This window comes from Nocardioides sp. Root1257, assembly GCF_001425175.1.
Lineage (GTDB): Bacteria > Actinomycetota > Actinomycetes > Propionibacteriales > Nocardioidaceae > Nocardioides.
The window spans coordinates 56,295-171,637 of record NZ_LMDV01000015.1 but is presented as its reverse complement, the minus strand read 5'-3'; the positions used below and the strand labels follow the sequence as shown (position 1 = coordinate 171,637).

At 67.4% G+C, this 115,343-nt stretch carries 115 protein-coding genes and 2 tRNA genes (2 of these 117 cut by a window edge); 63 read left to right on the top strand and 54 right to left on the bottom strand.

Going from position 1 to position 115,343, the window contains the following annotated elements; genetic code table 11:
• The 6 genes from ASC77_RS25840 to ASC77_RS25815 all read left to right on the top strand — a co-directional run.
• Window positions 1-692, top strand: the 3' portion of a protein-coding gene (locus ASC77_RS25840) for a serine hydrolase domain-containing protein (RefSeq protein ID WP_056160210.1). It extends 499 nt beyond the left edge of the window; 692 of the gene's 1,191 nt are visible here — the last part of the coding sequence; the start codon falls outside the window, past its left edge; it ends in the stop codon at window positions 690-692.
• Between the two features lie 272 nt (window positions 693-964).
• Window positions 965-2,182 (top strand): sugar ABC transporter substrate-binding protein, encoded by a 1,218-nt coding sequence (locus tag ASC77_RS25835; protein ID WP_162249866.1) that lies wholly within the window; start codon window positions 965-967, stop codon window positions 2,180-2,182.
• 133 nt (window positions 2,183-2,315) lie between these two features.
• Window positions 2,316-3,206, top strand: a complete 891-nt coding sequence (locus tag ASC77_RS25830) for an NAD(P)-dependent oxidoreductase (protein ID WP_082575339.1) — start codon at window positions 2,316-2,318, stop codon at window positions 3,204-3,206.
• Window positions 3,207-3,584: 378 nt separating this feature from the next.
• Entirely contained in the window at window positions 3,585-3,917 is a 333-nt protein-coding gene (locus ASC77_RS25825; protein WP_056160203.1) for a carboxymuconolactone decarboxylase family protein, read from the top strand.
• 106 nt (window positions 3,918-4,023) lie between these two features.
• Window positions 4,024-5,562 (top strand): sugar ABC transporter ATP-binding protein, encoded by a 1,539-nt coding sequence (locus ASC77_RS25820; protein ID WP_056160198.1) that lies wholly within the window; start codon window positions 4,024-4,026, stop codon window positions 5,560-5,562.
• 77 nt (window positions 5,563-5,639) lie between these two features.
• Window positions 5,640-7,481 (top strand): flavin-containing monooxygenase, encoded by a 1,842-nt coding sequence (locus ASC77_RS25815; RefSeq protein ID WP_056160196.1) that lies wholly within the window; start codon window positions 5,640-5,642, stop codon window positions 7,479-7,481.
• Between the two features lie 466 nt (window positions 7,482-7,947).
• Here ASC77_RS25815 and ASC77_RS25810 read toward each other — a convergent pair whose 3' ends face one another.
• The 6 genes from ASC77_RS25810 to ASC77_RS25785 form a co-directional block, all read right to left on the bottom strand.
• Window positions 7,948-8,154, bottom strand: a complete 207-nt coding sequence (locus tag ASC77_RS25810) for a helix-turn-helix domain-containing protein (RefSeq protein WP_056160193.1) — start codon at window positions 8,152-8,154, stop codon at window positions 7,948-7,950.
• A gap of 201 nt (window positions 8,155-8,355) precedes the next feature.
• Window positions 8,356-9,147 carry an SDR family NAD(P)-dependent oxidoreductase gene (locus tag ASC77_RS25805; protein WP_056160191.1) on the bottom strand — a complete coding sequence of 264 codons (792 nt, stop codon included), beginning with the start codon at window positions 9,145-9,147 and terminating at the stop codon, window positions 8,356-8,358.
• A gap of 180 nt (window positions 9,148-9,327) precedes the next feature.
• Complete coding sequence (locus ASC77_RS25800; protein ID WP_056160188.1) at window positions 9,328-10,392, bottom strand: ABC transporter permease; 1,065 nt, start codon at window positions 10,390-10,392, stop codon at window positions 9,328-9,330.
• 183 nt (window positions 10,393-10,575) lie between these two features.
• Complete coding sequence (locus ASC77_RS25795; protein WP_162249865.1) at window positions 10,576-11,844, bottom strand: serine hydrolase domain-containing protein; 1,269 nt, start codon at window positions 11,842-11,844, stop codon at window positions 10,576-10,578.
• A gap of 90 nt (window positions 11,845-11,934) precedes the next feature.
• Window positions 11,935-13,113, bottom strand: coding sequence for a sugar ABC transporter substrate-binding protein (locus tag ASC77_RS25790; RefSeq protein ID WP_162249864.1), 1,179 nt, complete (start codon window positions 13,111-13,113; stop codon window positions 11,935-11,937).
• 251 nt (window positions 13,114-13,364) lie between these two features.
• Window positions 13,365-14,336: an aldo/keto reductase gene (locus ASC77_RS25785; protein WP_056160180.1), complete on the bottom strand. Its 972-nt coding sequence runs from the start codon at window positions 14,334-14,336 to the stop codon at window positions 13,365-13,367.
• 120 nt (window positions 14,337-14,456) lie between these two features.
• Here ASC77_RS25785 and ASC77_RS25780 point away from each other — a divergent pair, with 120 nt between their 5' ends.
• On the top strand, window positions 14,457-15,602 hold the full coding sequence (locus ASC77_RS25780; RefSeq protein WP_056160177.1) for a serine hydrolase domain-containing protein: 1,146 nt from the start codon (window positions 14,457-14,459) through the stop codon (window positions 15,600-15,602).
• A gap of 40 nt (window positions 15,603-15,642) precedes the next feature.
• Window positions 15,643-16,590, top strand: a complete 948-nt coding sequence (locus ASC77_RS25775; protein WP_056160173.1) for an amidohydrolase family protein — start codon at window positions 15,643-15,645, stop codon at window positions 16,588-16,590.
• A 9-nt stretch (window positions 16,591-16,599) separates the two neighbouring features.
• Here ASC77_RS25775 and ASC77_RS25770 read toward each other — a convergent pair whose 3' ends face one another.
• The 22 genes from ASC77_RS25770 to mobF all read right to left on the bottom strand — a co-directional run bounded on the left by ASC77_RS25770 (window position 16,600) and on the right by mobF (window position 43,596).
• The gene (locus ASC77_RS25770) at window positions 16,600-17,349 is read right to left on the bottom strand and encodes an SDR family NAD(P)-dependent oxidoreductase (protein ID WP_056160172.1); all 750 of its coding nucleotides are present in this window, start codon (window positions 17,347-17,349) and stop codon (window positions 16,600-16,602) included.
• Between the two features lie 3 nt (window positions 17,350-17,352).
• Entirely contained in the window at window positions 17,353-18,465 is a 1,113-nt protein-coding gene (locus ASC77_RS25765) for an NAD(P)-dependent alcohol dehydrogenase (protein WP_082575333.1), read from the bottom strand.
• Window positions 18,455-19,426, bottom strand: a complete 972-nt coding sequence (locus tag ASC77_RS25760; RefSeq protein WP_056160169.1) for an aldo/keto reductase — start codon at window positions 19,424-19,426, stop codon at window positions 18,455-18,457. Before ASC77_RS25760 ends, ASC77_RS25765 begins: the two co-directional genes overlap by 11 nt.
• Before the next feature lie 369 nt (window positions 19,427-19,795).
• Window positions 19,796-20,632, bottom strand: coding sequence for an acyl-CoA thioesterase domain-containing protein (locus tag ASC77_RS25755; RefSeq protein ID WP_156391300.1), 837 nt, complete (start codon window positions 20,630-20,632; stop codon window positions 19,796-19,798).
• Window positions 20,633-20,836: 204 nt separating this feature from the next.
• Window positions 20,837-22,273 carry an MmgE/PrpD family protein gene (locus ASC77_RS25750; RefSeq protein ID WP_056160163.1) on the bottom strand — a complete coding sequence of 479 codons (1,437 nt, stop codon included), beginning with the start codon at window positions 22,271-22,273 and terminating at the stop codon, window positions 20,837-20,839.
• Between the two features lie 32 nt (window positions 22,274-22,305).
• Entirely contained in the window at window positions 22,306-22,644 is a 339-nt protein-coding gene (locus ASC77_RS25745; protein WP_056160160.1) for a carboxymuconolactone decarboxylase family protein, read from the bottom strand.
• 50 nt (window positions 22,645-22,694) lie between these two features.
• Window positions 22,695-23,909: a CaiB/BaiF CoA transferase family protein gene (locus ASC77_RS25740; protein WP_200945140.1), complete on the bottom strand. Its 1,215-nt coding sequence runs from the start codon at window positions 23,907-23,909 to the stop codon at window positions 22,695-22,697.
• 4 nt (window positions 23,910-23,913) lie between these two features.
• A complete protein-coding gene (locus tag ASC77_RS25735) occupies window positions 23,914-25,107 on the bottom strand; it encodes an iron-containing alcohol dehydrogenase family protein (protein ID WP_056160158.1) in 1,194 nt (397 codons plus the stop codon).
• A 54-nt stretch (window positions 25,108-25,161) separates the two neighbouring features.
• The gene (locus tag ASC77_RS25730) at window positions 25,162-26,742 is read right to left on the bottom strand and encodes a class I adenylate-forming enzyme family protein (RefSeq protein ID WP_200945139.1); all 1,581 of its coding nucleotides are present in this window, start codon (window positions 26,740-26,742) and stop codon (window positions 25,162-25,164) included.
• The gene (locus ASC77_RS25725; RefSeq protein ID WP_056160155.1) at window positions 26,739-27,488 is read right to left on the bottom strand and encodes an enoyl-CoA hydratase/isomerase family protein; all 750 of its coding nucleotides are present in this window, start codon (window positions 27,486-27,488) and stop codon (window positions 26,739-26,741) included. Before ASC77_RS25725 ends, ASC77_RS25730 begins: the two co-directional genes overlap by 4 nt.
• Window positions 27,489-27,516: 28 nt before the next feature.
• Window positions 27,517-28,764 (bottom strand): FAS1-like dehydratase domain-containing protein, encoded by a 1,248-nt coding sequence (locus tag ASC77_RS25720; protein ID WP_056160153.1) that lies wholly within the window; start codon window positions 28,762-28,764, stop codon window positions 27,517-27,519.
• 208 nt (window positions 28,765-28,972) lie between these two features.
• A complete protein-coding gene (locus ASC77_RS26910; protein WP_156391299.1) occupies window positions 28,973-29,497 on the bottom strand; it encodes a cupin domain-containing protein in 525 nt (174 codons plus the stop codon).
• A 1-nt stretch (window position 29,498) separates the two neighbouring features.
• Complete coding sequence (locus tag ASC77_RS25710) at window positions 29,499-30,326, bottom strand: SDR family NAD(P)-dependent oxidoreductase (RefSeq protein ID WP_156391298.1); 828 nt, start codon at window positions 30,324-30,326, stop codon at window positions 29,499-29,501.
• A gap of 1 nt (window position 30,327) precedes the next feature.
• On the bottom strand, window positions 30,328-31,395 hold the full coding sequence (locus tag ASC77_RS25705) for a zinc-binding dehydrogenase (protein WP_056160144.1): 1,068 nt from the start codon (window positions 31,393-31,395) through the stop codon (window positions 30,328-30,330).
• A 45-nt stretch (window positions 31,396-31,440) separates the two neighbouring features.
• On the bottom strand, window positions 31,441-32,901 hold the full coding sequence (locus ASC77_RS25700; protein WP_056160141.1) for an aldehyde dehydrogenase: 1,461 nt from the start codon (window positions 32,899-32,901) through the stop codon (window positions 31,441-31,443).
• Window positions 32,901-34,070, bottom strand: a complete 1,170-nt coding sequence (locus ASC77_RS25695; RefSeq protein ID WP_162249863.1) for a serine hydrolase domain-containing protein — start codon at window positions 34,068-34,070, stop codon at window positions 32,901-32,903. Before ASC77_RS25695 ends, ASC77_RS25700 begins: the two co-directional genes overlap by 1 nt.
• 59 nt (window positions 34,071-34,129) lie before the next feature.
• Complete coding sequence (locus tag ASC77_RS25690; RefSeq protein ID WP_156391297.1) at window positions 34,130-35,689, bottom strand: sugar ABC transporter ATP-binding protein; 1,560 nt, start codon at window positions 35,687-35,689, stop codon at window positions 34,130-34,132.
• Window positions 35,690-35,694: 5 nt separating this feature from the next.
• Window positions 35,695-36,735: an ABC transporter permease gene (locus ASC77_RS25685; RefSeq protein WP_156391296.1), complete on the bottom strand. Its 1,041-nt coding sequence runs from the start codon at window positions 36,733-36,735 to the stop codon at window positions 35,695-35,697.
• 50 nt (window positions 36,736-36,785) lie between these two features.
• Window positions 36,786-37,844 carry a sugar ABC transporter substrate-binding protein gene (locus ASC77_RS25680; protein ID WP_056160130.1) on the bottom strand — a complete coding sequence of 353 codons (1,059 nt, stop codon included), beginning with the start codon at window positions 37,842-37,844 and terminating at the stop codon, window positions 36,786-36,788.
• A gap of 384 nt (window positions 37,845-38,228) precedes the next feature.
• The gene (locus ASC77_RS26395) at window positions 38,229-39,374 is read right to left on the bottom strand and encodes a citrate synthase (RefSeq protein WP_082575329.1); all 1,146 of its coding nucleotides are present in this window, start codon (window positions 39,372-39,374) and stop codon (window positions 38,229-38,231) included.
• A 262-nt stretch (window positions 39,375-39,636) separates the two neighbouring features.
• Window positions 39,637-39,963: a hypothetical protein gene (locus ASC77_RS25670; RefSeq protein WP_056160124.1), complete on the bottom strand. Its 327-nt coding sequence runs from the start codon at window positions 39,961-39,963 to the stop codon at window positions 39,637-39,639.
• A 51-nt stretch (window positions 39,964-40,014) separates the two neighbouring features.
• Window positions 40,015-43,596: a MobF family relaxase gene (mobF, locus tag ASC77_RS25665; protein ID WP_082575348.1), complete on the bottom strand. Its 3,582-nt coding sequence runs from the start codon at window positions 43,594-43,596 to the stop codon at window positions 40,015-40,017.
• Window positions 43,597-43,915: 319 nt separating this feature from the next.
• Between mobF and ASC77_RS25660 the strand changes: the two genes are divergently transcribed.
• From ASC77_RS25660 to ASC77_RS25605, 12 genes are all read left to right on the top strand, one after another.
• Window positions 43,916-44,539 carry a hypothetical protein gene (locus ASC77_RS25660; RefSeq protein ID WP_082575328.1) on the top strand — a complete coding sequence of 208 codons (624 nt, stop codon included), beginning with the start codon at window positions 43,916-43,918 and terminating at the stop codon, window positions 44,537-44,539.
• A 248-nt stretch (window positions 44,540-44,787) separates the two neighbouring features.
• On the top strand, window positions 44,788-45,483 hold the full coding sequence (locus tag ASC77_RS25655) for a hypothetical protein (RefSeq protein WP_235548001.1): 696 nt from the start codon (window positions 44,788-44,790) through the stop codon (window positions 45,481-45,483).
• A gap of 132 nt (window positions 45,484-45,615) precedes the next feature.
• Window positions 45,616-46,212 (top strand): SAF domain-containing protein, encoded by a 597-nt coding sequence (locus ASC77_RS25650; protein ID WP_056160111.1) that lies wholly within the window; start codon window positions 45,616-45,618, stop codon window positions 46,210-46,212.
• On the top strand, window positions 46,212-46,976 hold the full coding sequence (locus tag ASC77_RS25645; RefSeq protein ID WP_056160301.1) for a MinD/ParA family protein: 765 nt from the start codon (window positions 46,212-46,214) through the stop codon (window positions 46,974-46,976). Before ASC77_RS25650 ends, ASC77_RS25645 begins: the two co-directional genes overlap by 1 nt.
• Window positions 46,973-48,472 carry a CpaF family protein gene (locus tag ASC77_RS25640; protein WP_082575326.1) on the top strand — a complete coding sequence of 500 codons (1,500 nt, stop codon included), beginning with the start codon at window positions 46,973-46,975 and terminating at the stop codon, window positions 48,470-48,472. Before ASC77_RS25645 ends, ASC77_RS25640 begins: the two co-directional genes overlap by 4 nt.
• Before the next feature lie 173 nt (window positions 48,473-48,645).
• Window positions 48,646-49,359 (top strand): type II secretion system F family protein, encoded by a 714-nt coding sequence (locus ASC77_RS25635; RefSeq protein ID WP_235547996.1) that lies wholly within the window; start codon window positions 48,646-48,648, stop codon window positions 49,357-49,359.
• The gene (locus ASC77_RS25630) at window positions 49,356-50,258 is read left to right on the top strand and encodes a type II secretion system F family protein (protein WP_056160105.1); all 903 of its coding nucleotides are present in this window, start codon (window positions 49,356-49,358) and stop codon (window positions 50,256-50,258) included. The genes ASC77_RS25635 and ASC77_RS25630 overlap by 4 nt, the downstream gene beginning before the upstream one ends.
• A 50-nt stretch (window positions 50,259-50,308) precedes the next feature.
• Window positions 50,309-50,539 (top strand): hypothetical protein, encoded by a 231-nt coding sequence (locus ASC77_RS25625; RefSeq protein ID WP_235547994.1) that lies wholly within the window; start codon window positions 50,309-50,311, stop codon window positions 50,537-50,539.
• A complete protein-coding gene (locus tag ASC77_RS25620; protein WP_056160103.1) occupies window positions 50,508-50,942 on the top strand; it encodes a TadE/TadG family type IV pilus assembly protein in 435 nt (144 codons plus the stop codon). Before ASC77_RS25625 ends, ASC77_RS25620 begins: the two co-directional genes overlap by 32 nt.
• Complete coding sequence (locus ASC77_RS25615) at window positions 50,939-51,406, top strand: TadE/TadG family type IV pilus assembly protein (protein WP_056160101.1); 468 nt, start codon at window positions 50,939-50,941, stop codon at window positions 51,404-51,406. The genes ASC77_RS25620 and ASC77_RS25615 overlap by 4 nt, the downstream gene beginning before the upstream one ends.
• Complete coding sequence (locus ASC77_RS25610; protein WP_056160098.1) at window positions 51,403-51,867, top strand: TadE/TadG family type IV pilus assembly protein; 465 nt, start codon at window positions 51,403-51,405, stop codon at window positions 51,865-51,867. Before ASC77_RS25615 ends, ASC77_RS25610 begins: the two co-directional genes overlap by 4 nt.
• Window positions 51,864-55,115, top strand: a complete 3,252-nt coding sequence (locus ASC77_RS25605; RefSeq protein WP_056793529.1) for a LysM peptidoglycan-binding domain-containing protein — start codon at window positions 51,864-51,866, stop codon at window positions 55,113-55,115. The genes ASC77_RS25610 and ASC77_RS25605 overlap by 4 nt, the downstream gene beginning before the upstream one ends.
• A 46-nt stretch (window positions 55,116-55,161) precedes the next feature.
• Here the strand turns inward: ASC77_RS25605 and ASC77_RS25600 are convergent, their stop codons facing one another.
• Window positions 55,162-55,431 carry a hypothetical protein gene (locus tag ASC77_RS25600; protein WP_056160092.1) on the bottom strand — a complete coding sequence of 90 codons (270 nt, stop codon included), beginning with the start codon at window positions 55,429-55,431 and terminating at the stop codon, window positions 55,162-55,164.
• Window positions 55,432-55,520: 89 nt separating this feature from the next.
• Between ASC77_RS25600 and ASC77_RS25595 the strand changes: the two genes are divergently transcribed.
• From ASC77_RS25595 to ASC77_RS25525, 15 genes are all read left to right on the top strand, one after another.
• Window positions 55,521-55,709, top strand: coding sequence for a hypothetical protein (locus tag ASC77_RS25595; RefSeq protein WP_056160089.1), 189 nt, complete (start codon window positions 55,521-55,523; stop codon window positions 55,707-55,709).
• A 212-nt stretch (window positions 55,710-55,921) separates the two neighbouring features.
• The gene (locus ASC77_RS25590; protein ID WP_056160084.1) at window positions 55,922-56,854 is read left to right on the top strand and encodes a bifunctional DNA primase/polymerase; all 933 of its coding nucleotides are present in this window, start codon (window positions 55,922-55,924) and stop codon (window positions 56,852-56,854) included.
• Window positions 56,855-57,299: 445 nt separating this feature from the next.
• Window positions 57,300-58,127 (top strand): hypothetical protein, encoded by an 828-nt coding sequence (locus ASC77_RS25585; RefSeq protein ID WP_056160081.1) that lies wholly within the window; start codon window positions 57,300-57,302, stop codon window positions 58,125-58,127.
• Window positions 58,120-59,172, top strand: a complete 1,053-nt coding sequence (locus ASC77_RS25580; protein WP_056160078.1) for a ParB N-terminal domain-containing protein — start codon at window positions 58,120-58,122, stop codon at window positions 59,170-59,172. The genes ASC77_RS25585 and ASC77_RS25580 overlap by 8 nt, the downstream gene beginning before the upstream one ends.
• A gap of 47 nt (window positions 59,173-59,219) precedes the next feature.
• The gene (locus ASC77_RS25575) at window positions 59,220-59,906 is read left to right on the top strand and encodes a hypothetical protein (protein ID WP_082575347.1); all 687 of its coding nucleotides are present in this window, start codon (window positions 59,220-59,222) and stop codon (window positions 59,904-59,906) included.
• A gap of 7 nt (window positions 59,907-59,913) precedes the next feature.
• On the top strand, window positions 59,914-61,053 hold the full coding sequence (locus ASC77_RS25570; RefSeq protein ID WP_156391295.1) for a C40 family peptidase: 1,140 nt from the start codon (window positions 59,914-59,916) through the stop codon (window positions 61,051-61,053).
• Between the two features lie 94 nt (window positions 61,054-61,147).
• Window positions 61,148-61,423: a DUF6112 family protein gene (locus ASC77_RS25565; protein ID WP_235547990.1), complete on the top strand. Its 276-nt coding sequence runs from the start codon at window positions 61,148-61,150 to the stop codon at window positions 61,421-61,423.
• Window positions 61,424-61,475: 52 nt separating this feature from the next.
• Entirely contained in the window at window positions 61,476-61,781 is a 306-nt protein-coding gene (locus ASC77_RS25560; RefSeq protein WP_056160070.1) for a DUF6112 family protein, read from the top strand.
• Entirely contained in the window at window positions 61,724-63,172 is a 1,449-nt protein-coding gene (locus ASC77_RS25555) for a conjugal transfer protein TrbL (RefSeq protein WP_156391294.1), read from the top strand. Before ASC77_RS25560 ends, ASC77_RS25555 begins: the two co-directional genes overlap by 58 nt.
• Before the next feature lie 111 nt (window positions 63,173-63,283).
• Window positions 63,284-64,696, top strand: a complete 1,413-nt coding sequence (locus ASC77_RS25550; protein WP_235547988.1) for an SCO6880 family protein — start codon at window positions 63,284-63,286, stop codon at window positions 64,694-64,696.
• 114 nt (window positions 64,697-64,810) lie between these two features.
• Window positions 64,811-65,230 (top strand): hypothetical protein, encoded by a 420-nt coding sequence (locus ASC77_RS25545; RefSeq protein ID WP_056160066.1) that lies wholly within the window; start codon window positions 64,811-64,813, stop codon window positions 65,228-65,230.
• Between the two features lie 20 nt (window positions 65,231-65,250).
• The gene (locus tag ASC77_RS25540) at window positions 65,251-66,780 is read left to right on the top strand and encodes an ATP-binding protein (RefSeq protein ID WP_056160063.1); all 1,530 of its coding nucleotides are present in this window, start codon (window positions 65,251-65,253) and stop codon (window positions 66,778-66,780) included.
• Window positions 66,777-67,880: an ArdC family protein gene (locus tag ASC77_RS25535; RefSeq protein WP_056160061.1), complete on the top strand. Its 1,104-nt coding sequence runs from the start codon at window positions 66,777-66,779 to the stop codon at window positions 67,878-67,880. Before ASC77_RS25540 ends, ASC77_RS25535 begins: the two co-directional genes overlap by 4 nt.
• The gene (locus ASC77_RS27055; RefSeq protein ID WP_056160058.1) at window positions 67,877-68,365 is read left to right on the top strand and encodes a hypothetical protein; all 489 of its coding nucleotides are present in this window, start codon (window positions 67,877-67,879) and stop codon (window positions 68,363-68,365) included. Before ASC77_RS25535 ends, ASC77_RS27055 begins: the two co-directional genes overlap by 4 nt.
• A complete protein-coding gene (locus ASC77_RS25525) occupies window positions 68,362-70,086 on the top strand; it encodes a type IV secretory system conjugative DNA transfer family protein (protein ID WP_056160055.1) in 1,725 nt (574 codons plus the stop codon). The genes ASC77_RS27055 and ASC77_RS25525 overlap by 4 nt, the downstream gene beginning before the upstream one ends.
• Before the next feature lie 160 nt (window positions 70,087-70,246).
• Here ASC77_RS25525 and ASC77_RS25520 read toward each other — a convergent pair whose 3' ends face one another.
• The 3 genes from ASC77_RS25520 to ASC77_RS25510 form a co-directional block, all read right to left on the bottom strand.
• Entirely contained in the window at window positions 70,247-71,698 is a 1,452-nt protein-coding gene (locus tag ASC77_RS25520) for an argonaute/piwi family protein (RefSeq protein ID WP_056160044.1), read from the bottom strand.
• Complete coding sequence (locus ASC77_RS25515; RefSeq protein WP_056160041.1) at window positions 71,695-73,092, bottom strand: DUF4365 domain-containing protein; 1,398 nt, start codon at window positions 73,090-73,092, stop codon at window positions 71,695-71,697. The genes ASC77_RS25520 and ASC77_RS25515 overlap by 4 nt, the downstream gene beginning before the upstream one ends.
• Before the next feature lie 527 nt (window positions 73,093-73,619).
• A complete protein-coding gene (locus ASC77_RS25510) occupies window positions 73,620-77,492 on the bottom strand; it encodes a hypothetical protein (RefSeq protein ID WP_162249861.1) in 3,873 nt (1,290 codons plus the stop codon).
• A gap of 1,900 nt (window positions 77,493-79,392) precedes the next feature.
• On the opposite strand from ASC77_RS25510, the gene ASC77_RS25505 reads away from it, so the two are divergent.
• From ASC77_RS25505 to ASC77_RS26390, 8 genes are all read left to right on the top strand, one after another.
• Entirely contained in the window at window positions 79,393-79,584 is a 192-nt protein-coding gene (locus ASC77_RS25505) for a hypothetical protein (protein ID WP_156391293.1), read from the top strand.
• Window positions 79,584-79,766, top strand: a complete 183-nt coding sequence (locus ASC77_RS25500; protein ID WP_056160033.1) for a YegP family protein — start codon at window positions 79,584-79,586, stop codon at window positions 79,764-79,766. The genes ASC77_RS25505 and ASC77_RS25500 overlap by 1 nt, the downstream gene beginning before the upstream one ends.
• 96 nt (window positions 79,767-79,862) lie before the next feature.
• Window positions 79,863-80,159, top strand: coding sequence for a hypothetical protein (locus tag ASC77_RS25495; protein ID WP_156391292.1), 297 nt, complete (start codon window positions 79,863-79,865; stop codon window positions 80,157-80,159).
• A gap of 129 nt (window positions 80,160-80,288) precedes the next feature.
• Window positions 80,289-80,705: a single-stranded DNA-binding protein gene (locus tag ASC77_RS26905; protein WP_056160026.1), complete on the top strand. Its 417-nt coding sequence runs from the start codon at window positions 80,289-80,291 to the stop codon at window positions 80,703-80,705.
• Between the two features lie 15 nt (window positions 80,706-80,720).
• A complete protein-coding gene (locus ASC77_RS25485) occupies window positions 80,721-81,215 on the top strand; it encodes a hypothetical protein (RefSeq protein WP_156391291.1) in 495 nt (164 codons plus the stop codon).
• A gap of 141 nt (window positions 81,216-81,356) precedes the next feature.
• Window positions 81,357-81,644, top strand: a complete 288-nt coding sequence (locus ASC77_RS25480; RefSeq protein ID WP_235547986.1) for a hypothetical protein — start codon at window positions 81,357-81,359, stop codon at window positions 81,642-81,644.
• Entirely contained in the window at window positions 81,644-82,960 is a 1,317-nt protein-coding gene (locus ASC77_RS25475) for a hypothetical protein (protein WP_056160022.1), read from the top strand. The genes ASC77_RS25480 and ASC77_RS25475 overlap by 1 nt, the downstream gene beginning before the upstream one ends.
• A gap of 86 nt (window positions 82,961-83,046) precedes the next feature.
• Entirely contained in the window at window positions 83,047-83,364 is a 318-nt protein-coding gene (locus ASC77_RS26390) for a hypothetical protein (protein WP_082575322.1), read from the top strand.
• A 105-nt stretch (window positions 83,365-83,469) separates the two neighbouring features.
• Here ASC77_RS26390 and xerC read toward each other — a convergent pair whose 3' ends face one another.
• The 10 genes from xerC to ASC77_RS25425 all read right to left on the bottom strand — a co-directional run bounded on the left by xerC (window position 83,470) and on the right by ASC77_RS25425 (window position 90,956).
• A complete protein-coding gene (gene xerC, locus ASC77_RS25470) occupies window positions 83,470-84,690 on the bottom strand; it encodes a tyrosine recombinase XerC (protein ID WP_162249860.1) in 1,221 nt (406 codons plus the stop codon).
• Between the two features lie 35 nt (window positions 84,691-84,725).
• Window positions 84,726-85,043, bottom strand: coding sequence for a helix-turn-helix transcriptional regulator (locus ASC77_RS27050; RefSeq protein WP_162260721.1), 318 nt, complete (start codon window positions 85,041-85,043; stop codon window positions 84,726-84,728).
• A gap of 156 nt (window positions 85,044-85,199) precedes the next feature.
• A tRNA-Ala gene (locus ASC77_RS25460) sits at window positions 85,200-85,275 on the bottom strand.
• A 59-nt stretch (window positions 85,276-85,334) separates the two neighbouring features.
• The gene (locus ASC77_RS25455) at window positions 85,335-85,796 is read right to left on the bottom strand and encodes an SRPBCC family protein (protein ID WP_414813217.1); all 462 of its coding nucleotides are present in this window, start codon (window positions 85,794-85,796) and stop codon (window positions 85,335-85,337) included.
• A gap of 8 nt (window positions 85,797-85,804) precedes the next feature.
• A complete protein-coding gene (locus ASC77_RS25450) occupies window positions 85,805-86,656 on the bottom strand; it encodes a hypothetical protein (RefSeq protein ID WP_056160014.1) in 852 nt (283 codons plus the stop codon).
• A 61-nt stretch (window positions 86,657-86,717) separates the two neighbouring features.
• Window positions 86,718-87,281, bottom strand: coding sequence for a GNAT family N-acetyltransferase (locus ASC77_RS25445; protein WP_056160011.1), 564 nt, complete (start codon window positions 87,279-87,281; stop codon window positions 86,718-86,720).
• A gap of 35 nt (window positions 87,282-87,316) precedes the next feature.
• On the bottom strand, window positions 87,317-87,811 hold the full coding sequence (locus tag ASC77_RS25440) for a molybdenum cofactor biosynthesis protein B (protein WP_235548005.1): 495 nt from the start codon (window positions 87,809-87,811) through the stop codon (window positions 87,317-87,319).
• A gap of 64 nt (window positions 87,812-87,875) precedes the next feature.
• Complete coding sequence (gene moaC, locus ASC77_RS25435) at window positions 87,876-88,346, bottom strand: cyclic pyranopterin monophosphate synthase MoaC (RefSeq protein WP_056160006.1); 471 nt, start codon at window positions 88,344-88,346, stop codon at window positions 87,876-87,878.
• Entirely contained in the window at window positions 88,346-89,575 is a 1,230-nt protein-coding gene (gene glp / locus ASC77_RS25430) for a gephyrin-like molybdotransferase Glp (protein WP_056160003.1), read from the bottom strand. Before glp ends, moaC begins: the two co-directional genes overlap by 1 nt.
• Entirely contained in the window at window positions 89,568-90,956 is a 1,389-nt protein-coding gene (locus ASC77_RS25425; protein WP_056160000.1) for a UTP--glucose-1-phosphate uridylyltransferase, read from the bottom strand. The genes glp and ASC77_RS25425 overlap by 8 nt, the downstream gene beginning before the upstream one ends.
• Window positions 90,957-90,979: 23 nt before the next feature.
• Here ASC77_RS25425 and ASC77_RS25420 point away from each other — a divergent pair, with 23 nt between their 5' ends.
• From ASC77_RS25420 to ASC77_RS25405, 4 genes are all read left to right on the top strand, one after another.
• Window positions 90,980-91,567 carry a 5-formyltetrahydrofolate cyclo-ligase gene (locus ASC77_RS25420; protein ID WP_056159996.1) on the top strand — a complete coding sequence of 196 codons (588 nt, stop codon included), beginning with the start codon at window positions 90,980-90,982 and terminating at the stop codon, window positions 91,565-91,567.
• Window positions 91,568-91,658: 91 nt separating this feature from the next.
• Window positions 91,659-91,958, top strand: coding sequence for an FmdB family zinc ribbon protein (locus ASC77_RS25415; protein WP_056159992.1), 300 nt, complete (start codon window positions 91,659-91,661; stop codon window positions 91,956-91,958).
• A 52-nt stretch (window positions 91,959-92,010) separates the two neighbouring features.
• The gene (locus ASC77_RS25410; protein WP_056159989.1) at window positions 92,011-92,631 is read left to right on the top strand and encodes an SAF domain-containing protein; all 621 of its coding nucleotides are present in this window, start codon (window positions 92,011-92,013) and stop codon (window positions 92,629-92,631) included.
• Window positions 92,632-92,639: 8 nt separating this feature from the next.
• A complete protein-coding gene (locus tag ASC77_RS25405) occupies window positions 92,640-93,011 on the top strand; it encodes an MscL family protein (RefSeq protein WP_056159986.1) in 372 nt (123 codons plus the stop codon).
• Between the two features lie 36 nt (window positions 93,012-93,047).
• Here the strand turns inward: ASC77_RS25405 and ASC77_RS27045 are convergent, their stop codons facing one another.
• Window positions 93,048-93,212 (bottom strand): hypothetical protein, encoded by a 165-nt coding sequence (locus tag ASC77_RS27045; protein ID WP_162249859.1) that lies wholly within the window; start codon window positions 93,210-93,212, stop codon window positions 93,048-93,050.
• Window positions 93,209-94,456 (bottom strand): LCP family protein, encoded by a 1,248-nt coding sequence (locus tag ASC77_RS25400; RefSeq protein WP_082575320.1) that lies wholly within the window; start codon window positions 94,454-94,456, stop codon window positions 93,209-93,211. Before ASC77_RS25400 ends, ASC77_RS27045 begins: the two co-directional genes overlap by 4 nt.
• A 168-nt stretch (window positions 94,457-94,624) precedes the next feature.
• Here ASC77_RS25400 and ASC77_RS25395 point away from each other — a divergent pair.
• Window positions 94,625-94,697 (top strand) — tRNA-Arg (locus tag ASC77_RS25395).
• Between the two features lie 120 nt (window positions 94,698-94,817).
• On the opposite strand, the gene ASC77_RS25390 is transcribed toward ASC77_RS25395, so the two are convergent.
• Window positions 94,818-95,993: a saccharopine dehydrogenase family protein gene (locus ASC77_RS25390; RefSeq protein ID WP_056159983.1), complete on the bottom strand. Its 1,176-nt coding sequence runs from the start codon at window positions 95,991-95,993 to the stop codon at window positions 94,818-94,820.
• Between the two features lie 43 nt (window positions 95,994-96,036).
• On the opposite strand from ASC77_RS25390, the gene ASC77_RS25385 reads away from it, so the two are divergent.
• Window positions 96,037-96,306, top strand: coding sequence for a DUF2277 domain-containing protein (locus ASC77_RS25385; protein ID WP_056159980.1), 270 nt, complete (start codon window positions 96,037-96,039; stop codon window positions 96,304-96,306).
• A gap of 10 nt (window positions 96,307-96,316) precedes the next feature.
• A complete protein-coding gene (locus tag ASC77_RS25380; protein WP_056159978.1) occupies window positions 96,317-97,147 on the top strand; it encodes a Sir2 family NAD-dependent protein deacetylase in 831 nt (276 codons plus the stop codon).
• 3 nt (window positions 97,148-97,150) lie between these two features.
• On the opposite strand, the gene ASC77_RS25375 is transcribed toward ASC77_RS25380, so the two are convergent.
• A complete protein-coding gene (locus ASC77_RS25375) occupies window positions 97,151-97,468 on the bottom strand; it encodes a hypothetical protein (protein ID WP_156391288.1) in 318 nt (105 codons plus the stop codon).
• Between the two features lie 211 nt (window positions 97,469-97,679).
• Window positions 97,680-98,366, bottom strand: coding sequence for a metal-dependent transcriptional regulator (locus ASC77_RS25370; RefSeq protein WP_056159972.1), 687 nt, complete (start codon window positions 98,364-98,366; stop codon window positions 97,680-97,682).
• 46 nt (window positions 98,367-98,412) lie between these two features.
• Between ASC77_RS25370 and ASC77_RS25365 the strand changes: the two genes are divergently transcribed.
• The 4 genes from ASC77_RS25365 (at window position 98,413) to ASC77_RS25350 (ending at window position 103,095) form a co-directional block, all read left to right on the top strand.
• Window positions 98,413-99,729, top strand: a complete 1,317-nt coding sequence (locus ASC77_RS25365) for a cryptochrome/photolyase family protein (protein ID WP_056159968.1) — start codon at window positions 98,413-98,415, stop codon at window positions 99,727-99,729.
• Window positions 99,730-99,796: 67 nt separating this feature from the next.
• A complete protein-coding gene (locus ASC77_RS25360) occupies window positions 99,797-100,783 on the top strand; it encodes a hypothetical protein (RefSeq protein ID WP_056159965.1) in 987 nt (328 codons plus the stop codon).
• Complete coding sequence (locus ASC77_RS25355; protein ID WP_056159962.1) at window positions 100,776-101,477, top strand: hypothetical protein; 702 nt, start codon at window positions 100,776-100,778, stop codon at window positions 101,475-101,477. Before ASC77_RS25360 ends, ASC77_RS25355 begins: the two co-directional genes overlap by 8 nt.
• Window positions 101,478-101,505: 28 nt before the next feature.
• Complete coding sequence (locus ASC77_RS25350) at window positions 101,506-103,095, top strand: glycoside hydrolase family 13 protein (RefSeq protein ID WP_056159959.1); 1,590 nt, start codon at window positions 101,506-101,508, stop codon at window positions 103,093-103,095.
• Between the two features lies 1 nt (window position 103,096).
• On the opposite strand, the gene ASC77_RS25345 is transcribed toward ASC77_RS25350, so the two are convergent.
• The 7 genes from ASC77_RS25345 to ASC77_RS25315 form a co-directional block, all read right to left on the bottom strand.
• The gene (locus ASC77_RS25345; protein WP_235547984.1) at window positions 103,097-103,561 is read right to left on the bottom strand and encodes a MarR family winged helix-turn-helix transcriptional regulator; all 465 of its coding nucleotides are present in this window, start codon (window positions 103,559-103,561) and stop codon (window positions 103,097-103,099) included.
• On the bottom strand, window positions 103,558-105,120 hold the full coding sequence (locus tag ASC77_RS25340) for an MDR family MFS transporter (protein WP_056159956.1): 1,563 nt from the start codon (window positions 105,118-105,120) through the stop codon (window positions 103,558-103,560). Before ASC77_RS25340 ends, ASC77_RS25345 begins: the two co-directional genes overlap by 4 nt.
• 267 nt (window positions 105,121-105,387) lie before the next feature.
• Complete coding sequence (gene csrA, locus ASC77_RS25335; RefSeq protein WP_056159954.1) at window positions 105,388-105,624, bottom strand: carbon storage regulator CsrA; 237 nt, start codon at window positions 105,622-105,624, stop codon at window positions 105,388-105,390.
• A 36-nt stretch (window positions 105,625-105,660) separates the two neighbouring features.
• Entirely contained in the window at window positions 105,661-106,080 is a 420-nt protein-coding gene (gene fliW / locus ASC77_RS25330) for a flagellar assembly protein FliW (protein ID WP_056159950.1), read from the bottom strand.
• 68 nt (window positions 106,081-106,148) lie between these two features.
• Complete coding sequence (gene flgL, locus ASC77_RS25325; RefSeq protein ID WP_056159948.1) at window positions 106,149-107,054, bottom strand: flagellar hook-associated protein FlgL; 906 nt, start codon at window positions 107,052-107,054, stop codon at window positions 106,149-106,151.
• Window positions 107,054-108,448, bottom strand: coding sequence for a flagellar hook-associated protein FlgK (gene flgK, locus ASC77_RS25320; RefSeq protein WP_056159945.1), 1,395 nt, complete (start codon window positions 108,446-108,448; stop codon window positions 107,054-107,056). Before flgK ends, flgL begins: the two co-directional genes overlap by 1 nt.
• A gap of 1 nt (window position 108,449) precedes the next feature.
• Window positions 108,450-108,926 (bottom strand): flagellar protein FlgN, encoded by a 477-nt coding sequence (locus tag ASC77_RS25315; RefSeq protein ID WP_235547980.1) that lies wholly within the window; start codon window positions 108,924-108,926, stop codon window positions 108,450-108,452.
• Between the two features lie 240 nt (window positions 108,927-109,166).
• Here ASC77_RS25315 and ASC77_RS25310 point away from each other — a divergent pair, with 240 nt between their 5' ends.
• From ASC77_RS25310 to fliF, 9 genes are all read left to right on the top strand, one after another.
• The gene (locus ASC77_RS25310) at window positions 109,167-110,015 is read left to right on the top strand and encodes a sigma-70 family RNA polymerase sigma factor (RefSeq protein WP_235547978.1); all 849 of its coding nucleotides are present in this window, start codon (window positions 109,167-109,169) and stop codon (window positions 110,013-110,015) included.
• 161 nt (window positions 110,016-110,176) lie between these two features.
• The gene (locus ASC77_RS27835; RefSeq protein ID WP_056159943.1) at window positions 110,177-111,307 is read left to right on the top strand and encodes a flagellin; all 1,131 of its coding nucleotides are present in this window, start codon (window positions 110,177-110,179) and stop codon (window positions 111,305-111,307) included.
• Window positions 111,308-111,434: 127 nt separating this feature from the next.
• Complete coding sequence (gene fliD / locus ASC77_RS25300; RefSeq protein ID WP_056159940.1) at window positions 111,435-112,781, top strand: flagellar filament capping protein FliD; 1,347 nt, start codon at window positions 111,435-111,437, stop codon at window positions 112,779-112,781.
• 55 nt (window positions 112,782-112,836) lie between these two features.
• On the top strand, window positions 112,837-113,223 hold the full coding sequence (gene fliS, locus ASC77_RS25295; RefSeq protein ID WP_056159936.1) for a flagellar export chaperone FliS: 387 nt from the start codon (window positions 112,837-112,839) through the stop codon (window positions 113,221-113,223).
• 10 nt (window positions 113,224-113,233) lie between these two features.
• Window positions 113,234-113,560, top strand: coding sequence for a hypothetical protein (locus ASC77_RS25290; RefSeq protein WP_056159933.1), 327 nt, complete (start codon window positions 113,234-113,236; stop codon window positions 113,558-113,560).
• A 156-nt stretch (window positions 113,561-113,716) separates the two neighbouring features.
• On the top strand, window positions 113,717-114,070 hold the full coding sequence (locus ASC77_RS25285; RefSeq protein WP_056159930.1) for a flagellar basal body rod protein FlgB: 354 nt from the start codon (window positions 113,717-113,719) through the stop codon (window positions 114,068-114,070).
• Window positions 114,070-114,462 carry a flagellar basal body rod protein FlgC gene (locus ASC77_RS25280; protein ID WP_056159927.1) on the top strand — a complete coding sequence of 131 codons (393 nt, stop codon included), beginning with the start codon at window positions 114,070-114,072 and terminating at the stop codon, window positions 114,460-114,462. The genes ASC77_RS25285 and ASC77_RS25280 overlap by 1 nt, the downstream gene beginning before the upstream one ends.
• Complete coding sequence (gene fliE, locus ASC77_RS25275) at window positions 114,459-114,791, top strand: flagellar hook-basal body complex protein FliE (RefSeq protein ID WP_056159924.1); 333 nt, start codon at window positions 114,459-114,461, stop codon at window positions 114,789-114,791. The genes ASC77_RS25280 and fliE overlap by 4 nt, the downstream gene beginning before the upstream one ends.
• Window positions 114,788-115,343, top strand: partial view of a flagellar basal-body MS-ring/collar protein FliF gene (gene fliF / locus ASC77_RS25270; protein ID WP_056159921.1) — the 5' portion only. Its footprint extends 1,049 nt past the window's final position; 556 of the gene's 1,605 nt are visible here — the first part of the coding sequence; its start codon is at window positions 114,788-114,790; its stop codon lies beyond the right edge, outside the window. Before fliE ends, fliF begins: the two co-directional genes overlap by 4 nt.

Sequence of the window (115,343 nt, the reverse complement as noted above, 5' to 3'; positions counted from 1 at the left end):
ACGGCCACCTCACCGGCGAGATCGTCCGGCGAGTCACCGGGAAGACGCTTGGGCAATTCATCGCGGACGAGATTGCCGGGCCGGCGGACGCCGATTACCACCTGGGCCTCGACGAGGCCGAGTTCTCCCGGGTAGCCACCATCTACCCACCGGTAGCGCTCGACATGTCGGACTCCCTTCCCGACGACGTCAGTGGAGATGCCACCGATTTGCGATCTCAGGTGGCGGCGAAGACGCTCGCCGGCTCCATGGCGGACATCGATCGAGCCAACTCGGCTCCGTGGCGTCGAGCGCAGATCGGCGCGTCGAATGGGCACACCAACGCCAAAGCACTGACTGACATCTTCCGAAGTATCACGCTGGGCGAGTCCCCGGAGGGCCTCCGATTCCTGTCCGCTGAGACCATCGATCGGATCTTTGAGACCCAAGCCGACGGCATCGATATGTTTCTCAACATCCCTCTCCGGTGGGGCATCGGGTACGCGTTGCCGTGTGCCGGCGTGCCCTTTGTTCGCGAAGGGAAGACGTTCTTTTGGGGCGGATGGGGTGGCTCGATGCTGACAGTAGACCTTGATCGCCAGATCACCTTCTCGTACGTAATGAATCAGATGCAGGCAGGCACCATCGGGTCCGACGTCGTCGCCGAGTACTTCGATATCGCCTACCGATGCATCGACGACCTACAAGGCTGATCGCACAAAATGGCCCCGGACGGCCGCCGCAACGCTCCTGCGTTCCGGCGAGCTGTCTCCGGGTGCCCGCCCGACGCAACGCAGGAACGGCCCAAGGACGGACACAGTCGGGTAACGGTCGCACCCGAAACCATCCAGCCACCTTGACCATTGACACCGCTCACCTTAGATTCCTGTCCAATATTGGACTCTGGTTCAGTCGCACCCTCGGGCAGTTCGCGATCGACGCCAGGAGGATGCCGGGCAGGTCCGGCGATTTAAAGGAGACCAACATGATTCGACTGCCGTTTCACCGGCGGGGTATCCCTGCGGCATTGCTGCTGGTCGCCGTTGTAGCCGTTGCTGGATGCTCGTCGGATTCGTCCCAGGGCTCATCGGGCACGGGCTCCGGCTCATCGGGCGGCTTTGATGCTGCCAGCATCGGAATCTCAACCCTTCCCGAGCTCTACAAGGGCAACGAATCAGCCCCGCCGGCCGACGCCCCCAAGCCCGTCGCAGGCAAGTCCATCTATTGGATCTCGTGCGGCCAGCAGGCCCCAAACTGCGCCGCCAAGGCCGTTGAGGGGCAGAAGGCGTCGGAGGCCATGGGGTGGGACTTCCACCTCATCGACGGCAACTTCGGCGTGGCCGGCGCGTACGCAAACGCGATTCGCACAGCCATCGCCGCGAAGGCCGACGCCATCGTCGAAGACGCGTTCCCGTGCTCCGACGTGCAGCAGCCGCTCGAGGAGGCAAAGGCCGCGGGCATTCCGGTCCTCGGCATGGACACGATCGACTGCTCGGACGCGGGGGGTCCGTCGCTGTTCACGGCCGAAATGAAGTACAACGCGACCGAGCAGAGCGCCACCGACTATTGGCGCGGCTTCGGCAAGTACTCCGCGCAGTACCTCATCAATGCGACCGGGGGGCAGGCGAAGATCATCAACAGCCCCGGGACCAACTCTCAGCAGCAACTTCTCAACGACGGCTTCCTCGCCGAAATCAAGAAATGCTCGGGCTGCGAGGTCGTCGACACCCTCAAGTGGAACACCGCAGACTTCGTTCCCAACGGCCCGTGGACCAGCGCGTTCCGCTCATCGCTGGTCAAGCATCCCGAGGCCACCGCGGTCTATGTGCCCTTCGACGGCATGGCCGCATCGTTGGGCGGATCCCAAGCAATCCGCGACGCCGGCAAGAAGATTTGCACCGGCGCCCCGCCGTACGGCAGCGACTGCGTCACCGCCGTCGGCGGCCTCGGCACCTCCGAGACGCTCGACCTCGTTCGAGGCGGTCAGTGGACAGGCGACGGATCAGCGTATGACAGCGGCTGGGTGGCGTGGGGCGCGGTGGACGAACTGAACCGCGTGTTCAATGACCAGCCGACGGTCCCTGAGGGAATCGGGTTCACCACGGTCGACAGCCAGGAGAACCTGCCTGCCAAGAGCGGGGAATCGTTTACGACGTCGTTCGACTTCCGCTCGGCTTACCTGAAGGCATGGGGCGTCTCTTGACGGTCCCCCGCGGAACCTTCCGCGCCACTGGGCGCATGAGGTCCTGACCTGCGGAGTACGTCGGCTAACTCGACCTGGCCGACGTACTCCGCATCCGATTTCGTAGTCGCTCCCGACGATTCGAAGGAACCGTGTGATCAAGTCAGTAGCCGTCGTCGGAGCGGGCGCCATGGGGGCGCCGATTGCTCGCCGACTCTCCGAAGTTGGCTTCACTGTGACGGTGTGTGATGCGAATCCGCGTGCACTGGAGCCTTTTCGGGCGGTAGGCAACGGAACCACCACCAAACCTGCAGAGTGCGGCAGCGCCGACCTGATCCTGCTCTTGGTGGCTACGCCGGCTCAGGCCCGGGCCGCGCTGTACGACGAGTCAGGGATCGTCCACAGCGTCCCGTCCGGGACTCGGCCATTGGTCGCAGTGATGAGCACCATCTCGCCCGAGGTCGTCAAGGAGTTCGCGGACGCAGCCTTGACTACAGGTATCCGCATCATCGACGCGCCCGTCAGTGGCGGCCCACCACGGGCGGCGGATGGCACACTCTCGGTGCTGGTCGCCGGCACCGAAACCGACATCGAAGAAGCACGGCCGGCGCTGTCCGCCTTGGGCGCAGTCTTTGAGTGTGGGGCGGTCGGGAACGCCCAGACACTCAAGCTGGTCAACAACATGGTCTGCGCTGCCAACCTCGTGATCACTGGCGAGGCCTATCGACTTGCCCTTGAGTGCGGTCTTGACCTCGACGACGTAACCGACGTGCTGGAAGTCAGCACTGGGCGGAACTTTCTGTCGGACGGTCGCGGTACGGCACAGTCCTACCTGCGCGGATGGACGCAGTCGCGAGAGGCGTACGACGCGACGTTGGCCATTGTGCGCAAGGACGTCGGCTTGGCGATTGAACTGGCGGGTGCGACCCCGGGCGCGTACGTCGGCCTGGCCGGGATCGCAGAGATCATGGCGTCCCTTGGCGATGCCACGTTCGACGACTGGAAGGTTGCGGCTACCGGTATTACTCCGGAAGGCAGGGCATGACGCCGACCTCCACTTGGGAGCGGCACGCGATGCCGTCGCGACCAGAAGACTCTCGTTCGCCACCGAGCTTCGCGACGTCTCGGACTAGAGCCCTAAGTCTTCGGCGCTCCCCGTGGAACGACCCGGATTACGCCGAGGCGTCCGCAACCCAACGCCTGCCGTCACGACCCTCGTGGACCATCCTCGCGAACGGTTCTCGGCCATAGGTCTGACCGACGTTCAAGAACGGGATTCGGCCTTCCCCGCCGTGTTCAGCAGTACTCCCATTGCTCGCATGACGTCGATCTTGGGACCGGGCTTACCAAGCCAACGGCCCACAACCCAACCTAACCAATCGTGGCGTCACCAGTGCGCCCATCGAACAGACAGGACGGAAGCATGACGGAGCAGAAGCCATCACAACCCACTGGTGAGGCGACGCGACGACTGGGAGATGTGGCGCCGAACTTTGCCGCGATCACTGACGGTCTCCTCTACACAGACACATGGGGCGACCCAGCCCTCTCGCCCCGCGAACGCAGCCTGATCACGGTCGCGTCGCTCGTGTCGCTCTATCGCACTGACCAGATCGACCACCACTTGACGCGTGCGATCGAGAACGGTGTGACCAAGGAGGAACTCGCTCACGTCATCACTCACCTGGCGTTCTACGCGGGATGGCCTGCAGCATTCACGGCGATGACCCACCTGAAGGAGATCCCGGAGGCCTAGCGTCGTCGGGTCGGTTGGTTGACGAGATGTGACCGGCGACATAGATTACTGTCCAATTATAGATTCCAGTCCAGATGCAAGTTTTACGTCGCATGAAGGAATGCCGATGACCACGGACAATGCCGTCAGAACCGCCGACGAGTCGGAACAGTCGGTCGCACTGTCAGTGCAGGGCGTGTACAAGACGTACCCCGGAGTCCGTGCCTTGAAAGGCGTGGACATGGAAGTTCGGCACGGTGAAGTGCACGCACTCGTCGGAGGAAACGGCTCCGGCAAATCCACACTCATTAAGGTGCTGTGCGGTGTAGTAGACGGCGATGAAGGCACCGTCCAGATCGGCGGAGAGACCCTTGACGTTAGCCAGATCAAGCACGATGTCGTTCGCCAACTCGGGCTGCGGGTTGTCCACCAAGACCTAGCGGTGTTCCCCGAGCTCAGTGTCATCGAGAACATGATGCTCGGCTCGGAGTATCCGTCGAGGTTCGGCAGAGTTCAGTGGCGGGAGGCCCGTCGACGTGCTGTGCAGCAGATGGAGCGTTTCGACATCAACGTCGATCCGAACACGCTCCTCACCCATCTGCCGGTCGCCACTCGTACGCAGATCGCGATCGCACGAGCACTTCAGGACGTCGAGGGCGAGAAGGCCGTGGTGATCCTCGATGAGCCGACGGCCGCCCTCCCGGCACACGAGGTGAAGATCCTGCTGGAGGCGATCCGTCGGCTGGCCGAGCGCGGTCACGCGGTGGTCTTCGTGAGCCACCGACTCGATGAGGTCATGGCGGTCACTGATCGCGTGACCGTCTTCCGCGACGGCGCTGTGACCGCGGAGCACCGAACCTCGCTCCTGACCGAGGCGGAACTCATCGAGTCCATCGTCGGTCGAGCAGTTGACACCAGTCGGCGTGCAACGACAAGGCCAACAGGAGCCGAGCCTGTCGTGACGATCCAGGGGTTGGAGGCGGGTCCGATCCGCGGCGTAGATCTCATGGTTTACCCCGGTGAGATTGTAGGTGTGGCCGGTTTGCTCGGCTCTGGGCGAACTGAGTTGCTTCGTGCAATGTGGGGGGATCTCCCACACCGCTCAGGGACGATGACCCTGCGAGGGCGACCCGTCTCGTTCCGTCGGAACTCGCAGGCTATTGCCGCCGGCGTCGTAATGATTCCAGAGGACCGCGTCAGCGGTGGCTCGTTCGCGGACCTGACTCTGGACGACAACATGAACGTTAGCGTCCTTGCCTCCTACTGGAGCGGCTGGTTCAGGCGCCGCGCGATGAAGAAGCGCGCGGACGAACTACGCTCCTCGTTCCGCGTGAAGGCCCCGAACGGATCCGTTGCGATGAGCGCGCTGTCGGGCGGCAATCAGCAGAAGGCAATCCTTGCACGCTGGCTGCGGCGCGAACCCATCCTCCTGCTTTTGGACGAGCCTACGCAGGGCGTTGATGTCGGGTCTCGCGCCGACATCTACGCAGCGGTCAGGGCGGTCACGGACGCAGGCGGCGCCGCCATCATGGTGACCTCAGACCTCGAGGAGCTCGCTCAGGTTGTCGATCGCGCCGTCGTCCTGCAGGAAGGGCGCATCGTGGCGACCGTCGCCGGCGAAGACGCCAACGCACAGCATCTCAACGAGCTGATCTACACCGCTTGACCCGCACATCAGCGCGTCAGGGCTCTTACCGATGCCGTCCGCCACGTCGTCCCGACTCGGCGTGCAGAAAGGCCATCATGCTCGACCCCGCAGTCGCAAGGATCCTGCTAGGCGGCGATCTGGACTTCAACCCAGACGAGCTCTACTGCCGCTACGAACAGGAGCGGCGTCTCCGAGTGCGATCTGAGGGCTCAGCCCAGTACACAGGCGCCGCTGGAGCGTTCGCGCACTTCGGTGAAGATCCGTGGATCACCGACCCGATCGACAGGGAGCCGATCACCGGCCACAGCAGCACGATTATCATCGGAGGCGGGTTCGGCGGCCTGGTGACGGCGGCCCGACTCCGCGGCGCTGGATTCGACGATGTACGGATCATCGAGTCGGCCGGGGACTTCGGCGGCACCTGGTATTGGAACCGGTACCCGGGCGCGATGTGCGACATTGAGGCGCACATCTACATGCCAATGCTCGAAGAGATGGGCTACTCACCTAAGCACCGGTATGCCTACGCCGACGAGCTGTTCGCGTACAGCCAGTCGATCGGTCGGAGGTACGGCCTGTACGACCGAGCTTGTTTCCAGACCACGGTCCAGTCCGCTGTGTGGTCAACGGCCAGCGCTCGCTGGACGTTGACCACGGATCGCGGCGACCATCTCAGCTGCAACTACCTGGTGATCGCCGCCGGAAGACAGAGTCTGCCTAAGCTGCCCAGGATCAACGGAATCGGCGACTTCGGCGGACACATCTTCCACTCGTGCAGGTGGGACTACGAGCACACCGGTGGAAACGCTGAAGGGGCAGGCCTAACAGGGCTGGTAGAAAGGCGCGTCGGAGTGATCGGCACTGGCGCGACGGCACTGCAAATCGTACCGCCCCTGGCTACGTACGCCGAAGAGCTGCTCGTCTTCCAACGCACTCCCTCTGCGGTCGGTCCACGAGGGAACTGCCCGACGCCGCCGGACTGGGTCCAGGATCAGCAGCCAGGTTGGCAGCGGCGACGGCGGGTCAACTTCCAGCGCCACATCACGGGCTCAATGCCAGATGTCGACGAGGTCGGCGACGGGTGGACCGACTTCAACAAACAGATCCAGCTGAAGCGAAACATGCTCGAGTCGAGCGTTGGGCGCACCGTGACGGACGAGGAGTTCGACGCTGCCCGACGACTGCTGGACTACCGTTTGATGAACCACGTCCGAGACCGGATCGACCAGTTCGTACCTGACCCGGAAACGGCCAGCGCGCTGAAACCTTGGTATCGCTGGATGTGCAAGCGTCCTGGCTGGCATGACGACTACATCCCCGCCTTCGCGCGCCCGAATGTCAGGCTCGTTGACACGCATGGCAGGGGGGTCGATGGGTTCACGCCGAGCGGCGTGCTGGTCGGCGACATCGAGTACAAGGTTGACACCGTCATTTTCGCTACGGGATTCGAGGCAGCCATCAGCTACACCGAACTCCTCGGCTTCGATCCCGTTGGGGCTTCCGGGCGATCCCTCAGTCAGCACTGGACGCCCCAGGTTCGAACGTGGTTCGGACTGATGACCGACGACTTCCCGAACTGCTTCTTCGTCGGCAACAACCAGCAGACGGGAGCAGCGGTGAACGCGACGCACACGATTGAGGAGCAAGCGCTCCAGCTCTCCCACGTCATCGGTGCCTTACAGAGCCACGGGGGCAGTGTTGTGGTACCCACGGTTGATGCGGTCGACGACTACATCTCCGTCCTCGGCGAGCACGTCAACCGCGATCTGATCCAGTTCCACGCAGAGTGCACGCCCGGGTACTTCAACAACGAGGGGCGCGCTACCAAGAACGAGGAACTGTTCTCCGGAGGTAGGTTTGCAGACCCCCTGATCTACTTCGGAATGCTTGAGGAGTACCGGGCGCACGGGAAGTTGACTGGCCTTGAGGTCTCGTAGCTGCAGTTCGCACTGCTGACCGCGCGGGGCCGTGGCGGATGCGGACCATCTAGTGTCCCCGCGTCGTCGGGTTGTCGACACCAGACCAGCGGACTCATCGTGGCTGCTTGTTCATTGACCTCAGGCCATGGCCCGTCGAGGCTTGGATCAGGCGCCCGGGTCGTCGCTCTCATCGCGGCTGACCGCGCTTGATCGTTTGGCTCTCATTTTGGCCTGCGTGATCCGGGCGTCGCCGCAGCCAGGAGACTGCCATGCGCTCCGGTTGCGGTCTACGGATGTTCGACCCAGCTCCGGCGAGCTTGCTGGTGATGCACGGCACACCCCCGTTTCTTGGCGTGTTGCACCAGAGCCCGACTGGGCCTTGGATCCCGGCACCGAAAGAGCCGACCGGCATGGGGTCGGCCGGCATGGGGTCGGCCGGCGCTCACCGGAGCGGCCGGCCAGCCCCTACTCGCCTGCAGACAAGTCAGGTGAGGTAGTCGGGGAAGTAGTGCGCGAGCTCGAGTGCCAGCAACGTCTCGACCGAACGGTCCCCGGCCGGGCGACCGAGCAGGTAACCGGCTTTCGCGACCCGGTAGGAGACCGTGTTCACGGCGATGTAGAGTTGCTCAGCGGTCGCGGTACGGCTAGCGCTGCTCTGCAGCCAGACCCGCAGCGTCTCGCGCAACGTCACCGACTTCGCATCCGGTGCTGACAGTCCGGCGAGCTCGGCCCGGGGCCTGTCGGCTACCCGCCCGGGACTGCGGGCATCACTTAGGTACGCGAGCCGCGAAGTATCGCCATCCTGAGCCGCACGTCGTGATGGCTTGAACGATGGTTGAGTCGGCGAGCCCGACGGTGTTGCCCAGTCACCCCCTTCGACTGAAGCAGTTGCTCACGCATCAGCGCCGTGCCGCGGTTCCACCGTGTAGCCCAAAGCGAGTCGTCCGCCGTCCGGGTAGATGACCTGGCCAGTGACGTAGGCGGCTTCGTCGCTGGCCAGGAAGGCGACGACCGATGCCACCTCGTCTGGATGACCTAGCCGACGCAGCGGCGTGCGAGATAGCACGCGCGCCTCCTGACCGGGATTGTCGGCGTAGATCTCGCGAGCCTTCTGCGTCTCGATCGAGCCCGGAGCCACCGCATTGACCCGGATCCCATGGTCGGCCAGACCGACCGCGAGCGAGCGCGTCATCGCCGACACCGCGCCCTTAGAGGCTGAATACGCCAGCAATGCTGGCGCGCCCTGAGCGGCTGTAATCGAGGAGATGTTGACGATCGAGCCGCCTCGGGATCTGTCGATGAGGTAGTTCGCGACGGCCTGAGACATGAGAAAGACGCCACCCACGTTTACCGAAAGCACGGCTTGGACCTCTGCGAGCGTAGCCGTCCTGATAGGCGTGGGATTGATCAGCGCGGCGCAGTTGACTAGGACGTCGATGGCGCCATACGTCTCATGGGCATAGTTGACGACACGTTCCACAGAATCGACGTCGCTCACGTCACCGGGCGCGAAGACCACGTCATGATCACGGGAGCGTAAGTCTTGCGCGGCCAACTCGCCCACGGTCTCTTCACGATCGACGATCACAACCCGGGCGCCTTCCTGTGCAAGACGCTCGGCGATGGCCAGTCCGATTCCACGGGCGCCGCCTGTCACTAGGGCGACCCGGTTCTCGAAGCGCATTCATTTCCCTTCGTGTGGTTACACAGCCAAACGTCGACGCGAGGCCAACATGGCGGGACGCCTACGTACAGGTACGCCGGAAGGCCGCCGACCGTCACACGCGTTCGATCCTCGCTGTGTGGACGCAGGGACACACCGCAACCAGCTGGAAGAGCTAGACGAGCAGGTCCCGAATACGGGCTAAACGGCCTGCGAGCGAGCCCGCCGGTCGCGTGCACGCGCGGTGAAAGTCGACACGACCAGGCTGATCAGCAGGGCAAGTCCGTTGAACAACTGCTGGATCCAGGCAGCCGCTCCCAACAGAGTGAAGCCAGCTACTGCTGCAGCCACTAGATAGACGCCGAAGATCGTCCCCCAGACGTTGTACTGGCCGGGGTTGATCGACGTCTGGCCAAGAAACACGGCCGCGAGCGCTGGAAAGAGGTAGGAGAGAGCCGTGCCTGAGTCCGCTGTACCCATCCTGGTGGTCAGAAGAGCGCCAGCCATACCCGCGAGCAGGCCCGACAGCATGAAGGCGATGAAGACCGACCTGTCGACACGAATACCCGCGAGGCGAGCTGCATTCTCGTTCGATCCGATCGCGGCCAGGTACCTACCGAAGGGCGTGTGACGCAGGAGATACCAGACGGCCACAGCGGTAAGCATCAACACCCAGAAGACGCGGGGCGCACCGAGCCACTTACCGGAGGCCCATAGCGCCATCGACGGCGGAACTCCGTTGAGGATCGTCTGACCTTGCGTGTACCACTGCAGAAGGCCGCTGATGACGATGTAGGTGCCGAACGTCGTGATGAACGGATTGAGCTGCAGCACTCCGACGAGCACACCGTTCACGACCCCCGCGGCGACAGCCACGAGAATCCCCGCGATGATCGCGAGCCAGATCGGCTGTTGATGGATTGAGACGAGCGAGGCGACCGTGACGCTCGACATGCCGGCAGAAGCGGCAACGGACAGGTCGAAGAACCCAGCCACGAGCGGGATGACCATTCCCAGGGCGATCAGTCCCGTGACTGATTGGTTGGCCAGGATGTTCTGGATGTTGGCCGACGTCGGGAACGTCGCCGACGTGGATGGGTAAAGGCTGAAGAAGACCACGACCACCACGAGAATGATCGGCAAACCAGCACGTTCGCCTACCATCTCCAGTCGCCCGACCCACGAGACCTTGGGCTGCACTGGCGAGTTCGAGACCGCCACCACTTCGCCGGTCGGGCCGTTGCCGACCTCTGCCGTCTTTGCCATCGGGGTTTCCTTATCTTGTGTTGCAGCCGTTGACCCAAGGGAGGACTCCGGCTCCGGAGGTTTCTCAAATGATCAGCCCGCCAACGACGTGCGGCGTGACGCGACACACATTACAATAGATCTCAGACCAAAGTTAGACAAGAGTCCAAGCTTGGGCGTCTTGGGGCCCAAGTTGCAGACTCATCAGTGTTGCTGAGCCGCGCTTGCCGAGCCCAGGCGCCGAGAACGCCTTGCCGGAAGTATCGCGCTGTAAACGGCGCACTCGAACTCATCGAAAGACTTCATGAACTCCGGCTCGCACCACGGCAACGTCTGCGTCATGAAGACCGCCGCCACGTCAGATGCCCGGTCAACCCAGAAGTGCGTGTTGCAGAATCCCGACCAGGACAGCGAGCCTGACGCACGTCGGCCCGGCAGGTCCTCCTCGGTCCTCATGAAAGCGGTGGTCCACGTCTTCGCGATGCCTGACGCGAAGTCCACTGGCGCCGAGAGCGGCCCCGTTGCCGCGAAAGCCCCAACACGGAGCGCACCGATCTGGTTCTCGGTCATCAATCGGAAGGTGTTCGTTGAGAGGATCCTTTGACCACTTGCGGCGCGCCCATCCCGCAGGAACATTTGAAGGAAGCGGATGTAGTCCGGCGCGGTCGCATACAAGCAGCCACCCATGCCGTAGATCTCCGGATGTGGTGGTGGCTTCCAATCGAGCAACTCGAACGAGCCGTCGGCTGCCCTGACCCGCAGATCGGCAAGGTCGGCCTTCTCTTGGCCGTCGAGCTCGAATACGGTGCTGCGCATGCCCGCTGGTTCGAAGATTTCATCCCGACAGAAGTCGTCCAGTTTCGATCCACCGACACGCTCGACGACCAGCCCCAACCAGTCCGTACTGATGCCGTAGCAGAAGCGTTCGCCGGGATCGAACATTAGTGGATACTTAAGCGACTCGACGGTCCCGTCCTCGACGGTCGCCATCTGCGTCGCGACCTCGTACTCCAACAGCTTCGCCTCAAAGGCACTGTAGGCGAACCCCGCAGTGTGAGTGAGGAGATGTCTAACAGTGACCGGGGCACGCGGCTCTCGCATGCGCGGTCCCTGGGGCGTCATGCTGTCTAGCACCCGAACGTCGGCGAACTCGGGCACCAGGTCGACGACCGCGGACGACAGATCGAGTTGTCCACGATCCACAAGGATCATGGCCGCGAGGCTTCCGACCGCCTTTGTCATGGAGCGCAGGCAGAAGAGTGTGTCGAGTGTGGCGGGGCTACCGTCGGAGGCTTCTCCGACGGCGTCATGCCACTCCACCTGGCCGGCGCTGGCGACCATTGCCACACCGAAGGGGAGCGCACCGCGGGCCACAGCATTCGGGAGCAGCGCGTCGAGCCTTCCCGTATCACGGAACCGTGAAGCACGAATTGGTGGCACCAGAACCCACGCCTCCTCATCAGATGAGTTCACGGACAATGTCACTGTGGGCAAAAGACGCGGACGGCGATCGCCCTAGTCGGGCGACCGCCATCCGGTCCAGGCCTGTGGCACCGCGTCAGATCAGCTGACGCCCCACGCAGACTTGTACGCGGACACGTAGTCAACGTCGGGCTCCCAGTTGCTGCCGGGCTCGGCCGGCAGGTTGTGATCCTTGTCGATGGTGATCATGCCGACACCCTGCGGGACTGCAGGCTCACCTTCGAACGCGCGATTGAGCGAGTCGACGGCAGCCCAGGCAACCCAGGCGTTGGGTCGAACTGATGTGGATGCCGTCCACTTGCCGTCGCGGATGAAGTCGAAGCCGTCTGAAGATCCCACGCCGCCAAAACCGATGACGCAATCACTGGAGAACGGAGGGGTTCCCGAACAGATCTTTCGGCCCGCGTCAGTGATGGCCTGCGCGCCCCCGACTGTGACCGCGAAGAACTCGAACGGAATCATGACCGCGGTCGCCTCCGGGTGTCGGAGCAGCGAAGCGCGCAGTGCGTTGACCCACGGCCCGTTGGGGACGCTGTCACTGTTGGTGAACTTGACGGTGTCAACGATCTCGCAGCCGGAGCACTTCTTCAGCTCCTCCGTGAAGCCGTTGTTGAGGAACTCCTTCTGCGGGTCACCCTCGCCCGCATTGAAGATGATCTTCGCCTTGCCCTCGGAGGCACCGATGATGTAGTCCGCGGCGAATCGGCCAAACGCAGCCCAGTACTCCGGCTGCGTCGTGTCCGTCTCGTTGTACGGCATGTCGACCGTCAGGAGCTTGGGCGCAGACGGGTCGGCGTCTACGCAGTCGAGGTTCTCCATGCCGACGACCTTGATGCCCGCCGCCTTCGCCTCCTCGAGAGGTTGCTGGACCGACGAGCAGGGGAAGGCATCGAGGACGATCGCGTCCGCCTTGGCAGCAATCGCCTGGCGAATGCCGTCGGCGTAGGCGCCGGCGGTCCCCAGGTTTCCGTCGATCAGGTTGAACTTCCAACCAATTGCCTCGACGGCGGCTTTGCCGGCTTCAGACTTCGCGGCACAGTCGGGCGCTTGCTGTCCACACGAGATCCAATAGATCGACTTCCCCGCCTCTGGCGCCGGCCCTGACGTCGGCGGCTCGCCGATAGTCCCCTTGGTCCAGAGCGTCTCCAACGTGGGTACATCCGCAGGCAGAGCCGCCGACTGCGTGCCGTCTGGCGCCGCGGCACCCGAGCTGTCGCTGCCTCCACACGCCGAGAGACCAAGCGTCAATGCCAGTCCCAAGCCCATGAGGCTGATAGCACCCCTACGTCCGTTGATTCGACTCACCGCACACGCTCCTAATTGCGTCAGGAAGTCCGACGGCAAACGTTCCGTCGCGCCCCTACCAGACATGGTCGTTAGTGGACCCGAGTCCTATTGTGGACTGGAATCTAGAAGAGACGCCGATCACAGTCAAGGGATTCTTGGATCCGCGTCCAAATCCGATATCGCGCTCCGGCACAGGCGCGTCGATTCAGACTGCCCGCGGACACCTACACCCGCGCACCGCGCGGCGCTGGAAGGTCATCCAGCTCGGCAATATCGTCCGCGGACAACTCCACGGCGCCGCCGCCGGCGTTGTCCTCCAGGTACTTCGGCGTCTTGGTCCCGGGAATGGGCACAACGAACCGCCCCTTGTTCACGAGCCACGCCAGCGCGACTTGGGCCGGCGACGCTCCCAGCCGCTCGGCAATCGCGCGGACTCGTTGGACAATCGCGAGATTGGCCTCAAGGGCCTCCGCTTGGAAGCGAGGCAGCCCGCGGCGCACGTCGTCGGCCGGAATGTCGGCAACGGAGGCGAACCGACCCGCCAGGAACCCCCTCCCCAAAGGTGAGTAGGGAAGGAGGGCAATCCCGTGCTGCTCGCAATGGGGCTGCACGTCCGCCAGCACCTCACGGGTCCAGAGGGAGCACTCAGACTGCACCGACGCAACAGGGTGGACGGACCGAGCACGCTCGATCTCCTCGACCGTCACATGAGAGAGCCCAAGGTGCCGGACCTTCCCGGCAGAGACAGCCTCGGCCATGGCCCCCCACGATTCCTCGACCGGCACGTCAGGGTCGATGCGATGGAGCTGGTACAGGTCGATTCGATCGGTGCCAAGGCGTCGCAGGCTCCCGTCGAGAGACTGCCGAATATGGTCGGGGCGTCCGTTGAACCTGGGAGGTACTGCGAACTTTGAGTCGCCCGGCTCCACGACGAAGCCGACCTTCGTCGCAACGATCGCCCGATCCCGCCAGTTGCCAGCTAGGGCTCGGCCAACCAACTCCTCATTCACAAAGGGCCCGTAGACGTCGGCGGTATCGATGAGCGTCATGCCCAGGTCCAAGGCTCGTCGGATGACGCCAATCGATTGCTCGTCGTCAGAGGGAGCTGCCGTGTCGTAGGCGTAGGACATGCCCATGCACCCCAGGCCGATCACACCCACCTCCGGGCCGTCGATTCCGAGTGTCGTCGTCTTCATTTGCTCACTCTCAAGCGCAGAAATTCATGGCGGCTCGCGGCGGACGTGGTGTTGACCACACGAGCAATGACGGCCTAGATTCAACACCAAATATGGACTTGCGTCCACGAAGGAGCTGAAGTGGGTCGACTGGCGGACGTGCTGGACTCGGGCGTGGAGCGGGGCGACATTCCGTTTGCATCTGCGGTGGTGACAAACGCCGAACGCGACATCTGGCAGCACGCAACGGGCGCGTTCGACGAGAACAGGGATGCCCAAGTCGACTCGGTCTACGTCATGTTGTCGATGACGAAGGCGGTCGGTGCAGCTGCGGCACTGGTGCTCGTCGACCGTGGTCAGCTCAGCCTGGATACGGTCGTAGAGGAGGTCGTCCCAGAGTTCAAGGAGATCCAAGTTCTTGAGGATTTCTCCGCAAGCGGCTTAGTGATGCGCCCGCCACGAACGCCGGTTCGGCTTCGCCACTTGCTGACTCACACGTCCGGTTTGACGTATGCGACCTACCACGTCAAGCAGAAGGCGTACGAGTACATCTCGAACTGCCCGACGTTCGGGAGCACCATCGAATCCTTCAAGTATCCCCTGATGTTCGACCCTGGCGAGCAGTTCATGTACGGCCTAGGTCCAGACTGGGTTGGCGTGTTGATCGAGCGAGTGTCGGGCCTCAGCCTCGACGCCTTCTGTCGAGCAGAAATCCTGGATCCGCTCGGCATGGTCGATACGGTGTTTGAACCTGACGGTCTCGCGGGCCGCATTGCCCCAGTGACGGCACGTTCCGCGGACGGGTCGCTGAGCACGGTCGAATTCGCGCCGCCGCTTCGTCCCGAGACCTACAGCGTTGGGGGTGCGCTTTACGGAACGGCACCCGACTACGCCCGATTCCTCCGACTCGTTCTCAACGACGGGCAGGTGGACGGTCAGCGGATCTTGTCCACCAGCGCGGTTGAGACGATGACGCAGAACCAGATCGGCGACCTGCGTGTGCCGGCAATTTTGACCTCGAGCCTGCCCTGGTCCGAGAACGTGGAGCTGGCACCCGGGTCGCCCGCGACGTGGACAACGGCGTTCCTGCGAAACGAAGTCGACCTCGAGGACATGCGCCGCGCTGGCTCGCTCGCATGGGCAGGTTTCTTGAACACTCACTACTGGGTCGATCCGCTAACACGCATCGGCGGCGTCCTGATGACACAGGTGATGCCGTTCTGCGACTCCCGCACGATCGATGTCTTCCGATCTTTCGAGCAAGCCGTTTATGCCGAGCTCGTTTGACTCTCGCCGACGGCAATCTTCTACGTCACGGACAGGCACCATGGACAACGAACTGATGGTCGACACACACGTCCATTTCTGGGACCTCAGGAAGCCTGACACCACGTCACGGTACGACTGGGCCGCGTCGGACGCGGAAGACGACATCTTGGGCAACCTGGACCCGATCCGGTCGGCTCGCTTCGACATCGACGCGATGTGGGGAGAGGCGCGTTTTGCTAACGTCGGCGCCTTCGTGCACATCCAAGCCACGACGGGGCCTGATCCTGCCGAGGAGACGCGCTGGCTCACGCAGATGCGTCACCAGTCCCGCTCACAGGTCCCGTTCACCATCGTGGGGCACGTGGATCTCACGACCTCTGAGGCACCCAAGCAGTTGGACGCGCACTGCGAATCTCCCTATTTCGTGGGGGTTCGTGACTTCGCCTTGCACGGGGCTATGCAAGCGGCAAGCTTTCCTGATGCGTTGATCGAGTCTGCGCGGCTGCTCGCCGAACGCGATCTGGTGCTGGATCTATTCTGTGCGTGGGAAGACCTCCCCCGAGCGCTCCGCTTCGCTGAGGACAACCCTGGACTCAAGATCGTCCTTGAACACCTCGGGTGTCCGCTCAACCGCGACAACGAGACGTTCGCCGGCTGGGCCGCCAACATGTCGCTCTTGGCGCGGGCCGAAAATGTCTCGGTGAAGGTCTCCGGCGCCGCCACGGCAGACCACAGGTTCACGGTCGAGTCTCTGAGGCCTTGGGTAGAACATTGTGTCGACACGTTTGGCGCTGACCGGGTCCTGATCGGTTCCAACTGGCCGATCGATCGGATGTTCAGCAGCTACGACGTGATCATGGGGCTCTATCGACACTTTGTCTCCGGCCTCTCCTTGGCCGAGCGCCGCACGATGTTCCTCGACAACCCCGCCAGGGTCTACCGAGTATCGCCAGGGAACACGGTCGTGCAGGACGTAGCGAACATCCGGTTCGAGACGTCCCACTAGCGCCGGGGTCTAGATCATCGTGTATCCACCGTCGACGGTGATCGAGGAGCCATGCATGAAGCTAGCCCCCTCACCGAGGAGGAACGCGACCACTGAGGCGATCTCGCTTGGTCGGCCATAGCGCTTTGCCGCAACCTCGCGCACCATCAAGTCCTCTGGAGACCCCGGCACAACGTGCTGGGCCGCCTGCGGGGTCCAGATCGCGCCCGGAGCTACTGCGTTGACACGGATCCCGGCAGGACCGTACTCGAACGCCAACTGTCGTGTGAGCCCGAGGATGCCGTGCTTGGACGCCGTGTAGGCGACTCCCCCACCGTTGGCGACCGAAGACGCTACGGAGGCCATGTTGACGATCGCACCCCTTCCGAGATCGACCATGATGGGAATGACAGCGCGCGACATCAAGAAGGTGCCAGTTAGGTTGACCCCGATGACCCTATTCCAGAGGTCATCGGAGGTCTCGGTGGCCCGGGTCCGTCCATCGTGAATCCCGGCATTGTTCACAAGCGCGTCGATCCGGCCGAACTGGCGAACGACTTCGGCGACAGCTGTTTCCACAGAGCCACGCTCCGCGATGTCGACACGGATCGCCACCGCGTCACAGCCGCTCTCCATTGCGTTGACCGTGGCCCGGGCGCTCGCTACGTCGACATCCATTGCGGCCACTGTCGCTCCCTGAGTGTGGAGATCACGTGAGATCTCTGCCCCGAGCCCAGACCCGGCGCCAGTAACGACAATGACCTGGTCGGCTAGCGACATATGTCAGAACTCCTCGCGCAGTCGGATGGCCGGCGGCAACTGAGACCCGTCGGATGGTGGGATTGTGGCGCAGTCCAGAACGAACCTGAACTTGACGTCCCCTGCCCTCACCCGCTCATACGCCACATCTAGATCGCCGGCGCCGATTACCTCTACCTCTGCGCCGATCCCGTGCTGCGCGCAGAAGTCGAGCATCTCTTGGGTCTCGGCGACCCCACCGATCAGCGAACCGGCGATCGACCTCCGATTGAAGATCAATGAGATGGCCGAGACCTCAAGAGGCCGGTTGGGCACGCCGATGAGGACGAGGGTCCCATCTGTGGCGAGCAGGTCGAGATAGAGGTCGATGTCGATGGACGCCGGCACCGTGCAGATGATCAGGTCAAACGTCCTCTGGATACCAGAGGTCCAACCGTCGACCGCCGTAACACGAAAGTCGTCAGCGCCTAGGCGCAAACTGTCTTCGCGCTTGTCCTCTGTGACGTCCAGAACTGTCGTGTGAGCCCCGAGGGCTCGGGCAATCTTCACGCCTACGTGGCCGACGCCGCCCATGCCAAGGAAGGCGACGCGGCGGCCCGGCCCGACCTTCCAGTGTCGTAGTGGCGAGTACATGGTGATTCCTGCGCACAGAAGAGGTGCAGCACACTCCAACGGGATGGCCGGCGGGACGCGCAGCACGAAGTCGGCACTCACCACGATGCGTCGCGAGTATCCACCGGCGGTGGGGGAGCCGTCTCGGTCGGTGCCGTTGGCGGTCTTGATGTCACCTTGACGACAGAACTGCTCGAGCCCTCGACGACAGGCGTCACACGCGCCACAGGAACCGATCATGCAACCGACGCCGACCACGTCACCGACCGCGAAACGCTCTACGTCGCTGCCCACTGCCGAGACGGTGCCTACGATCTCATGTCCAGGGACCAGCGGATACTTGCTTCGCCCGTAGTCGTCGTCGACGTGATGCAGGTCCGAATGACAGATGCCGCAGAACGCGATGTCGATTTGGACATCCCGCGCCCCGGGCCTGCGGCGATCGATGCTAAGCGCCTGCAGTCGACTTCCCGGCTCGAGTGCGCCCATCGCCCGGGCATGATCGACCGACACCTCAGTGGCCATTGATGGGACGGGGCGCGTAACCGGCATCAAGCCTAGAGATTTCGCTGTCTTCGAGCCGAATATCCAAGGCCGCAACCGCATGCTCCAGATGATGCGACTTCGTCGCTCCGACAACCGCCGACGTGACACCAGTCCGCCCGAGAAGCCAAGCGAGGGCTACCTGCGCTCGTGGGACGCCACGCTCTTCGGCGATTTTTTCGACGGCGACGAGGATGCCCTGCGAGGGCCCGTCGAAGTACTCGTCGCGATCGGTCTGATCGAGGCGGGCGCGATTCGTTACATCCTCGGGACCGCGCGCGAGGCGGCCGCGTGCCAACGGGCTCCAGGGGGTAAGGCCCAAACCCGCGTCAAGGCACAGAGGGATCATTTCACGCTCCTCCTCTCGATAGAGGAGGTTGTAGTGATTCTGCATGCTCGCGAAGCTCGCGAGATCATGTCGGTCAGAGACTGCCAGCGACTTCGCGAGTTGCCACGCGTACATGCTGGAAGCGCCTAGATACCGAACTTTCCCGGCTCGCACCAGGTCGTCAAGCGCCTGCATCGTCTCCTCCCACGGCGTGAGTGGGTCCGCCCGATGAACGATGTACTGGTCGATGTAGTCCGTGCCCAGTCGCTTTAGACTCGCGTCGACCTGCGTGAGGATGGCACCACGGGAAAGGCCCGCATCGTTCGGCCCAGATCCCATGGGCATCGCGACCTTCGTCGCGATAATGACGTCCTCACGCCGGGACATGCTCAGCAATGCCTTGCCAAAGATCTCCTCGCTCGATCCAAGCGAGTAGAAATTGGCGGTGTCGAAGTAGTTGATCCCAAGGTCGAGCGCTTGCCTAATGAACTGCTCGGCTTGGTCGTACGGCAAGGTCCATTCGTGGTTCCCACGGTCGATGTCGCCGTAGGTCATTCCGCCCAAACAGACCCTTGAGACCTGCAGGCCGCTCGAACCCAGACGGGCGTACTCCACTTTGTCTCTCCGTTCAGTCGGTTCCGAGCTCGTGGAACCCGAAGGTTCAGACGGCGACGACCCCGCGACCCTGCTGGTCTCAGCCGAGCGAGTGGCGGCGTCCTAGCGAATTAGCTCGGCTAGTGGTGCGCCGAGCGATTTGGACTCCGATCCATTCTTAGACATTAATCTAGGACGCGGCCCGCAAGCCGTCAAGCACTACCTCCGAGGCAACTCGGTTCTAGACCAAATAGTGGAGAACGACGTGCCGACTCCGGTCCCGAGCGCGACGCGGGTGCTCGCGATCTCGAGAGTCTGGTCGCGCGTCAGTGCATGCGACCCCGTCGATGTGAACATTGCCGGGGAAACTGTCCACCACCCTGACCCTGGTCAGGTACCGATCTCCGGACGCTCGTCTCGGCCGGCGGGGTTCACTCGTCGGTCACCGTTCCACAGGCCACAGACGGTGGCTGTTCCGAAAACACCGGCGCGGTCATGCATCAGCGCAGTGCCGACCGCGATCCCATCGCTGGCGACTCGTTCGAGACCAGCGGCACCGATCATCAGCCCCGTCGGTGGTCGAGCCATCGCGAGCGTGATGTCTGCGTTGATGTAGGGGACGCCGTCGCTCCCCCAATGCGAGACGACGCTGGCCATGTCAGCCACGCCGGCGGCAAGTTGGAATGGACTCGGCGTCTCGTTCTCGATCACTGAGAAGGGGAAGTGCCAGATCTGCTTCCTCGACAGGTTGCTGTGAGCAGCTGCGTACGTCGACCACCCCTCATTCTCACTGAAGTACAACCTGTTCTCCGGCGCGTTCGGTTCGAGCTCAACAGGCGGTACCGCGACCTGGCGCTCAGGCTGCCAGGCGGCTTCCTCGGCAGCTTCAGCTCCGGCGATGAACAGGGCTCTCGCTCTGGCCATCACTTGGTCCTCTTGGACCAACTCGACCTCGGCCAGAGTCAACCGCCTGCCTGATCGCAGAACCTCCACCCGTACCGAGCACGGACGCATCGGCACTGGCCTGAAGAGGTCGGCTGTCCATCGAACGGGCTGGAATCCGGGGGCCAGGTCGATCATTTGCTCTGCCCCACGTGCCATCGCAGCGCTCACGGCCATACCGCGCATCGTGGTTCGCGCTGCCCACTGGCTCGCCGCAGCAGGAGCCGGGATCAGCAGTTCGATGGACGTACCGCTCTGCTTTCGAAACATCACAGGCTTCGCCACGATGACTCCTGTCTCGAGGGCGGGAGAATGGTCTCAGGTCAGCGCACTTGATTCCGGGGCCATGTCGGTTCACTGTCTGGGCCGGGCAGGTCGCCGTGCGGATCTCGCGCAGGTTGGTCCGACGAAAGGTTCAATTCTTGGCTGAAGGTGATTGTCACTCGACTGATCCTCAACACCTTCTACTCAAAGGGTTACGGGAACGTCTCAGCGCTCGACATGACTGCGTGCTGGGGAGTTCGGCGAAACCAAGTGCCGCATTACTTGCCGGACGTCTTCGACGTTCTCAAGGTCGTCGACTAGGTCGACGACTGCCTGCGCGGATGTCATGGGGATTCGCGCGTCGGATACGGCGAGGCAGTCGTGGAATTTTTCGACCAGCTGACTCCACGGCAACGGCTTCTGTGGATGACCAAGGCTCTGTTCTACCCGATTGGAGCGGGTGGTTCCGTCGGCCATCAGGACCTCAACCCGAGCAGGCCCGAAGCCTTCGTCGACCCGACCGAAGGCGGGGTCCAGTCGCCACTCGACGAGGTTGGCGATGTCGATTGCATCTTGGTCCCGCAGTCCCTGGGCCGAAAAGTCATCGAGTTTGACCGTGCCGTGTCGGAGCATTTTTCCGACGAGGAAGGGGATGCTGACCTTGGCGTCGATGCTGTGTGGCGGTGCGGTCCGAAGCGCGCTGGGCTCACACTGCTGTTCGAGCACCTTGCTGCCGCCGATCACCACCACCCGACGGATGTCCTTGTATGCGATCGGAGCCTGTTGCTGCATCTCGGATATCGCCGTCAGGTAGAGATGGGTGTGACCTGCGCATGGCCACGGTTTGAACGTGATCCGTGGCCCCAGCAGTTCTTGACCAACGCCGGCAAGGAAAAAATCACGGTCGTAGTCGTTGTCGAAGAACTGAGGGAACAGGCCGAATTCGCCGTCGAAGCTGTTGGGATCGCCTCGCATTCCCCGCTTTGCGAGTTCGGCTGCTGCCGCTCCGGCTTGTGCGTCGAAGCCTTCTCTGACGGCTCGGTATGCGGACCCCACGCCTGTGAGAGCTTCCATGGTGCCGCTAGTGCGGTGCAGTGCAAGTCCGAGCGCGTTTCGCGTCCGGACCTCGTCGAGGCCGAGAACTGTCGCTGCACCTAGTGCCGCACCGAGGGTGCCTGGGAGTGCCGGAAGCCAACCGAAATCGGCGAGCGACTTTCGCAGCGAAAGTGCGATGCGCGCCACAAGGTCCTGCCCTACGGCGACGGCGACGAGCAGTCGTCGACCGTCGATGGGCGCGGTGACCTGCGCGAGGGGAAGCACAGCACTCACAACTGGCGCCGACGGGTGGACGATGTCGGCGTAGTCGTCGTAGTCGAGGGCGTGCGAGAGCGCCCCCATCCAGAAGATGGCGTCCTGGCTGGTCAATGGCCATCCGTAGCCGAGCGCCGGTACGCCGCCGGGCGCTCTGAGGTCCTCCAGCCAGGTTCGGACCGGGGCGACGTCGGCGCCCGCTGGGCCAGTCGCGGCCAGGCTCACACCGATCGTGTCGATGATTCCGCGCTTGGCGGCATCGACGGTGGCGGGCGCGAGGTCCTCGAATGTCCAGGAAGCGGCTGCACGCGCGATCGCGGCGGAGGCATCCTCATGGGGGCGAACTGGCACGACTCGTTCTCCTTGATTGTGATTGCGGAGAGTCACTCGGATGGGACGTGACCGGCGGGATCGAAGAGTGCCTTCGCGGCGAGGATCCCCGACATGGCGCCAGGCCAGCCCGCGTAGAAGGCGAGGTGGGTCATTGTCTCGACCAACTCCTCGACGGTGACACCGTTCTCGACGGCTCGCTTCATGTGCCCCGTCAGCTGCTCGGGCCGGTACTGAGTCACGAGAGCTGCGACCGTAATGAGGCTGCGGTCACGCTTGGAGAGTCCCGGGCGCTCCCAGATATCACTGAAGAGCACACCCTCCGTGAGTTCGACGATCTTTGGAGCGAAGTCGCCGATGAGGGCGGCGGCGGGGCTGGTGGACTTGGCCATGTTTCCTCCGTCTGGCTTGTTGGATTTCGGCAGACTCAATCTCTATTCGGCTAGACAACACCGCTCGCGTGTAGCTCCTGGATCTGCTCGTCCGACATGTGGAGGTCGCCACGCAGGATGTCGTCTGTGTCGGCGCCCAGCGCCGGTGCTCGCGAGGGCTCCACCATCGGCGAGTCGGACAAGAACACGGGGCTGCCGAGTGTCAACCAGGGCCCGGCCGTGTCCTGCATCTGACGGAGGATGCCACGGGTGGCGACGTGCGGATCTTCCATGAGTTCCGGGAGCGTCACGACCGGTGCGTTGGGGATGCCCGTTCCGGCCAAGGCTTGAGTGACTTCGTTCTTGGTGAGACCACTGGTCCACCGCTCCACGATGACATCGACCTCATCGGAGTGGGCGCACCGACCTGCCATGGTGCTGAACCGCTCGAGCTTGGCGTCGGGGTCGTCCATGACCTCGCAGAGCCGCTGCCAGTGTCCTTGCGTTGGACATAGCACCGTCGCCCAGCCGTCGCGCGTCCGGTAGGAGTTGTACGGGACGACCGCCAAGCCGCCGTGACGGTTGCCGGTGCGCTCCGGGACGGTGCCATGGCTGCTGATGAGGCCCGCGATGTTGGAGGTAAGCGAGGGAAGGATCGCGTCTTGAAGCGCGACCTCGACGTGCTGGCCACGGCCGGTGTGCTCTCGCTGGTAGAGCGCTGCCATGACCCCGCCGAAGATGTGTGCGCCGGCCATGAAGTCCACGACCGAGGGACCGGTCCTGACGGGAGCTCCGTCCATGAAGCCGGTGGTGCTCATCACCGCTGATCGCGCTTGGATGGTCAGATCCATTGCGGGCTCGCCGGCGTAAGGTCCGAATGATCCGAACCCCGTTCCCGACGCCATGATGAGGCGGGGGTTCAGTGAGCTCAGCTCCTCGTAGCCGAGGCCAAACCGCTCCATCGCACCCGGCGAGAGATTCTGGATGAGAACGTCTGCCTGCGAGGCCAGTTGCCTAGCGACCTCCTGCCCGCGCTCGCTCTTGAGATCGAGTCGCATGGCGCGTTTGCCCGCGTTGAGCATGGTGAATTGGACCGACGTGTTGTCGACGGTAGTCGGCAGCCGTCGGTACGGGTCGCCCTCGGGCGCCTCGATCTTGATCACGTCGGCGCCTAGTCGAGCAAGAAGCATCGAGCAGTAGGGCGCGAAGTAGAACTGCCCGATGCAGATCACCTTGACACCGGATAGTGCTGTCATCGTGTGTTCCTCGGTCTCTTGGGTCGTCACCTGTTCACCACGCTTCCTGCAAGACAGTCAGGAGCTCGCTGCGTCCGGCCCGCCGAGGGATCCGGGTGAGAGTCCAGTCACCGAGGGCGTGTTCCGCGATCTCATCGAGTGCGCCCTGATGGACCCCGACGTCACGAAGGCGACGTGGGACTGCCATGTGCCGACAGAGCTCGTCGATGGCGTCCGGCGCCGACCGCAGGCGCGCTTCGTTGTCCTCTGAGGCCACGCTAGGAAAGCCGCGATCGTGGATCGCCCTAGTGACCGCAGCCAATCGACCTGGGGTCGCAGGTTCGGCGAACCGCATTGTGTGCGGTAGCAGGATCGACTCGACAACGCCGTTCGACACCGAAGAGCGAGGACCGGCCGAGTGCGCGAGTGCCTGTGCTAGACCCCCGCCGACATAGTCGCTGCCTTGTCCTGCCAATAGTGCGCCGAGCATGAGCCGCAGCCGTATCGACGGGTCGTCCGGTTCATCGTGTAGTCGTGGCAGAAACTCAGTCAGTTCCCGAAGGGCGTGGAGTAGGAGCGCGTCCGCCAGCGGGTCGGATGAGCCTTGGAACGACTCGACGGACATGCACATCGCGTTGAGCGCTGACCCGCGTACGAGTTCGACGGGCGCCGACATCGCGACCTCGGGGTCGAAGACAACACCTTGGGCCCGAGTCTTGGGGTCGTACAGCGCGAGCCGCTCGCCAGTGGAGGTATCCCGCACCGCGCTCCCCGCCTTGGCGTATGCGGTGGTTGGGGTGCTCGGCACGATCCAGATGGGGAGCTTGGCCGCGATGAGCCTGGGGCTGATCAGACGCCCGTCTGAGCCCCATTGGGTGCACATGTCTCGGACGTCTCTCCTCTCGGCCAGCAGGATCGAAGCCGCGCGAGCAGTGACGATGGCCGAGCCGCCGCCCACTGCTAGGACAGCGTCGGCTTCGACATCTGCGAGGAGGTCAGCGGCTGCTTGAACGACCGGCACCGGACTGTGTTCCTTGACGCCGCCGAACTGCCCGGCCAGTCGGTCGCCAAGCACGGATGCGATGCGCTCCAGCACGCGGGGGTGGGCAAGCATCGAGGCCCCACAGACAACGACCACGCGCCGACACCGCGCACGGTCGAACTCCGCGGCGAGCGCATCGAGAGCGCCCTCACCGCTGAGCACTCTGAACGCCGGGGTGACGTGCCTGAAGCTCGGGACCTCAGACACGACTGGTCCAGTTGGAACTGCGGGGCGCGCTCGAGCGGCGGATCGCGGATGGCACTAGCGGTCAGCTGCCCGTCGGGCTAGAGCAGGCTTGTCGACCTTGCCCGTGTGGTTGGTCGGAAGCGGGTCCTGGCTCACGCTCCAATGGGTGGGCACCGCGAAAGAGGCGAGGGAGCCCGAGAGCCGTGCGCGTAGGTTCTCGGCGGTCAGGGTGAGGTCGGAGATAACAACAAAAGCGAAGACTTCCTCCCCCAGGTCAGCATGCGGGACGCCGACGACGGCTGCTTCGGTCACGCCTGGGATGCCCGTCAGAGCCCGCTCGACCGCGGCTGGTGCGATGTTCTCTCCACCGCGGATGATGAGATCCTTCGAGCGTCCCGTGATCCAGAGACGTCCGCCGTCGTCCAACCGACCAAGGTCACCGGTGTGCAGCCAGCCTTCGTCGTCGATCGGCGACTCGTCGGTCCCGACATAGCGCGTCATCTGAGTGGGAGAGCGCACCAGGATCTCGGCGTCTGGCATCCCCTCGACCGGGACAAACTTCAGCTCGGCGAGAGGGAGGGGACGTCCAGCCGTGCCAGGGTGCTTAACTGTCTCGCGCCCGGACGCAGCCGTGGCTTGGCCGCAGTTCTCAGTCAGGCCGTAGCCCGTGGGGACGCCCGTGCGGACCGCCGGCAGAGTGCGGCTGATCTGGTCGAGAAGCTCTGGGTGGACGGGCGCCCCGCCGATCGTGACGGAGCGCAGGCTGCCGACGTCCCGGGTCGGGATGTCGGGGTGGTCGAGCAGGCGAGTAACCATGGTCGGCACTGCTGCCCACCGAGAGATCTGGTGGAGCTCGATGAGGTCGAGGGCCTCGGCGGGGTCGAACCGACCCGCGGGCAGAACGATGGTGTTGCCGACGGCGACCGATCGCATCAGCATCTGCGGTCCGCCAACATGGAACAGCGGACCAGTGTGGAGGACAACCTCACCGGCATCGTCCGTGACCTCGTGAGGCAGACGGTGCGTCATGTTCAGCAGCATCTGCAGGTTGGCGACCAGCGATCGATTCGATAGCTCGACTGCCTTCGGGGCTCCACCCGTGCCGGAGGTGAAGATGATTACTGCCGGGTCGTTCTCCGACACGGTGCTTACTAGGTCCCTGCCTAAGGCACTGTCGTCGGAGTCTTCGACACCGGCAGCCGCCCACTCCCCCGTGATTGCTTCGGCGGGAAGTTTCCGCGTCCCGCTGACGTCGGCGAGCACAATAGCGGGGTCCAGAAGAGAGATCGCATCCGACACTTCGCCGGCGCTCCACCATGCGTTGGCGAGCGCGGGGACGGCACCCACCAATGTGCAGGCCCAGAAGTTCACGATCCAGTCGGGGCTGTTCCACCCGAGCAGAAGAACCCGGTGACCTCTGCCGATTCCTCGGGCGGTGAGGTACTTCGCCTTGTTCTCCACGGATGTCGTGAGCTCCGCGAACGTGACCTTGCGGTCGCCCTGGATCAGGTGGACGCGTGACCCCCACCGGTCGGCGAGGGTGAGGATCTCGGACACTCTGTGTGGGCGCTGCGCGTACATCCGAAAGGCGACGCCGTCGATCATTTCGATGCCGGCCTCGTCACCCCAGACGGTGATCGCGGTGTTGGTGGTCACGGTGTCGTCCCTCCGTGCTTGCGGCGCAGGGACCACATCTGGGCGGGACGTTCGAGGGCCAGGCCGGCCGCCCACGGAATGCCGGGTCGTGCGTTCTGGACTCGAAGTGACGCCACAGCCTTTCGCGCCAGCGCTGGGTCTCGGGCGACCGTGCGCGCGAGCTCATCAGCCCGGGGCTCGACCTCATCGGCTGGAAGGGCCTGCCAGGCGATCCGGAGCTCTTCTGCCTTGGCGCCCGAGATCTCCTCGCCGAAAAGTCCCACTGCGGTTGCGACCTCACGACCAACGAGCTGGCTGAGCAACGTGAAGTGACCACCGCCCGGGTGAATGCCGAGCTTGAGAAACCCCGTGATGATTCGAGCGTCTAGGGCAACGATCCGAAGATCCGTGGCGAGGAGGAGGTTCACGCCTGCGCCGACCGAAGCTCCGCATGCAGCGGCGACAGTCGGCACGGGAAGTTCGCCGATTCGGACGAACGACTCGTAGACGAGCCCCATACTCTCGAAGTTCTCGTCCTCGGCCGGGTCCTGACCGGCATTGGCGAGAAGTTCCCGCGCGGCACCGGAGCAGAACGTGCCGTTGGCACCGCGTACGACGACGGCTCCGATGGTGGAATTCTTCGCGATCTCGTCGCAGATCTCGATGATACGCAGCGCCGACTCAACGTCGAGCGCATTGCGTCGGGCGGGGTCGTCGAGGGTGATCGTGGCGACGTGCTCGTTGATTTCGTAGTCAACTGTTGGCATCTGAATTCCTTCTCCTGGTACGAGGTGCTCAGGCGCGGCCGTCGGCGTCCACGTCGACCGGGAAGCTCAATGGCCCGTCCGACCGCGAGGGCAGGGCGAAAACGCCCGTGCCCGGCATGATGTCGGTGCCACGCTGGTTGATCGAGCTGAACCGGACGCTGACGTAGCCGGTTCCAGTGGTCGCGCCCCGCCACTTGTCGGTGACCTCGCCGGCGATCCGGAAGTGGTCGCCGTTGAAGAAGAAGCCACGGAACTGGTAGTCCATCTTCGCCACCCAGCCAGCGTCGCCAACCCAGTTCGTGGCCCAGTACAGGGCATAGGCACCACGTTGGGAGCCGTAGTCGTACGCGGCCGGGAGCCCGATCTCACTAGCCATGTAGTCGTCCCAATGGACGCGCTCGATGGCCTGCGGCAGTCCGGACTTGGGGTCTTTGACCGAGACCTTCGGGGATGTCTTGCGGTACTCCATCCAATACTTGCCGGTCCGCACGTGGGGCGAGCCGATGGCCATCAACCAGGTGACCATGTCGGGCAGAGTCAGGGGGCCCTTCAGGACCGAATCCACAGGGTCACCAATCTCGGTGTCCTCCCAGTACCGGGGTTCACCACCCCGCGGCACCTCGCGCTCGAGCTCGGCGTCCAGTTCCGCGACTTGCTCGTCCGTGTAGGTGGCCTTCTGCAGCTCGGTATTGGTGCCGCGCGACTTGGCCGCCTCGCGCTCGGCCCGGATGATCGGGAAGTCCTGGATAGCGACCAGCTCGTCGCGCTGGTTGTAGTAGCGAAGCTCCTCGACCTGGAGAAACATCTTCTTTCCCGCGTAGCGTCCGGTCATCGGCTCTGCTCGGACCAGTTCCTTGGTGGCGCGAAGTTCGTCACCGGCCAGGATCGGACGCAGGAGTCGCCAGCCATCGCCCGAGTGGAAGCCGTGGACGCCGGGAAGGCCCTGTCCGTGGCGGAGGTCAAGACTTCCCCACGCTGCCGCGTAGAGGATCGCGGGCGGCGCAACCAAGCTTCCGTACCGGGTGCTCTCTGCGTAGCCGGGGTCAATGAACAGGGGGTTCATATCGCCGATGGCACGGGCGACGTGAGTGATGCTGTCCTGGTTGACGTATCGCAAGTAGGGGTAGCGGATCGGCACTACCTTGCCGAGACGCCGCCGCAAACGGGCGACCGCTTCGTCGGAGATCTTGCCGTACTCCGGGTTGCGCGCATCCTCATTGACCGCTTCGTCGGTCGCGGCCGTGTCGGCTTGGGACTGGTCTGGTGTGGCGGTCATGTTGCGTCCCGTCTGTCTGGGTCCTGGGTCCTGGGTCAAGGGCGCGCGCCAGCGCGGCGCAAGGACTTCCTCGCGCCTGAGTTGCGCCACGCGGCACCGCGGTCACTGAGCGATACGGACCGGCGGTGCATCGGAACCGCGTTCGGTAGCGCGGAGGTCTATTCGCAGATTAGTTTATCTACGTTGATTAGGCAATAGTACATGTTGATTATCTTCCACCCGTCATGATGGCGATCGCGACAACGGTTTCGTTGGTCCGGTTTGACCAGGCGTGCATCGTGCCCATCTGCACGACGCTGTCACCCGCTCGCAGTGTCGTCTCCCCCGTCTCCGTGACTACCGTCAGTTCGCCACGGATAACGGTGACGACGTCGACCGTGTCGGTACGGTGCATGCCGGCACGACTCGCATCCGAGGCTGGGCGCCGGCCGGTGTTCGCGTCGGCGTGTCCTTGGCTTAGGGCGCGGTCACGGACTTCGTCAGGTGGGAAGGTGCAGATGCGGACAGCGAGACCAGCCGGTGCGTTGGCAGGGACTGTCGTGAGTCGGAGGGCGTCCATTTCCCCCATCGCGGCTGGCAACTCGTCGGCTCGCCAGAGCTCGGTGATTGTCATCCCTCCGGGGCGCGTCACGGTCGCGGCGGGCACCTCATCGGCGATTGTGGTCGAGCGCCCATCGGCTCCGAGCCCGACAACAACGCGGCGTGGCGCCTCAGCGGCGTTTCGGTCGGTCACCTCACACGCTCCTGGCGACGGCGCCCCCGTCGACGGGAAGCACGGCCCCGTTGACGTAACTAGAGTCGTCCGAGGCCAGGAATAGTCCGGCTTGCGCGATCTCGGAGGATTGACCTACTCGCCCAAGAGGGTTGGCCGTTGCGAGTCCGGCGACGAACTCCGGCTGCTTGAGGTGGCGGTCGATCATGGGGGTCTCGATGTAACCAGGGCACAGCAGGTTGGTCCGGATGCCCTTGGGTCCGTACGAGTGGGCCAGTGCGCGAGAAAGACCGAGGATGCCGCCCTTGGAGACGCAGTAGGCGTTGACGCCGGTGCCGACGAAGACGCCGCCGACCGACGCCACGTTCACGATCGATCCGCCACCTGCGGCCAGCATGTGCGGGAGCGTGTACTTGCAGGTGAGGAACTGGCTCCGCAGGTTCACGTTGATGATGCGGTCGAAGACTTCCTCGGTGACATCCGCAAGCGGTCCGTCGTTACCCTCGTGCCATTCCCCGGTTGCACCCAAAGTGATGGCAGCGTTGTTGTAGAGGACGGTTACTGGTCCGAATCGTTCAACGGCCTCAGCGACCCCGGCCTGGACCTGCTCGGAGTTCGAGACGTCGCACTCGATCGCGAGAATGTCCGGGCCGGCATCGCTGAGTCTGTCTAGTCCTTCGGGATTGACGTCCAACGCCACGACTTTCGCGCCGTTCTGCGCGAACAACCGCGCCACCTCTGCGCCTTGTCCAGACGCTGCGCCGGTGACGATGGCGACCTTGCCTAACAGTCGGTCGGGCATTTTCGCTCCGTTCGTCGATACTTGCTGGTCGACATTGGTGGAAGGCACGTCAGCTTGAGATCTTCACGACGGGCTTGATGACGTTGTCGTCCTGCGTACGCATCATGTCGATCGCCTCTTCCAGTCCATCCCAACCGTCGAAGGTGTGCGTGACGAGAGGTGCCGGGTCCAGCCGGCCGACCTGAATTAGCCGCAGAAGCCGGCTGTAGAACTCACGGCCCTCTTGCACGAACACACCAGTGAGATGGCGCTCGACACCGCCGAATCCCCATCCTTCCAGCGGCAGCGTGACGCTCTCCTGATCTAGGTAGAGAGTGACGTTGGCGATGTGCCCGCCGGGCTTGACGATGCGCATTGCGGTCGCGAACAGTTCGCTCGCGTTGCCTCCGGCCGCGATCATGACGCTGTCGACTGGCCGGCCGGCGGTTGCCTGCATCACGCGCTCCGCGACGTTGCCTTCGCGATGCCCAAGGACGTCGGTGGCACCGTATTGCCGCGCCAAGGATGTGGTGGATTCACGTGAGTCGATGGCGATGATCTGTCCTGCGCCACGCAGTGCTGCGGCCGCGATGCCCATCAGTCCGACGGGGCCGGCACCCAGGACCGCCACGGTGTCTCCGAACTCAATGTGCATCCTTGAGGCTGCGGTGAAGCCGGTTGCGACCATGTCGGGCACCATGACAGCCTGTGTGTCACTGATGTCGTCGGGTATTGGGGTCATCGTCATGTCGACGTCGATGGCGCGGACCAGTTCTGAGAACACTCCGGCGACAGTCGGGTCCTCGGAGAAGTAGGCGTTGTTGGTCTGGTAGTACTTCGCCTCTCCTCGCTGGGCGTTGGGGTGTCTCCAGTCGGTGCCGCCGGCGGGGATGATGACACGATCTCCAGGCTGGAAGTCGCGCACGAGGTCCCCTACACGCTCAACCACGCCGACTGCTTCGTGCCCGATCGGCTTGCCGACGGCCGCCGGCAAGCCCGCGGTCTCGATGAGGTGGACGTCGGTGGTGCAGATAGCGACGAGCGTGGGCCTAACAATCGCGTCGTAGGGGGCCGGCTCGGGCGGGTTGACGTCACTCCAGCTTGCTCTACCTGCCTCATGCAGGACGTAGCCTTTCACTGGATCTCCTTCTCTACTGGTGCATGGTTCGGTGGCTGGGAGGAGCTAGAGCGTGCTGGCGTAGTCCGCCGGAACTCCGATGGACATGACGTTGACGTAGGACTCGAATCCTTCGGGTCCGGACTCGCGACCGATTCCGCTGTCCTTAACCCCGCCGAAGGGCGCTCCCCAACCACCGAACGCGCCATTGAGGTCCACGGCGCCGGAGTAGATCCGCCGGGCGATGCTCAGGCCGTGATCGAGATCTGAGGTGAAGACGGCGCCACTTAGGCCGTAGCGGGAGTCGTTGGCGATCGTTACGGCTTCGTCCTCGGACGTATAGGTCAGGACGGACAACACCGGTCCAAAGATCTCCTCCTGGGCGATCCTCATCTCAGGGCTGACGCTGGAAAAGATGGTCGGCTGGACGAACCAGCCCCGTTCGAGGTCTGCAGGTCGACCGCCGCCCGTGACCAGGCGTGCTCCTTCGTCTCGACCGACCCCGATGTATCCCTCGACGGTGCCGCGGTGTCGCTCGCTCACCATAGGACCGATCTGTGTGTCAGGGTGGTGAGGATCGCCAACGGGCATGGAGTCGACCAATGCCAGAAGACGATCGAGGAGCTCCTGCTCGCGATTGCGAGAGACCAGCACACGGGTCTTTAGGGTGCATACCTGTCCGCTGTTGCGGAAGGAGCCGAAGCGCAGCGCCTCGACGGTTGCGTCGAGGTCGGCATCGTCGAGGACGAGGGCAGCGGACTTGCCGCCGAGCTCGAGGGTGAACTTACGGAGATCCTGGCCACAGAGACTGGCGATCCGGCGGCCGGCGGCGGTGGAGCCAGTGAAGGCGACCTTGTCCACGCCCGGGTGGGTGACGAGATACTCGCTAACCTCTCGCTCGGCCGGGACGACGTTGACCACGCCGTCCGGGACACCTGCTGCGGCGAGCTGCTCGGCCAGCCAGTAGGCAAAGAGCGGTGCCTCGGGGGAGGGTTTGATGATAGCCGTGCAACCGGAGAGCAGAGCCGGGAAGAGCTTGTGGAACGTGACCCCTAGGGGCACATTCCAGGGGACGACCGCCGCGACGACACCCACGGGCTTTCGTAGCACAAGGGCGCTACCGCTGGTCGCCCGCCGAACCTGCTCGAACGGGTAGGTCGTGACGATGTCGAGATAGCTGCGAGCGATGCTGATCGCGGCACCGACCTGAGCTCCGCGCGACTGGGCGATCGGGCTACCCATCTCATCGGTTAGGAGGTTGGCGATCTCCTCGCTTCCCGACTCGAGTCTGTCCGCGAAGTTGGTCATCACCGCGATCCGTTCGTCGACGGTGGCGCGAGGCCACGGGCCTCGGTCGAAAGCCTCCCTCGCTGCAGCGACGGCAGCATCGACGTCCTCCGGCGCGGCCGCGGGCACTCGTGCGATGACCTCCTCGCTGGTGGGCGAGACGACGGCGATGGTGTCGGTGCCTGAGGAACGGATCCACTGGCCTCCGACGTAGAGGCGGTTGAACTGTCCGGTCCACATCAGGTCATCGCTCCTGGGGTATGCGCGAACGTCTTGTAGACGGTGCGCTCGAAGGTGTCGTAAAGGTTCATGAATTCTGGGTCGACGAACGGCAACAGCTGCGTCATTAGCACTGCTGCGACACCGGTAGTCGGATCGGCCCAATAGTGGGTGTTGAGGAATCCAGCCCACGTGAGGGAGCCGGCGCGACGGCGCCCCTCGAGGTCTGAGGTGTTGGTTAGGAACCCAGTGGTCCAGGTCTTGGAACTCTCCGGGCACAGGTTGGCGTCCGCGCTGAACACCGACGCAGTGGTCTTCATGACTGGCATCGTGAGGCTGCCGGCCTGTGGTGTAGTCATGCGCTCGAAGCCTTCGGGGCTGAGCAGGCGCCGTCCGTCCAGTTCGCCCTTGTTGAGGAAGAACCGGAGGAAGCGAATGTAGTCAGGGGCGGTCCCATAGAGCGCCTGACCCAAGCCGTAGACCTCGGGCTGCGCAGGAGGCGACACCACGAAGGGTGTGAACGAGCCGTCGGGGGTGCGCAGCGTCCCGGTCGCGAGTCGGTCGATGGCACGATCCGGCTCGAACATTGTGTCGATCATGCCGAGGGGGTCGAAGATCTCGGCCTGGCAGAACTCGACCACACGGCGACCGTCGAGTTCTTCGATCAGCGGTCCGATCCAGTCGAACCCGTAGCCGTAGACCATCCCTTCGCCAGGATCGAACATCAGGGGTCCCCGAATGGCGTCGAGCAGTCCGGAGTTGGGGTGGGGGGCGTCGGTGAGCAGCGCGAAGGTCGACTGCCGGTCGGACCATCCGGGGTATGCGAAGCCAGCGGAGTTGGTCAGGAGGTGCCGCACGGTGATCGGGGTGCGAGGGTCGCGCAGATTGGGACCGTTGGACCCGTAGCCGTCCAGTACTTGGATGTTCTTGAAGTCATCGAGTATGTCGACAACTGGCGTGTCTAGGGTTAGGAGTTGCTTGTCGATCAGGATGTTCGCTGCGACGGCACCGATGGCCTTCGACATCGAGAAGATACGAAACAATGTGTCGGTCGTGGCGGCGACGTCGGGCGTTCGGTTTCCTGCGACTCCCGACCACAGGACGCCGTGTCGGTCGGTGACCATGGCGACGCCGAACGGGATCACCTTGTCCTCGACTGCCGCGGACAACAGCTGATCGATCTCCGTCACGTCTACTCCCCTCGGCTGTTGCGTTTGGACGGACTCGGACACGCTCGTCACCACGATGCTCACACTGCTTCCGCGGACTGGCTATGCGCGACCTGATGCTCGAAGAGCGTCGCGACGAGTTCCGCCTCGCTGAAGGGCGGCTGGAGTGTTGCGACTACTCGGCCCTCCACGAGGACGAGGACTCGGTCACAGATGGTGGTGAGCTCGTCGACCTCAACGCTGGCAACGACGACGGACGTGCCTCTTTCAGTCATTTCGTGCAGGACGTCGTGGATCTCCTTACGGGCCACCAGGTCAACTCCAGAGGTGGGCTCGTCGAGCAGGAGCAGCTCTGTTTCCCGCGAGAGCCACCGGCCAATGAGCACCTTTTGGATGTTTCCACCGGACAAGTTCTCGATGAACGTGCTGGGAGCGCCGACCAGGCTGACGGTACGGCCGGTGGCCTCTGCTGCTCTGTGCTCCCACTTGGCGTCGGCGAAGAGGCCGAACTTCTTATGGTCACCCACGCTGTTGCAGGTCATGTTCCTGGCGACACTTAGGCCCTTGAGCATGTTGTTGCTCCGGAGCTCGGTGACGTACCCGAGTTTGCGGCGCATGCGGGCGCGCGGGCCGCCGCTGAGCTTTCGCCCGTCATATGTGATCTCGCCAGCTGTGGGTGCCTGCAGGCCGTAGATCAGGCGCAGGAGCTCGCTTCGACCTGAGCCAGCGAGGCCGGCGATCCCTAGAATCTCGCCGCGGCGCACGGTGAAAGAGACGTCTTGGATGCGTATGCCGCTGAGAGCGTTCACGTCGAGGAGCGTGTCGCCCACCTCGCGCACCTCGTGATGGGAGTGCTCTTCGCTGACCAGCAGGGTGTCGGGTTCGACGGTGCCGCCGATGAGACCGAGCATTGCGTGGCGCGTGATGTCCTCACCGTGCAGCTCGCCCGCGAGCCTGCCGTTGCGCAGGGCGACCACTCGGGTGCAGAGGTCCTTGACCTCGTGTAGACGATGGGAGACGTAGACGACGGCGACGCCGGCGACGCTCAGTTCGCGCACCAGCTGGTGAACGATTGAGGACTCCTCGGGAGGCAGGGCCGCAGTCGGCTCGTCGAGGATCACCAGCTTGGGGTCACGGGCTAGAACTGCCGCCACCATGACCAGTCGCTTCTGGGTGGGCGTGAGCGATCCCGCGTCCCGGTTGGGGTTCACGTCCGCGAGGTGCACGCGGTCCAAGTGCGTCTTAGCTGCAGCATTCACCCTAGATCGGGATGTGAAGCCCCAGGTGGACGGGAACCGCCCGAGTAGGACGGTCTCCGCCACAGGACGGTCGGTGGGGATAGTGACCTCTTGAGGCACGGCCGCTACGCCGACCGAGAGTGCTTCGTCGGGCGTGCGGAAAGTGACCCCCTCGCCGTCGATGAGGATGGCGCCCTCAGTTGGGCGCACCGCGCCGGTCAGGCACTTGATCAGCGTGCTCTTGCCTGCGCCGTTGGCTCCGATGAGTCCGACGACTTCGCCTGCGCCAATCTGGAACGAGACATCGCCGAGGACGCGGATCGGACCGTACATCTTGCCGATGCCGGACGCCACCAGCTCGAAGGCGGTACTGGACGATTTGTCGTTGGTGTCAAGAGTCATCGCGATCACGCTGCCCGTCGTGCGATGAGCAGAATGACGAGGAGCGCACCTCCCTGGATCAGCTCGTATAGCCACGATGCGGATCCGATGATGACCAGGCCAGTCTGCAGAGTCCCCATGAAGAGAGCTCCAACGACAGTGCCGAACACGTTGAAGCGCCGTACCGCGAGTACCGACATACCGAAGAAGGCGGCGACGTATGGAGACAGGAAAAGCCCGGCGCCGACGTTCGGGGTGTACTGCGCCTGTCGCGAGGTGATGATCATTGCCGCGATGCCGGCACCCAGGCCGAGGATCATGTAGGCCCCGATTCGGATCCGATCCAGCGGCAACCCCGCCAGCCGGCTAGCCGTGGGGTTGCTTCCCACGGCCATGATGTTGCGGCCCGCAACGGTCCAGCGGAACAGGATGGCTACGAGGAGTGCGAAGCCGACTGCGATCCACGTCGCCAAGGTGATGCCGAGTGGGCGGTGCAGAACAAGGTTGATGAACGTCTCGTTCATGCCCTGAGAGATCACAGTCGAGTCGGTGAGTCCATTGGCGATGCCGAGCCAGACGAATCCGAAGCCGAGGGTAACGACGAACGAGGACACGCGCTGCTGAGCCACTAGGTACCCCGAGATCATGTTCGCAGCGACGGCGGCGAGGATGCCTACCACGATCGCCGCCACTGGCCCGCCTTGGTGGTCGGTCATCACCAATGTCGCCGCTGCCGATGAGAGTCCGAGCACGTAGGGAAACGAGAGGTCGAACTCGGCGACCGCCAGGACGGCGGTGAGGCCAACCCCCAAGAGGATCGGGATCGCTGCCTGGTCAAGGATCGCCTTGAAGTTGTCGACGGTCCCGAACGTGTCGGGCGCCTTGGCCCAGAAGAAGGCGACGATGGCTGCGAATCCAACGATGGTCGCCCACTTTTCGGCGGCGTTCATGATCCAGGTCCGGGTGCCTGCGGTCTTCGCCGCAGGCACCCGGACGTCGTCAGCCTTGCGGTTGACGCCGACGCCCTCCTCGCTCTCTATCGAAGCGGAGTTCTGAGTCTCGGGCATCGCGTGCACACCTACCTTTCTTGCTCGACTGACAACTGATGCTCGGACCGCTACTTGCAGGCGTACTCGGTCTTCCAGTTCTCGAGGAACGGGGCAAGGGTCTCGGTCGTGTCGAACGACTTATCGGCCGTCGTCACCACGCGGTAACCGAGCCCGCCGGCCGCCTCGATGGCGTTCGGGTCGAACGGCGTGTCGTTCGTGGTGTAGGCCAGGAACTGGTCGAGAGCCACGATCGGTGTCAGCGCGAGGTTGGAGTCCACGACGCCGGTCAGTTCGCCCTTATCGATCATCTCCAGGTTGGACGGGGTCGCGAACGTCGTGAACAACTTGGCATCCGACCCCTTCTGACGGATGGACGCCGCGGCAGAGGCGGCCATGGAGTCGAATGTTGCCCAGACCGCGTCGATCTGCGGGTTGGCCGTGAGCATGTCAGTCATGATCTTGCTGGCACTATTCGGATCGGCGGAGTCGACCTGCTGGTTTGCCACGACCTCGACCGCTCCGTCGGAGTCAGAGACCGCCTCCTGGAAGCCCTTCTCACGCGCCGTGCCAGAGTAGTTCAGTGAGGTGGCCAGGTCGGCGATCTTCGCACCGTCGTAGTTATCGACGATGTACTGACCCATGGTTCGGCCGAGCTCGACCTCGTCCTCGGCATACTGCGCGGCGAACAGATCCGACGCAGTCGTGCCACCACCGATCTCGATGACTGGAATGTTGGCCTCCTTCGCGGCCTGGAGGCCCTCGCGAAGCGGTGCGGCGTCAGAGGAAGCAAGCAGGATCAGGTCAACCTTCTGAGAGATGAGGTTCTGGATACCGGTCTGCATCTTCGCGAAGTCGCCAGCACCGTCGACGAGCTTGAGATCCCAGCCGAGGGTGTCGGTGATCTGATTCGCCGCGTCCGACATCACCTTCTCGATGGGCGACGCGTTGTAGATATCGACGTAACCGACAGTCTTCTTGTCGACGCAGATGCTGGAGTCCACGCTCGCCGAGGCGGTCGTGTCGGTCCCACTCTGCGCACCCGAGTCCGACGATGAGCATGCCGCAAGAGGCAGGACGAGGGCGGCCACAGCTGCACCCGACAATGCCTTGGCGAGGGAGAACTTCATGGTTGAACTCCTAGTTGTTTGTGGCGTTGGTGGTCGTCCGAGCTGCCATCCCTACTTCGGGACTGTGCGGGCTCGGCATCCCGGATGCCGCCGGCCGCGGCCCGTTGAAGCCCGAGCACTATCCGCACTCCCGTCTCCGGGAGTCGCGGCTGCAGCTCGCTTGGTGACTGACCCGTTACCAGTTCCTTCACCGTCTGTCCGACAGGGGAGATCGTGGTCCGCCGAACGTGTGACGGACGCTACATCGTCCATGTTGATTGCACAAGCATCAACATGTAATTTTGGGGATCAACTCTCAACCGCGGCCCGGGAGGGCGCGCCAGATCGGCGCCCGCACCAATTCGCACGAACGCCGATCGAGGGCCCCGCCGCAGGCGGCCTAGGTCAGAGCGCCACAGTGTCGTCGCCGAGATACTCGGACGGGACCGGTCCTCGGTAGCCGACGTTGGGCCGGAAGGCCGAGGGGTGGTCGTACTCCTCAGCCACGTGCGCCAAGAGGCCCGCGACGCGGGCGATCGTGTAGATCGCCTCACTCGCGGTCGGCGCCATCTCGCAAGCGACCGCGAGGCAGGCGAGGGCGAGGTCCGCACTAGGCGGACGCTCGTCGCTGAGAGTCAGTTGAACCAGCGGCCAAGCCGACGCCGACGCCGCTGGTTCGATGAGCGGAATGAGGGTCTCGGCCCGCGGATCGCGGCTAGTGAAAGCGACCTGGTCGTACGCTCCCGGAGGCTCGCCGCCGACTCTCAATGCCTCCTCCATCGAGGTTCGGAAGCCGTGCCTGGCAACGCCGGAGTGCGTTGCCATCGCTGCGAGAACCGCGTCAAGCGGCGGAGCCTCGGACGAGGCAGCAAACCGTGCCGCGATAGTTGACCGAACGAGTTGAAAGTCCGCAAAGACGATGAGGGCGCAGTTAAGGGCTGCGATGCGTTCGGGCGTTGACGGCAGGTCGGTCAGCCGTGGCCAGAGCTGGCGAGCCAGCGGCGCTCGCGCAGCCACTTCCCGACCTCCGACGAGCGGCAAAGAGGCAACGAGTTGCGGCAAGATACGGCGCCCTATCGACCTAGCTCCAGCCGGTCGAGTGTCGATCTCAGGCGCGTTCACCGCCAGGGATGCCATCGCGTTGCGGACCCGATCTGTAAGGGTTCGCCCAGGTGCTTCAGCGTCGGGGGCTACCGGCCACGGCTTGGGCTCACCCGCATCGTGTCCCGACCAAAGGAGCTCTGCGGTCCTCTCGAAGCTCCATGACGGTCCGACCGCTTGGACGTCTTGTCCTCGGTAGAACAGGCGACCGTCACTTTCGAGCAAAGTCACCGCACTATCGATCGCGATCTCGATACGACCTGGCCGCAGAGTTCTCTTCCCTCGCGGCTCGAGGTTGTCTAGCTCCTCAACCAAGAAGAAGCTGCGTCGACCTTCGCGGCGAGGGTTGAGCATCCCGCGACTCACGTAGGCATACAGAGTCTGCGGCCGCACGCCGAGCCTCGCACTGGCCTCCGACGTCGAGAGCCATCGGTCCGAGTCGTCACTCATGAGGTCAACCTGCTTCTCTCTACGCCAGACCCCAAGGCCAGCATGCGCTCAACCAGGCGTCAATCATCACACACGGATTAGCAACGTTGATCGATCGTCGCGTGAGGATACCGGCGAACGGGCCGTTCGATTGATGGCTTGGCGTCACCTCGCCCTGTCTTCAGGCTCACGAGCCCGACATGAGATCGCAATGCGTGGCCGCATGCGAATTCTCGATCCCTATGCCCTGTCGGCGGTGTGAGCACCTACGTGCCAATTCGCCTCACGGCTGAGTCGCGCGGCGACAGATCCTCGCCGCGGCACACGCCTCGACGCCAACCGTGACGCATCCGACCTTCATGGTGTCCCAGGCCAGGACTAGAACGGCGAGGTTGAGCCAGGACGGTGCCCCGGCCGCGACTGCCTCTGCAAGCCCGCGCGTAGCGGCGAGGAATGCGAGCGTGAGGGTGGGAAGCCCGACGGCCTTATCCCAGGTCGGCGGGGCGCAACGTGCCGACCGGGCCAGCACGTTCGTAGGCGCGTAGGCCTGAAGGTATTCGTGCGTTCGCATCACGGCCCACAGCACCGGGATAGCAAGCAGGGTCAGCATGCGGATCTCCTCATCGACAGGTGCTCTTCGTTCTTACGCCGGGGATAACCACTAGTAGTCGTCGCTCTTGGCGTCTTGTGGACAGACGGCTGCAGAGGCGGTCTGTGGCAGGCCAACGGGTCGGTATGCGACCGTCGGGGCGAGGGGATCGCCATTGCTTTGCGCTGTGCGGGTCGCGGCGCGACGAACGGCCCGGAGCGCTCGTCGTCGCTCGTCCGCTTGGGTCTCGTTGCGAGTCCGGCTGCCGGTGGGGAGGTCGGAGGTAACTGCGTAGCGGTCGCGGTAGGCGGCGACGGTGGAGACATCGTCGCGCCAGGCCGCGAGGTCGCGCTGGTCTGTCGGTGGCGCGCCCAGCTTGCGTACCCATGTAGCGCCGGACTCGAGAGCGTGCTCGGCGAGCGCGGCGGCGCGGGCCTCTATGAGCTCTTGGCGTTCGTCGATGGCCTGGCGGTCGTCGGCAGTCATCGGGCCGATGGGGGCGGGGATGAGGCCGGCGATTAGTCGCGGTCGTAGGCGGCAGCCACGAGGCATTGTTGCGGCAGCGTGGTCGACGCGGTGGCGAAGTACCGCTGCGATGTCGTCGGCGTCATCGAGCGAATGTTGCCCGACGATGCGTGGCACCAGATCCTCGAGGTCGTGATGGTAGGCCTCAGCGCGACGCAGCACTACGGTGAGCGGACCAAAGGCGCTGGAGGCGACGGCGGCGGCGTGCTGCACCGGGGTGAGGCCGGAGCGTCGGAGGAGGTCGGCGAAGCGGTCGTGTTGGGCGTCGGCGGCGATAGTCTCGAGCTCGGCGGCGAGCCTGTCGATCCGGGCATTCTGTTCGTGCTCGATCACGATGGTCTCGTGCGCGGAAAGGCTGGCACCGGTGCGCTGGAGGACGCCGCAAAGCACTGTCCGCGCGGTGACGTCGTCGGGCTCGGGGGTTGTGTGGGCCTCGTCGGGCTGGTCGAGGGCGACGTAGGCGATGTTCGCGTCGCGGCCGCGGGTCATGGAAACGTAAAGGTTCTCCCGCGTGGTCGAGCTCGTGACGACGACGTGGGCGGTGTCGACGGTGACGCCCTGGGCGCGGTGGGCGGTGATGGCGTAGCCAAGGTCGAGGTGCTCTGCGACGTAGTCGACCGGAAGGACCGTGCTCTCGCGGCCGCGGGGGTCAAGGCGTTCCACGACGACCGAGCCGTCGTGGCGGAGGTCGGTGATGCGCCATCGGTCGCCGTTGTTGACCCATCGGGTCGCGGCCGTGTTGGTGGTCAGGCTGCGGTCGTTGCGACGTGTGATCACGACGTCGCCGACCGAGGCGCGGTTGCCGTCTGCCAGGTGGATCTCGCGGCCGTTTTCGGCGCCCTCGGTAAGGAGTCGTTCGGCGCGGGCCCGTTCATTGAGAGCCCGCATTGCGTGAGTCGACTCGGTGACCAGGATGCTCGCGATCGCCGCGTCGGCATCGGTGCGCCAGGCCCGGTAGGCAGCGTCGAGCATCTCGTCGGTCGTGCCCTCGCGGAGGCGGTGCTGGCGGGCGTAGGTGGAGATGACCTCGACCTCCCCGATTCGCAGCGCCAGGGTGGCGGCCCTCTCCCACTCGTGGGTGAACCGATGCAGCTCGACCAGTTCAGGGGCCTCGGGGCGACGGTGCACCAGGAGTTTGAATGCTCCGCCGGCGTCGACCGAGGAGAGCTGGTGAGGGTCGCCGACGAGCAGCGTCTTGGCACCGGCCCGCGCGGCGATGGCGGTGATCCGGTCGAGGGTGAGGGTGTCGGCGAGGGTGGCTTCGTCGATGATCACCAGCTGGCCGGGGCGGAGTTCGGTGCGGCCGTGGTCGTACTCGTGGAGCCACTTCGCGGTGTTCTCACACCCGACCTCGAGATCGTCGCCGAGTACCTGAGCTGCCGCGGCGGAGGGCGCGAGCCCGACCACACTCCCCCGGCCCTGCTCGCGGATCCACGCGGCACGGAGTGCGCGCATCGTGGTGGTCTTCCCCGCGCCGGCGGGGCCGACGAGGAGGTCGACGACCCGACCCGAGCCAGCGACCGACTCGACCGCCTGCCGCTGCTCGAGGCTCAGCGCGCCGGGTCCGGCCAGCCCGCGCGCCAACGTGGTCGGCCGCAGGATCGGCGCAGAAGTGTTTTCGGCGCGGGTCAGAAGACGTGCCTCGGCGTCGAGGATCAGCCTCGACGAATACCGCTCGGCGTGCTTGGGCCGGAAGACACTCGTGCCGTCCTCGCGCTGGAACCGGACCGGGCTGGTGGCGAGCTCGGGCGGGGTCAGCCGGACCGACCTGGCCTGGGCGGCGTCCACGACCGTCCCGAGCACTGCTTCGCGGTCGGCGGTGGTGGCGAACCGCAGGTCCATCGTCTGTTTGGTGGCTTCGGCCATCAGGTTCCAATGGCCCCAGGTCGCTCGCTTTACCCCGATCACCGCGACCACGTCCCCGGCGATCGCCTCCACCGCCGCCAGCGGCACATCCTCGGCAACCAGCGGCATGTTCAGCTCGCCGATCACGGTTGATGCCCAGGCGGTGGCGTCCCTCCCGAGCCGGGTCGTCGCTCGCCGGCGCCAGTCGGCCGTGAGGTCAGCCAGGGAGCGGGCCTTCTTGGGTGGGCGGGTCGCCAGGGTGGCCTGGGCCCGCAGCTCGATGATGGTCCTCGCCGAGGGCGTCCGACCATGCTTGTCGCGGTAGGCCGCGATCAGCTCGTCCTTCTTGAGCTCGATCTCGCGGGTACGACTCGAGAACTCGCCAATGAGCTCGTCGGTGACGCCGACGATCTCCCACCGCGGATTCCGGTCGGCGGCGCGCTCGCGGCGCTCCCACTCGACGCCGACCTCCTGGGCGAGCCGGTCGGCGAGCAGGGCGTTGTAGTGCTCGGAGAGTCCGGTCCGGGAGGCGAACACGGGGCGTCCGTCCAGGCTGCGCCACCGGCCGTCCATCATTGTGCGGATTCTGTTGGCGATCACGACGTGCGAGTGGAGCTGGGGGTCGCCGGCCCGGGAGTCGAAGTGGTCGTAGGCGACAGCGGCCACCCCAGCGACGCTCACTTGTGCAACGGCGCCGTCGCGGTAAGCGAACCCTGCCCGGGTAGCGGCGACCTCGCGTTCGAATAGGTCGACCACGTCTGCGACCGCTGCGTGATGTGCGGCAGCAATCCGTTCCTGCACGTCAGCATCTGCGACCCCCCACAGCACGGACACCGACTTCGGGACGCTGAAGGTCAAGTCGAACCCGGCCACCGCGTGACGCCCGCCCGCGGCACTCTCCTCAGCCTCGATCCGAGTGTTCTCGGCCGCGCGGTCCTCCTCGGTCAGGTCCGGTTCGAGCGCTGCAACGCGCTCCGCGATCCGGTCGCTCAGCCGCTGGTACTCCGGGTATGCCCTCCCGAGCTGATCACCCGTGATCGGGTCTCGGCCCATCCCGATCAACAGCGCGAGCTGCTCCTCCGTCACCAGCATTCCAGAACGGAGCTGCCCCGAGCCGAACTCGCCGACACCGGTCCCCATCCAGCGGCCGGACGGCGTACCCGCCTCGGCGTAGTAACGCGTCAAGGGCGTCGACAACGCCCTGGAACCGTCTCCTGCGGCAACGCTGCGCAGGAGGTAGTGGTACCCGCTGCCTGCGGACATACGCCGGATCGAGATCGTCATCGCCGCCTCCGTCCCACAGACGTCAGGTACGCCGTCCTCTCCACAGCACCCCTCGATCTGCACATCGTGTGAAGCCGGGGAGGGGTTGAATCCGCGCAGGGCGCTGGACAGGAGGGTCGCGGCGCTGGGAGGGCGCTCAGCGGCCAGTCGATTGGGCTGGCAACCGGCGAGCACCTGAGGGAGTGAGAGGCCGGCGAAAGACGCGCAGGTCACGGACCGCATTTCGGGCTTACGATGACGAGCAGACGATGCACGCACCGCCGGTGGGGCGTCGTCTGCGCTTCTCGAGCCTGACGGCGAGAGGAAGCAGGAACCGCACATGACCAGATCACTCGGGGTGAAGGCATGGGCGACCGGCACGGTGGTGCTGGCCGCGCTGAGCGGCTGCGCCAGTTCGGGTTCGAGCGCCGACCCGTCGCCCCCAGCGACGACCGCCGCGCCCTCGCCCACCACGACGTCGTCGTCCCCGTCACCGACCTCGGCATCCGAGGTTGCCGCGACAGCGGCCGAGGACGTCGTACGCCGCTACTTCGCTGTACTCGATGGCCTCCGCCAGGATTCGACCAAGGCCCTCGCCCAGCTCTCATCGGTCGCAACCAGCACCCAGCTCGCCGCCCAGAAGCGCCTGCTCACGGCCGAGAGATCTCAGAAGCTCCGGCAGGTCGGCGACACCAAGGTCGTCGACGTCACCGTGCAGTCGGTCAACCTCGACAACTCCGACCCGTCCGCAGGCAAGGTGCCAACCGCGACCGTGGACGTTTGCTGGGATGTGAGCGACGTCGACATCATCGACAAGGGCGGCAAGTCCGTGGTGAGCCCAAACCGAGCCAGCGCGGGAGCGACCCGGTACACCGTCGCGAACTACCACTGGTCCGACAATCCCTCGGCTGGCTGGCGCATCGCGACCGGCCAGGACCTTAAGCACTCGACATGCGTTTCCTAACTCGCGCATCCGCGCTGCTACTGCCGGCTCTCGGCTTGAGCGCATTCGGACCGTGGCCTGTCTACGCGGACACCGTCTGTCAGCAAACCGACCCCGCTACAGGAGCATGCATAGTTTGGGTCGAGGTGCCGGGCCACCCTGGGACGCCCGGCGGGGGTGGCGACGATGGTCCGATAGACACCGGTTCTGGCACCGCCTGCTACTGGGATCCGTCGAAGCAAGGACTGCCTGGTCCGTCGGCTGGGCCGGTGCCGTGCGACTCGCAGTACGGGTACTGGTCGAACGCTTACAACTGCTACCTGAAGGTATTGGATCCGCCACTTCCGGCAGGTGATCCGGCGTGGCAGGGTCACGACCCCGGTGATGGCGCGGTCTATCTGTGCTACCAGCCTCAGAGCGGCCTGGCGATCCAGATCTGGGCACAAGACCGACCCGCGGGTTCGGGCGCCGGACCGTCCCCGCGGGAGGTCGCTCACCTCGCGGTCGACCAGATGCACCTGTCGGCTATCGACATCGGCATCGTTCCCGAACCGGGCTCGGAGAGCATCGGCCTGGTCGGGATGCCGGTGTGGATGTGGGCGAAGGCGCCGAGCGAGCACACGTTCGGGCCGATCACGGCGAGCGCGTCGGCTGGCGGGATCACGATCACGGCGACCGCGAAGGTCCTCAACATCACCTGGGACATGGGCGATGGGGCCGAGGTTGTCTGCGACACAGCCGGAACGCCGTACAAGCCGTGGTACGGGCAGAGGAACTCGCCTGACTGCGGCCATACGTACAAGAAGTCGAGCGCACATGAGTCCGACGACGCCTTTACCGTCACCGCCACCTCGACCTGGGTCATCACCTGGACCGGTGCAGGCCAGACAGGGACCATCCGGCTCGGTGGACTCACGCGCTCGACACAGATCCGGATTGGCGAGGCGCAGGTACTCGTGAGCTGACGAGTTGCGCGGGAGGTATGACGAATGTCCACATCTGCTCGAGAGGGCCGGAGGACCGGCTCCATCCCGACGCCGCCACCGACGGCCGCCAACCTGATGGTCCCGCCTCCCAAGCTCCGTCGGCGACCGGCGATGGTCGTGGCCGCGGTGATCGTGACCGCGTTGGGCTGCCTGATCGGTGCGTGGGCCTGGGGCGCGACGACCAATACCCAGGAGGTGTTGGCCGCGCGGGACACGATCCACCGTGGCGAGGTGATCGAGGCCGGGGACATCGAACGTGTCCGGATCAGCGGCGACCCAGCGCTTTCACCCCTCTCCGCCTCGGCGTACGACGACGTTGTCGGCATGCGCGCGGCACTCGACGTCGCCGCCGGCGGATTGCTCACCGGCGAATCGACCACGGACGAGCCACTCCCGCCGGAGGGCCAGTCGGTCGTCGGGATCTCCCTGACTCCCGCGCAGGTGCCAGGCATGCCTCTGTTCGGCGGCGACCGGGTGCGGATCGTCGTGACACCAGGTGAGAGCGGCGATGCCCCGGCCAGCGCACCGCAGTTCACGGTCGGAGAGGTCGTCGACACGTTCGCAGACGAGACCACGGGCAACACAGTCGTGAACGTGCTGGTGCCGTACGCCGACGCCGGGATCCTTGCTGCACGCGCTGCCACCGGCAACGTCGCGCTGGTGCTCGACTCTGCCCAAGAGTCCGCCGACGACGTGGGAGCCGAGTGATGGCCCTCGTCTGTTTGACCTCTGCTTCTGGTTCGCCGGGGGTGACATCGACGGCCGTCGGCCTGGCGTTCTGCTGGCCTCGGCCGGTCCTCTTGGTCGAGGCCGACCCGACCGGCGGGTCTGGGATTCTCGCGGGTTTCCTGAAGGGCACCGCGAGCTACGACGGTGGACTGATCGAGCTGGCCCTTTCACCCCGGGCGCCAACGGATGCGCTGCGTGAGGTCGCCCGGCCGTTGAGCCCGCAGGTCTCGTTGGTCGCCGGAACCCGGTCGCACGGCCAGGCGATGGCGCTTCGCGGTGTGTGGGAGCCCCTCGCGACAGCTCTGGTCGACCTCGAGGCCAGCGGGCGGGACGTCATCGTCGACGCCGGACGGGTCGGCCTGGTGGGGACACCTGATCCGTTGCTGGAGTCGGCAGACGCAACGCTGCTCCTCACCCGCACGAACCTGCCCTCGATCTCCGCGGCGCGCTCGTGGGCCGAAACAGCCCTACAGCCGGCGGCGGGCTGGCGCCACCCAGGACTCGTGCTCATCGGCGAGGGCAAGCCTTATCGCGACACCGAGGTCGCGAAGGTACTCAGGATGCCGGTGGTGGCCGACCTGCCCGATGATCCTGAGGCCGCTGCGGTCTACCACCGCGGCGCGACCCCACCTCGCCATTTCGACTCCGGGCCGTACGCACGCGGCCTGCAGGCCCTCGCGCAGTCGGTCCAGGCGCATGTGGCGCGCGGCCGGTTCGCTCTCGTCCAGGAGGCCACGCAATGAGTGAGGCGTCGCGCTACCGACACGACTACGGCGACCTCTCACGCCTTCCGCTGTTCACCCAGCAGCGCACCGACGTGCCGCCCCCTGAGGCTGGCTTCGGTCGTCCGGTCGTGGCTGCTCGAGCGTCGGGCACCGCTGTCGATCCCGGTATCGACTGGTCCACCGTGGCCGAACTGCGCGCCCGCGCCTCGGAGCAACTGAGCCAGGCCGTGGCCGCTGATCGGGCACGGCTGGACAAGGACGCTCAGCAGGAGCTCGGCCGATCGATCGTCGTCGACCTCGTCGAGTCGGTGATGGCTGAGGAGGTCGACGCCGGTCGCGGGGCCTGGAGTCCGGCACGTCAGCGGGCGATGGCACAGGCCGTCTTCGACTCGCTCTTCCGGCTCGGGCGTCTCCAGCCTCTTGTCGATAACGACGACATCGAGAACATCGTGATCGTCGGCCACGACAACGTGCTGCTCGAGCTGATCGACGGCACGCTCGTCGACGGCCCGCCAGTCGCCGACTCCGACTCTGAGCTGATCGACTTCCTGGTCTTCCTCGCCTCGCGCAGCGAAGTCAACGCCCGCTCCTTCTCCGAGGCCCAGCCACGACTTCACCTCAGACTGGACGGCGGCTCGCGCCTCGCAGCAGCGGCCTGGGTGACACCGCGGCCGTCCGTGGTCATCCGCCGGCACCGGCTGATGCAGGTCACACTCGACGACCTCGTGGAGCGCGGCATGATGACCGCGACCCTCGCCTCGTTCCTGCGCGCAGCTGTGCGGGCGCGCCGGTCGGTAGTTGTCGCGGGCGCTCAGGGAGCCGGCAAGACGACGCTGGTCCGAGCCCTGTGCGCGGAGATCGACGTGATGGAAGCGATCGGGACCTTCGAGACCGAGTACGAGCTGCACCTCCACGAGCTCGGCCGACACAAGATCGTCCACGCCTGGGAGGCCCGGCCCGGATCGGGTGAGCGCGGCGTCGATGGCCGGCAGGCCGGCGAGTTCACTCTCGACGAGGCGCTCGTCGACTCGTTCCGATTCAACCTGTCGCGCCAGATCGTCGGCGAGGTCCGGGGCAAGGAGATCTGGGCGATGATCAAGGCGATGGAGTCGGGGACCGGCTCCATCTCCACCACCCACGCCTCCGACGCGGTCGCCGCCATCCGCAAGCTCGTCACCTGCGCGATGGAGGCCGGCCCGCACGTCACTCAAGGGCTTGCGACGTCCAAGCTCGCCGCCACGGTCGACGTGATCGTCCAGCTGAGCATGGACACACGGGCCGTTCCGGGCGGCATGCAGCGAACCCGTCGCGTCGCCGAGGTCATCGCGTTGACCCCTGGCGAGATGGAGGTCGGGTACGCGACCACACACGTGTTCCGCGCCGACAGTTCCGGAGTCGCGATGCCGGAGGTTCTCCCTGATGAGTACCGCGCGCTGGCGCAGTACGGGTTCGACCTGGGCGGCTACCTGGCAACCCAGCCGTACCCGGCTGGTTCACCCGGAGTGCGGGCGTGAGCCCGCTCTCGGCAGGTCTCGCCGGCGGCCTGATCGCACTCGGCGTCCTCGGCATCGTCGTGGGCCTTCGCCCGACTGCCGCTCCGCCCCGGGCCAGGCGTAGCGTCCGCATTCGAGGTCGCGGCCTCGCTCCACGGACTCGGCTGCTTCTCCTTGTCGGGATCGGACTCGGGTTGCTGGGCTGGCTGGTCACCGGTTGGGTCCTCGCCGTGGTCATCGCGCCGGTCGCGGTGCTCGGGCTGCCGGCACTGCTCACCGAGCCACTGGCCGCGTCACAGATCACCCGGGTCGAGGCGATGGAGGAATGGACGCGCTCCCTGGCCGGCGTCCTGACGGTCGGGATCGGGCTCGAGCAGGCGCTCGTGGCCACGCTGCGCTCCGCTCCGGCACCGATCAACGCTGAGGTCACCCGGCTCGTGGCTCGTCTTCGGGCCCGGTGGGATACGGAGACCGCGTTGCGGGCGTTCGCCGACGAGCTCGATGACGCGACCGGGGACCTGATCGCGGCGAACCTCATCCTCGGTGCCCGGCGCCGCGGCGCCGGGCTCGCGAGCGTCCTGGAAGGGCTTGCCGAATCCGTAGCGGCTGATGTCCGGGCCCGCCGCCAGGTGGAGGCCGACCGGGCCAAGCCGCGCTCGACCGCCCGGTGGGTGACGCTGATCAGCGCCAGCGTGCTGGTCGTCCTCGCACTCTCGGGGCAGTACGTCGAGCCGTACGCCAGCCCGGTCGGGCAGGTGATCTTGGTGGTCCTGCTCTCGGCGTACGTCGCGACTCTGATCTGGATGCGACGCATGGCGACCGGCAAGCCACTGCCCCGGTTCCTCCAGCAACGAACCGACATCGCACAGCCGAAATCGTCACGCAACGATGCCGGGGTGGCGTCGTGATCTCCGGTCTTCAGCTCGCGATCCTCGCCGGCGGACTGATCGGGCTGGGCCTGTGCCTGGTTGTGGCGCGTCTGCTGCCTGCGGAGCCGGACCTCGCCGATGCCCTGGCGCGTGTGTCGACGTCCCGCACTCGGTCGACGACGCAGGTCGCGGTCGCCCGCAGCGGAAAGGAACGGCTCGGTCTGTGGGGGCTGCGGGTCCTCCCACCCGGGTTCTGGGTCTGGACCCCGGTCCGCGAGCTCGCGCTCCTGCGGATCTCTCTCGCGCAGTTCTACGGCGAGAAGCTCACCTTCGCTGGCCTCGGACTGCTCATCCCGCCATTCCTCACGACCCTGTTCAACATCCTCGGCCTCGGCATTCCGGTTCAGATCCCGGCCCTCGCCTCGATCGTGCTCGCGGTCGGCATGTTCTTCATCCCGAACTACAATGCCTTTGACGAGGCCCGCAAGGCACGGGTCGAGTTCTCTCGAGCGCTCGGCGCCTACATCGACCTGGTCGCACTCGAACGGCACAACGGCGTCGGCGCCCGGCAGGCCATGGAGACGGCCGCCGGGGTCGGCGACTCGTGGGTCTTCACCCGCCTGGCCGAGGAGCTGGCCCGCTCGCGCTGGTCGGGGCTCCCGCCCTGGGACGCGCTGCACACCTTGGCAGCAGAGCTCGGGCTGGCCGAGCTCGGTGACTTCGCCGACATCATGCGTCTCTCCGGCGAGGAAGGAGCCAGTGTGTACGCCACGCTGCGCGCCCGGTCGGCCTCCATGCGCACCGCGATGCTCAACGACGAGATCGCTCAGGCCAACGCGGTCGGTGAGCGCATGACGATCCCCGGCTCCCTGCTCGGCGTCATCTTCATGGCCCTGCTCGTCGCCCCCTCTCTGCTCCGGATGCTCACCAGCACCTGACCCAGCCGACCTGTCGAACCGTCCGAACGCCCACCCATCAGGAGGAACCCATGTTGAAGATCCTGGTCCTGCTGCAGCTGGCAGTCCTCGCCCCCATCGACCAGCACGGCGACCGATCCGTCGCTCACCGGAGAGCCGTCGTGCGACTCAGGCGTCGTGACGAGCACGGCTCCGTCACGACCGAGTACGTGTTGTGGGCGGTCGCGGTGATCGCCATCGTCGGCATCGTCGTCGCAGCAGTCACGGCCTATGTCCAAGCGCAGTCCGGCAAGATCAAGTAGCCGCCTGCGGCAGCGAGACGAGCGCGGGTCGGTCTCGATCCAGCTCGTCATTCTGCTGCCCGCATTGTTCGCCGTCCTGTTCGTCGGCATGCAGGCAGCGCTCTACTATCACGCCCGAACCGTCGCCATCGCTGCCGCGCAGGAGGGCGCTCGCGCCGCAGGGGCTGAGCACGGCCGCGAGGCCGACGGGGTCGACGCGGCCAACGACTTCATCGCCGAGGCCGGTGGCCACGATGTCCTCAGCGGGTCCTCGGCGAACGCGAGCCGCACGGCAACCCAGGCCACCGTTACCGTCAGCGGTTTCAGCCTCAGCGTCATCCCCGGCTGGCATGTCCGGATCACCCAGAGCGCCACGGTCCCCGTCGAGCGAGTGACGGCACCCACGGCCGCGGGGTCACCATGAAGGCGGCCACTCGGCGGCGCGCGATGGGTCCGGCCCGCAGGCAGCGTGACGAACGCGGATCCGCAGCTATCGAGGCAGTGATCGGCGTCCCGGCCTTCGGGCTCTTCGTCGGCCTGATCATCTTCGGCGGCCGCACCGCCAGCACCGACGAGGCGCTCCAGTCCGCTGCCGCCGAGGGCGCACGAACGGCCTCGATCGCCCGGGACGCGCAAGTCGCCCGGACCCAGGCACGTGAGGCCGCCGTCGCCAGCATCGCCAACCAGGAGATCGGCTGCGAAGGCGTCGAAGTCAGCGTCGACACCAGCGACTTCAACAAGCCGCCGGGGACCCCCGGCTCCGTCGAGGTCACCGTCTCCTGTCGACTCGCGCTCTCCGACCTCTCGGTACCGGGCGTACCGGGCTCGCGCGTCATGCAGGCATCGATGTCCAGCCCGATCGACACCTGGCGGGAGACAGCACCATGAGCCCCGCGCAACCGGCCCGACCCAGAGCGAGACGAGTCGGCGCGCGAGAGCGTGATGAGCGAGGCTCCATCACGGTCTGGATAGCGCTGTCCAGCTTCGCGATGATCTTCCTCCTCGGCCTAGCGGTCGATCTCGGCGGCCAGGTCCACGCACACGAACGCGCCCACGACGTCGCAGCCCAAGCAGCACGCGCCGGCAGCGAAGAGGTCGAGGGAAGCGCTGCAGTCCAAGGACACGCCCTAGCCGTCAGCCCCGCGGCCGCACGAGCGGCCGCACAGCAGTTTCTCGCCACCGCGGGGGTCACCGGAACCGTGACGATCACCGACGGCGACACCCTCACCGTGACAGTCCACGACACCTACGACGCCCGCTTCTTGGGCCTGATCGGGATCAACCGTCTCGATGTCACGGGCACAGCAACGGCCCGCCTCATCCGCACCCTCGGAGGTAGCGAGCGATGACCCACACCGTCAGTTCCCAGCACTCCCCCAGCTCCGGGTCACGTGCGCGGCTGCGTGGCCTCGTGGCGACGCTCGGGCTCGTGGCGTTCGTCGCCGGCGTACCCGCCTCCCTGCTTGCGATCGGTGGCGTGCCGAATCTGTCCACGTTCTCGTGGTCGCGGCTCACTGAGTCCGACGACGGAACCCTGGTGCTGGCGGTCATCACGTGCGTCTGCTGGATCGCCTGGGCGATCTTCACCAGCCAGCTGATCGCCTCGATCGCCTGGCAGCTCCGGGGCATCCAGGCGCCTCGACTGCCGGGCTTGGCCGTCCCGCAAGTGGCCGCCGACCGCCTCGTCGCAGCCGCCGCGCTGCTGTTCGTCGCCGTCCCCTCCGCCGCCGTCCTACTTCCCCAACGACCGGCCGACGCCACCGCGGCGGTGGCACCGGCCAGCCCCGAAGCCGCAACGCATGTCACAGACCGAGCCACTCCGGTATCTCGCTTTGCCTCCGCTCCGCCTGTGGTGGCTGCAGGTGCCGACCGGCATGACGCACGCACGAATCTGACTCTGCCGAGCGTCGAGAAGCGGGAGCCGCACCTCGAGCAGTACACCGTCAAACGCGGCGACAGCCTCTGGCGGATAGCCGAAGAGCGCCTCGGAGACGGCGCCCGGTACGTCGAGCTCGTCGAGCTCAACAACTCCACCCTGGACGGGCGCCCCGACTTCCTGCTACCTGGCACCGTGCTCCGCGTTCCCGCAACGAATCCTGGCCCTCACACCGCCACCGCCGCCGCGGGGGACGAGACCTACGTCGTGCAGACCGGCGACACACTGTCCGAGATCGCCGAGACCGAACTCGGAGCGGCCGACGCCTACCCCGAAATCTTCACCGCCTCACAAGACACCACCCAGCCCGACGGCCGACGGCTCACCGATCCGGACCTCATCCTCCCCGGCTGGAGCCTGACGATCCCCAGGCACGAGCGCTCGGACGCCCCGCCAGAACCCCGGCACATCAAGCCCGACCACCCGGCACCCCACAACCACGACCACGACCCCGAGGACGGCACCGGGACGAACCATCCTCCCTACGCACCCACCGAACCCCCAGCTCCTGACCTGGCGCCATCGGACATCGCACCATCGGACATCGAACCGTCGGACGCCGCACCGTCGCATACTGCCGACGACCAGGTCACCGAACCGCAGGAATCGGTGGACGACGCCCACGACACCATCGGACCCTCGTGGCTCATGCCCGGCCTCGCCGGAGCGGTATCGATCCTCGGCGGCGCCGTGTGGCTGACGCTGCGGGCGCAGCGACGCACCCAGCTGCGATACCGGCGCCCCGGGACAGTCGTCGCGCCGCCGCCCGCGGAGCTGCTTACGGTCGAGAAGACCGTCCGGGCCGCTGCGTCGGTGATCTCGCCTCGGATCGACCTGCTCGACACGGCCCTGCGCTCGGTCCCGGACCTCCGCCTGCTCACCGTCACGCTCGACGACGGTGCGATCGCGCTGACGCTCCATGAACCAGCCGACCTGGCTGCGCCGTGGATCGGTTCCGGCACCGCCTGGCGCATCGGGCTCTCGGAGGTAGCGGAGCGGCCCGATGACTCGTTCCCGCCGTACCCGCTCCTGGTCAGCGTGGGGCGCAACACGGATGGTGCGTTCGTGTTCCTCAACCTCGAGGAACTTCGCGTCGTCGCAGTCAGTGGTGACGCTGAGCGGACCTCTGCACTGGCTCGCCACCTCGCCGCCGAACTGGCCGTCAACCCGTGGTCGAGCGTCACCACCGTCGACCTTCTCGGCATCGGTGCAGCCCTCGCCTCGTTCAACCTCGGCCGCGTCCGTACCCACCCCGCGGGCGACACCGAGTTCATCACCCACCTCGCCAGCGGCCTGGCCTCGATCACCGCCCTCTCTGAGCCCGACGACTTCTACGCGACCATCATCGCGACCGCGGACCGGCCGGCCGCCGATCTCGCTCGGCTCGCCGGGGTCATCGCCTCCGCCCCGAGCAGGTCCTCGGCGGCACTCATCGACCTCGCCGGCGACCCACAGGCCGCCGAAGCCCACCTGGAGGTGACCGCCGACGGGCGACTGCGCGAGACCCGCCTCGGAATCGACGTGACCGCGGCTGGCCTCAGCGAGGAGGAGGCGCGAGCGTGCGCACTCCTGCTGGACCTGACCCTCGACGAAACGATGGTCCCGGTCCCTGCAGCGGACGGCGGCCCTGAGAGTGTCTGCGACCAGGGTGGTGCATTGGTGGAGGGCTTGACCGAGCCCCGGCCGGACGGTCCCGCTGGCGAGGCGTCACTGCTCCCCCGGGAAGCGCACGTGTATGCCGACGCCGCGGCGACGACTGTCGAGGACATCGAGGTCCTCGCCCCACAGGCAGCCTCGCAGGCCCGGGCAGCCGTAGCCGCCGCGGACCCGAACCTGGACGAGGACCTCGCCCGGTGGGAGTCCTCGACGCTGTCCTCGGCCAAGCTGATCCTGCTCGGCCCCGTCGGTGCCCGCACCACCGGCGATGCGAAGGCAACCTCACATCGTCGTCCGTTCTACGTCGAGCTCTTGGCCTATCTCGCCCTGCATCCACGGGGCGTCCCCGCCACGGAGATCGCCGACGCGTTCGGTCTGCGGCCAGAGCGCGTCCGGGTCGACATGAGCCAGCTACGTCGCTGGCTCGGCAACGACCCCGGTACCGGAGAGCCCTACCTGCCCCATGCAGAGCCAGGCGCTGGTCCGCACACCGCGGCCCTCTACAAGACCCACGGCGTCCTCTGCGACCTCGACCTTTTCCGCCGCCTCCGTGCCCGCGGACAGAGCCGCGGCGCCGACGGGATCGACGACCTTGTCACCGCGCTCGGACTGGTCAGCGGCGAACCCTTCACCCAGTTGCGCGAGAACCATTGGACCTGGCTCCTCGAGGCCGACCGGTGGGACCACATCATGAGCAGCGCCATCGTCGACGTCGGACACATCGTCACCATTCACGCCCACTCCGTCGGCGACCCAGAGCTCGCGCTGTGGGCAGCTCAAGTCGCCTACAGCGCATCCCCCTACGACGAAGTCGCCCAGCTCGACATCATCGCGGCCGAGAACACCCTCGGGCATGACGAGCGGGCCGACCAGGCCCTCAGCGCGAAAGTCTTCAACCGACGCGACGACGATCACCCGCCGATCGACGTTCCCGGCCGCACCACTCAGGTCATCCGCAACCTGAGCTGGAGCACCCCCAAATCTCGCTCCAGGCGGACCGGCTGACACAGACCTAGACGCTCGTCCGCACCACAGGTCAGCGCGCCGCGGCTCATCTCCGGGGCCCGTCGTTCCAGACGTTGATGTCGCTCTTCGCCGGGCGGATCACCGTGGCCGGCAGCCACGCCTGCTGGATGCTGTCTCGCAGCTGGGTGTTGTCGAGCCAGATGACCCAGGCGAACCACCGTGGTCCCTCGCGGCGCCAGTCGAGGATCAGACCCGGCGCTGGCGGAGGGTAGTTGCCTCGCCCGAACCTCACCCAGCAGTGCCGCCAGTGCCCGGGCTGGGGCCAGGCGTCGTGCTTGGGCGGGTTCGAGGACACGCCCCCATCTTGACCCACGATCGAACATCTGTTCGACTTGAACCCTGTGGCGACGAACACCCCCACCGACGAACGACGAGCAGCGGTACATGGCCGGGTACGACGCCGGCCGACGCCTCGCCCTCCAGGCCGGGTCGTCGGCTGCGGGATACCGCTGGCTCGCCGACCACCCAGAGGTCAACAACGCGCTCATCGCCGGCTACGAGTGGGCGCTGTGGGACTACGAAGACGCCAACGGACTGGTCCACTCTCCCGCCTCGAACCGGGCCGCCGGGTGAGGTGGACGCCGGGTTCGCCAGCGCGGGCCGAGCGTCCACGCGGCCTCGAGCACCTCGGATCCCGACCCTGACAGCCCCGTCGGCGAAATCGGCGAATCTTCTTGGGGAACGCATCTGACCTGCACAAACGCAACGTTTCCCCTGCGTTCCCCCTTGCGTTCCCCCGCTGGGTCACCGGATTCCGGTAACACCTCTACGTCACTCTCTGGCGCATGTTCGACCCAAGCAACCCGATTCCCGACTGGACCGTCTCGACGATGCAGCGCGTCGCTGCCGAGCCGACGCTCGCCGAAGCCGCGATCCGCTTCGCGAACCTCGGCATCCCGGTCTTCCCATGCGGGCCTGGCGGGAAGCAGCCACTCACCCCGAACGGGTTCCACGACGCCACCTCATCTACCCGCATCGTCCACGGTTGGTGGCAACGCACCCCACAGGCGAACATCGGCCTGCCCACCGGTACCAGCACCGGGGTCGACGTGGTCGACGTCGACGTCCACACCGGGGGCAGCGGGTTCGCCGCGTTCGAGCGCGCGCGAGCCCACAGGATCGCCGAGGGCTGGGGATGGCTGGTCCGCACCCCTTCGGGCGGCGTCCACGCCTACTACCCGGCCGCGCCGGATCGTGAGCAGCGCTCCTGGCAGGTCCCCTCCGCGCACATCGACTTCCGCGGCGATGGCGGCTACATCATCGCTCCCCCGTCCCGTGTCGAGGTCAACGGACGATCCACCCCGTACGAGGTCATCGCCGTCGCGACCCGGCGACCGGAGCCAGTCGACGCGCGCCGACTCCGCGAGTTCCTCGAACCGCCCCGCCGGACACCCCCAGCGCCACCATCGAACCTGACCCAGCACGGGTGCCGACCCGACGCACTCGCACGAGTGGTCGCACTGACAGCTGAGGGCGGACGCAACCACGCACTGTTCTGGGCGTCGTGCCGGATGGTCGAGACCGGCCACACCCTTGAGAGCGCACTCAGCTACTTGATGCCGGCTGCCCAGCACGCCGGGCTCCCCGACCGGGAGATCGAGACGACGATCAACTCGGCCTATCGAATCGCCTCCCGGCTCGGACCAGCCGGCCACTCCGGGAGTCGCGTGGGCCCTACCCAGCCGACCACCGCGCACAGTGAGGCGGCCGGGCTATGAACAGCCACGCCGAGTACCGCCGCCACGTCCACCACGACGGCCAACGTGCCATCGACCCTGTTGCTCAGGTCGCCGCGGCTCACGACCAGGACGCCCCTGATAGCGCGTTGGCTCACCACCGCGACCCGTCGCTCATGCGGGATCCCGGAGCGCAGCCATCACCAGCCGCCGGCGTCGCCTGGGTCCGCCCGACCGACCTCGCGGCGCACACCGCGCCGCTCATCGGGCGCGGGATCGATCTGCAGGCCGAGCTGATCCGGCGGGCACGGCGTACCCCAGCGTCCGCCACCCGTGCGCTCCCGGGGCTCCTCGCACATCCCACGCGAACGACTTCGCCAGGCACGTCAACCACATCACCGACCTCGCCGACGGCCACTCGATCAAACCGGAAGCCGGCGCCTTCGCCGGCACCGCTGTCGGTGGCCTACACGGAAGGACTATCGCTATGACCTGTTCATTCGAGACCTCGAAGGGGCTGCGCCGGCTACTGATCAGGCTGCGGGTCTCCGGTCCTGGGGCATGGGAGCACGACCCGGAGGCCCGGGCGCTCATGGTCTACACCGAACACAAGTACAAGGCGCTGGCCCTCAAGCACCGCTGCGACCCGGCCACGGGAGCCACGGCAGCGTTCGAGGCGATGCGCACCTACGCGGTCCGCACCGCCGATGACCCCTGGGCAGTGGTCACCATGGCGGTCCGAGCCTCGCTGATCGCCGAGGAGCGCGCCCTCGGGCTGCTGTGCTCGGTCGACCAAGCCCGACGACCGGAGTTCTCCTCCCACCACGACGTACGAAGGTTCAGCGAGTCCGACGCGGATCTTCCCAACATCTTGCCGGTGCTCGCCGTCGTTCCGGTCGCCCCGATCGACGCGGACGTTCCACCTGCGGCTCGACCGACCACGGCGCACGAGGCGTTGGAGCGGACTATCGATCTCTTCGCCGCCCTGGGCTGGCCGCGCGATACCGCGACGTGCCTGCTCGACTACATCGGGGGCCGGCTGGTCGAGTCCGGCTCCCGTCCCCGGGCCCACGCTGCCCTGCGCCGCGATGGCAACGCCCGCGCACTGCTCGACATCGACCAGACGGTGTGGTCGACGGTGCTGCGGATCATCCTCGGCAACCCCAACCCCGACGAGGCCTACACCTGCGACGGCCACGGGGTCCTGGTCCGACTGCTCATCGGACACCACGTCACCGAGCTCCTCGACGACGACCTGTTGGTCTTCGACATCCACGAAGCCGCCCCGCGCCCGGGATCCCGGATCAATGCCTGAGACACACCCGGCGGCAAGGACTCAGCATGGCCCCGACGCACGGGGTCGCATCGAGCTCGACCGGACCCTCGACTCGATCGTCGTCGGCACCCGGTACCGCAAGGATCCCGGTGACCTGACCAAGCTGATGGACTCGATCAACGAGCTCGGCCTACTTCAACCGGTGACCATCACTCCCGACGGTGTCCTGATCTGTGGATGGCGGCGCCTGGAGGCCGTGCGCCGGCTCGGCTGGCGCTCGATGAACGTCTGGGTCCGATCCGGCATCTCCGGGAAGCTCGAGTCCCTCATGGCCCAGCGGGACGACAACGAACTCCACCTGTCCTTGAACGAGCTCGAGAAGGCCACGCTCTACCGCGAGCTCAAGCAGATCAGCGCCGAAGAGGGCGAGCGACGCAAGCAGGCCACCCAGTTCGGCGCCGGGCAAAGTGCTCCGAACACCGGTGGTGCACCCGGTGCACCACCGGGAGCGACAGGCAAGGCGCGGCGTCAGGCGGCCATGGCCATCACCGGCAAGGCGTCGTACAACACCCACGAGCGGGTCTGCGCGCTGATGGACTGGGCGTCTCGCAAGGCCACGCCACCCGAGATCCGGACCATGGCCAACGACGCGCTGCGCAAGATCGAGAACGGGGAGCCGATCAAGCCCCTCTACCAAGAGGTCAAGGCGGCCTACGACGAGACCCAGGCCATCCAGCCGGAGGTCGAGACCGAGCTCGCGCGTCTGGCGCGCGAGGCACTCGAGCGCATCAACGGCAAGAAGGGACGCAAAGGACTCAAGCGGAACCAGGGCCCGACGCGCCACTTCCGCAGCGTCCGGTCCTTCGTCCTCACCTGGACCGAGCTCGACGGGTGGACCGAGATGTACGACGTCGATGCCCTGGCCGCCGGGCTCACCCTCGCCGACTGGGAGCAGTTCGACCGTGTCGTGACCGCCACCATCGCGTTCCGCGACCAGCTCATCACCGCCCGCCGCCACGCCACCCGAGACACAGGGGAGCCAGGGGACGCCGGGGACATCGACATCGAGGACACCTCGGCGTAGCTGGTGCACCTCAAGGACGTCCCCGTCCTCTCGCTCGGAGTCGTGTGATGTCTCAGTTGACCGGCCGCCAGATCCTGCTGCTCCTCGCGGGCGCACTCGCCCTGGCCGCTCTCGCGGTCGGCGTCTACGGACTGGTTCGGGGACCGGGCGAAGCGAGCCGACCGACAGACACGGCGCCGGGCGCGGCACCAGGCACAGCGCTACGGGAGACGATGGCGTCCGGGCGACCAACGACGCCGGCGCTGGCCCCGCAGGATCGGCAGCTCCCCCACACCGGCGACCCGATTGCGTACGCGCAGGCGGTCGCCGCCACGCTGTTCGAGTGGGACACCCGCACCGGGTTCCTTCCGGTCGACTACACCGCCGCCGTGGCTGCCGACGCCGACCCATCCGGCGAGGAGACACCAGGGCTGCTCGCTGACGTCGCCACCTACGTCCCCACCCTCGAGCAGTGGCTCGGCCTCGGGGCGATGGATGTACAGCAGTCCCTCGCCATCGAGACGGCCTACGTCCCCAGCTCCTGGGAAGTGGCCGACCAGCAGGCCCACGGACAGCTCAGGCCCGGCACCACGGCGGTGACCATCACCGGCATCCGCCATCGCAGCGGGACCTGGGGCGGCGCCGCTGCCAAGTCGTCATCCCCGGTGTCCTTCACGGTCTTCGTGGCCTGCGCCCCGTCCTTCCCCCGCTGCCACGTCCTGCGGCTTTCCGAACTCGACAACCCGCTGAGATGAGTCACCGGTGGGAGTGAAGGTCATCGCGTGCGCCGCACTGCTGGCACTGGTCGCCCCCGGCGCCGCGGTGCTCGGGGTAGCCACGCTGGTCGTACCCACTGCAGCCGGGTCCACCGGCTGTCTGTGGGACGCCGAGGCCACCGACAGCGTCGAGGTCGCCGGGGACATCCCCACCAGTCTGACCGCCACCAACACCGACGGCGCCAGCGTCACCCTCAACCACCAACAGCTCACCAGGGCCGCCACGATCATCGCCGTCGGCGACAGCCAGAACGTGCCCGCTCGAGGCCAGCTGATCGCGGTCATGACAGCGATCACGGAGTCCTCACTTCGGGTGCTCTCCAACGTCGGCGCCTACCCACACTCCGCTGCGCTAGCCAACGACGGCGACGGCGGCGACCACGACTCCGTCGGCATGTTCCAGCAGCGACCCGCCGCGGGCTGGGGAAGCGCCGAGGACCTGATGAACCCGGTCTGGTCTGCACGAGCCTTCTATGGCGGACCCAGCGGCCCCAACCACGGTTCCCCCCGTGGACTGCTCGACATCGACGGCTGGCACGAGATGGATCCCGGCGCTGCAGCCCAAGCTGTGCAGGTCTCCGCCTATCCCGACCGATACGCCGTTAACCGGCCGATCGCCGAGAACATCCTAACTGTGCTCAGCGGCGCCACTCTCGAGAATGGGTTCGCGAGTGGGCTCGCCTGTGCAGACTCTGGCGGTGAGCTGCCCGGCGAGCTGTCCGGAGATCTCCCGCCCGGCTTTCCCGGGGCCCTGATCGCAGCGGCCGCCTCCCAGCTCGGCCGGCCGTACGTGTGGGGTGGCGGGGTCTTCACCGGCCCCACGGGCGGCGGCTTCGACTGCTCGGGGCTGGTGCTCTACGCCGCCTACCAAGCCTCCGGTGGGCGGATCCGGCTCCCGCACTACAGCGGCTCACAGATCCACGCGGGCCGAGGCATCGGCTGGGCCGAGAAGCAACCGGGAGACCTGATCTTCTTCAGCTACCCCGGGGCCGGAGGTCCGCACCACGTAGCGATCTACGTCGGAGGTGACCGGATCCTCCAAGCACCGCACACCGGCGATGTCGTCCGCTACGGCACGATCGGCGAGTTCGCCGGGCAGGTGATGACGGTCCGTCGACTCGGCTGAGACCGTCTCGACACGCCACAGCCACCACCGCTGCGCGATCCGCGATTCCGGGGTGTCGCGTCGCACGCACCTGGGCGACATGCAGAGACTTCTCGTGACCGCGAGCGCGGTCGGTCCCAACTTCGGCGCGGTCGGCGGCTCCGGTCAGATGCGCGCCATCGTCGGCGCGCTGCTCACCTACGGCCTCATCGTCGCGGTCTTGATGCTCGTCGTCTCCGCGACGACCTGGGCGCTCGCGTCCGGATCCGGCGCCTGGCACACCGCGCAGAAGGCGAAGACCGGGTGTTTCGTCGCGATCGGCGGCGCGGTCCTCACCGGCGCGGCGCTCACCTGGGCGAACTGGCTGCTGCACCTCGGCGCGCACCTCTAACACGCAACTCAAGAACCGTCCGTTGTCTCGAATCCACCTCTGGAGTCCTCCGATGCCCCTTCCCACGGCCGTCCTGCTGCTTCCGCTCGACATCAACATCAGCCCCAACTCCAACGGCCTGCCGGGGATCCAGCAGCTGCGCAGCATCGTGGGCGCCTCGATGACGATCGGGCTGATCCTCGCGGTCTTGGCGCTCATCATGTCCTCGGTTGTGTGGGCGCTCGGAGCGAACTCCTCCAACCCCCACCTGGCCGGCCGCGGCAAGCTCGGCGTCTTGGTCGCCCTGGGCGCCGCGATCGTGTGCGGGGCCTCAGTGACACTGGTGAACTTCTTCTGGAACGTCGGCCAGCAGGTCTGAGGCAACCAGCCATGCCCGCGATGGCAGTGTGCGACGTTCCGGTCATCCACCAGGTCTGCAACGAAGCCGGCGATGCCGCCGGTGCGGTTGTCACCGCCCCGTTCGACTGGCTCGCCCAATCCATGGCCGGTGCGGCCGCGTGGATGTTCACCTCGGTCTGGACGGTCATCGACACCACGACCTTCGTCGACGTCACCAGCCGCCAGTACCGGGCCGTCTACAGCATCATGTTCGGCATCGCCGTCTTCGTGACACTCGGGTTCTTCATGCTCCAGGTCATCGGCGGCATGATCCGCCGTGAACCGGCCGCGCTGTCTCGGGCCGCGCTCGGCGTCGCGAAGTCGATCCTCGGCTCCTTCGTCGCCCTGGCACTACTCAGCACGGCTCTCGAGGTCACCGACCAACTCTGCGTCGGGATCGTCAACGCGGCCGGCACCAACATGAACGAGATGGGCGACAAGCTCGCCGTCCTCGCAGCCGGCCTCGGCACCATCAGCCTCACCGCTCCCGGCGCCGGCGCGATCGTGACGATCTTCCTCGCCAGCCTGGCCATCTGCGCCGCGATGGTGGTGTGGATCAGCCTCTTGATGCGCAAGGCGCTGCTGCTGATCGCGATCGTCTTCGCGCCGATCGCTCTGGCCGGGTCCAGCTGGGACCACACCCGCTCCTGGGTCAGCCGGTGGGCGACGTTCGTGATCGCGATGATCCTGTCGAAGGTCGTCCTGGTCGTCATCTTCCTGCTCGCCACCGCCCAAGTCTCAGCGCCGATCGACGCGGACCTGGAGTCGGTGAGTCAACCGATGGCCGGGGTCGTGCTGATGCTGCTAGCCGGGTTCGCGCCCTACCTGACCTACAAGGCCATCGCGTTCATGGGCTTCGACATGTACCACGCGATGTCGGCCGAACAGGAAGGCAAGGCCTCGCTCAATCGCCCGCTGCCGATTCCGCTCTCACGGCTAGGGGGCGGCGGAGCATCGCCGGCCAGGATCCTCGGACAGCACGGCAGCGGCGGGACATCTGCTGCCAGCGGGTCGCCATCGCCCGGATCCCCCGGTGGTGTCTCCGGTCAGGCGGCCGCCTCTGACGCGACGAGCGGAGGCGGCGCAACTGGTGGCGCATCCGGCGGGGCTACAGCAGGTGGCGGAGCCGCCGCGGCTGGTCCGATCGCGGCCGGTGCCGTGGTAGCGAAGGAGGCCGCCGCAGCCGGGCCTCGACTGGGTGGGTTCGTCGCCGCCCAGGCAACAGGACACGCCGACGCCGGCGCGTCGGCGCCGTCCTCGCCGCAGCCCGCACCGGCACCTGCATCGGCCTATCCCGGATCCCGCGCACCGACGTCGCTGCCGCCGTCGAATGCTGACACCACCCTCACCCGACCAACCGTTCGGAGGTGATCGACCGTGGGCACGTCGACACGGATGGCGTCGAGGAGCTCGGCTTCCGGGAGTGTGGGTTCTGGGCTCACCGGGTCCGGCTTTGGGCCCTGGGAGCCGACCTTGTCGCCGGTGAAGTTCTCGCGACTGTCCAGGCGTGGGATCCTGCTCGGGCTGTCGGGTCCGCAGCTGATGATGGCGAGTCTGGCGGCCGGGACGTTGATGCTCGGGCTGTACCTCGGCGCCGTCGTGATGACGTTCCCGATCATCCTGGTCTTCGTCGCGTTGGGGTTCCTCAGCGTGGGTGGCCGCAGGCTCGTTGAGTGGGGTCCGATCGGCGCGCGGTGGGTGTGGCGCTCGGCCGGTGGTCAGTTGCTCTTCCGACGCCGGATCATCAAGCCACGACCCGCAGGGACGCTGGCGTTGCCGGGTGACGCCGCACGGCTGCGGCAGTGGGTGGATCCCGAGACCGGGGCCGTGATGGTCCACGACCCGCATGCCGCCACCCTGACCGCGATCGTCGGGGTGTCTCACCCGGCGTTCGTGCTGCTCGATCCGTCTGAGAAGGAACGCCGGGTTGTCGGTTGGGGACGGGTCCTGGCTACCGCGTGCAGGTCCGGGCGACTGGCATCGGTCCAGGTCACCGAGCGCACCCTCCCGGACTCCGGCAAGGGCTTGGCTGATTGGTGGACCCAGCACGGGCACCGGAGCGGGTCGTGGGCCGCGACGACGTACGAGGAGCTCGTCGAGCGTGCCGGCCCGGCCGGTGAGCGACACGCGAGCACGATCTCGATCTCGCTCGACCTCAAGGCCGCGCGGCGGGCGATCCGCGCCGCGGGTGGCGGCACCCGCGGCGCGGCCGCAGTGCTGCGCCAGGAGATGTCGACGATGACCGCTGCACTCCGCTCGGCCGACCTGTCTCCGTCGGGCTGGCTCACCCCCGGCGACCTCGCATTGATCCTCCGAGGGGCCTACGACCCGGCCGTCGTGGGCGCATTGGAACGTCATGGCAATCTCGGCCGCGACCTCGCGACCGCGGGACCCGTCTCGGTGAGCGAGTCGTGGGCCAGTCTGCGTAGCGACTCGGCACACCACTGCGTGCTCTGGATCAGCGAGTGGCCCCGGTCGCTCGTCTTCCCCGGCTTCCTCGCCCCGCTGCTGCTGTCCTCAGGGATCCGGCGCACGTTCACCCTCCTCTACTCCCCGATGCGCAACGACCGGGCCGCACGCGACATCCGCAAGAAGAAGACCGAGTACATCTCGGATGCCGCCCAACGTCACAGGATCGGACAGATCGAGGACGCCCAGCAGACCGCCGAATACCACGACGTGCTGCAGCAGGAGGCAGACCTGACCGCAGGGCACGGCGTCCTGCGCACCACCGGCCTGGTCGTCGTCAGCGCGAACGACCCCGACGAGCTCGAGCGCGCCGTCGCGGCCGTCGAGCAGGCAGCGATCCAAGCCTCATGCGAAACCCGGCGCCTGTGGGGTCAACAGGCCCAATCATTCGCGGCCGCAGCACTGCCGCTGTGCCGAACCCTCTGAACCCCACACCCCCGGGTCTGCGCCGTGCGTCTTGCTAGCCGGCGCTCCTGGAACAACGAGCGCACCTTGTCGACGAGACCCAACTCCCCTCCCAGCAGTGTCGAGGAGCCAACGATGCCGACCTTCAAGGACCCAGTCGCCGCCGCCACCGAGGCCAGGGAGGCGATCCGTGGCCTGGCCCACGCAACTCGGGCCGTCGAGGACCCGGCCGCGATCTACCCGGTCCTCGGCTCCATCAGCGCAGCTCTTGCCTCACTGACCCAGACGCTGCACCAGCTCGGCGACGCCCACGACAGCCCAGCGATCAGACGCGCGTGGATCAACGGCGACTCACGAGCCGACACCGCATCCTCCTACCGCGTGTCCTGGGAGCTGCACCGTGCCGCCGAGATGGTCCACCAGGTCGCCGCAGCGGTGGATCGAGCGCACGAGATCGAGGCCACCATCGCCTACGACCAAGCACCCGCGCACGCCGCGGACAGCCCGCACGCCGGGTCTCCGCTACGAGGCGCCGAACGCGGGCTATCACTGTGAGGCGCCGGGTGATTCGCCCGATGATTGGGTCGGGGACCGGCCGAGCAGACGATCGGCTCGACCGGCTCCATTCGGCGGTTCTCGTCTCCCCGACCCGGGAGCGGCGCAAGGATCGCAAGCTCCGCAAGGCTGCCGCCCGAGCTCGGGTAGCAGAGAGCCAGGAGGAGCGACGTGCCGAGGCCCGCCGCGCTGCCGACGCTGTGGTCGCGGAGAAGCGAGCGACCGCGACGCTGCCCCGTGGCGGCGAAGCGGGGCCGGCTGCTCTGCGGACCCCCGGAAGGCTGCGGGTCCCGCGACACCAAGACACCTCCGCCACGCTCGCGGGCGCCTACCCGTTCCTCGCCGAGGGCGGCCTTGGCGCCGAGGGCGTCTTCGTGGGTCAGGACCTCTACTCCGGGAGCTCGTTCGTCTACGACCCGTGGATCCTCTACACCCGCGGCGTCATCACCGCCCCTAACCTCGTTCTCGCCGGGATCGTCGGGTCCGGAAAGTCCTGCCTCGCCAAGAGCCTGTACGCCCGCTCGATCCCCTTCGGTCGTCGGGTCTATGTGCCCGGTGACCCCAAGGGCGAGCACACCGCAGTCGCCGAAGCCGTGGGCGGTCGCGCGATCGCCCTCGGCCACGGGATGCCGAACCGGCTCAACCCCCTCGACGAGGGACACCGCCCCTCCGGGCTCGACGACGCCCAATGGGCCGCGCAGATCTCCTCGCGGCGTCGCGACCTCGTCGGTGCGCTCGCCGAGACCGTCCTCGACCGACGCCTGAGCCCCCTCGAGCACACGGCGGTCGACATCGCCATCGACCGCACCGTCCGCACCGCGGACGTCCCGGTTCTGCCGATGGTGGTCGACCGTCTCCTCTCCCCCGAACCTGCCGACGATCCCGACGGCCGGCTCACCGAGGATGGACGGCTCGTCGGCCATGCCTTACGTCGCCTGGTCGCCGGAGACCTCGCCGGCCTCTTCGACGGCCCCTCGACCGTCACCTTCGACCCGACCCTGCCGATGATCTCCCTCGACCTCTCCCGCGTCACCGAGAACGCCACCCTGATCTCGGTGCTGATGACCTGCGCGTCCGCGTGGATGGAGTCAGCGCTGCTCGACCCCGCCGGCGGCCAACGCTGGGTCGTCTACGACGAGGCCTGGCGCCTCATGTCTCACCCCGCGCTATTGCGACGCATGGACGCCCACTGGAGACTCGCACGCCACTACGGCATCGCGAACATGCTGATCTTCCACAAGCTCACCGACCTCGACAACGTCGGCGACCATGGCTCCGCCATGCGCGCGCTGGCCTCCTCGCTGCTCGCCAACGCCGAGACCCGCATCGTCTACCGCCAAGAAGCCGACCAGCTCGGCGCCACCTCCGCCGCCCTCGGACTCACCGGCACCGAGCAGTCCCTCATCCCCACCCTCGGCACCGGCCAAGGGCTGTGGCGGATCAAGCACCGCTCGTTCGTTGTGCAGCACCAGATGCACCCAGCTGAGCTCGACCTTTTCGACACCACCGGCCGCATGACCGGCCGGGACAACGGAGGGCGGTCGTCATGAACACCGAAGCCCACGTGCGCGTCTCTCGCGAGGCCAAGCTCGAAGCGCTCCACCAGCAGCTGGCTGAGTCCGTCGCGGCGCTCGTCACCGGCGAGGACTGGAAGCGCGCCCTGACCTTCGCAGTGCAGTTCCGCTCCCGGAGCTTCAACAACACCATGCTGATCTACGCCCAGCACTTCGCCGCGCACCAAGAAGGACGCGTACCCAACCCGACGCCGACCTACGTCGCAGGCTTCCGCCAATGGCACTCACTGGGCCGTCACGTCGAGAAGGGGCAGCACGGGTACGGCATCCTCGCGCCCGTCACCGCACGGTTTGCCTCCCGCACGCCGTCGGACCCGGGGTCGTGGCATCGCCTCGCTCGCGGCGAGATCCCCGTCGCCGGCGAGGCCGTGCGGTCGAGGCTCGTCGGTCTCAAACCCACCCACGTATGGGACGTCTCCCAGACCACCGGCGCCCCGCTCCCCGAGCTCCCGCGACCGGACCTGCTGCTGGGCCAGGCACCCGCCGGCCTGTGGGACGGCCTCGCTGACCAGATCACCGCCCGCGGGTACGAGCTGCGACTCGTTTCCACCGCGGCAGCGATCGGTGGAGCCAACGGCCTCACCGACTTCCTCACCCGCGAGGTCTCGATCCGCATGGACATGGACGACGCCGCTCAGGCGAAGACCCTGGCCCACGAGCTCGGACACGTGCTGCTGCACGCGCCTGCCCAGAACGGAGGCGCCAACGGCGTATCTGCTGCAGCCAGCTCGGAGGTTGCCGCCGAGGCGACGCTCCACCGCGGGATCGCCGAGGTCGAGGCGGAGTCGGTTGCGCTGATGGTCGGCGCAGCCCACGGCCTCGACACGTCGGCTTACACCGTCCCCTACGTCTCGACGTGGGCCTCGAGCGTGCCCGGCAAGACGCCGGTCGAGGTCGTCGCCTCGACCGCCGAACGAGTCCGCAGCACAGCGCTCGGGATCCTCGACAAGCTCGACACCACGAAGGTCGGCGACGGCACACCCCCCGGACTCGACCGCGACGCACTCGGCCACCGCGCCGGGACCGAACCGGCCGCGAGGACTGCACGACGTGACCAGACGGCCCTCACGCTATGAGGATTCCCGCCGTACTCAGCACCGTCCACGTCACCATCGACGGCGACGGACGCCTGGCGGTCGACGTCGACGGGCGGCCTTATCCCACCGCCCCCGGTTGCATTCGTGAAGACCTGCGAGGCGTCCTCGACGAGATCACCGCCAACCTCCGGACCCCCGTCCGAGTCGACGTGCACGAGAACGACGGGACGACCTACTCCGACATCGCCATGCCCCCGGAGCCCACCCCGCACGTCGACACGATTCCCGCTGCGCCCGTCGACGCGCGGCAGCCGGGCCAGGCCCGTCTCAGCGGCGCCGGATTCCATCCCGGGGAGGACGTAGCGGTCGCGTACGTCGTGTGCACGAAGACTGCCGGGGCGGACGGCCGGGCGGACCTGCAGCTCCCGCCCGCGATGTTGGTCAGATCCGGTCGCAAGATGCTCCTCGTCGGGATGACGTCAGCAGCCATCGCCGAGATCGCGCCAGAGAGCGGGCCGGCATGAACACCCGCGGCCGCCCAGTCGATAACGACCTCACCAACGCCGCCCTAGCCCTCGTGTGTGGGGCCTTCGTCATGGCGATCCTCCTGCGTGCCGCAGGCTCGGTCGCCGCGTTCGCGACCGGCGCGTCGCAGCCTTCGCGCGGTGCCGCAGCGGGGTTGGGAGTTCTCGCACAGCCGGGCTCTCCAGGCACCGCGCTCGGTGCGACAGGACTCTCCCCGATCACCTACTGGGCGACCCTGGCCGTCCTCCTCGCAGCCCTGGTCTCCGTCGCCTGGATCGGGTGGGTACTTATCGCGAGGGCTCGGCACCGCACCGCCCACGATCCGCGGCGCATCCAAGGCATCGCAACCAGACGTGACATCGACGCGACCGCGTCGCGGAACGCACTCCTACGCCGCGCCGCCAACCTGCGCCCATCGCTGAGCAACCCGGCACCAACGGAGGTCGGGTACCTGCTCGGCACCAGTCAGGGTCGTCAGATCTGGGCCTCCGTCGAGGACTCCATCCTCGTCATCGGCCCACCTCGATCCGGCAAGGGACTCCACCTGGTCATCAACGCCATCCTCGACGCACCCGGCGCCGTCGTCACCACCTCCACACGGCCCGACAACATCACCGCCACCATCGAAGCCCGTCAGGCTCGTGGACCGGTCGCCGTCTTCGACCCTCAGCACCTCACCGCCGGACTCCCCGCGATCGCAGGTGCCGGCGTCCGCTGGTCACCGATCCGAGGCTGCGAAAACCCTCTCACTGCGATGATCCGAGCCACCGGGCTCGCCTCCTCCACCGGGCTCTCCTCAGGCGGCACCGACTCAGGCAGCTTCTGGGAAGGCCGCGCCCGGGTCGTCATCCAAGCCCTTCTCCACGCCGCCGCACTCGACCAGCTCCCCACCCGCGTGCTCTTCGAGTGGTCACTCTCAGCAACGGCCGCCATGGACGCCGTCGGGATCCTGGCCAGCCACGGCGGCGCCGCCCCCGGCTGGGGCGACTCGTTGCGCGGAATGATCGAGAGCGATCCAAGGACTCGCGACTCCATCTGGATGGCCGTATCCCAAGCCACGGCATGCCTCTCGGATCCCCAGGTCCTCGACGCCGTCAGCCCTGGGCCCGGCGAGGAGTTCGACCCCACCCACTTCCTGACCACCAACGGCACCCTCTACTTGCTCGCTACCGGCGCCGGCGCGAGCGCCGCCTGGCCCCTTGTTGCCGCGTTCGTCGAGGACCTCACCGAGACCGCCCGCCACCTGGCCGCCGGATCACCAGGTACCCGCCTCGACCCACCGCTCCTGCTCGCCCTAGACGAGATCGGCAACCTCGCACCGCTCCCCTCGCTGCCCGTGCTCATGGCCGAAGGCGGAGGGACCGGTATCACCACCGTGCCGGTCCTTCAGTCACTCGCCCAAGCAAGGACTCGATGGGGAGACCACGCCGCCAGCACCATCTGGGACGCCGCCATCGTCAAGGTCATCCTCGGCGGCACCTCCGCCTCCAAAGACCTTCAAGAACTCGCCGTACTCATCGGCGACCGCTACGAGCGCTCCGAGACCACCACCATCGGCGAATACGGAAACCGCTCGTTCCAACTCTCAGAGCGGCGCGTGCCGATCATGCCACCCGAACGCGTCCGCACACTCCCCTTCGGCACCGGACTCGTCCTCCTTCGATCGACGCCGCCGATCATCACGACGCTCCGGCGCTGGACCGAGCGCCAGTGCCTGTGACGCCACCCTGGATGTCTCGAGGCGCATCGATGCGCCCACTATGACGCGAGTCCTTGTCCACGACAGCCGGTCTACGGATTCAGTTTCTGCGAGCGCACCCAACGCTGGGACGATGCGCGCGCGGTCTTGCGGCCACTCGGTTGTGGGGTCGGCCTCCGAGCTACATGTAGTGCGCGTACCTGCCGGACACTGGAGCGTCAGTGCCGTGGTGGCGCAGGATGTTGCCGACGGTCCTCGCTGTGCGCAGCGTGATCGGGTCGCGTTCGCCGAGCATCGTGTTGTTCCAGTTCATCTTGGTAAGCGCGAGCACCTCCGCGGCAAGTGCTTCGGGGCTGGACTCCGTGTCGACCGCGCGAATTCCGAGAGGTTGCGGGATGTAGTGCCCCGGGTAGGTCTCGTAGAAGGGCACAGCACCTGAGGTGTAGAGAAGGTACCGTCCTTCGTCGAGAGTTAGGAACGTCCCGCGGAGCGGCGGCTGGACTCCCTTGCGGTAGGTGCGGGTCTGTTCGGAGTTGGTGAGCCAGAGCATCTCCAGGACATCTAGACGCTCGGCGTTGGCTGCCTGTTTGAACCCAGCGCGTTCGGCGGCCGTGTAGTTGCTGGCTTTGTGGAGCACTACGCGCGCTGGGGCGTTTCGGTGCTCGATGCGATAGCGCTGGAGTGCCGTTTGAAGGAGCTCTTGAGCGTCTGCTTCGCTCAGGTGGGGTTGGCGGTCTTCCTTGGAGATCGTGGCGGGGCCTCCGCGGACGATGATGCCGTCGCCTCGCTGGTTGTAGATCTGTGCGACGGAGGTGTGGAGGTTGGAGTCGGCCGACTTGTGGAAGGCGATGCCGATGAAGCATGAAGTGAGGTCGGTCGGGTCTCGCGGAAGGCGCCAGGGGACACCGCCATTTTTGTAGTAGAGGGCGGTGTGAATGTTCCACGCGCGGGTGGCCTCATCTTGGTTGGCGCCGGCCCTGCCTGTCCGCGGATCTTTGAACAGAGGATCCCACGTGTTGCGGCGAAGAATCTGGATGGGCTGCTTGTACCGGAGCGACCTGGCCTTAAGCAGGGCATGGAAGTCGGCGATGAAGTACGGCTCGCGGCCATCTTTTCGGGAACCGTCAACTTCGGACTCGTCGGGCCGTGGTGCCTTGGAGAGGGCCGCGTCGTTGAGGTTGTCGGGTCGGCAGACGATGACCACGTCGCACGACGGTTCGTCGTGGAGGGCTTGAAGTTCGGCGTCGTACAGTCCGACGGCTTTAGCGACTGCCTGTCGGGGATGGAGTCCGTCGAGTGCGTCGAGTTCGCGCTTCGGGATTGCTCGGGTGAGACGGGGCGTGAAGTTGATCGTAGAGCGGAACCCGTGGGTGGTGTCGAACCCGGGGAACGGAATATAGAGCCGGGTCAGGTGGGTGTCCTTCATTGCACCGAGGCCGAGGCTGCATCTGTCGAACCACGCTGTGGCGCCGTCGATGGACTCCTGGGTCCCGATGATCGCTGCCTTCACTACCCGCGGGGTCGGGTCTTTGATGTCGGCAGGGCCGTAGTCCCAGACCCCGTGTCGGGGATCGATGTGGCGGCCACCTCCGGCGAACTCCAGGAGCGGTTCGTCGATGAATGTGGCCCTCACAAGTCGGCTCCTTCGAGCTCGTCGAGCAGGGTGAGGTCTTCGTCGAGCTCCTTGAGAGCGCCGTCGAGTGCGTCGAGGTCTTCAAGGTCGCGGTCAGAGTCGTCGCCTGTGCCGTCTACAGCGCGCCAGTTCTTGTCGGTGATGCCTCGGTCGAGGTTGAACGTGACGGGTGGCCCGAAGTACAGGATGGTTTCGGGTGCCTCGTAGAACAGGTCGGGCTTGGTTTCGCCTATGAGGAGCCGCATCCACATGAGCGTTTCGCCGAGCCGCGCTGCGTTCTTCTCGAGACGCTTCATCTTGCCGAGCATCTTGTCGGCGTACCTGTACTCGGAGTACCCGTCTTCTGTGTAGAAGTAGTCGGCAACAACCTCGCAAAACCACTCCTCGTCGACCTGTGAGAAGTGCGGCCTCAGGGCTGCGTGTCGATAGAACTGCGGCTTGGACGGGTCGTCTTTGCGTTGGTAGTAGCCGTTGAATGCGATGCGTTCGCGGCCGGTGAGCGACTCCAGGCGCCGGATGGTGAGGTCGCGGGTCGGGCGCAGGTGGAGAAACTTACGGTCGTTGTTCCACCTGCAGTCGGCTCGAAGGTCATGTCGGAGCGCGGCCTTGAGCAACCAGACGGCCAGACGTTGCGCGTCCGCGTCTCCTCCTGCCAGCTCACCGAACGAGAGGTCTTTGGCGCTCTCCGCGACGACCTTCTCCAACGAGGTGCCTTCGGGGCAGCCCCACATGTAGATCTTGCCGTTCTTGAGGACGAAGTCGTTTCGGAAGTCGAGCCCGGAGTCTCTTTGAGCCGCGTACACGGCGCCAGGTCTCGTGTACTTGGTCTTCGCAACGTAGACCAGGTCGGGTGGGTCGACGGGCAAGAGGTTCGTGTACAGCTTCTCGTGTTTGAACTCGGCTGCAGGGGTGTGGGCCACGCCGTGCGGGTCGACGAGCGCGAACAGTTTCCCGGTGAAGTCGCCGTCGAACGCCTGGGTGGCCTTGTTGAAGTCGATACGTCGTGACGCCCGGTTGGCCGGGACCTCGAACCACGGCTGGACATGCGCCCACCATGCCTTCCGCTCCTTCGGATGGGAGCAGATGAGGATGACGGGGTTGTCCTTGGACTTCATCCAGTACTCGATGTCCGCTTCATCGCACAGGTACCAGAACCCGTCGTCAGTCTCGCCGCGGAACTTCTCATCGGACGCCTTGGACTGCACCAGGACGTGCTGGTTCGACATCTGCCCGTTGGAGGGATCGCGCAGTTCGATGCTTCCATCGATGCCGACGTCGACGACGCGGTCGTGCCACTCATGACCCATCTCCGAGATGAGCATGTGGATCAGACCGATGCCGGCGTGCCCCTTGTGCTGGCTCTCGGTGAACTTCTTTGGTCCTCGGTTACCCATCGACCCTCAGCTCGCGTCGGCGTGTGGAGTACAGATGCTAGGGACCAGCACCGACAGATGCCGGCAGTCAGACGCCGAGGTCTTTGACGGACGGCACGGGTCATTTCGGCTAGCGCGCACCGTCTGGCTCATTGTCCGGAGCCACGACGTGCGACCGAGCCTGAGCAGCGAGGTAAGCCGCCGCGCTTCCGCGTACGACCTGACTTCCGGTCCCGGCACACCTAGCATGCCGGGACCGGCTTGTTGCTCGGCGCTGGATGTTCTGGGAGGCCCGGCGGAATTGACGGAGCAGCGGGATCAATGGAAAACTGCCGCTTGGTCCGGACCTCCGGACCTTTGGTCGGTGCGAGCGGTTCCGCACTGTACGAAGAACGTGGTGCTGGTTGAAATAGTCCAGCTCCGGTGGCCCGTGAGGGTCCACGCCTTGCGCCATCTGCGCCCCCGACGGAGCCCAGAGGCTCCGCGAGATCGCGGATGCAGCCCCGGCGGGTTTCGCCGGGGCTGCACGCATTCTGGGCCACTTTGAGTCAGCTTGGCTTGACGTGACCGCAGCTAACCAGGTCGACGAGAGCGTGGGCTGCATTCTCAGCAGCGACCTTGTGCTTGGAGTCGTCTTTGGTTTCGTCAGCGAAGTCGGAAACGCCGCGGACGACGAGGTAGCCGCCGGGATACCCGGGGCGGGAGGTGTTTTCGTAGAAGGACTGCGCGATGCCTGCTGCTTCGGTTTCGACTCCGGCGGTCTTGCGGTTGAAGTACTCGAGGCGCTCCCGTTCGATGGCTTCACCGTCGGCGATGACCGCGCCGCCGGTGCCGAGCGGTTCGGCGTGGACCTGGTAGGCGCCGTTGCCGGATACGAGGTCGGCGGGTTCGCCGTGCTCGATCTGGAAGTCTTCGAGGGCTCGTTTAATGCGGGCGTCGACGATGTGGGCGACACCCGACCACTCGGAACCGGTCGGGGTGGTCTTGCGCTGGTCGTAGTCGATGATTTGGGTGGCGATGATGACATCGCCGAGTTCAACCTTGTCGCGGAAGCCGCCGGCGATTCCGACGAGAGCGACGATGCTCGGCGGCGCAGCCGCGATTAGGGACTCGAGGGCGACAGCGGCCGAGTTCGAATTCGGATTGAGGCACTGGATGACGGCGGCGGTGAGGATAGCGCCGTCCTTGGTCTTGATGTGGCCGGTACGGATCGTTGCGTCGTTGTGTACGAACTCGTCAAGGGGTCCGTGCTGGCGAAGCGCGTCGAGCATGGCTCGGGTCTCAACAGGTTTGACGGTGATGATGCCAACGTCGAACTTTGCTCGGGCCATGGTCTGAATCCTTACGTTGGTGTGTGTCCAAGCTTCGATTCCACGTCGGGATTGGCCCGGCGTGGCGGGGAGGGGGTCGAGGTCGGCGGTGCCTGTGATGCGGAATTGTGAGCCGATGTGCTCGATGACGCTGCTGGTGCGTTGGGTCTGGGTGGGCGGTTCGATGATGGCGAGAGTGCGGTAGGGGAACCGGGCGTCGTCTTTCATCGCGTGGCGTAGGGCTCGGGTGCGGTCGAAGAAGACGTGCCCGTAGTACTCGGGGTTGTCGCGGCCGTGGAAGAGTCGCTCGTGTCCGAGATAGAGCGGCACGAGCGCAAGTTTGATGTCGTGCCCGTTCTCGTCGGCGTACTGAAGGACGTCGACGGCAACGTCGCCGAGAAGTGTTGCGGAGTCGGTTCCGTCTGCGACGACGAGTGCTCCTTCGTCGGCGATGGTGGCAGGGACGCTGATGCCGCGGGCGTTCTTGGTGATGTTCCCGACGCGTGCGACCGCGTTGCCGATGTACCGCATGAGGTCATCAGAGATGCCAGCTTGGGCTTGATCGGATACGCCGGGTTCAACGATGACAAGGGCGGCTTGGAAGGTGCGAATTTTGCGGAGCTCTCCAGTGTGGTCGCACCGGGCGGCCGCTTCGTCGAGAAGTTGCTGGCCGAAGGGGAGGTGTTCGTCGATAGTTTCGGCGGCGACCTTGGCCAGTTCGGTTGGGTCGATGGAGCGGCCAGCAACCCGGGTTCGGTTCGATTTCCACCAGGCGGGAAGTTTTCCAAGGGCGCGTGGGGTGCGGGCGTTGGCGATGGTCTCGTCTATGAGTTCAAGTTCGGCGTGGTAGCCCTTGCCGTCGGCGAGGCGGGCGGCGATTGTGCCGAAGATTGAGGCGATGGTGACGACGCGGACCCACCCGTCGAGGCGCTCGGCGAGGCGTTCGGCTTGCTTGTCTACGGTGTCGCGTTCGGTGCCGAGGAGGGTCGACCCGAGCTGGTTCCACGTCTCGAACTCGAGGAGGTCCTTCTCGAGTGACTTCGCTACGCGTGAGTGGATTTCGGTAAGGAGTCCGCTGGTGTAGGCGTCGTACTTCTGGATGCCGCTGGTGGAAGCTTCCTCGAACCCGCTGATGGAAATGGCGCGTGCGCCGGCGCTACGCAGGGTGGGCTTCCCTCGCAGTGTTGATGCGAACTGCTCAACGAGCGGCAGGCAAATATGCACCTCGGCGGCGAGAGCTTTGATGAGGTCGGGAAGGCGACCGCAGGAGGCGAAAAGCGCGAGCTCGTACGACGTCAGGAGCGGTTTGCGCCCGTACCGGACCTTGCCCAAAGTTTGAGCGAGGAACAGCACGCTGCTCCGGTGCTTCTGATCAACCGGGTCCGACGGCACCATCGTGCCCGGCGCGTACCTCCCCTTCTCGCCCTTCTTCAACACACCCTTGGCAAGGAAGACACTGCTGAGGCGTTCCCCGTCGGTGTTGGTAAACATGGTGCTGGAGTTGGCGCGAGCGACGACGCCGTGCCTGTCCCACCTCGGGCCGGCCCTCCCGTGCCCGAGGCGTCCGCTGAAAGGCTCAAATACACTGTTCTCCAAGCCAGCACGCAACAGAATGGAGATGAACTTCTCAGTGTCCGTTCGACCAAGTTCAACATCGCCAGCGGTCGCGAAAATCTGGTCGAAGAACATCTTCGCAATGTAGAACTCACGCTCACCGAACGTGACGTCCTCACCGTGACGGTATGCCCGAACCAGCGAGTTGCCCGACTGGACGGTCACCGGGACAGCGATGCCCTCATCGACTGCCAGGTCGATGAACTGGGAGATGGTGCGCTGTCGTTCGTCTGCATCTATGCCGACCTGGCCGCGCTCTAGCAGCCGCCCGAGTTGAGCGACCGTGACACCGGCGTTGAGACGAGCCAGGATGGCCTTGTACCGCGGGTTGCCGAACGCCTTGGCTCCTTCATCGCGCAGCAATTCTCGCGCCTTCTGCTCCTTACCCTGGAACATGTTTAAGAACGGGTGAGTCAGTTGAAGTTGCGCCAGATCACGGTTCGTCGACGACGACGGCCGCAACTGCAGCGACTCCTTGTGCTCCACACGCTCGTTACGCGGCCGCGAGCTCGACGCGTGGTACTTCGCGAACAGCGGCTCGATACTGCGCGCAGCGTTCATCGCCAAGCCCACCGTCGGCGGACTGAACAGGTAGCCGGCCTCAACCTCCGAGGGTCTCCACGGCAACCGCATCCCGGCGTGCATGTTGTACTGCTCCAACCAAATGCGACCCAGCCGCGCCGCGATTGTGTGCTGGACCAACCGCAGCCGACTCTCCGGCGTCTTGAAGTCCTTCGCGTACGCCTCCGGCGAGTACCCCAAACCAGCGACAACCGTGTCGAACATCAAATTCACATCCGCCACCGGAAGTCGCCGCAGGACCGCCATCGGCACCGCATGAAGGACCCGACTACGACTCTGACGCCGGTCCAACATCACGCGTACCTTCAACAGGTCCACAGCCTTCGACACGTGCCAGTCGAAGGATTCGTCCAACATCGACCGGATGTGCGACTCAGCCTCAAACGTGTAAGACCGAATGTTTGACTCACGCTGCAACCGATTCGCGGCCGGCGCGACATCGAACCCAGACATCTCAATCAACGCCTGCACTTCGGCCGCACCTGTGGCCTTCAGTTCGACCAGCGGCCAGTCCAGGTTGTAGGTACGCGGCAACAACCCCAGCGCGAGCACCACATGCCGCGAGAACTGCAGGCATCCCTCATGGTTCATCCGAGCGTAACTACCGCCCGGCTGCACCAGGGTCGGGTTCCACCATTCACTATCTACCGCGGCCGCGCGCAGCTCCACTTTGCTCGCGAACGGACGCAACTTGTTTCGCGCGTGATAGAGCGTCGAGCCCGAAATGATGAGCTCGTCAACTATTCCGACGCTCTTGCCCTTCAGCCAGCCCAAGTCCATGTCGAGAACGCGGTCCGACACAATCGGCTTGTTCGTCCGCAACCGACCCGAACGCCGCAGAGCGTCCAGTAGGCATACGGCCTTCCGTGCGGTTGCGATGATGACGTCGGACTCCAGCGTCTCGACCTCATTCACGAAACCGTCCACAACGGCTGAAAACTCCGGGCCGAAACGCGTCCAAGGTCCCGATTCCACACGTGCCATGTGCAAACCCGCCTGAAAGTTCAACCCGAGACCTGGAAGCACCTGTGCCGATGCGTTCCACACCCTTGCATAACCGGCGCTACCCACGGGCGGCAGTGCTGAATGTTGGGAAAGGCAACAGATCCGGCCGCCGGGCTACGGAGAACACGAATGCTAAATATCGCTGCGTATCAGTGGGTGAAAGCGAACCAGCGTCTGCACCTCATCTAGGGCTACAGACCCGCACGCGCCCGCACAGATGGCCGGCCGGCAAGATCCGGGACGCCCGCTTGATCTCATGATCAGGCGCGTCATTCCGCCGCCAAAGGCCCCCCTGCGACTTCAAACATTCAGCCCGAGGATTGGTTCCACGACGGTCGGCCCTCTGTCTAACGCCGCGCCGCGTGCGTTATTGGGAGGTTGGGTAGGGATCGCGCAGCGTCGAGCAGGTCGCTACCAGGGCCAGATGTGATCGGTCGACACCCATTCGAGTTCTCGGTCGAAGAGGTTGCGTCGGAGACGCCAGTGGCGACCGCAGTAGCGACAGGTTGCCTTCGTGCGAACCGGTAGCGATGTCGTCTGAGGCAGATCGCAGATCACGGCCGGACAAGTCACGAGCTCTCCCGAGATGGATGACCCCGCCGGCGTCTCGGGTCACCGGCGGGGTCAGGGAGAAGTTAGTGCCCGCGGAGCTTGGCGTCACTGGAACAGGTTCCTGGCCCAGACCTCGCGTGTGGCGTACACCACCTACTCGCGGGTTGGTCTTGTCAGACCCCTAACGTCGAGTGCTGCCAACGCCGGTAGCCGGGGGGCCGTGCCCCCGCGCGGAAAAGGGGCCGGCGTCGGCGGGCTGCGCAGGCTCGAACCAAATCCCTGAGGTTCGGTGCGAGTGCAGTCCGGCGACGACCCCGTAGGACCTTGTTGTCAGGTCGGGGTCGTCGCCACCTTCTCACCGGCTTGTGCCCTGTCCACTCGGGGGAGGTGGACGGGGCACAAGCCAGCACGCAGAGCGATTCGACCCAAGGGACGACCGGAACACGCCCGAGTCAGGCCGCACAAGGAAGCAGCACGCGGATGCCGCGCTGCACCCTGAGCCGATCGGCCAGTCAGGTCTCGAGAACAAACGCGGTGACCTCGCGTCGTCCTGCCGGGCCGACGCGAGGCCACCACCGCCTTCGCTGGGCCGGTGATGTGGGAAATTTTCCGGTTCCAGCGTGGGCATCGTCGACCGCGGAAGAGCGCGCGGGATCCTGGGAGGGAGCATTCCCGAACGCTGCCGGCCGACGTCCCTGACGGTAGCCAGACTCGGCGCGGTAACCGATGGGTAGGTGACTCAACCCACAGCGGATGTCTGGGCCAGGAACAGGTTCCAGCGACGTCGTCCTCCTCCGTCGCTACCGTCCGCTCGACCCCGCTGGAGACCCGAGAATCGTCCACGACGCTCTGCACCGTTGAGCCAGCCCAGGTCTCATCCCTCGCTGCGAAGCTGCCTCTTCGCCGGACCTTTGGAGTGCTCGCGTCGCACTTCGAAGGACCATCTCCGACCAGCAGGCTGGTCCACCGCACGAACTTGTTCTACCGGACACCCCCTGCCCCTATGAGGTGGGTCTCTTACCGGCCGGTCACCAGCCGACCGCCGAGTCAACGGCCCTAGCCTCCGTCTCAATGTCGACGGCCTCGTCGGCCGGTCCCGAGACCCGGAGAGGCCGTCGACAGGCCGCCGGATCGGACCACCGGCCGGCGACCGATGCTCGGCCGTGACTGCGAACTACTCGCACGGGGGGTCACCGGTCGAGTCGGTCGAAGCACCTGAAGAACTTCGAGAGTGGGAGAGTTGCGGACCGTTCACGTGTTGACACTGCCGCCCGGGCTCCAGGTCGGAGTCCTGGACGGGGTGTTGTCGGCGGTCGAAGTCGCGCTGATCAACCTTGGCGCCGCCAAGGTCTGGATCGACCCGGACCGGCCCGCGCTCTCGGTGATGGCCGATCTCCCCGAGCACCTCCCTGGCGCGCGACGGTGTTGCGCGAAGGACGGCACCGAATGATGTCGGGCGTCGTCGCCGTCTTCGAGGTCTCCCGAAGCGGCGCGGGTCATCGGTGGGTGCTGCGCAACTGGGACGGCGAGGTCCTCGCGCAGAACGACGGCTACCTCACACGCGCGGCGGCGGTCCAAGACATCGAGCGCCTGCGGGTCGCATCGATCACCGCGAACGTGGTCGAGGTCTGAGGCCACGATGGCTTCCGACGTCCACCCGGATCATGCGAGTTGGTTCGGCGATTCCGCCGGTCGGCAACCCGCGCTGGGCGCCAATGAGCGCACACTGTGACCCGCCGTGATCGGACGGTTGCGAAGCTCGAACGTGCAGCTCGCCAGTTGGTCGCAGACAACACGCCTGCCGAGGAGGCAACAGCACAATTGCTGCTCGTCAGCTCGGACCCGATCGCACTGGGCATAGCTGCCGGCCGCGCGCTCGGCCGATGGGAGACGCTCCCCCTGTTCAACCCGGAAGACCAACAAGTGGCGGCCCTGCTCGGCAACGCCGGCGCCGACAAGGACACCCTGCAGACTTCAGCCGAGGACACCGCGAGGCGCCTGCGCAAGTACATGAAGCGCGGTTAACGTCCGACGCTCAACCAGTCGGGAACCGCACCACGAGCTCTGCGCATCTCTTCCGACCGCTGTCAAAGACGCCGCACCTATCGGTTGAGAGCGGCGCCAATCAGGGGTCGCGTAAGACACGGGGTTCTCATGAGCATTCCCACCCAGATGAGCTTGGCAGGCTTCATCGCAACCGACCCAGATCTGCACTTCACTACCGCCGGCGCAGAGTACGTCCGACTCCGTGTCGGCGTCGAGAACTGGCACAAGGAGGTCGACGGCAGCTTCACCAAGCTCGACCCGTCCTACCACGACATGGTCGCCTTCGAGAGCACGGCCCGGGAGCTCTACGCGCGGTTCAAAAGAGGCGACTCGTTCGTGGCCAGCGGCTACGTCCACGAGTACGAGGTCGAGCGCGAGGGCGGGAGTGTGATCAAGGAGGAATTCGTGGCCCGCAAGATCGGCCACAACGTCAACAAGACCGCCTACGAGGTCCATCGCCGCCGGCTGGCCCCCACTGCCCCGCAGCCGGCCGCCGAGCCTTCCGACCCGGCCATCGGCTTCTGAGACCCGGTGTCGGCGATGTCGATCACGATCAGTCGCGACGAGCCACCTGGGCCGATCAACTGGAATGTCCTCGACGCAGACCAGGCCGAGGTCGAATGGCGCGATCTCGATCGGTTCGTGCTGTGGCTCAAGACGTCCTTCGGGCTCTCGCCGTCAATCGTGCCGCCGCACTGGCACCGCCACGACGAGCTGATCTGGGAGCTGTCCGCTCTACATCTGCACTTCCTGGCCTGCTACGACGAAGTGGCGTCGCCGTCGGCACCGATCGTGTGGATGCGGGACTTCGCCGAAGCGCGGCACCGGCTGCGGGAGTGGGTCTCCGTCTGCGGAACCCGGCTGGACCGGGACCGCCCCACCCGCCAGACCGGGTGGCCCGGAGAGACGCTGGAGGCACCGGGAGTAGAGGTCATGATCGAGGATCGGACGGCCGACTTCGAAGAGTTCGTCCGCGCCGACTTGCTCAGCCGCCGACGCGCTCAGGAGAGCGTCGACCAGCAGCTACTCGGCTGACCCCTTCCGCCGCTCCCGGCACGCCCGCGCGCGGTCTGTCCACAACAAGCCTCGACGACGCACCCGTTGTCTACTGATCCGCCCGACCATGCAGACAAACCATCTGGGGAGGTCACCATCCAACTGGGACACGCACGCTCCGTGGCGCTAGCTCGCACCTACGTGGCCGCGCTCGCCGACCACGCAGCCGACGAGAACGCCGCCTCGGCCTACGAGCACGTACTCATCGAGCTCGACCGTCTCCACGACGACCAGAGCCCCGACAACTACGCCGACGCCGCGGCTGTGGATCGCGATCTGTGGTTCGAGCTCGCCATCGTCGCCATCGCGAATCTGACCCGTCACGGGGTCGACCCGCTGAGCGTCGAGCTCATCTGCTGGATGCTTCTCGACGCCCACACCGCAGACGTCGGTCAGGGTGCCGGCTGATGTACGCCGAGACCGGCGCCGCGATGCGTACCGCGCTCGCCGAGTTGCTGCGTCAGCACCGGGTACAGCACCGGCTCGGCGACTCGATCGCGGAGCGGGCGGCGGCCGGGCACCAAGTCCGCCGGTACCGTCACAGCGTCCTGACATGGTGCGGGCAAGCGCTCGAGTCGGTCAGCCCGATGACGTTCGTCAATCAACCACCCAGGCGGTCCAATCCGTTCCGCGCCGCTGTGGCAGGCGCCGGCGCCTCGCCGGCCGGAGAGCTCGCTCGCTCCATCGACGTGGCCCTCGCCGGCGATACGTCACGGTGCGCATCCGTCGAGCAGCTCACCGTACCGACCGGGCACCCACATGTGGAGCTCTGGCGCGATGTCGCCAAGGCCGCAGTGCTGGCTGAGCACGACACAGCACCCGCGATCGCGGCGACCATGACCGCACCGCAGGCCCAAGCTGTCGTGGCCGACGTCGCCGCGATCGTCCAGGCGTTAGTCGTGCTCGACCAGCGCCACAGCGACACCCCCGAATGGCAGTTTCTCAAGCAGAGTGGCCACCTGGGGTGGGCCGCCCTCGCCGCAGCACTCGACGTCAGCCTCGGTCAGCCGGACTACACCGTGGACCGGCTCGGCTGGCATCCGCCGGTCAAGCCGATACCGGGACCACCGAGACCCGGGATCCTCGGCGTGCTCCAGGCGGAGCACAACCTGGTCGCAAAACTGGGGCGCTCGCTCCCGAGCACGATCAACCTGCGCTACGTGATCGACTCCCAGCGCCTCCTGTCGCACCACCTCGCGCCGTTCGCCGGCCGGATCGACGGCCGGCTCGCAGACCACTGGGACACCCGCGCCGACACCTATGCCACGCTCCAACGGCAGTTCCGTAGCATCAGCGGCCTCCTCGGCACCGGCGGCGCGGCTGCGGCCGCCGAAGGCGGCAACGCCGTCGCCCGTCTTCGAAGCCTGCCGGCGGACACCGTTGTGGAGCCGCGGGTCCTGGGTGGCTTCCAGCTGCTCTTCGACCGCCTCGATCGGCACATGAGCGACGTCATCGAGGACGGCATCACACAGCTTGCATTCGCACAACGAGCTCGACTCCCCCGCCCTGCGGAGACCGACGACCTCGTTCCCCTCTCACGGGACCAGATGACCCCGGTTGACCCCACGCAGAATCGCGATCTCGTCGACACAGTCCGCAGCCTCCGTCCGTGGACGGGTCGCAACCGACCCCCGGCTGCGCCGGGAACGACGCGCGCTGACCTCCACGCGGCACTCATTCATCGGGCGGCGACCCGCGACCGCGGGACCGCCCCGCGACTGTGATGTGTCGATCAGGTGAGCTCATGGCAGCAACAGCAGATTCGTCAAAGCCTGTGATCTAGCGACCGATGTATCGAGGAGGTATCGCAATGCGGCGGACCGATGCCGACCCGCCGGCTATCGACACGCTGGCGGAGTTGGATCCGAAGCACGTGTTCCTCGACGCGCGTGCCGTGATGCGACGCTACGGCTGGGGCAAGACGAGGGGATACCAGAACCTCAAGGATCGAAGCCTCGTGCCGCCACCGACAGTGAGTCATCCGGATCGTTGGCGGCTTGATCAATTGATGTCCTGGGAGGACCGCCACATCACGGCCGCACGAATACCTGGCGAGCACCATCCTGAACACCTGAGGGATCTCCTGCCGCAGTCCAAGCGAACCCGGCGCACATCCGCGACACCATGACGGTGGCGCAGCTCCGCGTTGGTCAGGATGGAATGCCTTGGGCACGCGCAGTCAACGCGCGTCAGTTGGTACGTGTGTTGATAGAAGCGCAGTTTCGGCTCGACGCTATGCAACCTCGTCGCTCTCCCGGTCGACGGACCTCAAGAGCTCAGCCTCACCGGCCGCGGAGGGCTGGGCTAGGAGCGACCCGTCGGGCTCGAGCGGGCGGAGGGTGCGCTCCAGGTGCAGCGCGGGCGCGTGGTCGACTGTTCGGTCGCGTTCGATGTAGTGACCCTCGGTGATTGCCGCCGAGGAGTGGCCGAGGAAGGCCGCTGCGGCGTCGCTTCCGATGCCACGGGCAATGATCGTCGCCCCCGTGCGTCGGTACCAGCGCAGGCTGATCCCTGAGTCGGCGAGACCGGCGTCAGCGAGGAACTCACGGAAGGTGCGCCGTACGTTGTAGGGGCTGAGTGGACCACCAGTGCGGTTCGCGAAGATGGTCCGCTCCCGCGCCACCCCCGGGAGTCGGCGCCGCAGGACGTCGGCTGCGAAGTGTGGAACGGGGATCCAACGGATCGATGACTCGGACTTGGGCCGGTCCTGCCGGACTGCTCCACGCCCGTTGCGCTGCACAATGGTTCCGGTAACGGTGACGACCATCCCGGCCGAGTGGTCCTCGACGTCGCAGGGGCGGAGAGCGAGCACTTCGCCGGGCCGCATCGCGGTCCCGAGCAGCACCTCGATGATGTCGCGGACCTGTCCGTCGGGCCTCGGGCCAGCGAGACCAGGTTCAGTCCGCCAAGCCGCCGCAGCCGCGCGGATCGCTGCGATCTGCTCGAGCGTGAGAGCGGTTGGCTGCGATTTGGTCCGCCGCAAGGGCGAGGTTCCGGTGACCGGGTTCTGTGCGATCGCGTCGTGCCGGGCAGCGAAACCGAACAGCAGGTTGAGCATGGTCCGTGACTGTCGCGCTCTCGAGGCGGAAGTCTTCGCCTGCGACTTGAGGAACCACTCGACGCGCCCGGTGGTGATCTCGGTGATCGTGAAGTGCTCGAACGCCGGCAGGACGTGAAGGCGCACCTGATCGCGGTAGCTCTGCTTGGTGTTCTGAGCGAGCTCCTGGAGTTCGAGATCGACCAGCCAGGCCTCCACGAGCGAGGTGAAGCTGCTCTGCGGGGTCAGCATCCGGCCGCCGACGAAGGTGGGTCGGTCCAGCAGCCGTTCCTTGAGGAGGGTCCGTGCCCGCGAGGCGCTGGAGGCGGTGACGCGGACCTGTCTTATGCGACCGTCGGCGTCACGCACCCGAGTCTCGGCAACGGTGCGGTCACCCCGGCGACGCACGGTGATCACGCCGTAGGCCCCGACCGGAGTCCGTGGTCGCCCCATCACCGGCCCCCGGTGCGATGTCGGAGCTCGTCCTCGCGCTCCAGGCGAGACAGCCAGGCGTCGATCTCACTGGCTCGGAACCTGAGCTCGCGCCCGACCCGGAAGCCACGCGGTCCCCGGCCCTGGCAGCGCAGGTCGTAGATGGTCTGCGTGCTCACCTCGAGCTGCGCACAGAGCTGCGAGAGGGTCAGGACGCCCTCGACCACCGAGTTGACCGAGCCGGCCGTGCCGGAGTCAGAGCCGGCGCCGTCGTCCTGGTCACTTGGGTCGGTCGGAGGGTCCTGCGCGGGTGCCGTCTTGGCATGCGAGTTCATCATGACCCCGAGGTGCACGAGACCGACCAAGGGCAATCGACCTCGTCCGAGACGCGGCGATGAGAACGGTCGGTGACCGGTCAATGTGCGGAGTAAACGCGGAGAGCCCATCTCGTCCTCCTTGTTCGGGATGACGGGATGGGCCCTGACCAGCGGGTTTGGTGGAGCTGAGGGGATTCGAACCCCTGACCTTCTCATTGCGAACGAGACGCGCTACCAACTGCGCCACAGCCCCAGTGCGACGGAAACGTTAGCACCCAGGATCCGGGCCCACCGAATCGGCCCACCGGAGCCTCAGGAGACCAGCAGGAGCTCGAGCTTCTCCAGTGCCTGGCGGGCGTAGCCCTGCCACATCCGGCCCAGCGCGGGCATCAGCAGCGACGTCGCCGCGGACGACGGGTGGACCGTCCAGGACCACGTGATCCGGACGCCGGTGCCGGCCTTCTCGAAGGACCAGAGTCCGTCGATCGACGCCGCGAGCGGGCGCAGCGGGCCGTGCACCTGGTCGATCCGGTAGCCGAACGACGCCGGTCGCTCGACGGAGACGAGGGTCTCGCGCATGGTGCTGCGATCGGCGAGCACGATGGTGCGGGTCTGGCCGACGGTGCCCCACTCGCCGTCCTGCTCGCGGATCTCGCGGATCGCGGGCAGCGCGGCGTACCGCCGGTCGAAGAGCTGCGGCAGCGGGAGCGGCAGCACCGCGTCGAACGCACGGGCCACCCCGACCGGGAAGGTCCGGGACCGGGAGAGGCGCAGGGCGTCCGTCAGGAGCCGACCGCCTGCTGGTCGTCGCCGTCGCGACGCGTCTTGCGGGCCGCCTTGTCCGCCTCGTCGGCCTCCCGCGCCAGCTGCGCGTCGGCGTCGGTGCGACCCGAGGTCCACACGCCGGTCGAGTCGAGGTCGATGGTGCGGACGGTGCGGCGGGTGGCCGCCGGCTTGGTGACGTACGTCGGGAGGGTGACCGGCACCGGGTCCCACATCGCCGGGTCCACGATCGCCGCGATGCCGGCGGAGGTGTCCTCCATCGGGTCGACGTCGTCGACGACCTCGGCGGCGGGCTGGGTGGCGGGCAGGGTGGCCTCGACCTTCTGCTCCTCCTCGACGGGCTTCTCGGCGGGCATCCGGGTGGTCGGGGCGAGAACCTTGCGCTCCCCCTTCACCATCAGCCGGCAGGCCACCAGCCAGGCCACGAGCAGACCGACCGGGATGGCGACGTAGGGCCAGGCGATCACGGAGAACGCGGCGACGACGCCGACGACGAGGGTGGCGGCGAGCAGCACGGCCAGCACGTTGCGCCGGCGCTTGGTCGCACGCTTCGCGGCGGCCCGGCGGGCTCGCAGCTGCCCGGGGGTGAGCTCGGGAGCGGCGACGGGGGCCGGGGCCTCGACCGTCAGCTCCGACCGGATCTCGACCTTGCTCTCGATCTTGCTCTCGGTGACCAGCCGCGCGGTGTTCTTGTCGACGGGCTCGCGGCGCGCGAGCACGCGCAGCTTGTCGGAGAAGCGGTCCACCGACCGGCTCCGGCTGACCTCGGTGTGGTGCTTGAGGGCCATCGGAACCAGGTAGATGGCCCACGCCACGGCCACGGCGACGAAGATCAGAGCACTCAGGTCCACGAGGACGAGGCTATGGGCGCTACCTCATGGACCTTCGGATGTCCACAGGTGTGTCGCAAATTCACTCGTGTGACTGCTGGGACTCCAACCGGGCGAGCATGCCCTCCGGGCACTCCTCGACGGTGACGGCGTAGAGCCGGTGGTCTCGCCACGCGCCGTCGATGTGCAGGAACCTCGGCGCGTATCCGACCTCCCGCAGTCCGAGCTTCTCCACCACCCGCAGGGAGTTGGAGTTCTCGGGACGGATCGCGATCTCGATCCGGTGCAGCCGGGCGGTCGTGAAGCAGTGGTCGATCACCAGGGCGACCGCGCGCGGCATCACCCCGCGCCCGGCGAACTGCTGGTCGATCCAGTAGCCCACCGACGCGAACTGCGCCGAGCCGCGCACGATGTTGTTGACCGTCACCTGACCGGCGAAGCGCCCGTCGACCTCGATCGCGAAGGGGTACGTCGTGCCCGCGCGCGCCTGGCGGTGCAGCCGGCGGACCAGGCTGCCGAACGTCGACGGCCGGCCGTCCGCGCCGGGTGGCACCGTCGCGTCCCACGGGGTCAGCCAGGCACCGTTGCGCCGGCGAGCATCGCGCCAGGCCCGCGCGTCGGACGCGGCCAGGGGCCGGACCGTCACGTCACCCGACTGGAGCCGGGCCGGCCAGCCGCGACTCAATGATCGCTCCCCACGCTCCGCCTGTGGTCGCCTCCGGCGATCTGTTCCACGGCGTGCACCAGGATCGGCCTCAGCACCGCGAGACCGTCCTTCACGCCGCCCTTCGAGCCGGGCAGGTTGACCACGAGGCAGCTGCCCGCGACCCCGGCGAGGCCCCGCGAGAGGACCGCGGTGGGGATGCCGTGGGTGACGCCGTACGTGCGGATCGCGTCGGCGATGCCGGGCACCTCGAAGTCGAGCAGCGGTCGCGTCATCTCCGGCGTGCGATCCGTCGGCGTCAGGCCGGTGCCGCCGGTGGTGAGCACGACGCGGGCCCCGCCGGTGATCGCGGCGGCGATCGCCTCGCCGACGGGCTCGCCGTCCGGGACGACGAGAGGGGCGTCGACGACGAAGCCCAGCTCGGTCAGGAACTCGACGATCACCGGACCGGTCTCGTCCTCGTAGATCCCGGCCGCTGCGCGGTTGGAGGCGACGACGACCTCGCCCCGCAGGGAGCTCACTTTTCGGGGTCCCTGTTCGAAGCGGAGCGAAGCGAGCATTCGAATGGGGTGATCATCACCGGCTCCAGTCCCCGGACTTGCCGCCCGTCTTGGTCTCGACCCGGATGTCGCTGATCACGGCACCCTTGTCGACCGCCTTCACCATGTCGACGACCGTCAGCGCCGCGACCGAGACCGCCGTCAGCGCCTCCATCTCCACGCCGGTGCGGTCGCTGGTGCGCACGGTCGCGCTGATCTCCACCGCGTCGTCCGCGACCGTGAGGTCGACGGTGACGCCGGAGATGGCCAGCGGGTGGCACAGCGGGATCAGCGCCGGGGTCTGCTTGGCGCCCATGATCCCGGCGATCCGCGCGACCGCGAGCGCGTCGCCCTTCGGCACGCCCTCGCCGCGCAGCAGCGCCACGACGTCCGACGACACCAGCACCCGGCCCGACGCCGTCGCCGTCCGGGCGGTGACCTCCTTGCCCGAGACGTCCACCATGCGCGCGGCGCCCGACTCGTCGACGTGGGTCAACCTCTCGGCCATCAGAACTCCTCGTCGAGCCTCAGCACCTGCACCTGCTCGCCGGCCGCGACGGCGGTGACGTCGGCGGGCACCACGACCAGCGCGTTGGACGATGCCAGATCGCCGATCAGGTGGGAACCGTGTCCACCGACCGGAGTCGCGTAGGCGCCGCCGGCGCCCACGCCGTACTCGGCGCGCACCAGCTGCTCGCGCCCGTCCGGGGACGACACCGCGTGGGTGAGCCGGGCCGGCGCCGTCGGCCGGGCGTACGGCGTCCGCCCCATCAGCTTGCGGATGGCGGGCAGCACGAACTGCTCGAAGGAGACGTACGACGAGACCGGGTTGCCCGGCAGCGTGAAGATCGGCGTCCGGTCATCGCCGACGTGGCCGAAGCCCTGCGGCTTGCCGGGCTGCATCGCCACCGGCCCGAACCAGACCGTCCCGAGCGGCTGCAGCGCCTCCTTGACGACGTCGAAGTCGCCCTGCGAGACGCCGCCGCTCGTCACCACGATGTCGGCGCGGACCAGCTGGTCGTGCAGCGCGTCGAGGAAGGCGCGCGGCTCGTCGGGCACGATCCCGACCCGGTAGGTGATGGCGCCGGCCCGGCGCGCGGCCGCGGCGAGCAGGAAGGAGTTGCCGTCGTAGATCGAGTCCCGGCCGAGCGGCGTGCCGGGGTCACGGAGCTCCGAGCCGGTCGAGATCACCACGACCCGGGGGCGGGGCCGCGAGCGGACCGTGGCCCGGCCGGCGGCCGCGAGCAGCCCGATGTGGCGTGGCCCGAGGACGGTGCCGTCGGAGACCAGCACGTCGCCGACCGAGACGTCCTGACCGGCGGGCCGGACGTGCTGGCCCGGCGAGGACGCGCGGTCGATGCGCACCTGCGCGACGCCGCGGTCGGTCCACTCGTAGGGCACGACGCTGTCCGCTCCGGCCGGGACCGGAGCGCCGGTCATGATCTTGGCCGCGGTGCCGGGAGCGAGCGCCATCAGGCCACCCTGGCCGGCACCGATCTCCCCCACCACCGGCAGGTGCACCGGGGACTCGCCGCTCGCGGTCGCGACGTCCTCGGCGCGCACGGCGTACCCGTCCATCCCCGAGTTGTCGAACGACGGCAGGTCCACCTCGGCGACCACGTCCTCCGCGGCCGCGAGCCCGAGGGCATCCATCAGCGGCTGCGGGAAGTCGGTCAGCGGCTCGATCGCCTCGAGGATGCGGGCACGGTGCTCGGCGACGGATCGTGGCTCAGGCATCCGAGCCCGTCGAGAGCACGGAGTCGGCGGGCACCCGCTTGGCCGAGGTCGCGGACAGCTCGACGTCTCCGACGACCTGGACGCCGTGACCGAACGTCCAGTCGCCGGCCACCGTGAGCGACTGCGCCTTCCGCATGGACGGCGCCCCCTCGGGGAAGCGCTTGTCGAAGTCGCCGACGAGCTTGTAGTAGTGGGCGTCGAGGTCGACGTACGGGATCTCCACGGCGACCTGGTCGAGCACGAAGTCCTTGCCGATGTCGTAGACGTCGGAGCGCAGCACCAGCAGGTCGTTGGTGGTCTTCACCGGCACGAAGCGGTCGCGACCGACCTCGATCAGCTGCGAGCCCTCGAACACCTCGACGGCCGCACCCATCGCGGTCTCGATCTGGACCACCTCGGGGGTGGACTTGTCGCTCGGGTCGAGGTTCTTGACGTTGCGGATCAGCGGGAGGCCGAGGATGCCGTCGCGGCGGTCCAGCTCGTTCTGCATCGCGACCAGGTCGAACCAGAGGTTGTTGGTCGAGCAGAACCGGTGCCGGTCGAGGTCGGCGAGCGCCTCCTGGTCCTGGGGCAGCGTCTGCGCGGTCTCGCGCAGCACGATCCGGCCGTCGGACTTGCGGCGCGCGAAGTGGCCGCCCTTGCGGTCGGACGGCGTACGGCGGACCGCCTCGATCGCGAACGGCGCACCGGACCGGGCGAACCAGCCGGCGACGCGGGCGTCCGGAACCGCCCCGAGGTTGTCGGAGTTGGAGACGAACGCGTAGCGGAAGCCGGCCTCGATCAGCTGGTCGAGCAGCCCGGTGCCGCGCAGCGCGGTGTAGAGGTCGCCGTGGCCGGGCGGACACCACTCGAGGTCGGGGTCCTTGGGGTAGGTGGCCGGACTGAGGTCCTTCGCCAGCAGCTTGGGCTCCTTGTTCTGCAGGAACTCCAGCGGCAGCCCCTCGACCGGCAGGTCCTCATAGCGCGCCAGCGCGGCCATCGTGTCGGCCGAGGTGCGGAAGCTGTTCATGAAGATCAGCGGCAGGGGCGCGTCGTACTCGCTGCGCAGGTGCAGGACCTGGCGGGCGATGATGTCGAGGAAGGACAGCCCGCGGCGCACGCACAGCAGCGACTTGGCGCGGTCCATGCCCATCGAGGTGCCGAGGCCGCCGTTGAGCTTGATGACCGCGGTCGCCCGGACCGCGGCGGCGCCGTCGGCGTCCGGGACCACGACGTCGGAGAGCGACTCCATGTCGACCGGGTCGATCGACGCCTCGGGGATCATCCCGGTCTCGCCGTGCTCCAGCAGCCGGTAGTAGTGGGCGAAGGTGTCGACAGCGACCCCGTCCACTCCGGCGGCAGCCATCTTGTCGCGTGCCTTCTGAAGGCCAGCACTACCCATGTTCACGATCGTAGGCTTCCCCCGTGGCGCGCACGCAATCACCCGCGAAACTGGCGCTCCGGGACCAGCTCCTCGCGGAGCGCCGGGGTCGCCCGCTGACCGACGTCGTGACGGCGGCGGGCGCGATCGCCGCACACCTGCTCGAGATGCAGGAGGTACGCCGGGCGGCGACCGTCGCGGCGTACGTCTCCATGAGCGGCGAGCCGGGCACCGGCCCGCTGCTGGAGGCACTGGCGGCGCTCGGGAAGCGCGTCATCCTGCCGGTCCTGATGCCCGACGGCGACCTCGACTGGGCGACGTACCTCGGCCCCGACGGACTGCTGCCCGCGAGCCTCGGGCTGCTCGAGCCCGCCGGCGACCGCCTCGGACCCGAGGCGGTCGCGACCGCGGACGCCGTGCTGGTGCCGGGGCTCGCTGTCGACGCCGCGGGGGTCCGCCTGGGACGCGGCGGCGGCTCCTACGACCGGGTGCTCGGCCGGGTCCCGGTCGGCACCTTCACCTGCGTGCTGCTCTACGACACCGAGGTGCGGGTACCGGTCCCGGTCGAGCCGCACGACCGGCCGGTGGGCTGGGCGGCCACCCCCGGCGGGATGGTCCGGCTCGGCTCCTGATCGCGGTGCCCGATCTCTGGGACGTCTCGGGTATCCTTGGCACTCGTCGGAGCCGAGTGCCAGCGCCCGACCGAGTCATCGAAGGAGAACCGTGCCCACCTACCAGTACGCCTGCACCGAGTGCGGCCACGCCTTCGAGCAGGTCCAGAGCTTCTCCGACGACGCCCTGACGGTGTGCCCGGAGTGCCAGGGCCGCCTGCGCAAGGTGTTCAACGCCGTGGGTGTCGTCTTCAAGGGCTCCGGGTTCTACCGCACCGACTCCCGCTCGGGCTCGTCGGCGACCGACGGCGCTGCGACGTCGTCCACCGAGACGAAGACCGAGACCAAGTCGGAGACCAAGACCGAGTCGAAGCCGGCCCCGGCCGCCGCCTCGAGCACCTCCTCCGACTGACCCCTGTGGAGAGGCCGGGCACGGTCGCTCCACTTCTCCTAGCGTCGCGGGCATGCGCCGCCTCGCCTCGCTCCTCCGTCCGGTCCGTCGCGCCGTGCTGGCGCGGCGTCGGTTGCTCGCCGCTCTCCTGACCGCGGTCGCGGTCGCGGCCGGCCTCCACGCGGCCAGCGCCGAACCGCCCCCGGACGTCGCCGTCCTGGTGGCGGCCCGCGACCTGCCCGCCGGGACGGTGGTCGGGGCGCACGACGTACGCCGGGTCGGGTTCGCCCCGGGCTCGGTGCCCGCCGGGCTGGCGCGCGACCCGGCCGGTCGCACCCTCGCCGCACCGATGCGGGCCGGCGAGCCGCTGACCGACGTACGTCTCGTCGGCCCGGCGCTCACCGACGGCTACCCGGGGCTGGTTGCCGTACCGGTCCGGCTGCCCGACGCCGGCATGGCCGGGCTGCTGCGCGTGGGTGACCGGATCGACCTGGTCTCGGCCGACCCCCAGGGCCGGTCCGCGGAGGTCGTCGCCGCCGACGTGCCCGTCCTCGCCCTGCCCGACACCCCCACCGAGGTCGGCGCGGCGGGGCTGAGCGGGCGCCTGGTCGTCGTGGGGGCCGAGCCCGCCGACGTCGCGCGGATCGCCGATGCCTCGGTGCGGACCTTCGTCACCCTCGCGTTCTCGGGATAGCGTCAGGCATGACCGGATTCAAGAACTTCATCCTTCGCGGCAACCTCGTCGAGCTCGCGGTCGCGTTCATCATGGCGCTCGCGTTCGCCGCGGTCGTCACGGCAACCGTCGACCTGATCATGGGTCTCATCGGCAAGATCGGCGGTCAGCCGGACTTCAATGCCTGGCACCCGGGCGGGCTGCCGTTCGGCGCCTGGGTGACGGCCGTCGTGAGCTTCCTGATCATCGCCGCCGTCGTCTACTACCTGATCGTGCTGCCCTACACCAAGGCCAAGGAGAAGTTCTTCCCCGCCGAGGAGAAGGGCGTGCCGGCGGACGTCGCGCTCCTCGAGGAGATCCGCGACCTGCTCGCCGCCCAGCAGGGCCGTCCTACGCTCTAGTCCCCGCCCTTCGAGACGGTTGCTGGCGCAACCTCCTCAGGAACCGTGGTGGGGCGGCACCTGCGCACGCAACCAGGCGTCGGTGCCGCTCTCCCGGGTCTCCGGGGACTCCGGCTCGCGCTCGTCACTGGTCGTCTCCGGCATCGCGTCACCGAAGACCTCCGCGAGCCGCTTGCGCCGCTCCCAGTCCGACTCGCTCACGTGCACAGACCCGCGTCGGCGAGCGCCTGACGGCTGGCCTCGTCCTCGGGCTTGCTCGACGCGGACGAGGACGGACTGCCCGACGGGCTGCCGGACGGGCTGCTCGACGGGTTGCCGGGCACGTTGCCGGCGCTGATGACGTCGGAGCTCAGGCGCTTGGTCAGCGGCTGGTCCTTGCGGACCTTGGCCCAGACCTGGTCGGCCTGCGGCTGCTGGAACGCCAGCCGGTTGGGGTCGGACGGCGCGGTGATGATCGGGACGGTCAGGAACTGGATGTTGTCCAGGCCGATGCCCTTGAACTCGTTGCCGAGCTCCGCCAGCTTGACCACGCTCTTCAGGCCCGGGTCCACCGTCAGCGACTTGGTCGCGGAGTCGAGGAAGCGCACCAACCGGTCGGGACGGGCCAGGGTGCCGGCGGTGACGACCTGGTGGGCCATCGACGCGATGAACGCCTGCTGGCGCTTCATCCGGCCGACGTCCGAGCCGTTGCCGACGACGTACCGCTCCCGCACGTAGTTGAGCGCCTCGTAGCCCTTCAGCTTGCGGGTGCCGGCCTCGATGTTGATGTGGTGCGCCGGGTCCTCGATGTTCTCGGGGATGCAGGTCGTGACACCGCCGATGGCGTCGACCATGCCGCGGAAGCCCTCGAAGTCGACCTTCACGTAGTGGTCGACGCGGACGCCAGTCACGTGCTCGAACTGCTGGATCGTGCAGGCGGGACCGCCGACCGCGAAGGCCTCGTTCCACATCACCTGGGTGGCACCCGGGATGGTGTCGCCGTTCTTGGACGTGCAGTCCGGGCGGTCGACGAGCAGGTCGCGCGGGATGCTGATGCCGTAGGCGCGCTTCCGGTCGGCCGAGAGGTGCAGCAGGATCGTGGTGTCCGAGCGCTCACCGCCGCCGGTCAGGCCGTCGATGTTGTTGCCCGCGCCGTCGCGGGTGTCGGAGCCCATGACCAGGACGTTGAGCGGCTCCTGCGGTCCGGCCACGGCGACCTTGGTCGGCCGGTCGGTGAGCTGGTCGGTGACGTCGACGACGTTGAGGTTGCCGTTGAGGTGGCGGTACAGGAAGACCACCCCGAGCCCGGTGGTGAGCCCGAGGACGAGCACCGTCGCCAGCATGACCTTGCCGACCGTGTGCCGCTTGCGCACCTTGCCGCGGCGCTTGGGGCCGCTCGCCACATCCACCTTCGGGGTCGCTGCGCTGGGCTCGGACGGGGTACCGTCGAGTTCAGCGTCGGACATAGAAACCTCGGGATCGGAGACTCGGGGGCCGCTCGGCGGCCTCGCCGAGGGTACGGGGCGAACCTGAATTGTCCCTGTGACCTGCCGCTTCGGCCAAACCGGCGGCGAGCACCCGATCCGCTGCGGCTATCCTTGGCGCCCGGTCGGCGGCCTCCGCTCGACCACGATGCCCCAGTAGCTCAGTGGATAGAGCAGCCGCCTCCTAAGCGAAAGGTCGTAGGTTCGACTCCTACCTGGGGCACAYCTCTCCCTTCCGGCACGCACCGCCTCCGATGAGAGCAGCCGCGCTCTGCTCACCGGGAAGCGAAAGGTCGTAGGTTCGACTCCTACCTGGSGCACACACCTTCCGTCGGCGCATTCCCTACTCGGCGCACACCTCGAACCGGATCCCGGCCGCCTGCAGGCGGGCCAGCAGCGCATCGCCCATCGCCTGCGCGGTGGTGACCTGCCCGGCGGTCTGCGGGTTGTCGTCGAAGGCCAGGCACAGCGCGGACTCGGCGAGCATCTTCGCGGTCTCGTCGTAGCCGGGGTCGCCGCCGGAGACCCGGGTGTGCAGGCTGCGGCCGTCGCCCTCGGCGACGAAGTCGACGGTGAACCACGACTTCGCGCGCCGCGACTCGTCCGGCCCGTCGCCCTGCTTGACCCGGTCGAGGGCGAGGCGGCGCAGCGGCGGCACTTGCGCCGTGACGAACATCGCCGTCGCGGCCGCGGCCCCGCCGGCGGCGTACCGCAGCGTCTTGGTGCCGGCGAAGTGGGAGTAGCGGAAGTCCGGGCCGTACGACGCGAGCGCGGCGCCGCTGCGGGCGACGACGAACGGGTCGATCGTCGGGAGCGGGAGCAGCCAGTAGCCGAGCACCGGGTCCTTGTGCGGCTTGCCCGCGACGGCGCGGGCCTTGCGACCCTCGGGCCGCGGCTCCGCGCGTCGGCGCTCCTGGGTGACCGCCTTGGTCTGGCGGGCTCGGGCGAAGGCGGTCATCGCCGAGTGGAACGTCCCGCCGGAGAACATGGCGGCGGCCCGGACGACGCCGCGCACCGCGACCGGGCCGCGCGGCTGGAACTGCTGCAGCGTGTAGAGCACGCCGAGGTCGTGCGGGATCGAGTCGAACCCGGCGGCGTGCACGATCCGGGCGCCGGAGGCGACCGCGGTGTCGTGGTGGGCGAGGTACATCCGGTCGACGAACTCCGGCTCACCGGTGAGGTCGAGGTAGTCGGTGCCGGCGGCGGCGCAGGCGGCGACGAGCGGCTCGCCGTACGCGAGGTAGGGCCCGACGGTGGTGATGACGACCCGGGCCCGCGCGGCGACGTCGGCCAGCGAGTTCGCGTCCTCCACGTCGGCATGCAGCAACGGGAGGTCCGCCAGGGCCGGGTCGACCTCGGCGAGGCGCCGTCGCACGGCCTCCAGCTTGGCCTGGTTGCGACCGGCCAGCCCCCAGCGCAGGCCGTCCGGCGCGTGGCGGGCGAGGTAGTCGGCGGTGAGGCCGCCGGTGAAGCCGGTGGCGCCGAAGAGGACCAGGTCGAGCTCGCGGGGTTCGGGCATGCGCTCCATGCTGACAGGTCGCGCTGCGACGTACGCTCGGGGCATGTGCCGCAACATCCGACCCCTCAACAACTTCGAGCCGCCGGCCACCTCGGACGAGGTCTCCGCTGCCGCACTCCAGTACGTGCGCAAGGTCAGCGGCACCACCAAGCCGTCCCAGGCCAACCAGGCGATCTTCGACCAGGCGGTGCGCGAGATCGCCCACATCACCGAGCACCTGCTCGAGGACCTGGTGACGACCGCCCCGCCGAAGAACCGCGAGGTCGAGGCCGCCAAGGCGCGGGCCCGGGCCGAGCTCCGCTACGCCCGGTGACGAACGCACGGTGACGACCGCACCCCCGTCGGCGTACGCCGAAGCGCTCACCCTCCTGCGGGACCGACCGCTGGTGGTGCTGACCGGCGCCGGGCTGTCGACCGACTCCGGCATCCCCGACTACCGCGGCCCTCGGCCCGAGGGACAGAGCGCGCCGGTGCGGATGCCGATGACCTACCAGGAGTTCGTCTCCGGGCCGGCCGCCCGCCAGCGCTACTGGGCGCGCAGCCACCTCGGCTGGGGACGGATGCGGAGGGCCGAGCCGAACGCCGGCCACCTCGCGCTCGCCCGCCTGGCCCCCGGGCTGCTGATCACCCAGAACGTCGACGGCCTGCACGAGCAGGTCGGCACGCCGCACCTGGTGGCGCTGCACGGCCGGATCTCGGACGTCGTGTGCCTCGACTGCCGGACGACGTCGGCCCGGGCCGCGCTCCAGCACCAGCTGGCCGACCTCAACCCGGGCTACGCCGAACGGCACGCGGGGGTCGCCTCGCAGCCCGACGGCGACGTCGATCTCGACGACACCACCGACTTCGTCGTACCCGCGTGCGACTGCGGCGGCGTGCTCAAGCCGGACGTCGTCTTCTTCGGCGAGAACGTGCCGGCGGCGCGGGTGGCGCGGTGCTACGACGCGGTCGACGACCTGACCGCCCGCGACGGGGCGCTGCTGGTCGCCGGCTCCAGCCTGACGGTGATGTCCGGGCTGCGGTTCGTGCGCCGGGCGGCGAAGGCCGGGACACCGGTCGTCATCGTCAACCGGGGCGAGACGCGTGGCGACCCGCTGGCGACGTACCGGGTCGACGCCGGGTGCAGCGAGTTCCTGAGCGAGCTGGTGGGCTGAGGGTCAGCAGGCGCGCATGTCGCCGAGCAGGTCGACGAGCTCGTGCAGCGACAGGTCGTGGACGTCGGCGTCGAGTCCCTCGACCCGCTCGAGGGCGAGGTCCTCGGGCAGCCGGCCGCCGACCGCGAAGGTGTAGATCGTGTCGTCGAGCTCGAACTCGATGCCGCGCACCTGGGCGGCGTAGTAGTCGTCGTCCGTGGTGTGCAGGACGACCGACTCGCGCGGCTCCAGGCCACGCTCCAGCCGTGTCAGGGAATGCCCGACCACCAGCGTGCGCTCACCGCGTACGCCGATCGATGCATCGAGTTCGACGATCTCCATCATGACCTTCCCACTGCCCAGAATGGCAGGCCCCCGGTGACGTCGCGTCCGTGCCACGCCGAGTGGCAAAACTACCCGGCGACTTGCTCGACAAACGCAAGAGACGGACAAGAAACGTCCAGAATTAACCCGGTCGGAATGAAATGGCTCACCCCGTCGAGCACATCAACCACAGGCGCCACAGGCACCCCAGACGTCCCAGGGCGGGAGGTCAGAGCTTGCGGACGAAGATGTGGTCCGCGGCCTCGGGAACGATCTCCGCGGTCTCTCCGCCGGAGCCGACGAGCACCCCGGCCTCGGTCGCGATCACCGTGATCGTCTTGTCGGGCAGCGCACCGACGCGGCGCATCGCGCTCATCAGGATCTCGTCCTTCTGCATCTCCTCCGAGATGCGCCGGACCAGGACCCGACCCTCGTCCGAGCCGGCGGCGCGCGACAGCGGCTCGACGCCGTCCATGAACTCCTCGCCGACCTCGTGCTCGCCGAGCTCGTCGAGCCCCGGGATCGGGTTGCCGTAGGGCGACTCGGTCGGGTGGTCGAGCAGCTCCAGCAGGCGCCGCTCGACGGTCTCGGACATCACGTGCTCCCAGCGGCACGCCTCCTCGTGGACGAGCTCCCAGTCGAGCCCGATCACGTCGGTCAGCAGCCGCTCGGCCAGTCGGTGCTTGCGCATCACCCGGACGGCCAGCCGCAGGCCCTCGTCGGTCAGCTCGAGGTGGCGGTCGCCCTCGACGGTCAGCAGGCCGTCACGCTCCATCCGGGCGACGGTCTGCGACACGGTCGGCCCGCTCTGGTGCAGCCGCTCGGCGATCCGGGCACGCAGCGGGACGATTCCCTCCTCGACCAGCTCATAGATGGTCCGGAGGTACATCTCGGTGGTGTCGATCAGGTCGCTCACGCCGCCATTCTGTCTCATCGACCATGGGGCTGGCAGGCTGGCGTCGATGGCTTCCGTCATGTGGTTCCGCCGCGACCTCCGGCTCGCGGACAATCCAGCCCTGGCCGCGGCCGCCGCGGACGGCGCCGTGCTGCCGCTCTTCGTGCTCGACCCCGCCCTCTGGGAGTCGGCCGGACCGAGCCGTTGCGCCCACCTCGCGGCCTCGCTGCGCGCCCTCGACGCGCCGCTGGCGCTCCTCCGGGGCGACCCGGTCGGCCGCGTGGTGCACGCCGCGCGCGCGGTCGGGGCCGAGCGGGTGCACGTGGCCGCCGACTTCGGGCCGTACGGCGCCCGCCGCGACGCCGAGGTCGAGGAGGCCCTCGCGGCCCACGGGATCGAGCTGGTGCGCACCGGCTCGCCGTACGCCGTCGCGCCCGGGCGGGTGACGACCGGCGAGGGGACGCCGTACAAGGTCTTCACGCCGTTCCACCGCGCCTGGGTGGAGCACGGCTGGCGCGCGCCGATCGAGGCGCCGACCGGCGTGGACTGGCTCGACGTCGACGGCACGGTCGACGTGCCCGACGTGGACCTGCCCGACGGCCTGAGCCTGCCCGACGCGGGCGAGGAGGCGGCGCGACGGCAGTGGGCGGAGTTCCTCGAGCGGGTCGCGTCGTACGACGAGGACCGGGACCGGCCGGCCGTCGAGGGCACCTCGCGGATGTCGGTGCACCTGAAGTGGGGCGAGATCCACCCACGCACGATGCTCGCGGACCTCGGACGGCTGCGGAGCGCCGGCGCGGCGACCTACCGCAAGGAGCTGGCCTGGCGGGAGTTCTACGCCGACGTGCTCGCCGCGCGACCCGAGACCGCCCGCGACTACCTGCGCCCCGAGTTCGCGCGGATGCGCTACGACGAGCCCGGCGACCAGCTCGCGGCGTGGCAGGAGGGCCGCACCGGCTTCCCGGTCGTCGACGCCGGGATGCGACAGCTGCGCGCGACGGGGTGGATGCACAACCGGGTCCGGATGGTCGTCGCCAGCTTCCTGGTCAAGGACCTGCACCTCGAGTGGCAGCACGGCGCGCGGCACTTCCTGCACTGGCTGGTCGACGGCGACCTCGCCTCCAACCAGCACGGCTGGCAGTGGGCGGCCGGCTGCGGCACCGACGCGGCGCCGTACTTCCGGGTCTTCAACCCGACCAGCCAGGGCAGGAAGTGGGACCCGGACGGCGCGTACGTGCGGCGGTGGGTGCCCGAGCTGGCCGACGTCGTCGACCCTCACGACCCGTCGCCCGACGACCGCGACCGGGTCGACTACCCGGCGCCGGTCGTCGACCACGCCGACGAGCGGCGCGAGGCCCTGGACCGCTGGGAGGAGATCCGCTGACTTTGGTCGCGCGGACCGTCGACCTGGGGCGCTTCCGGCCGCTCTCGACGCTGCCTAGCGTCGAGGGGTGCGCACCGCCTGGCTCCCCGCCCTCGGACTCTTCGTCCTGGCCCCGGCGTGCGCGGAGTACCTCTGGGGCTACGACGACAGCACCGGGCACCCGGGCACGCTGGTCGGCAACCTCATCGTCTTCTCGCCCCTGTACGGCGCACCGGCGCTGCTGATCCGCGAGCTGGCCCGTCGGCGCGGGCTGGGCTGGCCGGGCATCCTGCTGCTGGCCGCGGCCTTCGGCGTGGTCCAGGCCGCGATCGTCGACCAGTCGATGTGGAGCACCGGCTACCGCGACATCCCCTACTGGGAGGACATGTCGGTGCCGACCTACCTCGCGCCGATCGGACTCAGCCTCTACCTCGCCCTGTCCTTCGTCGGCGGCCACGTGATCCTCAGCATCGGCTCTCCGATCGCCCTCGTCGAGTCGCTGACGCCCCGGCGGCGGCACGAGCGCTGGCTCGGGCCGGTCGTGCTCTGGGTGGTCGCGTTCCTCTACGCCGCGGCCTGCGCGCTGGTCATGAAGGACGCCTACGACACCGGCGAGGCCAGCGCGACCTGGGGCCAGCTCGTCGGCTCGTCGGTCGGCGCCGTGGGGCTGGTCGTCGCGGCCCACGTGGTCGGCCGCCGGCCCGCGATGATCGTCCCCGGGACCGTGCCGCGGCCGCTGCTCGTGGGTGCCGCGGCGTACGCCGCGATGGTCGGGTGGGTCGCGATCCCGCCGACCCGGATCGGGACCGCGCTGGTCGCGCTGCTCGCCCTCGGGACCGTGGTCGTCGTCTGGCGCTGGTCGCACCGCGGCGACTGGCGGCAGTCGCACGTGGTCGCGCTCGCCGGCGGCGCGGTCGTCGCCGCCGGGTGCTTCGCGTTCCTCACGACGCCGATCGGGGAGGTGAGCGACGCGGAGAAGTACGGCCACAACGTCACGTTGCTCGCCCTGATGGTCGCGCTGAGCCTGGGGGCGGCGCTGCGGGCGCGGCCCGGGTACGGTCGGAGCCGTGCCTGACCTGCTCGTGCCCCGCCGCTTCTGCGGTCCGCCCTCGTCGGGCAACGGCGGCTACACCGCCGGCGCTCTCGCGGCGATGGTCGACGCACCCGCCGTCTCGGTCTCGCTGCTTTCCCCGCCGCCGCTCGACACCGCGATGCCGGTCGAGGTGGTCGACGGCGTCAGTGTCGCGAGCGCCGGCGGCGCTCCCGTGGCGAGGGCCGAGGTCGCCGACCTCGAGGATGCGGCGGTCGACCCCGTCCCGGTCGAGGAGGCGCGCACCGCGGAGGCGTCGTACGCCGGGCTCGGGTCGCACCCGTTCCCGACCTGCTTCTCCTGCGGCACCGCCCGCGACGACGGGCTGCGGATCTTCCCGGGCCGGGTCGCCGACCAGGACGGGCAGGCCCGGGTGGCCGCCACCTGGACGCCCGACGACTCGGTCGCGGGCGACCTGGCCGCGGTGACCTGGGCGGCGCTCGACTGCGTCGGCGGCTGGGCCGGCGACCTCGCCGAGCGGCTGATGGTGCTCGCCCGGATGACCGCGCGGATCGACGTACTCCCCCAGGTCGGAGAGGAGCACGTGGTCGTCGGCCTCGGCCGGCGTACCGAGGGCCGCAAGACCTTCACCGCCGCAGCCCTCTACGACGGGAGCGGCCGCCTGCTCGGGCGCGCGGAGCACCTCTGGATCGCGGTCGACCCCGCCGCTTTCGCCTGACCCCGACACGCTCCCTAGGATGGACAGCATGGCTTTGAACGATCAAACGACCGGCCAGGAGTGGTGGCGTCACGCGGTGACCTACCAGATCTACCCGCGCAGCTTCGCCGACGCGAACGGTGACGGGGTCGGCGACATGCTCGGCATCACCACGCGGCTGCCCTACCTGCGCGACCTCGGCGTGGACGCGATCTGGCTCTCGCCCTTCTACACGTCCCCGCAGCACGACCACGGCTACGACGTGGCCGACTACCGCGACGTGGACCCGCTCTTCGGCACCCTCGGCGACGCCGACGCGATGATCTCCAAGGCGCACGCGCTCGGCCTCAAGGTGATCGTCGACCTGGTGCCCAACCACAGCTCGACGGAGCACGTCTGGTTCCAGGCGGCACTGGCCGCCGGGCCGGGCAGCCCGGAGCGGGCGCGCTACATCTTCCGCGACTCCCCCGAGGGCGCCCCCGAGGGCACCCCGCCCAACAACTGGAACTCGGTCTTCGGCGGCCTCGCGTGGACCCAGGTGCCCGACGGGCAGTGGTACCTCCACCTGTTCGACTCCAGCCAGCCCGACTTCGACTGGCGCAACCCCGAGGTCGGCGACATGTTCGTCGACGTGCTGCGCTTCTGGCTCGACCGCGGCGCCGACGGCTTCCGGGTCGACGTCGCCCACGGCCTCTTCAAGGAGGAGGGCCTGCGCGACCACACCAACCCGGACTCGACCGAGCCCACCGCGGACGTCCCGATGGTCGACCGCGCCCTGCGCGACGAGCCGATGTGGGACCAGCCCGAGGTGCACGACGTCTACCGCCGCTGGCACCAGGTGCTCGCGGAGTACGACGGCGACCGGATGTTCGTCGCCGAGGCGTGGACCCAGACGCCGGAGTCGATGGCGCGCTACATCCGCCCCGACGAGTTCAGCCAGGCCTTCAACTTCGCCTGGCTGCTGGCGCCGTGGTCGGCGGCCGCGTTCAGCGACGTCATCACCGACACGCTCGACGCCATCCGCCCGGTCGCCGGCTCCCCCACCTGGGTGCTGAGCAACCACGACGTCGTGCGCCACGTGACCCGGTACGGCGACGGCGAGGTCGGCCTGGCCCGCGCCAAGGCGGCCACCATGACCATGCTCGCCCTGCCCGGCTCGGCGTACCTCTACCAGGGCGAGGAGCTCGGGCTGCCCGAGGTCGACGTCGCCGACGAGTTCCGCACCGACCCGTTCTTCCTCCGCACCGGCGAGGGCGGCCGCGACGGCTGCCGGGTGCCGATCCCGTGGAGCGGCACGGCCGCGCCGTACGGCTTCGGTCCGGGGAGCGGCCAGCCGTGGATCCCGCAGCCCGACGACTGGGCCACCCTGACGGTCGAGGCCGAGGAGGCCGACGCCGACTCGACGCTCGCGTTCTACCGGACCGCGCTCGAGGCGCGCCGTACGTTCGCGACGACGGCGGGCGACGACGTCGAGATGCTCGACCTCGGCGCCGACGTGCTCGCGTTCCGGCGCGGACCGGTCACGGTGGTCCTCAACTGCGGGACCGACCCGGTGGCGCTGCCCGCCGGTGACGTGCTGCTGTCCAGTGGCCCCCTCGACGGCAAGCTGCCCGGGAACACCGCGGTCTGGCTCGGTTGACTCAGGCGTCCAGCGCGGCGTTGTAGCTGGCGAGCATCCGGACGAACTCCGACAGGTCCTGCTCGGGCCAGTCGCCGAGCCGGTCGTCGAGCCAGCGGCGTCGGTCCTCGTTGACCTCGGCGATCCGGACGGCGGCGTCGGCGGTCACCGAGACCAGCGTCGCGCGGCCGTCCGCGGGGTCCGGACTGCGGTCGACCAGGCCCAGGTCCAGCAGGTGCTGGACCTGGCGGCTGATCGCGCCCTTGTCGATGCCGAACGACTCCGCCATCGCGGACGCGCGCTGCGCGCCGTGCTGGTTGAGCCAGGTGAGCATCAGGTACGACGAGGACTGGAGCTCCGGGTGGACCGAGCGGGCCCGCTCCCCGATGACCCGCCGGATCCGGCGGATCATCACGCCGACCTCCTGCTCGAGCCCGCCGAGCAGGTCGGCGCGAACCGTCTCCGGCGCGACCTGGCCGGTGGTCACCGCACCGTCTCCTTCTCGATCTCCTGCTCGACCGCGTGGTGCAGCTCGGCGGCGACCAGCGGCGACGCGGCGACCTCGGCGTCCAGGTTGGAGGTGCGCAGCGGGACCTCCTTGATGAAGAGCACGCAGATCAGGGCGATCAGGGCGAACGGCGTCGCCACCAGGAAGATGTGACCGAAGGCCTCACCGAAGGCGTGCTCCACGAACATCAGCGCCTGGCCCGAGAGCGTGCTCAGGTCGGGCACGTCGTGGCTCTGGTGGGTCGAGGCGCCGCCGGTCTCGGTCGCGAGGTTGCTCGCGACCTGGTGGGTCAGGATCGCGCCGAGGACGGACACGCCGATCGACCCGCCCATCGAGCGGAAGAACGCGACGACCGCGCTGGCCGAACCCATGTCGGACATCTTGACGTTGTTCTGCACCGAAAGCACGAGGTTCTGCATCGTGGCGCCGAGGCCGATGCCGAGGATCGCCATGAAGGTGCCGATCGCGACCAGGCTGGTCGTCTCGTCCACGGTGCTCAGCAGGGCGACGCCGATGACGACCAGGACCATGCCACCGACCAGCCAGCGCTTCCAGCGGCCGGTGTCACTGATGATCCGTCCGGACACGACGCTCGAGATCGACAGGCCGCCGACCATCGCGATCGACATCAGGCCGGCCTCGGTCGGGCTCATCCCGCGGGCGGTCTGGAAGTACTGGCTCAGGTAGACGGTCGAGCCGAACATCGCGACGCCGATGGCCACCGAGGCGGTGGTCGCGAGAGCGATCGTGCGGTCCTTGAAGAGGCGCAGCGGGATCACCGGCTCGGCCGCGACCCGCGCCTCGACGTACACCGCGGTGGCGATGACCGCGAGGCCGGCCACCACGAGCAGGACGGAGGTGGCGGAGGCCCAGGCGAACTGGTTGCCGGCCAGGCTGACCCAGATCAGCAGGATCGAGACGCCGGCGACGATCAGGGTGGCCCCGAGGTAGTCGATCTGGACCGGACGCTTGACGACCGGCAGGTGCAGGGTCTTCTGGAGCAGGAAGAACGCGATCACGGCGAACGGCAGGCCGACGAAGAAGCAGCCGCGCCAGCCGAGCGCGGAGTCCACGATCACGCCACCGATGAGGGGGCCGCTGACCGTGGCGAGCGCGAAGACGGCGCCCATGTAGCCGGAGTAGCGGCCGCGCTCGCGCGGGGTCACCATCGTGGCGATCACGACCTGCACCAGCGCCGTCAGTCCGCCGACGCCGAGACCCTGGACCACGCGGGCGCCGATCAGCACCTCCATCGAGGGGGCGAGTGCCGCGATCAGCGAGCCGATCGTGTAGATCACGAGGGCCAGCTGGACCAGCAGCTTCTTGCTGAAGAGGTCGGAGAGCTTGCCCCAGATCGGGGTGGTGGCGGTCATCGCGAGCATCGTCGCGACCACCACCCAGGTGTAGCCCGTCTGGCTGCCGTGCAGGTCGCTGACGATGCGCGGGAGGGCGTTGGTGACGACGGTGCTGGAGAGCATCGCCACGAACATCGCCAGCAGCAGGCCGCTGAGGGCCTCGAGGATCTGACGGTGCGTCATCTGACCGGACTCCGCCGCCGAGGCGGGGGTCGCGGACGCGGGTGCTGCGGGGGCGGGTGACGCCTGGGACACGGAAGCTCGATTCACGATCGATAGAAGGTTGCCAACGGCAACTATATTCCCGGGTCGTTGCCACCGGCAACCAAAATGGAGCGTGGGGCGGGCCACAGCGGAGGGGTAGTCCCTGACGATTCGGTCCTCGTGCGTGCCCCCGGCGGACCGTTCCGTCAGGGACTACCCCGACGGCCCGGCGGTGAGGTCAGGAGGTCAGTCGCGGTCGCGGCCGAGCGCCTGGGAGAGCTGGGCGACGAGGTCGTCGCTCGGCGAGGCCGCGTTGCGGTTGCTCTCCTCGAGCTGGGCGAGCAGCTCGGCGCGGTGCACCTTGAGAGATCGGGGCGCGTCGATGCCGATCCGGACCACGTCGCCACGGACCTCCAGGACCGTGACCGTGATGTCCTCGCCCAGGACGATGGACTCGCCCGCCCGGCGACTCAGAACCAGCATGTGTCCACCGTAGCCGAGGTCGGCCAGCAGACCGTCTCAGGAACCACCGAGGAGGGGCGCGGCGACCGGCAGACCGGGCTCGTCGAGCACCACCTGGCCGGCGCGTCGGGTGATCGGGTTGACCAGCAGCGGGGCGGCGAGGTTGGCGGTCGTCTCGTGCAGGCCGCTCCCGGCGTTGAGCACCAGGAGCACCAGCACGTCGGCCGCCGACTCGATCCCCAGGTCCACCACGACGTCGTCGCCCACCTCGGGCGCGTAGTCGGGGAAGAACGCACCGGGCGGTACGACGAGGAAGCGCAGGCCGGGCTCGTCGAGCGAGGTGAGGCTGCACAGGTCGCTCGCACCGTCGAGCTGCACGAGGGCGAACCGACGGTGGTCGGGGAAGCCCGGCAGCGGGCGCACCATGTCGATCACAGGGATCTCGATGGCGTGGTGCTCGGCCACAGTGCCTCCCACAGTCTCTCCCTCAGTGTCTCCGTCGGCTCGGTCGGGAGCGGCCATCATGCCAAGGGCGGGCGTCATCGTCATCGCAGGAAGTCCAAAAGGCTCGGCTGAAGCACCTTCGACGTCGCTCCCAGGGCCGCCTGGTAGGCGACGGACTGGAGACCGAGCTCGACGGTGGCCTTGGCGAGGTCGACGTTCTCGACCTCCGACAGGGCGTTCTTCAGGGTGAGGGTGGCGCTGTCGGCGACGCTGCGGGCGTTCTCGACACGCACGGTGCGGGCACCGATGTCGGACCGGACGTTCGCGATCCGGTCACCATCGGTCTTGAGACCGTCGACCGCGGCCGAGATGCCGGCCTGGTCGTTGGTCTTCAACGCGGTCGACAGGGCGTCGAGCCGGTCGAAGACGGAGTTCGGCGAGGTGCCGAAGACGTCGGGGCCCTCGACGTCGATCCGCACCCGGGCCCCCTCGGCGATGGTGCGTACGACGCCGGCGCCGGCGCCGATCGTGGTGGGGTCGGCGAGGGTGCCGTCCGGGTTGTAGGCCTTGGAGCCGGCGGTGACGCCGCCGAAGATCGGGCGGTCGAGGTACTGCGCGTTCGCGGAGCTGATCAGGCCCGCGCGGATCTGGTCGACCTCGGTCGCCAGGGCCGCCCGCGCCTCGGGGCCCATCGCGCCGGTGTTGGCACCCTGGAGCGCGATGTCGCGCGCACGGCTGACCTGGTCGCCCATCGTCGAGAGCGTGCCGTCCGTCTGGTCGAGCCAGCCGACGGCGTCGTCCGCGTTGCGGACGAACTGCTGCTGGTTGGAGAGCGACGACCGGATCCGCATCGCGGTGGTCGCACCGGTCGGGTCGTCCGAGGGGCGGTTGATCAGCCGACCGGTGGTCAGCTGCTCCTGCGCCTTGGCCACCCGGTCCATGGCGGACTGCATGCCGCTGAACGACTGGTGGCTCAGCATGTTCTGGGTCATCCGGACCAGCGTCATCAGCGACCCACCATCCCGGTGCGGTTGATGAGGGTGTCGAGGATCTGGTCGACCGTGGTCATGACCCGGGCCGCCGCCTCGTAGGAGCGCTGCGCCATCACCATGTTCACCGTCTCCTCGTCGATGCTCACACCGGTGAGCTGCTCGCGCGCCGAGTCGACCTGGGTCGACATCGCGCGCTGGTTGTCCGACAGCCGCTGCACGGAGGCGACGGAGCTGCCGAAGCCGTTGACCAGGCGCTGGTAGCCGTCCTGGATCTTGATCGAGTCGGCGAGACCCGCGGCGTTCCCGGTGTCCGTGTTGCCGCCGGCGAGGCCGGAGACCGCGATCTTGTCCTTGGTGGCGATCACCGTGAGCGACCCGGCAGGGTCGGCCGCGTTGTAGGCGAAGAAGTCGGTGCCGGGGTTGCCGGCGGCGTCGTACCCGAGCTTGTGGGCTGTGTTGAACGAGGTGGCGAGCTGGGTCACCAGCGCGTCGAGCCCCGCCGCGTAGTCGGGAAGGACCGTGTCGATCAGCTCGACGCTGGCGGCCAGGTCGCCGCTCGGCGGCGTGACCGCGACGGCCGTGCCGGTCGGCGGCTGGAGCTGGAAGGTCACCGGGTTGCCGTCGGCGGTGCCGTCGGGGTTGATGCCGGTCGCGATCTTCAGCGTCGAGGCGTCCTTGCCCGTCACCAGGGACTGGCCGCCGAGGGACACGTCCATGCCGCCGTCCGAGCGCACGGTCGCGGTCGCGCCGGTCAGCTCCGAGAGCCGTAGCGCGAGCTGGTCGCGGGTGTCCATGAGGGTCGCGGTGTCGCTGCCGCCACCGCTGGAGGTGGAGATCGTCAGGTTGGTGGACGCCAGCTGCTTCGCGACGTCGTTGACCTCCTGGACGGTGGCGAGCACGCGGGCGCGCTGGTCGCCGAGCTCGTCCTGGAGGTTGTGCTTCTGGATGTTGAACGCGTCCGCGAGGCTTGCGGCGCTCGAGAGCACCTGGCTGCGGGCCGCGTCGGTGTTCGGCGCGTTGTTGAGGTCCTCGAGGCTCTTCTTGAACTCCTCGACCGCATTGGCGACACCGTTCTCGGACGGCTCGGCGATCCCGGTCTCCACCCGGGACATGGCGGCCGCCTTGAGGTCCAGGTAGGTCTGCCGGGCGTGCTCGCGACGGACGCGGGTGTCGAGCAGCGGGTCGACGAGGCGCTCCACGCCGGCCGACTGCACGCCGCTGCCGATCTCGTTCGACCGGGACCACACGGCCGGGGCCGCGGCGGCACCCACCGTCTGGCCGACGACGCGGCGCCGTACGTAGCCGTCGGTCGAGGCGTTGGCGATGTTGGTGCTCGCGATGTCGAGCGCGGCCTGCTGGTAGCGCAGGGCCGACAGCGCCGTGTTGATCGAGGAGAAGGCGCCTCCCATCTCACAGGCTCCGGTCGAGCACCGCGCTGCGCGCGTCGCCACGGGCCACCGAGCCCGCGGACGTGTACGTCGCCGAGCCCTGGTCGATCCCGAGCAGGGTGTCCTGGGTGGCCCGCAGGCCGGCGACGATCAGGGCGCGGTTGGTCTGCGCCACCCGGGCGATCTCCTCCGTCAGCGCCAGGAAGGTGTCCCGGTGCTCGGTGAGGATGCCGCTCCAGGGCTCGGCGGACGCCGCGATCAGGTCGTTCAGGCTGGCGTTCGGCGGCAGGCCGGCGGACTCGGCGGCCTCGTCGGCGGCGACGGCGCGCGCGATCTCGAGGTCGCGGAGCGCGGCGGACGCGGCGTCGACGTCGTTCGCGGCGTGGGCGAGCCAGCGCGTCCGGCCGGTCGACATGACCACTGCTTCCACCTCGAGGCGGTAGAGCAGGGCCTCGAGGAGCTCGCGCTCCCTCCACAGGACCCAGGTCAGCTTCTCCACGTCTCTCCCAGGGATGTCGATGGTCCAGACCAGCCGCGCGGGTCGGCGGCGGTGACAGGGGGTCCATCGGCGGACCCCTGAGCCGTCCTGAGAGAAAGGGCCGAGAAAGTTTCGCCCGAGCGTGCGATTTCTGGTTCTAAACCTCGATGTGACCAGGGTCACCGTGTCGCAGCGGTAAAAGGTTCAAGATCTCTGCCAGATATGCGGACACGCCCGTTCATGAAATGCACAATATGCAATGTGACCCATGACAACGACGTGCCGCAGAGCACCGAGGACCTGATCGTCCTCCACGTGCCCCTGGTCGGCCACATCGTTCGCGAGACGATGGCTCGGGTGCCGTCCCATGTCGACCGCGACGACCTCAGCTCCGCAGGCCTCGCCGCGCTCGTGCAGGCCGCCCGTTCGTACGACGCCGAGCGCGGGGTGCCGTTCAACCGGTACGCCAGCACCCGGATCCGGGGAGCGATCCTCGACGAGCTCCGGAGCATCGACTGGGCCTCCCGCTCCGTACGACGTCGGGCCCGCGAGCTCGACGCCACCCGCTCGCAGCTGGCGACCGTCCTCGGCCGGACGGCCACGACGTCCGAGGTCGCGCACGCGTCCGGGATGAGCACCGACGAGATCGCCGCCAACGAGGAGGACGTGGCCCGCGCGCAGGTCCTCTCCCTGCACGCCTCCGAGGACGACTCCCTCGGCGAGAGCCTCGTCAGCAGCTCCCCGACGCCCGAGGCGATCCTCGAGCAGCGCGAGAAGCTGACCTACATGACCGAGGCGATCGCCGAGCTGCCCGAGCGCCTGCGTCACGTCGTCGAGCAGTACTTCCTCGCCGAGCGGCCGATGGCGGAGATCGCCGCCACCCTCGGCGTCACCGAGTCCCGCGTCTCGCAGCTGCGCGCCGAGGCGCTCGTGCTCCTGCGTGACGCCCTCAACAACGCGCTCGAGCCGGACCTGGTCCCCGAGGCCCCGCGCCCTGGCGGCGCCGCGGCCCGCCGGCGCGAGGCCTACTTCGCAGCCGTCGCCGCCCGCCACGCCGTGGGTCTGCGCGGGTACGCCGGCGATCACGCCCGGGTGAACGCCAGCGCCTGACACCCGCGCCCGCAGGGCACCGGTCACCACCTGAGGGGGTCGCCGCAGAATCTCGAAAAATTCTGCGCCGATCCCCTCAGGCGTCTCCGGCCCCCGCCGATCTACTCGTCGCAGGAGCCCACGGACGGGCTCCATCGACTCGAATCCAGGAAGGAACCATCATGAGTCTCCGTATCAACCAGAACATCGACGCCCTCAACTCCTACCGCAACCTGTCGGTCACCCAGGGCCAGATGTCCAAGTCGCTCGAGAAGCTGTCCAGCGGCTACCGCATCAACCGGGCCGCGGACGACGCCGCCGGTCTGGCCATCTCCGAGGGCCTGCGCTCGCAGGTCGGCGGTATCAAGGTCGCCACGCGCAACGCCCAGGACGGCGTCAGCGTCGTGCAGACCGCTGAAGGCGCGCTGACGGAGACCCACTCCATCCTGCAGCGCATGCGTGACCTGGCCGTGCAGTCGGGCAACGACTCCAACGACCAGACCTCGCGTGACGCGATCCAGTCCGAGTCCGCCGCGCTCAACAAGGAGCTCGACCGGATCGCCAGCAAGACCACCTTCAACAACATCAACCTGCTCGACGGCTCGTTCAAGGGCAAGGACTTCCAGGTCGGCTACGCGTCGGGCGACACCATCCAGGTGGACGTGGTCTCCACGGCCGCCCAGGGCGTCAAGGCGACGTACGCCAACGGCGCGGCCAGCACCACGGCCGCGACCGCCACGTTCGCCGCCGGTGGCGTGTCCGTCACCACGGCCGCGCTCACCGCGAGCACCGACTCGACCAACATCGCGGGTCAGCTCAACAACGACAAGGCGTTCGCCACGGCCTTCACCGCCACGGTCACCTCGACCGGTGGCCTGGAGATCAAGTCGAAGAACGCGGCCCTCTCGGCCACCGCGATCACCGTCACCGGTGGTCTCGCCGGCACGAAGACCGACACGGCCAACGCCACCGGCACCGGTGGGTTCAGCTCCACCGACCTCGGCGTCAACACGGTCGACCTGTCCACCAAGAGCGGTGCCACCTCGGCGATCACCGCGATCGACGGCGCCATCAAGGCGGTCTCGACCTCGCGTGCAAACCTGGGTGCTCTCCAGAACCGCTTCGAGCACACCATCAACAACCTGTCGGTCACCCAGGAGAACCTCTCGGCCTCCGAGAGCCGCATCCGCGACACCGACATGGCCTCCGAGATGATGAGCTTCACCCGCTCGCAGATCCTCTCGCAGGCGGGCACGGCGATGCTGTCCCAGGCCAACCAGGCCCCGCAGGGCGTCCTCTCCCTGCTGCGCTGATCTCGCCGGCGCGTCGGCCGGAGGCTGACGCGCCGCCGAACCTCGGTCCCCGGGGGAGCAACCCTCCCCCGGGGACCGTTCGGGCCTCCGGGCCCCTCACCCCCGCCCGAGCAGGAGGAGCAGCCCCGTGGCCAGCGCAACCAGCAGCATCAGCGGTCTCGCCAGCGGTCTCGACACCGCCAGCATCATCGACCAGCTCATGCAACTGGAGACGGTGCCGCAGGACAAGCTCAAGACCTCCCAGGACAAAGAGAACACCGTCCTCTCGGCTCTCCGCTCGCTCAACACGGACACCGCGCTGCTCGCCAGCAAGGCCGCGACCCTGGCCAAGACCTCGACCTGGCAGACCCTCCAGGGCACGTCGACCGGGACCGGTGTCTCGGTCGCCGTCACCGACAAGGCCAGTCCGGCGTCGTTCTCGCTGACGGTCGACCGCCTCGCCACCACCCACCAGCTGGGCTTCAGCACGGGCGCGGCGCTCACCGATGTCGTCGCCGGGTCGCAGATCAAGATCACCGGCAGCGACGGGGTCGCGCACAGCATCTCGGTCGGCGGCGGCACGCTGCAGGAGATGGTCACCGCCATCAACGGCTCCACCGCCGACACCGGGGTGAAGGCGACGGCCGTGAAGGTCTCCGACGGCAGCTACCGGCTGATCGCCGAGTCGACCAAGACGGGCGCCGCCTCGGCCTTCACGCTCACCAAGGACGACGGGTCCGCCCTCCTCGGGGGCGCAGCGGTCCGGACCGGGACCGACGCCCAGATCAGCATGGGCCTCGGCATCACGGCGACGTCCGCGACCAACACCTTCACCGACATCGTCCCGGGGACCAGCGTCACGCTCGACCCGACGACGGCGATCGGCACCACCTCGACGATCACCGTCAAGCAGAACAGCTCGGGCATCGCGGCGTCGGTCGGCTCCTTCGTCGACCAAATCAACGCGCTGCTCACCAAGATCGACACCCAGACGGCCGTCAAGACCGACACCGCCGCCGCCGGCGTCCTCGTCGGCGACCCGACGGCCCGGGCCCTGCGGGACCAGCTCCTCAACACGGTCTTCGGGGACAGCACGACCTCCATGGCGTCGTACGGCGTCCAGACCGACCGCTACGGCAAGCTGGTCTTCGACGCCACGGCGTTCCAGAAGGCGTACGACGCCGACCCGGCCGGCACGGCGGCGAAGTTCACCTCGGGCGCGACCCCGGCACAGGACGGCTGGGTCGCGCGCGTCTCCTCGGTCACGAAGGGTGCCAGCGACAGCCTCGACGGCACGTTCGCCAACGCGATCAACGGGCACACCACGACGGTGACCCGACTGCAGAAGAGCATCGAGGACTGGGACACCCGCCTCGAGCTCCGACGCACCAGCCTCGAGCGGCAGTACACCGCGCTCGAGACCGCCCTCTCCACCCTGCAGAGCCAGAGCACGTGGCTCTCCAGCCAGATCTCCAGCCTGCCGACGTACTCCTGATCCCAGCTCCTCCCCCGCTCGACCACCCCTCATCGTGACCACGGAAGGAAAACCGATGACGATCCTCAACCCGCGTGACACCTACCTCGCCGCCTCCGTCTCGACCGCGACGCCGTCACAGCTGCTCGTCATGCTGTACGAGCGCCTGGTCCTCGACGTCCAGCGGGCCACCGACGCGCTGCGTCGGGGCGAGCCCAGCCAGGCCCACGAGCCGCTGCTGCACGCGCAGGAGATCGTCCTCGAGCTGAACGCCAGCCTCGACGTGGACGCGTGGGACGGGGCACCCGGCCTGGCCTCGCTGTACGACTACCTGCACCACGAGCTGGTCAAGGCCAACATGGCCAAGGACCTGAAGGTCACCGAGTTCTGCCTGCACGTGGTCGAGACGCTGCGCGACACCTGGCGCGAGGCGGCCGGCTCGCTGCTCGCCCAGACGGCCTGAGCACCCGGGGATGGGCACCGCGATGAACGAGGACCGCCACCACCTGCACTGGGCGACCGCGCTCGACCGCCTCGAGCTGGAGGTCATCCTCGCGGAGCGTCGCCTCCTGGACCCGAGCCGGCCGGCGTCGGACCCGTGGGACGAGCCCGAGCTCGAGGGGCCCATCCCCCACGACCTGCGGGACCGGGCGGTGGCGCTGCGGGAGCGGCAGCACCGGGTGCGGGTCGAGATGACCGCACTCCTCGGCACGATCGGGCGTCAGCACGACTTCGCGAACCGCGTCGACCGTGCCACCCGGACCACCGGTCGCTCGGTCTACCTCGACGTCACGACCTGAATCTCCGCCTCCGGAAGACACGCCGAGAACTTCGGACTTTTTTCTTCCAGATTTCCTCAAGCAGGGCGAGCGCCCGCCGATCAACTCCCCTGAGCAAGGATCGCTCCACCCCGCCGACGGAACGGCAACCCACCTCGCATTCCTCGGAGGCTTGGCGTGTCGTTCCACCTGTCCGATCCTGTCGGCGCGATCCTGGGATCCGCACTCGACGGCATCGCCCTGCGTCAGCGAGTCATCGCTGACAACATCGCGAATGTCGACACCCCGCACTACCGCGCGAGCAGTGTCGACTTCGAGAGCAGCCTGCGCTCCGCGATCGCCTCGGGTAGCCCCGACGGCACGATCGCGCCGACGCTGACCGCCACCGACACCCCCGTGGGCGCCAACGACAACAACGTCGACCTCCGCAAGGAGACGCTCGCCGCGGTCCAGTCGCAGTTCCAGTACCAGATGATCACGCGCGCCACGAGCGACCGCTTCGACCTCATCAAGACCGTGGCGGCCTCCTGATGGGCGCCTTCGACATGCTGAGCATCGCCGGCTCCTCGATGGGCATGCACCAGACCTGGCTCGACTCGCTCGCGAACAACATCGCGAACGTCAACACCGTCGTGTCCACCAGCCAGACCGCCTTCCAGACGCAGACGCCGATCGTGCGCGCGCTGGCCGGCGGTGGCGTCGAGGTCGCGGGCCTCGCCCTCAGCGACCCCAACGGCCGGCTCGTGTCCGACCCCGGCAACCCGATGGCCGACGCCGACGGCTACGTCCGCGCCCCCGAGGACGACCTCGCCACCCAGATGACGAGCCTGGTCATGGCCCAGCGCGGCTTCCAGGCCTCGGTGCAGGTCACCAAGGACGCCCAGGACACCTACCGCAGCGCCCTCGAGATCGGCCGCCGATGAGTGTCTCCGGGATCGAGTCGATCGGCTTCCAGCCGTACGTCGCGCCAACGATGTCGCCGTCCTCCGTCACCACGCTGTCGGGGACGTCGGGCACGAAGGCCGCCGGCGGTGCGTTCGGCGACATGGTGCTCGACGGCCTGGACCGCCTCGAGTCCGTCCAGGACAAGTCGGACAAGCTCGCCGTCCAGGCCGCCACCGGTGACCTGAACGACATCCACGACTACACCGTCGCCGCAACCGAGGCCTCGGTCACTGCCCAGCTGACCGTCGCCGTGCGCAACCGTGCGCTCGAGGCGTTCAACGAGATCATGCGGATGCCCATCGGATGAAGCAGAACCTCTCCCGCACGCTCACCCGCCTGCGGACCACCTTCATGTCCCTCACGCTGGGGCAGCGCATGGTCGCCGTGGTCGGCACCGCCGCCCTGCTCCTCGCGGCGTTCATGGTGTTCCGCTGGGTGTCGACCCCCAACTATGCGCCGCTCTACAGCAACCTCGCCGCCGAGGACGCCTCGGCGGTCGTCGACGAGCTCACTGCCGAAGGGGTGCCGTACGAGCTGGCCGACGGCGGCAGCACGATCATGGTGCCGCGGGACAAGGTCTACTCGACGCGGATCACGCTCTCGGGCCAGGGCCTGCCCGCCAACAGCTCGGACGGCGGCTACTCGATCCTGGACGGCCAGGACATGACGACGTCCGACTTCCAGGAGCAGACCGACTTCAAGCGGGCCATGGAGGGCGAGCTCACCAAGACCATCGAGGCCGTCGACGGCGTGAACACCGCCGTCGTCCACCTCGCGATGCCGGAGAAGAAGGTGTTCTCCGACGAGCAGGACCCGACCACCGCCTCGGTGCTCCTCGACACGTCCGCCGGCACCACGA

Bases quoted from the DNA above. Each gene is read 5' to 3' on its own strand.
- ASC77_RS25835 (WP_162249866.1), top strand. From the start codon at position 965: ATGATTCGACTGCCGTTTCACCGGCGGGGTATCCCTGCGGCATTGCTG.
- ASC77_RS25825 (WP_056160203.1), top strand. From the start codon at position 3,585: ATGACGGAGCAGAAGCCATCACAACCCACTGGTGAGGCGACGCGACGA.
- ASC77_RS25820 (WP_056160198.1), top strand. From the start codon at position 4,024: ATGACCACGGACAATGCCGTCAGAACCGCCGACGAGTCGGAACAGTCG.
- ASC77_RS25815 (WP_056160196.1), top strand. From the start codon at position 5,640: ATGCTCGACCCCGCAGTCGCAAGGATCCTGCTAGGCGGCGATCTGGAC.
- ASC77_RS25805 (WP_056160191.1), bottom strand. From the start codon at position 9,147: ATGCGCTTCGAGAACCGGGTCGCCCTAGTGACAGGCGGCGCCCGTGGA.
- ASC77_RS25800 (WP_056160188.1), bottom strand. From the start codon at position 10,392: ATGGCAAAGACGGCAGAGGTCGGCAACGGCCCGACCGGCGAAGTGGTG.
- ASC77_RS25785 (WP_056160180.1), bottom strand. From the start codon at position 14,336: ATGAAGACGACGACACTCGGAATCGACGGCCCGGAGGTGGGTGTGATC.
- ASC77_RS25775 (WP_056160173.1), top strand. From the start codon at position 15,643: ATGGACAACGAACTGATGGTCGACACACACGTCCATTTCTGGGACCTC.
- ASC77_RS25770 (WP_056160172.1), bottom strand. From the start codon at position 17,349: ATGTCGCTAGCCGACCAGGTCATTGTCGTTACTGGCGCCGGGTCTGGG.
- ASC77_RS25765 (WP_082575333.1), bottom strand. From the start codon at position 18,465: ATGGCCACTGAGGTGTCGGTCGATCATGCCCGGGCGATGGGCGCACTC.
- ASC77_RS25745 (WP_056160160.1), bottom strand. From the start codon at position 22,644: ATGGCCAAGTCCACCAGCCCCGCCGCCGCCCTCATCGGCGACTTCGCT.
- ASC77_RS25725 (WP_056160155.1), bottom strand. From the start codon at position 27,488: ATGCCAACAGTTGACTACGAAATCAACGAGCACGTCGCCACGATCACC.
- ASC77_RS25720 (WP_056160153.1), bottom strand. From the start codon at position 28,764: ATGACCGCCACACCAGACCAGTCCCAAGCCGACACGGCCGCGACCGAC.
- ASC77_RS25700 (WP_056160141.1), bottom strand. From the start codon at position 32,901: ATGTGGACCGGACAGTTCAACCGCCTCTACGTCGGAGGCCAGTGGATC.
- ASC77_RS25690 (WP_156391297.1), bottom strand. From the start codon at position 35,689: ATGACTCTTGACACCAACGACAAATCGTCCAGTACCGCCTTCGAGCTG.
- ASC77_RS25685 (WP_156391296.1), bottom strand. From the start codon at position 36,735: ATGCCCGAGACTCAGAACTCCGCTTCGATAGAGAGCGAGGAGGGCGTC.
- ASC77_RS25680 (WP_056160130.1), bottom strand. From the start codon at position 37,844: ATGAAGTTCTCCCTCGCCAAGGCATTGTCGGGTGCAGCTGTGGCCGCC.
- ASC77_RS26395 (WP_082575329.1), bottom strand. From the start codon at position 39,374: ATGAGTGACGACTCGGACCGATGGCTCTCGACGTCGGAGGCCAGTGCG.
- ASC77_RS25670 (WP_056160124.1), bottom strand. From the start codon at position 39,963: ATGCTGACCCTGCTTGCTATCCCGGTGCTGTGGGCCGTGATGCGAACG.
- mobF (WP_082575348.1), bottom strand. From the start codon at position 43,596: ATGACGATCTCGATCCGGCGTATGTCCGCAGGCAGCGGGTACCACTAC.
- ASC77_RS25660 (WP_082575328.1), top strand. From the start codon at position 43,916: ATGACCAGATCACTCGGGGTGAAGGCATGGGCGACCGGCACGGTGGTG.
- ASC77_RS25650 (WP_056160111.1), top strand. From the start codon at position 45,616: ATGGTCGTGGCCGCGGTGATCGTGACCGCGTTGGGCTGCCTGATCGGT.
- ASC77_RS25645 (WP_056160301.1), top strand. From the start codon at position 46,212: ATGGCCCTCGTCTGTTTGACCTCTGCTTCTGGTTCGCCGGGGGTGACA.
- ASC77_RS25640 (WP_082575326.1), top strand. From the start codon at position 46,973: ATGAGTGAGGCGTCGCGCTACCGACACGACTACGGCGACCTCTCACGC.
- ASC77_RS25625 (WP_235547994.1), top strand. From the start codon at position 50,309: ATGTTGAAGATCCTGGTCCTGCTGCAGCTGGCAGTCCTCGCCCCCATC.
- ASC77_RS25620 (WP_056160103.1), top strand. From the start codon at position 50,508: ATGTCCAAGCGCAGTCCGGCAAGATCAAGTAGCCGCCTGCGGCAGCGA.
- ASC77_RS25615 (WP_056160101.1), top strand. From the start codon at position 50,939: ATGAAGGCGGCCACTCGGCGGCGCGCGATGGGTCCGGCCCGCAGGCAG.
- ASC77_RS25610 (WP_056160098.1), top strand. From the start codon at position 51,403: ATGAGCCCCGCGCAACCGGCCCGACCCAGAGCGAGACGAGTCGGCGCG.
- ASC77_RS25605 (WP_056793529.1), top strand. From the start codon at position 51,864: ATGACCCACACCGTCAGTTCCCAGCACTCCCCCAGCTCCGGGTCACGT.
- ASC77_RS25595 (WP_056160089.1), top strand. From the start codon at position 55,521: ATGGCCGGGTACGACGCCGGCCGACGCCTCGCCCTCCAGGCCGGGTCG.
- ASC77_RS25590 (WP_056160084.1), top strand. From the start codon at position 55,922: ATGTTCGACCCAAGCAACCCGATTCCCGACTGGACCGTCTCGACGATG.
- ASC77_RS25585 (WP_056160081.1), top strand. From the start codon at position 57,300: ATGACCTGTTCATTCGAGACCTCGAAGGGGCTGCGCCGGCTACTGATC.
- ASC77_RS25580 (WP_056160078.1), top strand. From the start codon at position 58,120: ATGCCTGAGACACACCCGGCGGCAAGGACTCAGCATGGCCCCGACGCA.
- ASC77_RS25575 (WP_082575347.1), top strand. From the start codon at position 59,220: ATGTCTCAGTTGACCGGCCGCCAGATCCTGCTGCTCCTCGCGGGCGCA.
- ASC77_RS25560 (WP_056160070.1), top strand. From the start codon at position 61,476: ATGCCCCTTCCCACGGCCGTCCTGCTGCTTCCGCTCGACATCAACATC.
- ASC77_RS25545 (WP_056160066.1), top strand. From the start codon at position 64,811: ATGCCGACCTTCAAGGACCCAGTCGCCGCCGCCACCGAGGCCAGGGAG.
- ASC77_RS25540 (WP_056160063.1), top strand. From the start codon at position 65,251: ATGATTGGGTCGGGGACCGGCCGAGCAGACGATCGGCTCGACCGGCTC.
- ASC77_RS25535 (WP_056160061.1), top strand. From the start codon at position 66,777: ATGAACACCGAAGCCCACGTGCGCGTCTCTCGCGAGGCCAAGCTCGAA.
- ASC77_RS27055 (WP_056160058.1), top strand. From the start codon at position 67,877: ATGAGGATTCCCGCCGTACTCAGCACCGTCCACGTCACCATCGACGGC.
- ASC77_RS25525 (WP_056160055.1), top strand. From the start codon at position 68,362: ATGAACACCCGCGGCCGCCCAGTCGATAACGACCTCACCAACGCCGCC.
- ASC77_RS25515 (WP_056160041.1), bottom strand. From the start codon at position 73,092: ATGGGTAACCGAGGACCAAAGAAGTTCACCGAGAGCCAGCACAAGGGG.
- ASC77_RS25500 (WP_056160033.1), top strand. From the start codon at position 79,584: ATGTCGGGCGTCGTCGCCGTCTTCGAGGTCTCCCGAAGCGGCGCGGGT.
- ASC77_RS26905 (WP_056160026.1), top strand. From the start codon at position 80,289: ATGAGCATTCCCACCCAGATGAGCTTGGCAGGCTTCATCGCAACCGAC.
- ASC77_RS25485 (WP_156391291.1), top strand. From the start codon at position 80,721: ATGTCGATCACGATCAGTCGCGACGAGCCACCTGGGCCGATCAACTGG.
- ASC77_RS25475 (WP_056160022.1), top strand. From the start codon at position 81,644: ATGTACGCCGAGACCGGCGCCGCGATGCGTACCGCGCTCGCCGAGTTG.
- ASC77_RS26390 (WP_082575322.1), top strand. From the start codon at position 83,047: ATGCGGCGGACCGATGCCGACCCGCCGGCTATCGACACGCTGGCGGAG.
- ASC77_RS27050 (WP_162260721.1), bottom strand. From the start codon at position 85,043: ATGATGAACTCGCATGCCAAGACGGCACCCGCGCAGGACCCTCCGACC.
- moaC (WP_056160006.1), bottom strand. From the start codon at position 88,346: ATGGCCGAGAGGTTGACCCACGTCGACGAGTCGGGCGCCGCGCGCATG.
- glp (WP_056160003.1), bottom strand. From the start codon at position 89,575: ATGCCTGAGCCACGATCCGTCGCCGAGCACCGTGCCCGCATCCTCGAG.
- ASC77_RS25425 (WP_056160000.1), bottom strand. From the start codon at position 90,956: ATGGGTAGTGCTGGCCTTCAGAAGGCACGCGACAAGATGGCTGCCGCC.
- ASC77_RS25410 (WP_056159989.1), top strand. From the start codon at position 92,011: ATGCGCCGCCTCGCCTCGCTCCTCCGTCCGGTCCGTCGCGCCGTGCTG.
- ASC77_RS25405 (WP_056159986.1), top strand. From the start codon at position 92,640: ATGACCGGATTCAAGAACTTCATCCTTCGCGGCAACCTCGTCGAGCTC.
- ASC77_RS25400 (WP_082575320.1), bottom strand. From the start codon at position 94,456: ATGTCCGACGCTGAACTCGACGGTACCCCGTCCGAGCCCAGCGCAGCG.
- ASC77_RS25390 (WP_056159983.1), bottom strand. From the start codon at position 95,993: ATGCCCGAACCCCGCGAGCTCGACCTGGTCCTCTTCGGCGCCACCGGC.
- ASC77_RS25385 (WP_056159980.1), top strand. From the start codon at position 96,037: ATGTGCCGCAACATCCGACCCCTCAACAACTTCGAGCCGCCGGCCACC.
- ASC77_RS25375 (WP_156391288.1), bottom strand. From the start codon at position 97,468: ATGGAGATCGTCGAACTCGATGCATCGATCGGCGTACGCGGTGAGCGC.
- ASC77_RS25365 (WP_056159968.1), top strand. From the start codon at position 98,413: ATGGCTTCCGTCATGTGGTTCCGCCGCGACCTCCGGCTCGCGGACAAT.
- ASC77_RS25350 (WP_056159959.1), top strand. From the start codon at position 101,506: ATGGCTTTGAACGATCAAACGACCGGCCAGGAGTGGTGGCGTCACGCG.
- ASC77_RS25340 (WP_056159956.1), bottom strand. From the start codon at position 105,120: ATGACGCACCGTCAGATCCTCGAGGCCCTCAGCGGCCTGCTGCTGGCG.
- csrA (WP_056159954.1), bottom strand. From the start codon at position 105,624: ATGCTGGTTCTGAGTCGCCGGGCGGGCGAGTCCATCGTCCTGGGCGAG.
- flgL (WP_056159948.1), bottom strand. From the start codon at position 107,054: ATGACGCTGGTCCGGATGACCCAGAACATGCTGAGCCACCAGTCGTTC.
- flgK (WP_056159945.1), bottom strand. From the start codon at position 108,448: ATGGGAGGCGCCTTCTCCTCGATCAACACGGCGCTGTCGGCCCTGCGC.
- ASC77_RS27835 (WP_056159943.1), top strand. From the start codon at position 110,177: ATGAGTCTCCGTATCAACCAGAACATCGACGCCCTCAACTCCTACCGC.
- fliS (WP_056159936.1), top strand. From the start codon at position 112,837: ATGACGATCCTCAACCCGCGTGACACCTACCTCGCCGCCTCCGTCTCG.
- ASC77_RS25290 (WP_056159933.1), top strand. From the start codon at position 113,234: ATGGGCACCGCGATGAACGAGGACCGCCACCACCTGCACTGGGCGACC.
- ASC77_RS25280 (WP_056159927.1), top strand. From the start codon at position 114,070: ATGGGCGCCTTCGACATGCTGAGCATCGCCGGCTCCTCGATGGGCATG.
- fliE (WP_056159924.1), top strand. From the start codon at position 114,459: ATGAGTGTCTCCGGGATCGAGTCGATCGGCTTCCAGCCGTACGTCGCG.